The sequence below is a fragment of the Actinacidiphila polyblastidii genome, assembly GCF_036353415.1.
GTDB classification, from domain to species: Bacteria; Actinomycetota; Actinomycetes; order Streptomycetales; family Streptomycetaceae; genus Actinacidiphila; species Actinacidiphila polyblastidii.
The window spans coordinates 1-85393 of record NZ_JAZEWV010000031.1 but is presented as its reverse complement, the minus strand read 5'-3'; the positions used below and the strand labels follow the sequence as shown (position 1 = coordinate 85393).

The 85393-nt window shown below is 73.8% G+C and carries 67 protein-coding genes and 3 pseudogenes; 35 read left to right on the top strand and 35 right to left on the bottom strand.

The annotated features are described in order from the left end of the window. Window positions 1-94: 94 nt before the first annotated feature. Window positions 95-283 (bottom strand): annotated as a pseudogene (locus tag V2S66_RS27065) (alkyl sulfatase C-terminal domain-containing protein); the annotation flags it as partial. A gap of 364 nt (window positions 284-647) precedes the next feature. After that, window positions 648-1640: a helix-turn-helix domain-containing protein gene (locus tag V2S66_RS27060; protein WP_330799314.1), complete on the bottom strand. Its 993-nt coding sequence runs from the start codon at window positions 1638-1640 to the stop codon at window positions 648-650. 197 nt (window positions 1641-1837) lie between these two features. Between V2S66_RS27060 and V2S66_RS27055 the strand changes: the two genes are divergently transcribed. After that, the gene (locus V2S66_RS27055; RefSeq protein WP_330799313.1) at window positions 1838-5941 is read left to right on the top strand and encodes a S53 family peptidase; all 4104 of its coding nucleotides are present in this window, start codon (window positions 1838-1840) and stop codon (window positions 5939-5941) included. 101 nt (window positions 5942-6042) lie between these two features. Here the strand turns inward: V2S66_RS27055 and V2S66_RS27050 are convergent, their stop codons facing one another. Together V2S66_RS27050 and V2S66_RS27045 are read right to left on the bottom strand one after the other, a co-directional pair. Beyond that, a complete protein-coding gene (locus V2S66_RS27050) occupies window positions 6043-7038 on the bottom strand; it encodes an amidohydrolase family protein (protein ID WP_330799311.1) in 996 nt (331 codons plus the stop codon). 8 nt (window positions 7039-7046) lie between these two features. Further along, the gene (locus V2S66_RS27045; protein ID WP_330799310.1) at window positions 7047-7640 is read right to left on the bottom strand and encodes a nuclear transport factor 2 family protein; all 594 of its coding nucleotides are present in this window, start codon (window positions 7638-7640) and stop codon (window positions 7047-7049) included. 86 nt (window positions 7641-7726) lie between these two features. Between V2S66_RS27045 and V2S66_RS27040 the strand changes: the two genes are divergently transcribed. Next, complete coding sequence (locus V2S66_RS27040) at window positions 7727-8608, top strand: LysR family transcriptional regulator (protein WP_330799309.1); 882 nt, start codon at window positions 7727-7729, stop codon at window positions 8606-8608. 199 nt (window positions 8609-8807) lie between these two features. Here the strand turns inward: V2S66_RS27040 and V2S66_RS27035 are convergent, their stop codons facing one another. Continuing rightward, window positions 8808-9881, bottom strand: coding sequence for an amidohydrolase family protein (locus tag V2S66_RS27035; protein WP_330799308.1), 1074 nt, complete (start codon window positions 9879-9881; stop codon window positions 8808-8810). A 69-nt stretch (window positions 9882-9950) separates the two neighbouring features. Here V2S66_RS27035 and V2S66_RS27030 point away from each other — a divergent pair, with 69 nt between their 5' ends. The 3 genes from V2S66_RS27030 to V2S66_RS27020 all read left to right on the top strand — a co-directional run bounded on the left by V2S66_RS27030 (window position 9951) and on the right by V2S66_RS27020 (window position 12488). Next, on the top strand, window positions 9951-10409 hold the full coding sequence (locus V2S66_RS27030; protein WP_330799307.1) for a MarR family winged helix-turn-helix transcriptional regulator: 459 nt from the start codon (window positions 9951-9953) through the stop codon (window positions 10407-10409). 182 nt (window positions 10410-10591) lie between these two features. Then, window positions 10592-11386, top strand: a complete 795-nt coding sequence (locus tag V2S66_RS27025; protein WP_330799306.1) for a phosphotransferase — start codon at window positions 10592-10594, stop codon at window positions 11384-11386. Window positions 11387-11894: 508 nt separating this feature from the next. Beyond that, complete coding sequence (locus tag V2S66_RS27020) at window positions 11895-12488, top strand: hypothetical protein (protein WP_330799305.1); 594 nt, start codon at window positions 11895-11897, stop codon at window positions 12486-12488. 295 nt (window positions 12489-12783) lie between these two features. Here the strand turns inward: V2S66_RS27020 and V2S66_RS27015 are convergent, their stop codons facing one another. Together V2S66_RS27015 and V2S66_RS27010 are read right to left on the bottom strand one after the other, a co-directional pair. Beyond that, window positions 12784-14298, bottom strand: a complete 1515-nt coding sequence (locus V2S66_RS27015; protein ID WP_330799304.1) for a cryptochrome/photolyase family protein — start codon at window positions 14296-14298, stop codon at window positions 12784-12786. A 208-nt stretch (window positions 14299-14506) separates the two neighbouring features. Further along, window positions 14507-15265 (bottom strand): DeoR/GlpR family DNA-binding transcription regulator, encoded by a 759-nt coding sequence (locus tag V2S66_RS27010; RefSeq protein WP_330799303.1) that lies wholly within the window; start codon window positions 15263-15265, stop codon window positions 14507-14509. A 48-nt stretch (window positions 15266-15313) separates the two neighbouring features. Here V2S66_RS27010 and V2S66_RS27005 point away from each other — a divergent pair, with 48 nt between their 5' ends. The 11 genes from V2S66_RS27005 (at window position 15314) to V2S66_RS26955 (ending at window position 27076) form a co-directional block, all read left to right on the top strand. Then, complete coding sequence (locus tag V2S66_RS27005) at window positions 15314-15697, top strand: DUF4406 domain-containing protein (RefSeq protein ID WP_330799302.1); 384 nt, start codon at window positions 15314-15316, stop codon at window positions 15695-15697. Then, the gene (locus V2S66_RS27000) at window positions 15694-16371 is read left to right on the top strand and encodes an NUDIX domain-containing protein (protein ID WP_330799301.1); all 678 of its coding nucleotides are present in this window, start codon (window positions 15694-15696) and stop codon (window positions 16369-16371) included. Before V2S66_RS27005 ends, V2S66_RS27000 begins: the two co-directional genes overlap by 4 nt. A gap of 231 nt (window positions 16372-16602) precedes the next feature. Further along, window positions 16603-18033: a glycoside hydrolase family protein gene (locus V2S66_RS26995; RefSeq protein WP_330799300.1), complete on the top strand. Its 1431-nt coding sequence runs from the start codon at window positions 16603-16605 to the stop codon at window positions 18031-18033. A 104-nt stretch (window positions 18034-18137) separates the two neighbouring features. After that, window positions 18138-19487, top strand: a complete 1350-nt coding sequence (locus V2S66_RS26990; RefSeq protein ID WP_330799299.1) for an ABC transporter substrate-binding protein — start codon at window positions 18138-18140, stop codon at window positions 19485-19487. 57 nt (window positions 19488-19544) lie between these two features. Next, a complete protein-coding gene (locus V2S66_RS26985; RefSeq protein ID WP_330799298.1) occupies window positions 19545-20423 on the top strand; it encodes a carbohydrate ABC transporter permease in 879 nt (292 codons plus the stop codon). Then, entirely contained in the window at window positions 20423-21334 is a 912-nt protein-coding gene (locus tag V2S66_RS26980; RefSeq protein ID WP_330799297.1) for a carbohydrate ABC transporter permease, read from the top strand. Before V2S66_RS26985 ends, V2S66_RS26980 begins: the two co-directional genes overlap by 1 nt. Beyond that, complete coding sequence (locus V2S66_RS26975) at window positions 21331-22365, top strand: LacI family DNA-binding transcriptional regulator (RefSeq protein WP_330799296.1); 1035 nt, start codon at window positions 21331-21333, stop codon at window positions 22363-22365. Before V2S66_RS26980 ends, V2S66_RS26975 begins: the two co-directional genes overlap by 4 nt. A 60-nt stretch (window positions 22366-22425) precedes the next feature. Beyond that, on the top strand, window positions 22426-23937 hold the full coding sequence (locus V2S66_RS26970; RefSeq protein ID WP_330799295.1) for a glycoside hydrolase family 32 protein: 1512 nt from the start codon (window positions 22426-22428) through the stop codon (window positions 23935-23937). A 109-nt stretch (window positions 23938-24046) separates the two neighbouring features. Next, window positions 24047-25567: a glycoside hydrolase family 32 protein gene (locus V2S66_RS26965; RefSeq protein ID WP_330799294.1), complete on the top strand. Its 1521-nt coding sequence runs from the start codon at window positions 24047-24049 to the stop codon at window positions 25565-25567. Further along, window positions 25564-26505 carry a carbohydrate kinase family protein gene (locus V2S66_RS26960; RefSeq protein ID WP_330799293.1) on the top strand — a complete coding sequence of 314 codons (942 nt, stop codon included), beginning with the start codon at window positions 25564-25566 and terminating at the stop codon, window positions 26503-26505. Before V2S66_RS26965 ends, V2S66_RS26960 begins: the two co-directional genes overlap by 4 nt. Before the next feature lie 133 nt (window positions 26506-26638). After that, window positions 26639-27076 carry a DUF6086 family protein gene (locus V2S66_RS26955; protein WP_330799292.1) on the top strand — a complete coding sequence of 146 codons (438 nt, stop codon included), beginning with the start codon at window positions 26639-26641 and terminating at the stop codon, window positions 27074-27076. Window positions 27077-27323: 247 nt separating this feature from the next. On the opposite strand, the gene V2S66_RS26950 is transcribed toward V2S66_RS26955, so the two are convergent. Continuing rightward, window positions 27324-30494: a helix-turn-helix transcriptional regulator gene (locus V2S66_RS26950; protein WP_330799290.1), complete on the bottom strand. Its 3171-nt coding sequence runs from the start codon at window positions 30492-30494 to the stop codon at window positions 27324-27326. A 145-nt stretch (window positions 30495-30639) separates the two neighbouring features. Between V2S66_RS26950 and V2S66_RS26945 the strand changes: the two genes are divergently transcribed. From V2S66_RS26945 to V2S66_RS26925, 5 genes are all read left to right on the top strand, one after another. After that, on the top strand, window positions 30640-31500 hold the full coding sequence (locus V2S66_RS26945) for an alpha/beta fold hydrolase (RefSeq protein WP_330799289.1): 861 nt from the start codon (window positions 30640-30642) through the stop codon (window positions 31498-31500). Between the two features lie 138 nt (window positions 31501-31638). Further along, the gene (locus V2S66_RS26940; RefSeq protein ID WP_330799288.1) at window positions 31639-32376 is read left to right on the top strand and encodes an alpha/beta fold hydrolase; all 738 of its coding nucleotides are present in this window, start codon (window positions 31639-31641) and stop codon (window positions 32374-32376) included. 417 nt (window positions 32377-32793) lie between these two features. Next, window positions 32794-33384 (top strand): lytic polysaccharide monooxygenase auxiliary activity family 9 protein, encoded by a 591-nt coding sequence (locus V2S66_RS26935; RefSeq protein ID WP_330799287.1) that lies wholly within the window; start codon window positions 32794-32796, stop codon window positions 33382-33384. 223 nt (window positions 33385-33607) lie between these two features. Continuing rightward, entirely contained in the window at window positions 33608-34894 is a 1287-nt protein-coding gene (locus tag V2S66_RS26930) for a hypothetical protein (RefSeq protein WP_330799286.1), read from the top strand. Window positions 34895-35762: 868 nt separating this feature from the next. Further along, complete coding sequence (locus V2S66_RS26925) at window positions 35763-38747, top strand: AfsR/SARP family transcriptional regulator (RefSeq protein ID WP_330799285.1); 2985 nt, start codon at window positions 35763-35765, stop codon at window positions 38745-38747. Between the two features lie 80 nt (window positions 38748-38827). On the opposite strand, the gene V2S66_RS26920 is transcribed toward V2S66_RS26925, so the two are convergent. From V2S66_RS26920 to V2S66_RS26865, 12 genes are all read right to left on the bottom strand, one after another. Continuing rightward, entirely contained in the window at window positions 38828-40036 is a 1209-nt protein-coding gene (locus V2S66_RS26920; RefSeq protein WP_330799283.1) for a glycosyltransferase family 2 protein, read from the bottom strand. Window positions 40037-40169: 133 nt separating this feature from the next. Beyond that, on the bottom strand, window positions 40170-41468 hold the full coding sequence (locus tag V2S66_RS26915; protein WP_330799282.1) for a type III PLP-dependent enzyme domain-containing protein: 1299 nt from the start codon (window positions 41466-41468) through the stop codon (window positions 40170-40172). 31 nt (window positions 41469-41499) lie between these two features. Beyond that, on the bottom strand, window positions 41500-42636 hold the full coding sequence (locus V2S66_RS26910) for an acyl-CoA dehydrogenase family protein (RefSeq protein WP_330799281.1): 1137 nt from the start codon (window positions 42634-42636) through the stop codon (window positions 41500-41502). Then, window positions 42636-44021, bottom strand: coding sequence for an MFS transporter (locus tag V2S66_RS26905; RefSeq protein WP_330799280.1), 1386 nt, complete (start codon window positions 44019-44021; stop codon window positions 42636-42638). The genes V2S66_RS26910 and V2S66_RS26905 overlap by 1 nt, the downstream gene beginning before the upstream one ends. After that, window positions 44018-45799 carry a condensation domain-containing protein gene (locus V2S66_RS26900; RefSeq protein WP_330799278.1) on the bottom strand — a complete coding sequence of 594 codons (1782 nt, stop codon included), beginning with the start codon at window positions 45797-45799 and terminating at the stop codon, window positions 44018-44020. Before V2S66_RS26900 ends, V2S66_RS26905 begins: the two co-directional genes overlap by 4 nt. Window positions 45800-45861: 62 nt before the next feature. Continuing rightward, window positions 45862-46629 carry a class II aldolase/adducin family protein gene (locus tag V2S66_RS26895; protein ID WP_330799276.1) on the bottom strand — a complete coding sequence of 256 codons (768 nt, stop codon included), beginning with the start codon at window positions 46627-46629 and terminating at the stop codon, window positions 45862-45864. After that, the gene (locus tag V2S66_RS26890) at window positions 46626-47420 is read right to left on the bottom strand and encodes a dihydrodipicolinate reductase C-terminal domain-containing protein (protein WP_330799275.1); all 795 of its coding nucleotides are present in this window, start codon (window positions 47418-47420) and stop codon (window positions 46626-46628) included. Before V2S66_RS26890 ends, V2S66_RS26895 begins: the two co-directional genes overlap by 4 nt. Further along, window positions 47413-47694 (bottom strand): acyl carrier protein, encoded by a 282-nt coding sequence (locus V2S66_RS26885; protein WP_330799274.1) that lies wholly within the window; start codon window positions 47692-47694, stop codon window positions 47413-47415. The genes V2S66_RS26890 and V2S66_RS26885 overlap by 8 nt, the downstream gene beginning before the upstream one ends. A gap of 203 nt (window positions 47695-47897) precedes the next feature. Next, window positions 47898-49364 (bottom strand): class I adenylate-forming enzyme family protein, encoded by a 1467-nt coding sequence (locus V2S66_RS26880; RefSeq protein ID WP_330799273.1) that lies wholly within the window; start codon window positions 49362-49364, stop codon window positions 47898-47900. Window positions 49365-49459: 95 nt separating this feature from the next. After that, on the bottom strand, window positions 49460-51049 hold the full coding sequence (locus tag V2S66_RS26875; RefSeq protein WP_330799272.1) for a nitroreductase family protein: 1590 nt from the start codon (window positions 51047-51049) through the stop codon (window positions 49460-49462). A 210-nt stretch (window positions 51050-51259) separates the two neighbouring features. Then, window positions 51260-51910 carry an NADPH-dependent F420 reductase gene (locus tag V2S66_RS26870; RefSeq protein ID WP_330799271.1) on the bottom strand — a complete coding sequence of 217 codons (651 nt, stop codon included), beginning with the start codon at window positions 51908-51910 and terminating at the stop codon, window positions 51260-51262. 90 nt (window positions 51911-52000) lie between these two features. Further along, window positions 52001-52858 (bottom strand): AfsR/SARP family transcriptional regulator, encoded by an 858-nt coding sequence (locus V2S66_RS26865; protein WP_330799270.1) that lies wholly within the window; start codon window positions 52856-52858, stop codon window positions 52001-52003. Window positions 52859-53368: 510 nt separating this feature from the next. On the opposite strand from V2S66_RS26865, the gene V2S66_RS26860 reads away from it, so the two are divergent. The 6 genes from V2S66_RS26860 (at window position 53369) to V2S66_RS26835 (ending at window position 59100) form a co-directional block, all read left to right on the top strand. After that, window positions 53369-53764: an STAS domain-containing protein gene (locus tag V2S66_RS26860; protein WP_330799269.1), complete on the top strand. Its 396-nt coding sequence runs from the start codon at window positions 53369-53371 to the stop codon at window positions 53762-53764. After that, on the top strand, window positions 53754-54491 hold the full coding sequence (locus tag V2S66_RS26855) for an ANTAR domain-containing protein (RefSeq protein WP_330799268.1): 738 nt from the start codon (window positions 53754-53756) through the stop codon (window positions 54489-54491). The genes V2S66_RS26860 and V2S66_RS26855 overlap by 11 nt, the downstream gene beginning before the upstream one ends. Further along, entirely contained in the window at window positions 54488-55255 is a 768-nt protein-coding gene (locus V2S66_RS26850; RefSeq protein WP_330799267.1) for a GAF and ANTAR domain-containing protein, read from the top strand. The genes V2S66_RS26855 and V2S66_RS26850 overlap by 4 nt, the downstream gene beginning before the upstream one ends. Before the next feature lie 158 nt (window positions 55256-55413). Next, entirely contained in the window at window positions 55414-56601 is a 1188-nt protein-coding gene (locus tag V2S66_RS26845) for a lycopene cyclase family protein (protein ID WP_330799266.1), read from the top strand. A 136-nt stretch (window positions 56602-56737) separates the two neighbouring features. Next, window positions 56738-57544 carry a class I SAM-dependent methyltransferase gene (locus V2S66_RS26840; protein ID WP_330799265.1) on the top strand — a complete coding sequence of 269 codons (807 nt, stop codon included), beginning with the start codon at window positions 56738-56740 and terminating at the stop codon, window positions 57542-57544. Beyond that, window positions 57541-59100: an FAD-dependent oxidoreductase gene (locus tag V2S66_RS26835; protein ID WP_330799263.1), complete on the top strand. Its 1560-nt coding sequence runs from the start codon at window positions 57541-57543 to the stop codon at window positions 59098-59100. The genes V2S66_RS26840 and V2S66_RS26835 overlap by 4 nt, the downstream gene beginning before the upstream one ends. A gap of 79 nt (window positions 59101-59179) precedes the next feature. Here V2S66_RS26835 and V2S66_RS26830 read toward each other — a convergent pair whose 3' ends face one another. From V2S66_RS26830 to V2S66_RS26810, 5 genes are all read right to left on the bottom strand, one after another. Beyond that, window positions 59180-60184: a DUF5914 domain-containing protein gene (locus tag V2S66_RS26830; protein WP_330799262.1), complete on the bottom strand. Its 1005-nt coding sequence runs from the start codon at window positions 60182-60184 to the stop codon at window positions 59180-59182. Then, a complete protein-coding gene (locus tag V2S66_RS26825; protein WP_330799261.1) occupies window positions 60181-61233 on the bottom strand; it encodes a phytoene/squalene synthase family protein in 1053 nt (350 codons plus the stop codon). Before V2S66_RS26825 ends, V2S66_RS26830 begins: the two co-directional genes overlap by 4 nt. Continuing rightward, window positions 61230-62774, bottom strand: a complete 1545-nt coding sequence (gene crtI, locus V2S66_RS26820; RefSeq protein WP_330799260.1) for a phytoene desaturase family protein — start codon at window positions 62772-62774, stop codon at window positions 61230-61232. The genes V2S66_RS26825 and crtI overlap by 4 nt, the downstream gene beginning before the upstream one ends. Then, on the bottom strand, window positions 62771-64033 hold the full coding sequence (locus V2S66_RS26815) for a polyprenyl synthetase family protein (protein ID WP_330799259.1): 1263 nt from the start codon (window positions 64031-64033) through the stop codon (window positions 62771-62773). The genes crtI and V2S66_RS26815 overlap by 4 nt, the downstream gene beginning before the upstream one ends. A gap of 591 nt (window positions 64034-64624) precedes the next feature. Beyond that, window positions 64625-64816, bottom strand: a complete 192-nt coding sequence (locus tag V2S66_RS26810) for a hypothetical protein (protein WP_330799258.1) — start codon at window positions 64814-64816, stop codon at window positions 64625-64627. Between the two features lie 583 nt (window positions 64817-65399). On the opposite strand from V2S66_RS26810, the gene V2S66_RS26805 reads away from it, so the two are divergent. The 3 genes and pseudogenes from V2S66_RS26805 to V2S66_RS26795 form a co-directional block, all read left to right on the top strand. Continuing rightward, window positions 65400-66980 carry an RICIN domain-containing protein gene (locus tag V2S66_RS26805; RefSeq protein ID WP_330799257.1) on the top strand — a complete coding sequence of 527 codons (1581 nt, stop codon included), beginning with the start codon at window positions 65400-65402 and terminating at the stop codon, window positions 66978-66980. A 224-nt stretch (window positions 66981-67204) separates the two neighbouring features. Continuing rightward, window positions 67205-67402: a hypothetical protein gene (locus tag V2S66_RS26800; RefSeq protein WP_330799256.1), complete on the top strand. Its 198-nt coding sequence runs from the start codon at window positions 67205-67207 to the stop codon at window positions 67400-67402. Between the two features lie 139 nt (window positions 67403-67541). Next, window positions 67542-67742: pseudogene (locus V2S66_RS26795) on the top strand (MbtH family protein); the annotation flags it as partial. A 173-nt stretch (window positions 67743-67915) separates the two neighbouring features. Here the strand turns inward: V2S66_RS26795 and dpgC are convergent. From dpgC to V2S66_RS26755, 8 genes are all read right to left on the bottom strand, one after another. Then, the gene (gene dpgC / locus V2S66_RS26790) at window positions 67916-69223 is read right to left on the bottom strand and encodes a (3,5-dihydroxyphenyl)acetyl-CoA 1,2-dioxygenase DpgC (RefSeq protein WP_330799254.1); all 1308 of its coding nucleotides are present in this window, start codon (window positions 69221-69223) and stop codon (window positions 67916-67918) included. Next, entirely contained in the window at window positions 69220-69990 is a 771-nt protein-coding gene (dpgB, locus tag V2S66_RS26785; protein WP_330799252.1) for an enoyl-CoA-hydratase DpgB, read from the bottom strand. Before dpgB ends, dpgC begins: the two co-directional genes overlap by 4 nt. Window positions 69991-70093: 103 nt before the next feature. Then, a complete protein-coding gene (dpgA, locus tag V2S66_RS26780) occupies window positions 70094-71209 on the bottom strand; it encodes a 3,5-dihydroxyphenylacetyl-CoA synthase DpgA (RefSeq protein ID WP_330799250.1) in 1116 nt (371 codons plus the stop codon). Further along, complete coding sequence (gene ddaH / locus V2S66_RS26775) at window positions 71206-72030, bottom strand: dimethylargininase (RefSeq protein WP_330799248.1); 825 nt, start codon at window positions 72028-72030, stop codon at window positions 71206-71208. The genes dpgA and ddaH overlap by 4 nt, the downstream gene beginning before the upstream one ends. Window positions 72031-72108: 78 nt before the next feature. Beyond that, window positions 72109-72639 (bottom strand): MaoC/PaaZ C-terminal domain-containing protein, encoded by a 531-nt coding sequence (locus V2S66_RS26770; RefSeq protein WP_330799246.1) that lies wholly within the window; start codon window positions 72637-72639, stop codon window positions 72109-72111. 39 nt (window positions 72640-72678) lie between these two features. Beyond that, complete coding sequence (locus V2S66_RS26765; RefSeq protein WP_330799245.1) at window positions 72679-73038, bottom strand: hypothetical protein; 360 nt, start codon at window positions 73036-73038, stop codon at window positions 72679-72681. Window positions 73039-73333: 295 nt separating this feature from the next. Then, entirely contained in the window at window positions 73334-74554 is a 1221-nt protein-coding gene (locus V2S66_RS26760) for a helix-turn-helix domain-containing protein (protein WP_330799244.1), read from the bottom strand. A gap of 152 nt (window positions 74555-74706) precedes the next feature. Next, entirely contained in the window at window positions 74707-74934 is a 228-nt protein-coding gene (locus V2S66_RS26755) for a hypothetical protein (RefSeq protein ID WP_330799243.1), read from the bottom strand. Window positions 74935-75132: 198 nt separating this feature from the next. Here V2S66_RS26755 and V2S66_RS26750 point away from each other — a divergent pair, with 198 nt between their 5' ends. From V2S66_RS26750 to V2S66_RS26740, 3 genes and pseudogenes are all read left to right on the top strand, one after another. Next, complete coding sequence (locus tag V2S66_RS26750; protein ID WP_330799241.1) at window positions 75133-76467, top strand: lysine N(6)-hydroxylase/L-ornithine N(5)-oxygenase family protein; 1335 nt, start codon at window positions 75133-75135, stop codon at window positions 76465-76467. A gap of 102 nt (window positions 76468-76569) precedes the next feature. Next, window positions 76570-77202 carry an FMN-binding negative transcriptional regulator gene (locus V2S66_RS26745; RefSeq protein ID WP_330799239.1) on the top strand — a complete coding sequence of 211 codons (633 nt, stop codon included), beginning with the start codon at window positions 76570-76572 and terminating at the stop codon, window positions 77200-77202. 194 nt (window positions 77203-77396) lie between these two features. Continuing rightward, window positions 77397-78530 (top strand): annotated as a pseudogene (locus V2S66_RS26740) (cytochrome P450 family protein); the annotation flags it as partial. A gap of 263 nt (window positions 78531-78793) precedes the next feature. Here V2S66_RS26740 and V2S66_RS26735 read toward each other — a convergent pair. Together V2S66_RS26735 and V2S66_RS26730 are read right to left on the bottom strand one after the other, a co-directional pair. Continuing rightward, a complete protein-coding gene (locus V2S66_RS26735; protein WP_330799237.1) occupies window positions 78794-80134 on the bottom strand; it encodes an aminotransferase-like domain-containing protein in 1341 nt (446 codons plus the stop codon). Between the two features lie 252 nt (window positions 80135-80386). Further along, window positions 80387-81838 (bottom strand): FAD/NAD(P)-binding protein, encoded by a 1452-nt coding sequence (locus tag V2S66_RS26730; protein WP_330799236.1) that lies wholly within the window; start codon window positions 81836-81838, stop codon window positions 80387-80389. Between the two features lie 404 nt (window positions 81839-82242). Here V2S66_RS26730 and V2S66_RS26725 point away from each other — a divergent pair, with 404 nt between their 5' ends. Together V2S66_RS26725 and V2S66_RS26720 are read left to right on the top strand one after the other, a co-directional pair. Next, window positions 82243-83304 carry a helix-turn-helix domain-containing protein gene (locus V2S66_RS26725; protein ID WP_330799235.1) on the top strand — a complete coding sequence of 354 codons (1062 nt, stop codon included), beginning with the start codon at window positions 82243-82245 and terminating at the stop codon, window positions 83302-83304. A gap of 628 nt (window positions 83305-83932) precedes the next feature. Then, window positions 83933-85393, top strand: a 1461-nt coding sequence (locus V2S66_RS26720; RefSeq protein WP_330799234.1) for a condensation domain-containing protein, incomplete at its 3' end; no start/stop codon positions are given.

Genomic DNA, 85393 nt, shown 5'->3' with positions numbered 1-85393 from the left:
GCCCGCGCCCGTAACACCGCTCGTTTCGCAGACCCCAATCCTGTCGCCTCGTGGGGGTGGGGGCGCCGAGTCCCTTCAGGGTCAAGAGCCCGGGTCAGGGGGTGACGATGGCGAAGTCCGGGTCCGGGTCGCCGAGGTAGCCGAAGAGTTCGGTGAACGCGCCGGCGTCTCCGGTGATCTCGGCCCGGCCCTGGGCGGCGAGGTCGGCCAGGTCGTAGGCGCCGACAAGGGCGGCCCGCAGGTCGGCCTCGCTCAGGGCGATGTCCGTGTCGGGCCGGGCCGCTTCGGGGGTCGTATACCGGGTTCGGCGGCCCGGTGGTCGGTGGGCTCGGCCATGGTGGTCTCCCTCGCGGTGAGTCTCGTCCGGTACGGGGCCCGCTCAGGTCGCGGGAACTGCCACGCTTCCGTGCCGGCGGGGTGGGGGCCACCCGTGTGGTCTGTTCGGGGGATGGCACCTCGCCGGCCCTGCGGGCTCAGGCGGCGGCAGCGGTGACGCACGAGGGTCGAGCCGCACAGGGTGCGCAGCACCCCTGTCATGGCCGCGAATTCGTCGTTGGTGCGCCGGCCGTCCTCGACCTGGGCGGCCAGCATCGCGCGCTCGTCCAGCGCCACTCATGGTCGGGCAGGCGACGAATCTCCGACGCAGGTCAGTAGATCCATTGGCGGCGCATGGCCTGTGCCCCCGCCTGGAAGCGGCTCGTCGCCCCCATCCGCTGGGTCAGCTCGGCGACCCGGCGCCGCAGGGTGCGTCCGCTGAGCCCCAACTGACGCGCTATCGCCTCGTCCTTGAGGCCGGCATTCAGGAGGTGCAGCAGCGCACGGTCCTCGTCCGACACCTCGCCGGGCGGGGCCGACGGCAAGGTGTGGGCGAAAACCGGGGTGGCCCTCGCCCAGGTGGCCTCGAAGAGCTGGAACAGCGCGTCACACAGCGCCGATCGGCGGACGAACACGGCAGCGGTGCGCGCCGCCTGCGCGCCCGTGGTCAGCGGCAGCATGGCATCGCACCGGTCCACCAGCACCATCTTCATCGGAACTCTCGGCACGACCCTCGCCTGCTCGCCCAGGGCGACCATGGCCTGCAGGGACTCGGCGAGCGGCGGCACCTCCAGGACTTCGGTGGCGTAGATCGCTCGGACGGGGATGCCGCGGGCCAGCACCGGGGTCTCGAACTGGGCGGCGCTGCCCTGCGGGACCACGTACGGAGGGGCGTCGAACGCCATCACCTCGGTCTGCGCACTGGCGATCAACTCCCTGACCCGGAGGCTGATCTGGGACGCCCCTTCGATGACTTCGACCAATCGGTGCGGATTGGTCCGCAGGTCGCGCTCGTGGTACCGGCCGGCGTAGGTCTCGACGGAGGAGGCGATTCGTTCCAGTTCGGCCTGCCGGGAGCGGACCAGGGCGGACAGGCCGACCCGCGGGTCGACCGGCACGTAACCAGGGGAAGAGCCGGACCCCGGCGCGGCCAGGCCTGCGGCGACCAGGTCGTCCAGCGCCTGACGCGTGCGCTGCGCCGAGATCCCCAGTTCTGCGGCCACCGAGGATGCAGTGCAGGACTCCTGGCACAGGAGCACGTCATAGGCGCGCTCTGCCACGTCGTCCATCCCGATCGACTCCAGCAACAGATGCCACCCCAGCAATTTGTCAACAGTAGAAACAAATAGGTCGACTCAGTGAGCATAACCGGTTGGCCGGATGCGGCCAGTGGCCAGGGCAGGCCACCGGCGATCCTGCCGACGGCCGGGTGGGATCTGCGAGGGTACGGGCACCCCCCCCGCTGTGGTGACAAGGAGTGGAAGTGTCGTCAACAAGACGTCGATCGAGAGGTATACGCACGGTGGCCGCAACCGCCGTGCTGGCCACGGCCGCGACCATGGCCGTGGTGCCCATGGCCACTGCGGACACGGGAGGTTCGGGCCCCGTGCGGCTGACCGCCGCGAGACTGGCCGAACTGAGTGCCAAGTACACGCCCCGCGCCGACGGCACCCCCGGCCTGGTGGCAGCTGCTGCCGAGACCGCCGGACCCGACTCGGTGGCCTCCAGCAACGCCGACGGCGCGAGCAGAAGCTCCAGCGGCGCGAACAGCAGCTCCACCGGAACCGGCGCCCCCTCGACCACCAACGGCGTCACCCAGGTGAGCAGTTGGCAGACCGCCCGCGGCGCGGCCTCCACGCTGGCGCTCGGCGGCACGGCTGACTGGGTCTCCGTCTTCTCCGGCGGCGGCCTGACCCGCTACGACGCAGCAGGCAAACCGGTGTGGACCACCACCGGTGAGCAGCTGTACAAGGACTGGGACGCCACCAACACCAACTGGTACCAGGACGAGCCGTTCACAGCCGTCATGTACGAGGGCTACGACCCGTACCAGCCCGGTTCCACCGGCGCCCACCCCTACGCGCAGGCCGACCTCAACCACGACGGCGTCGCCGACGTCGCCGTGGCCTACTCCGTGGGCGCCAGCCCCGACCGGCCGTTCACCGCGCCCGGCACGGACCTCTCCAGCGGCACCTTCATCTCCGTCCTGGACGGCCGCACCGGCAGGATGCTCTGGCACACCGCGGTGCCCGGCACCGTCGGCTCGCTCCTGACCGAGAACGGCAAGCTGTTCGCCGCCGATGCCACCGGCCCGGACTGGAACAACAACCCGGTCGCCACGCAGGGCAGCAGCCGCTCCTCGCTGCTGGCGTACTCCTTCGCTCCCGGCAAGGGCGGCACGCTGACCGGCACCACCGCCTGGACGTACTCCACCGGGGCCCCCTGGGCCAACTGGGGAGACCTGACCGCCGTCAGCGGCGGCCGGCTGGTCACCAGCTGGACCGACACCCCGATGGGCCTCGGCAACCCGCGTCCCGCCGACGGCCACGTGCTCGTGGTGGACGCCGCCACCGGCAAAGCCGACGTGGACGTGAAGACCCCGGGCTACCCGCGTCTCATGGCCCAGCAGCCGGACTCGCAGAACATCCTGGTCGCCGAGCAGAACGATCCGCTCGACGCCGTGCGCTGGGACCTGACCGCGATCAACTCCGTCAGCGGCGAGCGCACGGTCATCACCTCCCGCAACGGCACCATCCCCGAGGCGTTCGTCCTCAACCCGACCGCGCACGGCAGCCAGGCCGCCATCGGCGTGGCCGAACTGGGCATCAACGCCGACCTCAGCGACGGCCAGTCCACCATCTCCGGCTGGAGCAGCAGCGGCAGAACGCTGTGGAGCCACCGGACCGTGAGCACCGTGGGCAACGCCAACGCCCCGACTCTGTCGCTCACCTTCGACCCGCGCGGTGGCGGCGAGGTCTACGCCGCGGTGAGCGACGCCACCGCGATGACCCTCGACAACCCCGAGGGCATCTACCACAACCAGCTGCTGGCCTTCGACAGCAGCGACGGCAGGGCCATGTGGCGCCGTGACGGCGACCACGTCGGCGACCAGGTCACCCCCTACCTGGGCGGCATCCTGACGGTCGGTTACGACCTCACCGCCTACCTCTCGTCCGGCCGCACCGGCGCCGACGTCACCGAGCCGCTGCTCGGCGACAGCTACGCCGCGGTCTCCGTGGACGCCAACGGCGACGGCGTGAAGGACCTGGTCGTCGCCGGCCAGAGCCACGGCGTCTTCGCCCTGGACGGCCGCACCCTGAAGGGCGCCGTCCCGCGCGTCCTGTGGACCACCCCGGTCGGCGCCGCCGTGCACCAGCTGAAGCTGGCCCAGGTCGCCGACAGGCACGGCCGCACCGCGCAGCGCGTCGTCGCCGCCACCTCGCACGGCATCGCCGTCCTGGAAACCGGCGGCCGCCTCGACAGCGACGTGAACACCGGCGCCTTCCAGTACGGCACCGCCGTCACCAAGGGCGAGGTCATCGCCAGCGGCACCGCGGGCGTCTCCGCCTACACAGCCGACGGGACCACCAAGTGGACCTACCGGCCCAGCGGCGCCGTCGGCAAGCGTGTGGCGTACTCCACCGCCGCGGTGGACGTGGACGGTCGGCTGATCCTGGAGTACGGCGGCATCGCCGCCGGGTTCGACCAGCTCGCCACCGACCCGGCGCCGACCGCTGTCTCGTTGAACTCCGCCACCGGCAAGGAGGTCTGGTCCGAGCGACCCGGCGTCGACAACGCAGCCTGGATCCAGGCGCAGGCCGGCGTCTACGCCGCCGCGGACATCCCGGGCACCGACGGCCACGGCGTGGCCCTGGCCTGGGGTGCGGGCCGGATCGGCGAGGAGCACGAGGTGCAGATCCTCGACAGCCGCACCGGAAAGGTCGTCACCACGCACCTCTCCGACGGCGCGCAGACCTTCAACGGCTTCACCTCCTCGGCCGCGTACGGCCTGATGGAGCTGCACTGGTACGAGATCACCGACTTCCCGGCGGACGGCTCCGCACCGTACGACTCCCATACCATCCCCGACGGCCAGCAGGGCGCCTTCGTCACCACCACCGACGGCAGTGACGCCCTCGTCACCGGCGTGGGCGGCCTGGAGGAGTACAGCCTGCCGCTGACCACCCCGGACGGTGACTCCTACATGGGGGACGACAGCGAGACGTTCTCCGAGTTCGCCGGCACCGTCACTCCGATCGGCACCGGCGAGGACGGCGCGACCCGGCTGGTCGGCCTGCCCTACGACTGGACCGCCTACGCGCTTTCCGTCTCCGTCGGCGGCTTCGGCGTCGACTCCTTCGCCCTTGACAGCTACTACCACGGCGTCACCGTCAACGAGGTCGTCGGCAGCGGCAAGGCGGTCGCCGCGCCCCCGGCTGCCGCGGCCACCCCGGCCACGGACGCCACCGCGGACCCGGTCGCGGATCGGACCGTGGGCACCGGCACCGCCACCACCTCGCTGGAGGTCAGGTCCAAGCAGCTGGCGGGCACCGTCAAGGCCGACGCCGCCGGCACCGACGCCGCGGCTGCGATCCGCGGCTACACCCCGCAGCAGATCCAGGGACGCCTGGGCCTGACCGGTGACGGCACCGGCCAGACCGTCGCCATCGTCGACGCCTACGACTACCCGACGGCGCAGTCGGACCTGAACGCCTTCTCCACCCAGTTCGGCCTGCCGCAGACCTGCGGCAGCGCGAACGCCACCGGCGACTGCTCCGACTTCTCGGTGGAGTACGCCACCGGCACCCGGCCGGCCGGCGACAGCGGCTGGAACGAGGAGGCGGCGCTGGACATCGAGTGGGCCCACGCGGTGGCCCCGCACGCGAAGATCGTGCTGGTCGAGGCTGCCGATGCCTCGGCGCAGGGCCTCTACCGGGGCGTTGACGCGGCCGAAGCGCTGGACCCGGCGGTCATCAGCAACAGCTGGGGAATGCCGGAGTTCTCCGAGGAGTCGTTCTACGACGCCCACTGCAAGCTCGCCGACTCCGTCTGCGCCCAGTCCACGGGCGACGACGGCTACCCGGCCGGCTACTCCAGCACCAGCCCGTACACGCTGGCCATCGGCGGTACCACCATGAAACTGGACGCCACCGGCCACACGCTGGGCGAGACCGCCTGGTCCTCCACCGGCGGCGGACTCAGCTACTTCGAGAAGGAGCCCGCCTACCAGAAGGGCGTCCAGTCCACGGGCTACCGGGCCACCCCCGACGTCAGCTTCGTCGCCGACCCCAACACCGGCGTCGCCGTCTACGTCACCATCGCGGGCGCGCACTACTGGATACAGGTCGGTGGCACCAGCCTCTCGGCCCCGTCCTGGGCCGGCCTCATCGCCGACGCCGACCAGCTCCGCGCCACCGCCGGGAAGGCGCACCTCTCGGTCGCCGGCAAGAGCGGCGACACCGCCCACACCGACGTCTACGCCCTCGGCAGCAAGCTCAACGACGTCACCACCGGTTCCAACGGAGCCTGCGGCACCGAGTGCACCGCCGCCCCCGGCTACGACACCGTCACCGGCCTGGGCTCCGCTCTCGCCGGCGTGGACACCGCCCTCGCGGCCATGAAGTAGAACCCCCGCAGGATCCCGGGGCCGCCGCTGTCGCTCAGCGGCGGCCCCGGTCGCTGCCCGCGCCTCCACGAGCCGACCCTCGCGTACCCGTGCGGTGCGGTTCAGAGGTGCAGGAGGCGTTCGGCGTTGCGGTGGGCGATGTCGCGCTGGGCACTTTCGGTGAGTCCGGAGCCGGCCAGGAATTCCCGGGCTCCGGCGTTGCCGACGAACGGGTAGTCCACCGAGTAGATCATGCGGTCGGTGCCGAGGAGGTCGGTGCAGAAGCGCAGGTGGGGGGTGGTGAACATGCCGCTGGGGGTGTAGTAGGCGTTCTGGCGGACGTAGTCGCCGATGGTGCGGTCCAGGCCGGTGGCCTTGCGCGGCAGCGCTTCGTCGAGGCGGTCGAGGTACCAGGGCACGGCCTCGCCCCAGTGGCCGAGGATGAACTGCAGCTCGGGGTAGCGGTCGAAGACGCCGCTGAGCACCAGGTGGATGAAGTGGACGCCGGACTCGTTGTGCCAGCCCCACGCCGCGGTCGCGAACCGGGTGGCGACGACCTCCTCCAGCCCGGCCTCGTAGCTGTCGGCGGCGCTGACGCGCGTCGGCGGGGCAGGGTGCAGGTAGATCGGAACGCGCAGCTCGGCGGCGGTGCGCAGGATCGGGTCGAAGCGCTCGGCGGAGAGGAACTCGTCGTCGGTGCGGCCGTGGATCAGGGTGCCGACCAGGCCCAGCTCCTGGACGGCACGCCGGAGTTCATCGGGGGCGTGCTCGGGCGCGGTGGTGGGCACCGACGCGAAGGCGGCGAAGCGGTCGGGGTGCCGCGTGCAGGCCGCCGCGAGGCGGTCGTTGACGTCGCGGACCAACTCCGGGGCGACATCGGCGGGCAGGTACTGGGTGGTGAGGTTGGAGAGGACCTGCATGTCGATGCCGTCGGCGTCCATGGCGGCGAGCCGGCCCTCGTCCAGGTCCTCCAGGACCTCGGCGGACGGGCTGTAGGGCAGGCCGCTCGCCGGGGCGTAGGACGCGCCGAAGCCGGGACTGATCTCGGCCGTCCGGCCGGCGGAGGCCCTGGCCACGCCGGCGTGCAGGGTGTGCTCCTCGATGGTGATCAGCTTCATGGTGTTCCTCACTTGTCCGACTTCTCGCCGAGCCAGGCGAAGGCGGACTCCTTGATGTCGTGTTCCAGGTCGCTTCCCCTGGTCGCGAAGGTCCGGCTCACGGGGAAGCCGCTGGCCTCCAGCAGGTAGGCGAGGGCCGCGTACTCGCGGGGGTGGCGGGTGACCGCCTCCGCGTCGACGTCGACGATGCCGGCGGGGTAGGTGAAGGTGCCGAAGTCGTAGACGCTCTTGCGGTCGGCGATGCCCCACACCCCGTCCCGCTTCTCCAGCCGGTCGATGAAGCGGTTGTGGCCGTTGCAGCCGAGGCGCAGGTCGACGTTCTCGCCGATGATGACGGCGTTGGTCTCGCTGACGGCGCGGGTGCCGTCGGCGGAGAAGGCCACCACGGGCGCGGTGATCAGGTGCTTGGTGCGGAAGGCGGAGGCGCCCATCCGGGCGGAGGCGTCGACGAACTCGTACGCCGGCCCCTCGAACCAGGTGATCTCGATCCGGCTGTCCGGGTGGAAGAGGGCCTTCAGGCGGTCCCATTCCCCCAGGTCCCGGTGGATCCACCCGGTCATGAGGTCGGCGATGTCCTGTCGGTCCTGAAGTGTCGCGTCCATGGTGTCAGTATTCGCCGCGATAATCGATAGGTCCAACCGAGAGATACGATGAATCAATCGATCGGAACGATGAGAGAGGAGCGGCGATGGAGCTGCGGCATCTACGCTATTTTGTCGCCGTCGCCGAGGAGCGGCATTTCGGCCGGGCCGCTGCGTCGTTGCACGTCACCCAATCCACCCTGAGCTCCCAGGTGCAGGCCCTGGAAAGGGAGGTCGGCGGGCGCCTGTTCACCCGCACCAGCCGACGCGTCGAGCTGACCGAGGCGGGCGGGCTGCTGCTCCCCGAGGCCCGCCGCGCCGTGGCGCAGGCCGACCGGGCCCTGCTGGTGGCCAGGGAGTCGGTCCACGGCAAGACCGGGGAGGTGCGGATCGGCTTCTCCGGCGTCGCCGTCCTCCAGGGCGTCCTCTCCGAGGACCTGCGCGACTTCAGCCGGGCACACGCCCGGGTCGGCCTCACCCTGACCGAGCTTCCGCCCGTCGCCCAGATCCAGGCGGTGCGCGACGGCGTGCTCGACCTCGGCTACTGCCCCGACCTGGGCCTCGACGACACCGGCGGACTGCGTGTCACCCAACGTGCGCCCACTCCGCTGTCGGTCGCCCTGCGCTCCGACCACGAGCTGGCATCAGCGGCCGTGGTGACCACGGCCGCCCTGGCCGACCACGACCTCATCGTCTTCGCGAGCGGCGAGGAGGACCAGACCGTCCTGTCCCGGCTCTGGCCGGCCGCCGCCGAGGAGGACCGAAGCCGGGTCCGCCTGGGCGGCAGCACCCTGGGCGTGCTCGCCCTGGCGCTGGCCGGTGTGGGCGTGGCCTTCGTCCCCACCGCGACCGGGCGCATCGCCCTGCCGGGCCTGACCTACCGGCCCCTGCACGGAGCGCCGCCAGGACCCGACCTGCTGGTCATCAGCCGCCAGGACGAGACGTCCGGAGCGGTCCGCGCCTACCTCACCGGGGTCCCCGCACCGTGATCCGGGCAGCGGGATCCCGGCAGCGTGATCCCGCACCCACGGCTCCTCTGCCGCTGCCGTCAGGAAGACGGCGTTCGCCTGCCGCTCCCCGAGGGTGGTCCAGCGGTGCCTCACCGGCGCTGGTGCGCCCGGCTTGCGGGCGCGGGGGGGGCCGGAACGGAGGCGGGAAGGGCGCGTATGCGAGGCGCGCGGCTGGTCCTCATCGGACGCGCTCTCCGGCGATCCACACCCCCGCGATGTCGCGGGTCGCGGAGATGTCCCGGGTCGGGTCGCCGTCGACCAGCAGCAGGTCGGCCCGCTTGCCCGGCTGGATCTCGCCGCGGTCCTTGAGGCCGAACGTCTCCGCCGTGAGGCTGGTGGCCGCACGGAGCACCTCGACAGGAGTGAGGCCGGCCTCGACCAGGTTCTCCAGCTCGTCGTGCAGGGACTCGCCGTGCCGGGGAGCGAACGGGACGCCCTGGGCGGAGTTCGCGTCGGTGCCGACCAGGATCCGGATGCCGGCCCGGTGGAACCGGGTCACCGTGTCGCGGGCGTGCTCGTACCGGAGCCCGGCAGCGGCTCTCACGGAGGCGATGCCGCGCATCATCGTGAGGGTGGGTGAGCAGATCATGCCCTCGGCCAGCATCCGCTGGACCGTCGCCTCGTCCAGGACGGCGTCCACGGGCGTGTGCGTACTGATGTCGACACCGGCCTCGACGGCGACGTGGAAAGCGCCGGTGGTGATCGAGTGCGCCACGACCAGCAGCCCGTGTTCGTGCGCAGCGGCGACGACCGCGTCCACACTCTCCTGGTCCATGCCGGCCGGCGGCGCGGCCTCGGTGACGATCTTGATGTAGTCGGCGCCGTCGGCCACCCGCCGCTCCACGAACGCGCGCGCCTCCTGTGGGTCGGTGACGATGCCGTCGGCCGGGAAGCCGGGCATCTTGGCATGGTTGCCCCCGCGGCCCACCGCCGGGGTCGTCGCGCTGAGAATCTGCGTCACGCCCTTCTGCGCGCGCATCTCGGCGACGAGCGAGCGCGGCCAGGCCGCCATGTCCAGCCCGGTGGTCACACCCCAGTGCGCCAGCGTCTCCAGGTCGGAGCGGCCGAGGACGTGGATGTGCGCGTCGATCAGCCCCGGCAGCAACACCTTGCCCGAACAGTCGACCACCTGGTCCGGCGTCCCCCCGTCCGCGCTCGCGATCTCCGCCCCCCGGAGGTGGACCGTGCGGGGGGCGGTCAGGCCCTCGCCCGTGAACACACGGACGTCTTCGAACGCGGTGACTGTCGCCATGATGGGGGAGTCCTCTCAGATGCCTTTCCTGAAAGCTATCATCAAAGCTTCCTCCGCTAAGGTGAAGGCATGACGGCCGACCGAGCGACCGAACCCAGCGAAGCGCACCTGGCCCTGGCGTTCTCCCAGCACGTGGTACGTCTGCAGACCGTCCTCGAACAGGCCATCGGTCCCAGCCTGGCCGCCCAGCGCCTCACGGCCGCGGAACTCGACGTCCTCGCGGCTCTTCGCTCCATCGGCGCGCCCTACCAGCAGCGGCCGAAGGAACTGTCCGCCCGCCTGCTGCTCACCACCGGCGGCCTGAGCAACGTCCTGCGCCGCCTCGACACACGCGGACTGATCTCCCGTATCCCCGACCCCGCGGACGGACGCAGCCACAACGTCCGACTGACCCCAGCAGGAGTCGCCGCCGCCGGAGCCGCGACCACCGCGGCGGAGGCGGCCCTTCAGCGCGCACTCGCCGCGGTGCCGGCTGCGACCCTGCAGGACGCCCTCCACCACCTGCGATCAGTCCTCGCCGCTGTCTGACGGCGCCGGCGCCTGGCGCTGCCCTCCTGCGCCTTCGCGAGAGTCCCGGCCGGCTGCCGATGTGCCGCGCACGAACGGCCGGGAGGGAGCGGAGAGGCCCGCTGCCGTAGGAGCGGTGCGACTCGGTGGCGTGGCCGCCCTCGGGGCGGGCAGGCTACCGGCGTCCGCATCGAGGAGGCCGCGTGTCCCGTGTCGAGTGGTTCGATCTGCCCGTCGCGGTGCGTGTCTCCGTGGGGGCCCGTGTCGGGGCCGTGACGGGCGTGGTCGATGTGGAGCACGGGCTGACGTGCCGGCTGGCGGCGGTGCTGTCGACGCCGGACGGCCGCGTGTTCGTCAAGGGTGTGCCCGTCACCGATCTGGACGCGACGGTCGCGCAGGACTTCGAGGCCGCCGTCAACGGCAGGGTCGCGGGGATCGGGCCGCTGCTGCTGGGCCGGGTCGCGGTCGCGGGCTGGGACGTGCTGATCTTCGAATACGTCGACGGCCGGCATGCCGACCTCGCCCCCGGCTCACCCCATGTCGACCTGGTCGCAGGACTGTTGCACGAGATGGAGGCGCTGTCCGCCGACGGTCTCGCGCCGCCCTTCGCCGACCGGCTGGACGGGCACGTGGACGGGGCGGGCCGGCTGCTGCTGGCGGGCAACGCGCTGCTGCACACCGACATCAGCTCGCACAACCTTCTGGTCGACGGCGCCACCGGTCGCGTGCACCTGGTGGATTGGGCGATGCCCGCGGCGGGACCGGCCTGGGTGGATGTGGCGTTCACGGCGGTGCGGCTGATGGAGAACGGCTGGGCGGCGGACGCCGCCCTGGAGTGGGCGGGCGGGTTCGCGTCGTGGCGGGACGCGGACCCCGTGGCGGTCGAGGCGTTCGTGGCGGCCACCTGCAGTGCATGGCACGCCCGGGTGGGCTCGGCGGGGGCGCAGCCGAACAACCGGCGGTTCCGGGCGCTCCTCGCCGGGCCGGTGGCTGTCTGAGTCTGACGGTGCCCACCTTCCAGCCACACCGCCCGCCCCACCCACCACTCCCATCGACGGCTGCGACCACCGCGAGGGCGCGGGCCTGGGCCAGCCGCCCCTGAAGGCCCCGCTCGTTCGCGGGCGTACAACGGCCGTATATGTGCCGTGAAAGCCCGGAGTCGAATGGCAGGGCCGCCCGCATAATGAAGGTGCGCTCCCGTACGCACGTTCCGGTGGTCCGTCGGAAGGGATCTCCGAAGGCGAACCCAGCGGCGCGGGAATCGAGGCGGCCGACGGCGACGGCCCGCGCCCGCTTCGACATCCCATGCGCCGCTCGGCATCCACTCCATCGCCCTGGACCCGTTCGCCGCTCACGGCACGGACGTGCGGCCGGGCGGCGGAAGCAGTGCGTCGCCCCCGTCCTCAGGCTGTCGGCGCGGGCATCGCCGCACCAGGCACCAGGCACCAGGGGACCCGTCCGACCGGAACACCTGTCAGGAGAACCCACTCAGCGAGGAGAGATCCGTTGAAGAGACTGCACCAGCGCGATAGCGAACCGCCCGCGCACCACGCGGAGTCGCCGGGACGAAGAGCACTCCTCGCGAGAGGCGCGGGCGTCGCAGCGGGGCTCGTGGGCCTCGCCGCCGCGGTCCCCGGCCGGGCACAGGCGGCCCCGATCGCCCCAGCGGCGGGAACGGCCCAGAGCAACTGGCGGTTCTGCCCGAAGTGCTACACCATGTTCTTCTACGGCTACGCGGACAACGGCCGCTGTCCCGCCGGTGGTGCGCACAGCGCCCAGGGGTACAACTTCATCGTCCCCTACGGCGGACCGGAGACCCCGACGGCCCAGTCCTACTGGCGGTTCTGTCCCAAGTGCTACTCCATGCACTTCGAGTACTACGGCCCTGGTCCCTGCCCCGCGGGCGCGGGGCACACCGAGCAGGGCTTCGTCTTCGTCCTGCCGCACGATGTCGCGGCCACACCCACCAGCCAGAGCAACTGGCGCTTCTGCCAGAAGTGCTTTGTGCTGTTCTTCTACGGCTACCCGGACAACGGCCACTGCGCCGCGGGCGGAGCGCACAGCGCCCAGGGCTTCAACTTCGTCATCCCGCACGCGTGACCGCCTCCATCCGGAGTGACGCACGGCCGCTGCGGTCAACGTCGGCGACCGCACCCGCTCCGGCGCCCTCCACGAGCACCACGGTCAGCTCGGCGTTCCACCGCCGCGGCCGTGCTCCGGTTTCTCGCTGAACCCCGGCGCCGTCGAGGAGCCGAAGGAGGTGCCGGGCCCGCGGAAGCGCCGGGCCCGGCACCTCCCGTCGGTGGCCCGGAAGGCGCCGAGCCCCTTCGGCGGAGGCGTCACGCGCCCACCGCGGATCGAAGCCCCGCAGACCCGGCTGCCGGGGAGCAGGGTTTCAGGGAGCCTGTCCACCGCTACGTGAGGCGGCCTGCTCCAGGAGTTCAGGCAGATCCTTCAGTCGGTCCAGGCCCTGGACGGCACGGGCCATCCGGTGGTTGCCGGCGAGTTCCTCCCGGTGGCGGTGCAGGAAGGCCCAGTAGCCGGTGCTGTAGGGGCACGCGCGCTCGCCCACGCGATCGGTGGGCCGGTAGGCGCAGGGAGCGCACAGGTCGCTCATCTTGTTGATGTACGCGCCGCCGGAGGTGTACGGCTTGGTGGTCATCATGCCGCCGTCGGCGTACTGCGACATCCCCACGACGTTCGGGAGCATCACCCAGTCGTAGCCGTCGACGAAGCAGCGGTGGAACCAGTCGGTGACCGCTGCCGGGTCCCAGCCGTCCTGGAGCGCCCGGCTGCCGAGCACCATCAGCCGGGGGATGTGGTGGGTCCAGCCGGTGTCGCGGACCTGGGCCAGCACGGTGGACAGGCAGTTGGCCGTGACCGCGTCGGCGTCCAGCTCCAGGAACCAGTCCGGCAGCGGCTCGTGGTGGCCCAGCGCGTTGCGGCTCCGGTACTCCTCGCCGAAGCGCCAGTACAGATGCCACACGTACTCGCGCCAGCCCGCGATTTGCCGTACGAAGCCTTCGACGCTGTTCAGCGGTGCCTGGCCGTCACGCCACGCCCGTTCGGCCCGCTCCACGCACTCGGAGGGGTCCAGCAGCCCGAGATTGAGCGCACTCGACAGCAGGCTGTGGCTCATCACCGGATCGGCGGCGAGCATGGCGTCCTCGTAGCGCCCGAAATCGGCGAGCCGGTGGCCGACGAAGCGGCGCAGTGCGCTCAGCGCCTCCCGTCGGTCGGCGGGAAATCCGCGTGGGCCGTCACGGCCCACGAAGGACACGTCCCCGTCGCGCTCCCAGCGGTCGAGGTCATGGCGCACCTCCGCGTCGATCTCGTCCTCCGCGGGGCGCCACACCTCCGCCGCGCCCAGGGTCGCGGTGTCGCGCGGCGGCGGCTCACGGTTGTCATGGTCGAGGTTCCACCGGCCTCCGGCCGGTTCCGCTCCGTCCATGAGCAGCTCGTGGCGCGTGCGGACCCACCGGTAGAACGTCTCCATCCGCAGCGCGCCGCCGTGCCCGTCCGCCCACCGCGCGAACTCGGCGCGCGGCACCAGAAAGCCCTTCGCGGGCAGTACGTCGACCCGCTCCATCGACGTCACCAGGCCCAGCGCCGCGCGCGAGGTCGGATGACAGACCGTCACCCGGTCCTTGCCGCGGCCGAGCACCTCCGCCAGCCCCTCCGCGTAGGTCTCGGCGCGCACATACCGGACCCGGTCTCCCAACGCGGCCGCGCGGTGCCGCATCGCGGACAGCACCAGATGCGCCTTCGCGCGGTGGAAGCGCCTGCGGCGCAGGACGGAACGCGCCTCGATCATGACCACCGGAGCGTCGTGGTCGGGTCCGCCGTGCCGCGGGTCGACGAAGTGCGGACCGAGTTGGTCGCCGAACAGCCAGTGCGTGCGAGGCGCCATGGGACCTCCTGCCGGTAGCGGGCCCGGGACGGCGTCGTTCCGCCGCGTAGCCGTCCGGCGGCGTCCCCCAGGCTAGGGGCGGCACCCGGCAGGACCGGGGTGGCGCGCCGAGGCGGTCGGCGACGCGTGCGGCCGGCCTTCGGCCCGGGGGCCGCGCCGTCGGGTTCGTGGCGCCTGCCGGTCCGCGATGCCGTGTCGGCCGTGGCCGTCAGTCGGCCGGCAGGACTTCCAGGCCGAGCGCCTTGAGTTGCTCGACGACCGCGTCGTGGGGGTCGGCGTCGGTGACCAGCCCGCTGACCTTCTCCCAGGGCAGGACGCGGAACCGTGAAGCGGTGCCGATCTTCTCGGAGGACGCGAGGATGTAGGTGTCGGCGGCGCGTGCGGACAGGGCGCGCTTCATCGCGGCCTCCTCGGCGTCCGCGGTGGTCAGTCCCGCTTCGGGGTGCACGCCGGTGACGCCGAGCAGGCAGAGGTCGGCGGAGATGTTCTGCGCGGCCTCGACCGCGGCCGCGCCGCAGGCGACCGCCGAGTGCTTGAAGATGCGGCCTCCGAGCAGGAAGAGTTCCGCCAGCGGATGGTCGAGGAGGGCCGAGGCGACCGTCGGGCTGTGGGTGATCACGGTGCAGGCCAGGTCCTGCGGGAGCGCCTGGGCGACAGCGAGGGCGGTGGTGCCGCCGTCGAGGATCAGCGTGCCGCCAGGCCGCACCAGAGCGGCGGCCGCCGAGTCGACCCTGCGCTTGCCGTCAGGGGCCACGCTCTGCCGGGCGGCGTAGCCCACCACGGCCGGCGAGACAGGCAACGCGCCGCCGTAGACCCGCTGGCAGAGTCCTTCGGCGGCAAGATCGCGCAGGTCGCGCCGCACGCTGTCCTCGGAGATCCCCAGGTCCGCGGCGACGTCCTTGGCGACGACCTTGCCCTCGCGGGCCAGCAGACCGAGCAGGTGGTCGCGCCGTTCAGCAGCCAGCATTCGCACTCTCTCCTGTTCTTGCACGTTTCTGCATGTACTGTAGCGCCTGTGACCGACAAGCCCATGCTCATCCTGATCGCCGGCCCCTATCGCTCCGGCACCCAGGGCGACCCGCAGGCCATGGCCGCCCACCTCGCCCGCCTCGAAGCCGCCGCCTGGCCCGTCTTCGCCGCCGGCCACCTCCCCGTGATCGGAGAATGGATCGCCCTGCCCGTCCTGCGCTCCGCCGGCGCGGGCCCCACCGACCCCCTCGCCGATCAGGTGCTCTACCCGGCGGCCGAACGCCTGCTCGCGCACTGCGACGCCGTGCTGCGCCTGCCCGGCGACTCCACCGGGGCCGACCAGGATGTCGCCACCGCCCGCCGCCGCGGCCTGCCCGTCTACCACGACGCGGCCGAGATCCCCCGCCGCACCCCGCGGGAGAGCGCGTGACGAGCCGCCCCGGGATCGACACCCCCGACCACCGCGACCGCACCGGCCTCGACCAGGCCGGGCGCGGCCTCGACCGCAACCCCGACGTCCGGATCCGTGACGTCGAGCTCACCTCCCAGGGCTGGCACGTCCTGCGTCGCACCACCTTCGACTACCGCCGCCGCGACGGCCGTTGGGAGACCCAGCAGCGCGAGACCTACGACCGCGGCGATGGCGCCGTCGTCCTGCCCTACGACACCGAACGCGGCTGCGTCCTGCTCATCCGCCAGTTCCGTTACCCGGCCTACGTCAACGACCACCCCGACGGCATGCTCATCGAAGCGGCCGCCGGGCTGCTCGACACGGACGACCCGGCGGCTGCCGTCCGCCGCGAGAGCGCCGAGGAGCTCGGCGTCACCCTCGGCCCGCTCACCCGCGTCCTCGACGCCTACATGAGCCCCGGCTCCGTCACCGAACGCCTCCACTTCTTCGCCGCCCCCTACACTCCGGCCGACCGGACCGGGGCCGGCGGCGGACTCGAGGAGGACGGCGAGGACATCGAGGTCCTCGAACTGCCCTTCGCCGAGGCCCTCGCCATGACCCGCGACGGACGCGTCGCCGACGGCAAGACCATCCTGCTTCTGCAATGGGCAGCCCTGGACGGACCCTTCGCCCCCACGCCCGGCGGCCGCTGACAGCACCGCCCCACCCGCGGTGTCGCCCCGGCCGCACAGCGGTGCCGCCGATCCGGCTCGACCCGCCGCCACGGCTCCCGCTCAACGGTCCGCAGGCAGGGACGCGCTGCCGCCCGGGGCGAAGGAACGCGGCCTGCCCGGTGGGCGTGAACGATTCTGCGCAAACGCTTGACCAATACGGCCGGCGTTCGTACGCTCCTCCCTGATCAAACGTTTGACCAGGAGGTTGCCGTGCAGCACCGCGTGTTCTTCCAGCCAGCCGACGGCTGGGTGGGGGATGTCATTCCGTTCGTGCACGACGGAGAGCTCTGGCTCTTCTACCTGCACGAACGGCGGCAGACGCCCAAGCCGGGAACTCCGTGGGCGCTGGCCACCACGCGGGATCTGGTGCACCTGACCGACCACGGCGTGAGCCTGGCGCACGGCGGCGCGGCCGATGCCGACTTCAACGCCTACACCGGCAGCGTCGTCCGCGACGCGGACGGGGTCCAGCACCTCTTCTACACCGCTCAGAACCCCGGGGTGGTGGGGGAGGACGGGCTGCCGCTGCAGTTGGTGGCGCATGCCACGAGCACGGACGGCATGCGGTCATGGGTGAAGCACCCCGAGCACACCTTCGGGGCCACCGCGGGCCATGAGACCGCGGACTGGCGCGACCCGTTCGTCTTCCGCGACGAGCGGGCCGGCCTGTGGCGGATGCTGATCGCGGCCCGGCACGGCTCCGGTCCTGAGCGCCGCCGCGGCGTCATCGCCCAGTGCGTGTCCGCCGACCTGGTGACCTGGGCCGCCGCTGACGCCTTCTGGGACCCGCGCCGTTACGTCGCCCACGAGTGCCCGGAGGTCTTCGCGCTCGGCGACTGGTGGTACCTGGTCTACTCCGAGTTCTCCGAGTCCTTCACCACCCGCTACCGGATGGCCAGGAGTCCCGAGGGGCCGTGGCTCGTCCCGGAGCGGGACACGCTGGACGGGCGGGCCTTCTACGCGGCGAAATCGGCGGAGCTGGGCGGTCGCCGGATCTTCGCGGGGTGGATCGCGACCCGCGAGGGCGGAAGCGACGATGGCGCCTGGCAGTGGGCGGGCACGATGTCGCTCCTGGAAGCGGTGCAGAACCCGGACGGGACACTGGGATTCCGCGTCCCGCAGGAGATCACGGCCGTTTTCGACCAGGACGTCCCCGTCGGCCTGGCGCCGACCGTGCTCAAGGCGCCGGACGGTTACGCCGACGTGATCGGGGCCGAACCGCTGCCGTCCCGGTACTACGTGCGTCTCGACGTCGCCATCGAGCCCGGCACCACCGAGTGCGGCCTGCTGCTGCACGCGAGCCCGGACGGCGACCGCGGCTACCGGGTCCGGCTGGAGCCCAAGCGCGGCCGCCTGGTCCTCGACCGCTGGCCGCGCAGGTCCACGGGAGACGCGCAGTGGCAGATCTCCGGTGACGTGCCCCACCAGATCGAACTCGAACGTCCCGCCGATCTCGGCGGTGAGTCGCACACCCTCGAAGTGATCGTCGAGGACGACATCGCGGTCATCGTGCTGGACCGCCAGGTGTGCCTCAGCACGCGTCTGTACGACCGCACCCACAACGGGCTCGGCGTCTTCGCCGGTGAGGGCGTCGCCACCGTCAAGGACCTCCAGGTGCTACGGCCCACCGGCCCCGGGTAGTCCCGCACCCGCACCGCCTCCCCACCCCTGCCCGCACCCGCATCCGCACCCGCATCCGCACCCTCACGCGCCTGTACGCACCGCACGTTCACAGGAGAACCACGATGACCAGACGCTTCAGACTCCGGTCGGCCGCCACCACGGCAGCCGCTCTCGTCCTCGCCCTCACCGCCGCCGCGTGCGGCGGCAGCGGCGGCACCAACTCCGCTGACGTCGACCCGCAGGGCACGATCAAGCCGCGGGAGATCTCGTGGCTGCTCTCCCGGCCGGCCGACGGCGCGGTGATCAAGACGATGTCCACGCTCGCCGACCAGTACGCCACCACTCACCCCGGCTTCAAGCTGAACCTGATCACCACCCCGGACCGCCCGTCGTACATCCAGAAGTACGAGACACTGGCCGCCGCCAACAAGCTGCCCGAGCTGTTCGACACGGACGCGACACCGTACGCCCAGAAGCTCGCCAAGCAGGGGCGGATGATGGACGCCGCCAAGCTGCTGAAGGATCTCGGCCTGTACGGCGACTACCGCAAGTCCGCTCTGGACTACCAGCGCTTCGACGACGGATCGCTCTACATGATCCCCTTCGAGTACGGGCTGGAGTTCTTCTGGTACAACAAGGCGCTGTTCAAGAAGGCCGGCATACAGGTCCCCGCGTCCCTCGACGACTTCCCGGCCATGTGCACCGCCCTGCGCGCGTCGGGCGTCACGCCGATCGCCCTCGACGGTCAGGACCAGTGGCCGCTGGAGCGCTACGCCGCCTACCAGCCGTTCCGGACGGCCGGGCCGACCTATGTGCAGAAGCTGAAGAAGAACCAGGCGTCGTTCTCCGATCCGGCCGGCCGCAAGGCCGCGGACTGGGTGAGCGCGCTGGGCAAGGCGCACTGCTTCGCGAGCGGGTTCTCCTCGGCCGGCTACTCCGACGCCCAGGCCCTGTTCACCTCCGGCAAGGCGGCGGTCTACAACATCGGCACCTGGGAGCTGGGCAGTCTCGCGACGGACAAGCTGGACCCGGCCGTCCGCGACGACGTCGACTTCTTCACCCTGCCGACGACATCCGGCTCGGTCACCGCGGCGAACGAGTACGTCGCACCGTCGGGCATCGGAATGGCCGTCAACTCCCGTACGTACGACCCCCTCGTGCGGGACTTCCTGAAGTTCGCGCTCACCAGGTACCCGGCGCTGTACGCCGCCACCGGCCTGCTGTCACCGACGACGAACGCCAAGACCGCGATCCCCGCGAACGCCACCCCGCTGTACGCCCGTGCCGTCGCCGCCGCCGACACGGTGGGGACCAAGCCGGCGATGCCGTGGGACACCCAGCTCGACCCGACCACGAACACCCGGTTGCAGCAGGAACTCGTGCTGCTCGCCCAGGGCGACACCTCCCCGTCCTCCTTCACCTCGACGATGGACTCCGCCCTGCGCCAGAACGCGCCGAAGTTCTTCAAGTGATCCCACCGCGGGGGTCCGGCCGGCGGACACGCCGGGCCCCTGCCCAGAAGGGCCGTCATGCTCCCCTCCCGTTCCAAACTGTCGGTCGTGGTCTTCCTGCTTCCGCCCCTGCTGCTCTACGCCGCCGCGGTGCTGCTGCCGATCGTGCAGTCGCTCGTCCTCAGCTTCTTCTCCTGGGACGGCATCAGCGACATGCAGTTCATCGGCCTGGCGAACTACCGCCACATGCTCACCGGTGACCCGGTCTTCTGGCGGACGTTCGCCAACCAGCTCGGCTACGTGGCGATCTGCCTGATCCTCCAGCTCGGCGGCGGTCTCGTCGTGGCCAGCCTGCTCGCCACCCTCACCAGGGGGCGCGAGGTCATCAAGGTGCTCTACCTGCTGCCCGCGGTGATCTCGACGGTGGCCATCGCCTTCCTCTTCCAGCGTGTCTACTCCATCGATCCGGTCGGCCCACTGAACACGCTGCTGGACGTGCTCGGCCTCGGCGGCCAGGAGCGCCCCTGGCTCTCCGACGTGCACACGGTCCTGGTCGCGGTCTCCGCGCCTGAGGGGTGGCGGTTCATCGGCCTCTACACGATCATCCTCTACGCCGCGCTGCTGACCGTCCCCAGGGAACTGGAGGAGGCCGCCCGGCTCGACGGCGCCAACCAGTGGCAGATCTTCACCCGCATCCGGTTCCCGTTCATCCGCCCGGTGTGGTTGACCACGTCGATCATGGCCACCACCTACGCGCTGCGCGGCTTCGACATCCCGTACCTGCTCACCAACGGCGGCCCGGGACAGTCCTCGGAACTGGTCACCACCTACATGTACAAAACGGCCTTCACCAGCACCGACTACGGCTACGCGAGCACCATCTCGGTGTTCATCGTGGTCGAGTGCCTGGTCGCCGTCGGGCTGATCCTGCTCGTCCTCCGGCGGAAGGCCGTCTGATGTCCACCCGAATCCTCACGCGCCCGCAGCCGTCCGCGACCCGGAGCGCTCCGCCCGCCGGGCAGCCGGCGGCGGCCAGGCGCGGGCCGAACCTGTACCGCGTACTGTCCCGGGTGATCATCTGGGTGCTGGTCGTGGTCCAGGTCTACCCGCTGGTCTGGGTGTTCCTCACCAGCCTGCGCGACGAGCGGGACTTCGCCTCCGGCAACCCCTTCGGCCTGCCGTCGTCCCTCACCCTGGACAACTACTCCCGGGCCTTCGCCCACGGGCACCTCGGCCGGTACATCGCCAACAGCCTCATCGTCACGCTCGGTTCGAACCTGCTGATCGTCGTCTGCGGAATGATGGGCGCCTACGCGCTGCAGGTGCTCGGCTTCCGCTTCAGCAACGCGGTGCGTGCGATGTTCCTCGTCGGCATCATCGTGCCGGTCCAGATCGCGCTCGTGCCGCTGTTCATCGACTACTCCAAGATCAATCTGCTCGACACCTACCCGTCGATGATCATCCCGCTGGCCGGGTTCGCGCTGCCGATGGCGATCTACCTGTTCTCGTCGTTCTACGGCTACATCCCGCGCGAGACCTACGAGGCCGCCTCGCTCGACGGCGCCGGCCCCTACCGCATCTTCGCCCGGATCACCCTGCCGCTCTCGGTCAACACGATCGTCACCGTCGTCATGGTCAACAGCATCTTCATCTGGAACGACTTCATCTTCGCCAACACCTTCGTGCTCTCCGACAACCTCAAGACCATCCCCCTGGGGCTGCAGAACTACATCGGCGCGATGGGCAAGACGGACTGGACAGCGACCTTCGCAGCCGTGTGCGTCACGGTGACCCCCCTGCTGCTGGTATTCCTCGTTCTCAACCGGGCGATGATCTACGGACTTGAGAGCGGAGCAACCAAGGGATGAAGGACAGGAACGAGGCCGCCCCACGCGCCGTCACCATGCGGGACGTGGCCAAGGCGGCCGGAGTGTCGGTCTCCACGGTCTCTCACGTCGTCAACGACAAGAAGGGCGCCCGTATCGGCAAGGACGCCCGGGACAGGGTGCGCCAGGCCATACAGGACCTCGGATACCGCCCCAACGCCATGGCCAAGAACCTGGTCAAGGGCGGCTCACGGTTCCTGGGACTGGTCGCGGACGCCATCGCGTCCACCCCCTTCGCCGGACAGATCATCCACGGCGCCCAGGACGAGGCATGGCGGCACGGCTACGTCCTCCTGGTCGCCAACACCGAGGGAAACAACGACGCGGAGGCCGAGGCCATCGCGATGATGCTGGAGCACAAGGTGCGCGGCATCCTCTACTCCACCTGGTACCACCGCGAGGTCGCCATGCCCGCCGGCCTGGCCGAGGCGGACAGTGTGCTGGTCAACTGCTTCTCCGCACACGGCCGCGTCCCGGCCGTCGTGCCCGACGAGGTGGACGGCGGCCGCGAGGCGACGCGGATGCTCCTCGCCGAGGGACACCGGCGCATCGGTTTAGTCAACACCACCACGGCCTCGCCCGCGCATGACGGACGCCTGCTCGGATACCGCCAGGCCCTGGCCGAGGCCGGCATCGCCTTCGACCCGGACCTGGTCATGGACGCGCACCCCGACCAGGAGGGCGGCTACGAATCCGTCGGCCGCCTCCTCGCCCAGCGGGTCACCGGCGTCTTCTGCCACAACGACCGGGTCGCGATGGGCCTGTACGACGGGCTGCGGGAGAAAGGCGCCCGCGTCCCCGAGGACATCGCCGTCGTCGGATTCGACAACCAGGAAGTCATCGCCGCCCACCTGCGCCCACCGCTGTCGACCGTCGCCCTGCCGCACTACGACCTCGGCCGCGTCGGCGTCCGCGTCCTGCTCGGCCTCGACGAGCCGGCCGCCGACGGCCGCGTCACGATCGCCTGCCCGCCGGTGCGACGCGCCTCGGTGAGCACCCCCTCATCCATCTGAAGGGTCGCGCACGCCCTTCGGACGCCGCATGGAACCCCTCTGCCTCCAAGGAGCCGCATCATGCCCCACCTGTCCCGTCGTGTGTTCCTCCAGAGCCTCGGCGCCACCGCGATCGCCACCACCCTCGGCATCCCGTCCGCCGCGGCCGACAGCACCTCACTGCGCGCCGTCTACCACCTGACGCCGTCCTCGGGCTGGCTCAGCGACCCCCAGCGCCCGATCCATCTGGGATCGCAGGACCACCTGTACTACCTGCACAGCGGACAGGACAACGCACCGGGCTGGTGGGAGCACGCCACCACCACCGACCAGGCCGCCTTCACCGACCAGGGGGCCGGCATACCGCTGACGTCGACGGACTTCCCGGTGTGGACCGGGTCCAGCGTCATCGACACCGACAACACGGCCGGCTTCGGCGCGGGCGCCGTCGTCGCCCTCGCCACCCAGCCCACCGGCGGCGACCGCTACCAGCAGGAGCAGTACCTGTACTACTCCACCGACGGCGGCTACACCTTCACCGCGTACGGTCCTCCGGTCATCACCAACCCCGACCACAACGACTGGTTCCGCGACCCGAAGATCCACTGGGACACCGCGCGGGGCGAATGGGTGGTGGTCATCGGCAGGCAGCAGGCGATCTGGTTCTACACCTCCGCCGACCTGATCCACTGGACCTACCGGTCCGCCTTCAGCTACACCAGTCCCAACATCGGCGGCTTCGAGTGCCCCGACCTGTTCGAGATGACCGCCGACGACGGCACCAGCCACTGGGTCCTGGGTGCCAGCACCCAGGGCGACTACAGCGGTCAGCCCGACACCTACGGCTACTGGGTCGGGCACTGGGACGGCACGCGTTACACCACCGACGGACGCGACCCGCAGTGGCTCGACTGGGGATGGGACTGGTACGCCGCCGTCACCTGGCCCAACGCCGCAAGCCCGGACACCAGCCGCTTCGCACTGGGCTGGATGAACAACTGGCACTACGCCGGCCGCGCGGTGCCCACCGACGCCAGCGACGGCTACAACGGCCAGATGTCCATCGTCCGCGAACTCCGGCTGGGCAGGCAGTCGGGCGGCTGGTACACCCTCCTGTCCCAGCCCGTGGCGGCTCTGCAGAACCACGTCACCCGGACGATCGACCTCAGTGACGTCACCGTCAACGGCACCGTCGACCTGCCCTACCACGGCTCCGCCTACGAACTCGAACTCGACATCGACTGGGACCAGCTCGACAACGTCGGCCTGTCGGTCGGGAAGTCCGCCGACGGCAGCCGCCACACCAACATCGGTGTGTACCAGGGCTCGGTGTACGTCGACCGGCGGCCGTCCGACCAGCCCGCCTACTCCTTCGGCGCCTACGGCCAGAGCAACGCGCCCATCGATCCCGCCGCCCGAACGGTGCACCTGAAGATCTTCGTCGACAAGCAGAGCGTCGAGGTCTACGTCAACGCCGGCTACACCATCCTGTCCAACCTCGTCGGCTTCCAGCCCGACGACACCGGCATCTGCGTCTACGCCGACAACGGCTCGGCGACCTTCTCCCGCATCACCGTCCGCGAGTTCGGCTGACCCGCACCCGTCACCGGCGGGCGCGGCGCCCGGAGGAGTCCCACCGGCCGCCGCGCCTGCTGCGGCCGCACCCGCCGCCTCCCTCCCACGTCCCGAAAGGCACGACGCCGTGTCGGAACCCGACCCCCACTTCCCGGTCGCCCACCTGCGGCCGCCCGCGAACTGGATCAACGACCCCAACGGCCTGGTCTTCCACGACGGGCACTACCACGTCTTCTTCCAGTACAACCCGCACAGCGCCCGCCACGCGGACATGCACTGGGGCCACTACCGCAGCGCCGACCTGGTGCACTGGGAGCACCTCCCCATCGCCCTCGCGCCCACCCCGGGCGGTGACGACGCCGACGGCGTCTGGTCCGGCAACGCCGTCAGCACCGGCGGGCAGCTCGTGGCGTTCTCCTGCGCCCGCCAGGACCACCGGTGGTGGCAGCCCGTCACCTCGGCCGTCTCCGACGACGACGGCCTGACCTTCACCAAGCGCCGCGAACCGCTGATACCCGCACCGCCCGAGGGCACCTCGATGTTCCGCGACCCCTACGTGTGGCGGGACGGCGGCCACTGGCGCATGCTCGTCGGCTCCGCACTCACCGACGGCCGCGCCGCCGCGCAGAGCTACCTCTCCGCCGACCTGGAGCACTGGGACCACACCGGTCACTTCCTGGCCCGCGCCCCCGAGCCGCTGCCCGGCGGCGGCGACACCGAGGAAGGCTGGGAGTGCGTGCAGTACGCCGCCTTCGGCGACGGCCGGGGCGCACTGCTGGTCAGCGCCTGGGACCCGCAGGACGGCGCCGCCCACACGGTGGCGTACACCGGCCGCGAACACGGCGCCGGCTTCGCCGCGGGGCCCCCGCAACGCCTCGACCACGGACCGGACTTCTACGCTCCCGCCCTGCTGTCCGCGCCTGGCGAAGGCACTCACGGGAGCGCGGACGGCCGACGGTGGCTGATGTGGGCGTGGTCGTGGGAGGCCCGCGACGCGATACGGGTCGGCGCCCCGAGCGCCTGGACCGACGAGGCCGGCTGGGCCGGGATGCTCACGCTGCCCCGTCAGATCACGCTGGGACCCGATGGCACCGTGCGCCAGCAACCCGCGCGTGAACTCGACGCGCTGCGAGGGCCGCAGTCCCTTCATCACGAGGGGACGGCCGACGCCGACACACCGCACGAGCTGGGAACCACCGGCCGCAGCTTCGACCTGACCGCCCGGCTGCACCGGTCGGCCGACGGCCGGGCCGCAGCCGGGTTGCGTCTGCTGACCGCACCGGACGCCGGCGAATACCTGGACATCGTCCTCGACCCCGCCACCGGGGACCTGGTCGTCGACCGCGAACGCGCCTCGCTCGACCCGCGGGCCGAAGGCGGGTCCTGGCGCATCCCCGCAGCAGCCGGGCCGGGCGAGTCCGCCGACCTGCGCGTGATCGTCGACCACTCGATCGCCGAGGTCTTTCTCCCCGCAACCGGCCGGGCGCTCACCCTGCGCTTCTACCCCCAGGGCGACGCGCCGTGGCGGCTGCGGGTCCGCACGACAGGTCAGGGCAGCGCCGCCTTCGACGTCCGGACCTGGCAGCTGAAGGCGCTTCCGATCACGGTTACGCACGGCGCTCGCGCCGAGAATGGAGGGGCGTCATGACCGCCGCCCGACGGATCGTCGTAGTCGGGGAGAGCCTCGTCGACCTGGTGTGGCACACGGCCGCCGGCACCGTACGCCCCAGCCCCGGTGGCAGCCCCGCCAACGTGGCCATCGGTGTGCACCGCCTCGGCCGGCCCGTCACACTGGTCACCTGCTGGGGCGATGACCCGCCTGGCGCACTGGTCGCGACGTACCTGGCCGGCACCGGCCTCGACGTGCTGCGCGCACCCGCAACGACCGGGGGCACCACGGTGGCACTGGCGTACGTGGATGAGGAGACCGGATCGGCGACCTACGACTTCCTCGCCTCCTGGGCGCCGGACCACATTCCCGTGGGGGAGGACACCGCGCTTCTGCATACCGGTTCGCTGGCCGTCGTGGTCTCCCCAGGAGCGGAACAGGTGCTGGAAGCGTGTCGGCGACTGCACGGCCGTGAGGGCCGGGCGGTGGCGGTCGACCTCAACGTTCGCCCCGCGGTGCAGCCCGACCGCGCCGCCTACCGCTCCGCGGTCGAACGGCTCGCCCGGGTCGCCGATGTCGTCAAGGCCAGCGACGAGGACCTCCGTTGGCTGTGGCCGGGGCAGGACCCTGCCGCATCGGCCCGCGATCTGCTGGCCGGCGGCCCGCGATTGGTGGTACTGACGCGCGGGGCCGACGGCGCCACCGGATTCCTGCCCGGGGCGGAAGTCTCCGTCGCCGCACCCCGCGTGAGCGTCGCCGACACCATCGGCGCCGGGGACGCCTTCCAATCGGCCCTGCTGGCGGGCTTGTTCGCCGCGCACTCCGACGGCACGGCAACCGTGCGGATGCCCGCGGACGCGCTGGAGCTGGAACGGGTGCTGCGAGACTGTGTGGTGGCCGGCGCGCTCGCCACGACCCGGACGGGGGCCCAGCCGCCCACCGCGGAGGAACTCCGCACGGCTGCCGCCGCCCGGTAGCCGATCTCCCGGCCTTCGTCGGCATGGCGGCGGCCCTCATCTGCCACCGGCGTCCGACCAGGACGGAAGGCAGACGGCGGTGATGATCCGGCGGGCTACGCTGGCGTGTCATGACCACCGGAAAGGTGCCGTGATGAGCCAGTACTTCGACATCGGCGACGAGACACTGTGGAACCCGTCCAATGGAGTTTCTCGCCTGTTCCGGCGCCAGGTGGCGGTCTTCGAGGCGGAGCTGGAACTCCCGTCGGGCATCGGGCCGATGGTGAACGACGAGTGCCAGGTCAGCCCTGACGCCTTCGAGACCTTCGTCAACGCCCTCCTGGCCAAGCACCGAAGGACGAGCCACGCCGTCTTGCTGGCGCTCTCCGAGGGTTTCACCGCCACCGTGCTGGTCCTTGCAGAGCGCGCAGGGATCGAGGTGGACTGGGAACGGCACGGAACGACTTCGGAAGCCCCGCTCGACGTGCAGGTCTCCACCGTCGTCGGGATGTCCGCCCCCGCGCATGGTGGATCCTGGGCTGCGAGCCTGCGGGAGAGGGCAGGGGAGCTGGGACAGCGCATGCCGCGCTGACCGGAGCGACCGCGCACGACGAACTGATCACCGTCCCTCGCTGCGGGCAACCACCAGAGGCGACGTCTCAGTGGCGCCGGCCTGCTGGCCGTCGCCGCAGCTCGTCCGTGACGGGCTGGGCGCGCAGCCGCCTCTCCCGAACCCTGCCAGGCTGATCTGACCGCCCGCGCCCGGCAGACGCGGCGGAGTCCGGTTCCCGTGACGAGGGTTCTCCCCGTTCCGGGGGCGCTCTGCGGTGGTGCATCCGTCAGGTGACGTACGGGGGCGACTGGTCAGGGGGCAGGGCGTGGGGGAGTTGGCGGCGGCTGGAGACGCCGAGCTTGGGGTAGGCGCGGTAGAGGTGGGTGCTGACGGTGCGGGGGGACAGGTCGAGCTGTTCGCCGATCTGGCGGTTGGTCATGCCGGTGGCGGCGAGGCGTGCGATCTGGAGTTCCTGGGCGGTGAGTCCCTCGGCGCCGGCCGGGGGGCGGGCGGAGGGTTGCGCGGCGCCGGCCGCACGCAGTTCGGCGTCGGCCCGCTGGGCCCATGGCGTGGCGGACATGGCCCGGAAGGTGTGCCAGGCGGCCTGCAGGTGCGGGCGCGATCGGGCGGCGTGGCGGTGCCGGCGCAGCCAGGCACCGTACGCCAGTTGGGTTCGCGCGCGCTCGAAGGGCCAGGTCGCCGGGGTGGCGCTCAGGGCGAGCTCGAACGCCTTGTCCGCCTCGTCGCCCTCGGCCAGCCGTGCCTTCGCCTGGGCCAGGCCGATCACCAGGACCGGCCAGCCGCAGAGGTCGGCGGCCGACTCGGCGGCGCGGACCAGGGCGCGCAGGTCCTCTCGCCGCTCGGGGCTGGTGCCGCCCGCCTCGGCGATGACGGGCATCACCGCCAGGCTGACGTACTCCTGGTGCGCGGCGTCGTGCGGATCGAAGATGCGGGCCAGGGCGTCGTAGGCGTCGGTGGACCGGCCCTGGGCGAGGTAGGCGGTGCCGCGGGCGAGCTGGACCAGCGACAGGTGAGGGTGCGGACCGTAGGCCAGCAGCGCGCTCTCCACCTGGTCGGCCAGGGCCAGTGCCGTCTCGGCGTTGCCTTGCAGCGCCTCGGCCTGGGCCTCGCAGATCCGCGCGGCCAGCACCCAGAAGACGCGGCCGAGCTGACCGGCCAGCACCTGTGCCTCGCGCGCGCTGGCCAGCGCGGTCGCGATCTCGCCGAGCTGAGCCGCCACGTAGGTCTGTGAGACCAGGGTCTCGGCCAGGTTGCCGATGGCGCCCTTCGCGCGGTGCCGGGCCGTATCGGCGGTGAGGAAGGCCTTGGCGGCCGGGTAGTCGCAGACGGCGCTGGCGGGAAATCCCAGCGACGGGTACTCCTGGCCGGGATCGCCGGCTGGTTCCCGCGCCAGGGCGGTGACCGTGTCCAGGACGATCCGGCCGCGTTCCAGTGGGGCGATGTGCGCGCGGATGTTGTACAGGTGGGGGCTCAGCGGCGGCAGGCCGAGCCCTTCGGCGGAGGCGATCAGCGCCGCCCGGGTGGCCGCGTCGGGCGGTGCCCAGAAGCAGCGCAGGCTCACCTGCCCCAGGAGGTCTGCCGCGACGTCGGTCTGGCCCTGGGCGTGCAACCGGCTGACGCTCGCGGGCAGGCTCGTCAGGTCGGCCGAGGGCGACCAGCCCGCCTGCAGCGCGTTCTCGCGACTCTTCAGGTAGGTGGCGCGTACGGCGGGCGGGAGGAGGGCGTCGTCGATGACCCCGGTCAGCTTGACGATCTGGTCGGTGTCGCCCAGGGAACGGGCAGCCTCTCTGGCCCAATACAGGTGGGTGGCCCGCTGTTCCGGGTCGGCTGTGAGGTCGGCGGCCCGCTCCCAGGAGGTCAGCGCGGTGGCGTACACCCCCTTGCTGCGCAGCGTGCGGGCCAGTTCGGCCAGGTCCGCGGCCAGCTCCTCGTCGGTGCCGGTCGCGGCCGCCACCCGGTGCCACACGCCGCGGTCGGTGCGCGGGCCGAGGACCGCGGCGAGCGCCGCATGGATGCGCGGGCGCAGCGAGGCGGGGACCGACTGGCGTACGGCCTCGCGGATCAGCGGGTGGCGGTAGCGGATGCGGCCCGGCGTCTCGGTCAGCAGGTGCGCGTCCAGGGCCGGTTGCAGGTCGGCGAGGGAGGGTCCGGCGAGGGGGAGCCCGCGAAGGGCCGGGGCTGCGTGCGGCTCCTCACGCGGGTCGTCTGCGGACGGCAGGGTCGGATCGATGACGGTGGCGGCCGCGGCGAGGATCTCGTCGGTGCTGTCGCCGTCGTGCAGGGCGGCTGTCTGGAGTACGGCGCTGGTGGTGGCGGGCAGTGTGTGCAGGGTGGTGGTGTAACTGCGCGCCAGGCGGTCGCTCAGTGGAAGCCCGGTGTTCAGCACCGGGTCCCAGCCGGTGCCGGCCACGGCTGAGGAGAGGTCGATCAGTGCCAGCGGATGACCGGCTGACTCCTCCAGTACCCGTGCCCGCAGGTGCGCGGCCAGGCCGGGCGCGGTCCGGTCGACGAGGGCTGCGGACGCAGCCGTGCCCAACGGCTCGACGGCCAGCTCGCTCAGCCCCGCAGTGGCCAGCCGGAGACTCGTCTCGGTGCTGTCGCGCATCGCCATGAGCACGGTCACCGGATGGGCCGCGATCCGGCGGGCCAGGAACGCGATGGCGTCCCAGCTCTGCCGGTCGAGCCATTGGGCGTCGTCCACCACGAGCAGTCGGGCCGGCCTGCGCGGGCCGGACGTCACCAGGTCGACGGTGGCCAAGGCGACGCCGTAGGGCTCCAGACCGCCGTCGGCGGCCTCCTCGCCCACCGCTTGGAGGACCAGCCGGCAGGCGGCCCGGGTACGGGGGCCCGCGTCCGCCAGCAGCGGGTCGAGCAGCCTGCGCAGCCCGGTGAACGGCAGGTGGGTCTCCGCGGGCACGCCGGTCACGGACAGCACGGTGAGCGCCTGCACGGACCCGAGCGCCAGTGCCTCGCGCAGCAGAGCGGTCTTGCCCAGGCCGGGGCCGCCGCGCAGCACCAGCGCGGAGCCGCGCAGGCGCTGGGCCGCGTGCAACGCCGCCTTCAGACGGGCCAGCTCGGGCTGCCGCCCGAGCAGTTCGGTCCGCGGGTCGCCGCCGCTCGGCAGCGCGGGGAAGGTCCTGGCCAGCTCCTCCAGCAGCTCGCGGTCGCGTGCGGGCAGGCGCAGGGCCTTCGCCAGGACCGCCACGGTACGGCGGTGCGGCGCCAGCGTGCGGCCACGCTCCATGTTGCTGATCGAGCGGGCGCTGACGCCGGACGCCTCGGCGAGCTGCTCCATCGTCAGGCCGGCGGCTCTTCTGAGCCGCCGCAGCTCGGACCCGAAGGCCGGCTCGTCATCTCCCGCCCCGAGGCCGGCCCTGCCTCCCGCGCCGCCCCCCGGGCCGGGCCCGGGTCCCGGATTCTTCGTGTCAAAGTGCATGGTCCCCTCCGGTGGAACCACCGTTGACTGTGCCCCACCAGCACAGGTCCGGCCCGTGTCCCACGACGATGATCTTAGGCAGGCTCTCCTGTCGTCGGGCCGCGGCCTGTCGCTGACCCGTGACACCTTCCCGAGGAGACGCGTCATGCGCATCAACCGTCCCGCCGGCCCCTCCCGGGCCCGTCCGTTGCCATCCCGCCTCTCGCGCGGCAGCTGCCTCCTGGCCACCGTCTGCGTGGTGGCGGCGAGCGCCCTCCCGGCGTTGACCGGGTCCGCCGACGCCGCCACCGAGCGCGGCGCCCAGGTCAAGCCGACCATCGTCCTCGTCCACGGTGCCTTCGCCGACGCGTCCGGCTGGAGCGGCGTGGTGACCCGGCTGGAGCACGACGGCTACCCGGTGGTCGCGCCGGCCAACCCGCTGCGCGGACTGACCAGCGACTCCGCGTACGTCGCCTCGATCGTGGCCGCGATCAAGGGTCCGGTGGTGCTCGTCGGGCACTCCTACGGCGGTGCGGTCATATCGGAGGCCGCGGCCGGGAACCCCCACGTCAGGGCCCTGGTCTACATCGCCGCCTTCATGCCTGACACCGGTGAGCAACTGGGCGTCCTGAACAGCAGGTTCGCGGGATCCCAGCTCGCCCCGGCGCTGCTCCGGACCCCCGTGGCCGGAGGCGGCACCGACTTCACCATCGACCCCGCCGCGTACCACCACGTCTTCGCCCAGGACCTGTCCGCCGCCGACTCCCGGCTGATGGCCGTCGAGCAGCGCCCGCTGTCCTCCGCGGCCTTCACCGACCAGGCGACCACCGTCGCCTGGCACACCATCCCCTCCTGGTACCTGGTGGCCGAGCAGGACCGCTCCATCTCGCCGGACCTGGAGCGTTTCGAGGCCGCCCGCGCCCACTCCCACACCACGCAGGTCGACAGCTCGCACGTCGCGATGATCTCCCACCCCGGGGTCTCCACACGGGTCATCGAGGCCGCAGCGACCTCGACCGCCCCCTGACGGAGCGAACCCTCCCCCGACCGACCGATGTGTCAGCCATTCAGTCCCGGCCGCGCAACCGCGGGCGTCCTGATCCGTTGACGCACATTGGATCAGCGCCACCCCACCACGCCAGGCACCACTTCGAAGGAGAGCACCATGACTGACGAGACCTCTTCCACCGGCGGCCCCACGGTCGTCCTCGTCCACGGCGCGTTCGCCGACGCCGGCAGCTGGGCCCTGGTCACCGAGCGCTTGGTGACCGCGGGTGTGAAGGTGCGGGCGATCGTCAACCCGCTGCGGGGCATCGCCGTCGACGCCGCGTACGTGGCCGGCATGATCAACCAGATCCCCGGCCCGGTCCTCGCGGTCGGCCACTCCTACGGGGGCGCGATCATCACCAACGCCGTCCCCCGGACCGACAACGTCGTCGGCCTCGTCTACGTCGCCGCCTTCGCCCCCGACGAGGGCGAGGTCCTGGGAGACATCGTCGGGCGCTCGAAGGACAGCGTCCTGACCACCGCGCTGGAGGAGTACCAGTACCCGACGGGAAACGGCGCGGAGACCGCGACCGAGCTCCTCATCCAGGCGGCGAGGTTCCGCGCCGTCTTCACCGCCGACCTGCCGCAGCTGCAGTCCGACGTCTACGGGCTGTCGCAGCGGCCCATCGCGGCGGCGGCCTTCGCCGAGAAGAGCGGCCCCGCCGCCTGGAAGAACCTGCCGGCATGGGCCGCCGTCGGCACCGCCGACACCGCCGCCGGCAGCGACGTCGTCCGCGAGATGGCCCAGCGCGCAAACGCCAAGATCACGGAGATCGACGGCTCCCACGTCATCATGATCTCCCAACCCGACGCCGTCACCCAGGTCATCCTCGACGCGCTGAGGAGCGTCAGCTGACGCCTGACGCCTGACGCCTGACGCCTGACGCCGATGAGGTGAGGAGCAGCTCGAAGGACGGCGTCGACCGACCCGAGCGCCCCCCCGCGGCGAGAGGCTGCGGCGCCGGCGGCGCCTCCCGTCCGCACCGAGCGGACGGGAGGCGTCCGAACCTGCCGGCGCAGGCCCGACCTGGATGGCCGACACCGTCAGCTCCAGCGGATGCCGCCTGGTGCAGGAACGGTTGAGGCAGCACATTCCGGCCCGCGCCCTGGCCGCGCGCAACCGGGGGCGTCATTGTTGTGGACATGTCCACATGACGGGACTACGGTGATGCGTGGTCTAGACCTGGCGGGCGGCAACCGGGGGTCGAACGGCCCCGGCGCGGACCTGTCCAGGGACACCAGCGGAATTCCCCACGTTCCCAGGGAGACTGTCATGCGCAAGAAGCTCGCCGCCGCCGTCGTCGGCCTCGGCTCGTTAAGCGCCCTCGTGCTGGCCACCGGCAGCGCCAGCAGCCACGGCTACATCAGCACCCCGCCCAGCCGCCAGGCCCTGTGCGCGGCGGGGACGGTGAAGAACTGCGGCGACATCCAGTACGAGCCGCAGAGCGTCGAGGGACCCAAGGGCTTCCCGGCCGGCGGTCCCGCCGACGGCACGATCTGCAGCGGCGGCGTCAGCCGCTTCGCCCAGCTCGACGCCCCCCGCGGCGGAGCCTGGCCCGCCACTCACCTGACCGGCGGCCAGAGTTACACCTTCACCTGGAAGCTCACCGCCCAGCACGCCACGACCGACTTCTCGTACTACCTGACCAAGAACGGCTACGACCCGACCAAGCCGCTGACGCGCTCGGAGCTGAACACCACGCCCTTCCTGAAGGTGGCGTACAACGGCGCCCAGCCGCCGACCACCGTGGTCCACCAGGGCACCATCCCCACCGGACGCACCGGCAAGCAGCTCATCGTCGGCGTGTGGACGATCGCCGACACCGCAAACGCCTTCTACGCCTGCTCCGACGTGCAGTTCTGACCCGCCCCGCGGGCGCCCGGCCCGGGCGGCGTCCCGGACCCGACGCCACCCCCTGCGGAGGGTGGAAGACGTCCGGCCGCTGTCTGGGCCCGAGGGGCGTCCTCGTGACACCCTGCACTGACGCACCGCCACCACCACCACCACCATGCACCGCCCGCGGAACGACGCCGCGCAGGCGCGGCCGGCGTCCGCGGCAGCGCTGCACGTCGAGGGAGGGAACGGCATGGACAACAGTCGGCTCAGCGGCGGTCGCCGCATGACGCGGCGCACCGTGATCACGGCCGCCGCGGCGGGCGCCGCGGCACTGGTGACGCCACCGGCACAGGCGGCCGCCGGCCCGCCGGCGCCGCGGCGGGCGGGTGCCGTGCGCCCCCGGCACACGATCACCGCCCGGCCGCTGAGCAACGGCGACGGATCGCACCCGCTGGTCCAGGTCCGGGACGTCAACCGGCTGGGCCACGTGCTCGGCATGGTCGACCTCGGCGAGGGCGCCCCGCTCAGGTGGCCCTCGGCGATCTGGGCCGACGGCAGCGTCACGCTCCTGCCCGCGCCGCTGGCGGGGGCGGCCGACAGCGGCGCCGTCCGGCTGAACGACCACGACCAGGCGGTGGGCTACTGCGTGGTCTCCGGCAACCAGTCCGCCGTGCTGTGGACCGCCGGCGTGCCCCGGGTGCTGGACATCGGCACGGTCGAGGCCAACGCGACGGCGTTGAACAACCTCGGCCAGGCCGTCGTGCACGGCTGGAACGTCAAGAGCGGGGAGACCGCCACCTGGAACACCGTCTGCCTGGTCGACGGCGCCTCCGTCACGGCGGTGGCGCCGCCCGCGACGACCGCCGGCATGACCTTTGCCGGCCAGGCGGTCGATGACCACGGCGCCATCGCGATCGTCGCCGGCCGGCCGCAGAGCGCGGACCGCGCGGGCTTCGTCTGGCGGGACGGGGCGGTCGTCGCGGACTTCACCGACCTCGACGGGTCGTCCTCCTTCGCGGGTTTCGAGGGCATCGGCGGGATGAACGCGCGCGGGCAGGTCGTCGGCGACTACTACGCGCCCTACGCCGCCCGGCCCGGGGCGCACACGTTCGTGTGGACCGATGGCGCGTTCACCGACGTCGTCGGCCTCGGCGACGGCAACAGCACGGTCCTCACCTTCGGCTGGCACCCGGTCAACGACCTCGGCGACGTGGCCGGCGTCAGCGACCTCGGCTCCGGCGTGCGCCGCGCGTTCTTGTGGAGCGGCGGCCGCACGCGCGACCTCGGCACGCTCGGCGGCGCCACCGCCTTCCCCGTCGGCGTCAACAACCGCCGCGAGGTGGCCGGCAACTCCGCCCTGCCCGACGGCAGTTCGCGTGCCTTCTTGTGGCGCGCCGGCGAGATGATCGCGATCACCCCGCCGGCCGGCTACGCCAGCACCGCGGCGGAGGCGATCACCGAGCAGGGCGACGTCGTCGGCCGCGCCACGACCGCGGACCGCTCGCGGAGCACGTACCTGCGCTGGACCGTCGGCTGACGCCGGCGGCGCCCGCACCCTCTCGTCGAACCTCGCGACGTGTCCTCCGCGGGCACCGCCGGCCCGCGGAGGACTTCGACGACGACCTGCCCGACGCCTTCCGCCACCACCGGCAGGACGACGTCGTGGCCTTTCACACCGGCGCACTCGGCGTCCGCGGCACGCGTCCGCTCCCTCCCGAACGACCGGCGGTGCCCCGTCGGTCACGATCGGGTACCGGTTACGGGGTGCGCGCGCGGACCGCGCCAGGGTGAACGAGGCTTCCGCCATGGCGGGTTCGCGGATCAGGCGGGTGGGTCCGGTCTCCACGGCGCAGCGGCCGGCGGCCGTGACCGCCGCGCGACGGTGGGACCACCGCGCCCCGGGCGGTGCGGCAGTCCCCGCCGCCGGCCCCCGCCACGCCGATTCCCGGCGCCCCCTGCGCCACGCGCCACCCGTCCGCACCCGGCCAGGCGCCCCCGCTCGCGTCGGCGCCGCCGGGCCCCGTCCCGGCGGCCGGGCGGACGGGCGGACGCCGCGCCTGCCGGCGTCCCGCGGCCTGCCGCCGTCCCGCCTCCGACCGCGCCGGCGGCAGCCGTTCCCCGGCGGTCCCGTGCCACCGCCGGGGCCGCGCGCCGCCGCAGCGCCCCGGGGCCTTCCCGCACCCGTCCGATGACGCGGCGGTCCTGCGGCCGTCCGGCGGCGCCCGCCGGCTCCCGCGCCGGGGGCCGCGGAGCGGGCGCACCGCCCGGCCCGCCGCCCGACCGCGCGGGCGGGCCCGCCCGCCGCCCCTGCACGGCTGCGCCCGGCCGCCCCGGGAAAGGAGTCAGGGCGTCGGGTGTCGCGGCTCCGGGAGGGCGGAGCCGCCGCGGTGGGGAGGGCGGTCACGATGCTGGTGTTTCGGCTGCTGGGACCGGTCGTGGTCGAGGCGGAGGGCGAGGTGGTCGGACTCGGGCCGGCCGGCTCGGCCAAGGCGCTCTGTGTGCTGGCCGTGCTGCTGCGCACCCCGGGGAGGCCCGTCGCCACCGACGCGCTCGTGGAGCGCGTCTGGGGTGACCGGCCCCCGGGCTCGGCGGTGCGCTACAAGTACGTCGGCTGGCTGCGGTCGGCGCTCGCCCCGCACGGTGTGGCGCTCAGCCGCCGTGCCGACGGCTACGTGCTCGACGTGGCGGCCGACCAGGTCGACCTGCACCGTTTCCGGCGGCTGGTGGACCGCGCGCACCGGGCTTCCGGCGGCGGCGACGAGGCCGGCGCGGCGGCCCTGCTGGAGCAGGCTCTGGCGCTGTGGCGGGGCGAGGCGCTGGCCGGGGTGCCCGGCGCGTGGGCGGAGATGTTCTGCGGCCAGCTCGGCCGCGAGCAGCGCGACGCCCGGGTGCGGTGGGCCCGCTGCGCGCTCGCGGTCGGCCTGGAGGCCGAGGCGCTGCACCGGCTCACGGGGTGGGAGACCGACTACCCGCTGGACGAGGAGGTCATCGGGCTGCGGATGGCCGCGCTGCACCGGCTGGGGCAGCACGACCAGGCGCTGGTCGTGCACGAACGGGCGCTGCTGCGGCTGCGGGCGGCGTTGGGCAACGGCTCCGGGGCCCGTCTGGAGGCCGTGCGGGCCGGCCTGATCGGCGGTGACGGCAGCGTCCGCGTCGAGGCCCGGGGTGTGTGGGCCGCCCATGCGGCCCCGGCCGGCGCGGGCGGGACCCGCGGCCCCGGTCCCGGCGTCCGCCCGGCGCTCCACGGGATCGACCTGCGCGCCGCCCGCACCGTGCCGGCCGCCGTTGCGCCCGCAGGGGGCGCGTCCGGCGCCCCGGTCGGCGCCGCGGCGCCGACGGACACCGGCGCGCCGCGGCCCCGCGCCCTCCACGCCGCGGTGGCGCCGCGCCAGCTCCCCCACGCCACGCGCCACTTCACCGGCCGCAGGGCCGAGCTGGCGGCGCTGGACGCGCTGCTCGCCGAACCGCCGGCGGCCGGGACGGTGCTGATCTCGACCATCGGGGGAGGGGCCGGCATCGGCAAGACCGCGCTCGCCGTGCACTGGGCCCACAAGGTCGCCGCCCGCTTCCCCGACGGTCAGCTGTTCGTGGATCTGCGGGGTTTCTCGCCCGGCGGCGGCCCGATGGCGGCCGAGGACGCGGTGCGCGGCTTCCTGGACGCGCTCGGCGTCGACCCGCAGCGCGTACCGGCCCAACCGCAGGCCCAGGCGGCGCTCTACCGCTCCGCGCTGGCCGGCCGGCGCATGCTGGTGGTGCTGGACAACGCGCGCGACAGCGACCAGGTGCGGCCGCTGCTGCCGGGTTCCTCCGGGTGCATGGTCCTGGTCACCAGCCGCGACCGGCTCACCGGCATGGCCGCCACCGAGGGCGCCCGGCACCTGGCCCTCGACCTGCTGGCCCGCGACGAGGCGCGCGACCTGCTCACCCGGCTGCTCGGCGAACAGCGGGCGCACGCGGAGCCCGCGGCCGTCTCGGAGCTGATCGCCCTGTGCGCCCGCCACCCGCTCGCGCTGAGCGTCGCGGCCGCGCGCGCCGCCGCCCGCCCGGCCCGCCCGCTGTCGGCCCTCGCGGCCGAGCTCGGGGACGCGCGAAGACGGCTGGACGTCTTCACCGGCGGGGACACCGCCACCGACCTGCGCGCGGTCTTCTCCTGGTCCTACCGGACGCTCAGCCCGGCAGCGGCCCGGATGTTCCGGCTGATCGGCCTGCACTCCGGCCCCGAGATCACCGCACCGGCCGCCGCGAGCCTGGCCGGCGTCCCCGTCGAGGCCGCCGACACCGCCCTCGACGAACTGCTCCGCGCCCACCTGCTGTCCGAGCCCGCGGCCGGCCGGTTCACCGGCCACGACCTGCTGCACGCGTACGCGGCCGAGCAGGCCCGCGCCCACGACGCCGGGCGGGAGCGCCGGACGGCCGTGCGCCGTCTGCTCGACCACTACCTGCACACCGCCTGGCGGGCCGCGCTGCTGCTCGACCCCGACCTGCGCCCGCCGGACCCCGGCCTGCCGCCCGCGCTCGCCGGCGTCCAGCCGGAGCCGGTGGCCGACCGGGTGCAGGCGCTCGGCTGGTTCGAGGCCCACCACGCGGTGCTGCTCGGCGCGATCGCCCTGGCGGCGTCCGAGGGCGCCGACCAGCACGCGCGCTGGCTCCCGCCGGCGGTGGCCGGCTTCCTCGGACTGCGCGGCCGCTGGCACGACTGGGAGGCGGCGCAGCGCGTCGCGCTCCTCGCCGCCGGCCGCCTCGGCGACCCGCGCGGACTGGCCGAGGCGCACGACGGCCTGGCCCTCCCGCTGATCCGCTCCGACCGCCCGGCCGAGGCCCAGGCGCACCTGCACCACGCCCTCGTCCTGTACCGCCGGCTCGGCGACCACAGGGGCCAGGCGTACGCGCACAGCAGGCTCACCGAGACGTACGGCCGCTCGGGACGGTACGACGACGCACTGCGGCACGCCGAGCGGGCGCTGCGGCTGTTCGAGGAGTCCGGCGACCGCGCGGGACGCGCCGGCGCCCTCACCGCCCTGGGCCGCCTGCACGCCCTGCGCGGCGACCAGGCGTCGGCCCTGGTGTACGGCGAGGAGTCCGTGCTGGCGCACCGCGGTCCCGGCAACGTCCGCGGCAGGGCCGAGGCCTGGGCCGGGCTGGGCCGCACCTGCCAGCACGCGGGTCGGCCGGAACGCGCGCGGGACTGCTACCGGCGCGCCCTGGACCTCTACCGCGAGCGCGGCGAGCGCTACGACGAGGCCGAGGTGCTGGTGCGGCTCGGCGACCTCGAACACGCCGCGGGCGACCCCGGCGCGGCCCGCACCGCCTGGCAGCGGGCCCGCGACCTGCTGGAGGCGATGGGCCACGCGGACGCGGCGGCGGTGCGCGGGCGGCTCGGCGCGCTGTGAGGACCGGGGGCGACCGCGGGCCCACGGGACGCGGGGCCGCGCAGGTCCGGGCGGGGGTCGGGCCGGGGTCGGCCAGGGCGTCACGACGCGGCGCCGCGCCGGCCCCAGCTGTCGTCGCCCAGCGAGAGCAGGGCCCGCAGCCGCACCGGGATCAGCAGCGCGCAGTGCAGCACCCCGTACAGCGCGAAGGCGAGGAAGCGGGGATGGCGCAGCCGCCAGGTGCCGTAGCCGCAGTAGGCCGCCGCGACGCCCAGCGCACCCGCCGCGAACCACGGCCACCCGCCGGGGCCCGCCGTCGCCGCCCGCACGGCGGCCAGCGCCAGCGCGGCGCCCAGCAGTACGGGGCCGGCGACCTGCGCGAAGGTGTCCAGCACGGCGTACGCCCCCAGTGACGGCAGCTTGCGGGCCATCCAGAGGGTGTCGCGGTAGACGCTGCGGCTCCAGCGCAACTGCTGGCGCAGGAACGGCCGCAGCCGGTCGGGCACGACGGTCGCGGACCTGGCGTCCGGCGCGTACACCGTGCGCATGCCGCTGCGCAGCATGAGGTTGGTCAGGTGCCGGTCCTCGCCGTGGTTGCTCGGGCGGCCGCGGAAGGTGTGGTGGAGGTAGTCGTCGAGGACCTTCTCCAGGACCGAGCGGCGGTAGCCGGAGAACGGCCCGCAGCAGCACAGGACCGCGCTGAAGTGCGACTGCGCGGCCCGCTCCTGGTTGCAGGCGTACCAGTAGCGCAGGTCGATCAGGCGGGTCAGCAGGTTCTGCCCGGCGTTCGCCGCGAGCATCTCGCCCATGGCCGCGCCCACCAGCGGGTCGGCGAAGGTGGCCACGAGGCGCCGCACCCCGTCGGGGGCGATCACCGTGTCCGAGTCCACGGTGATCACGATGTCCGCCGCTGAGTCGGTGACCGCGGCGGCCTGCGCCTGCCGCTTGCCGCGGTTGTCGGGGAAGGCGATCAGCCGGAACCCGGGCAGCGCGGTGAACCGGGCGTAGACCGGGTCGAGGGTGGCGCGGTTGGGCGAGCCGTCGTCCACGACGTGCACCTGCACGTCCCCGGCGTAGTCCTGGGCGGCGATCGACGCCAGGCAGGCGGCGAGCACGTCCGGGTCCTCGTTGTGGCAGGGCACCACGACGTCGACGCCGGGGCGGTGTCCCGGGTCCGGCGCCGGCCGGCGCCGCCTGGCCCGCTCGGCGAACAGGATCTGGCAGGTGAGGTGGGCGGCGACGGTCAGGAGGTACAGCGCGCACACGCCCAGCAGGACGTCATCGAGCAGCGCGGACGGTGACGGCGGCACAGCGGAGCTCCCGGAGGGTGAGAGGGGCGGGCGGAACGACGGCGAGAACGGGGGACGAGAGGGCGCGGGCATGGCGGGCGGTGCGGATCCGGCCCCCGCGGTGTGCGGGGGCGCCCCGTGCGGGCTCCGGCGGTCACTCGGTGAGCAGGCGTGCGGCCCCGTCCTCGACGGCCACCAGGGCGTGGCCCGGGCCGCACGCCAGGGCCGGACCGCCGACGCGGTGCGCCACCGCGAGCAGATCGCCGGGGGCCACGTCCTCGGGCAGCGGGAGCCGGCGCGGGCCCTCTCCCGGCCCGCCGACGCCGACCGTCCGCAGCTTCGCCCCCTGGCTCCTTCCGACCAGCCGCACCGCGGGGTCGGGTCCGGGCGCGGGCTCGGCGGACGGCTCGGCGTACGGGTCGAACGGGCCGGCGTGCGCGGCGGCGGACGGCTCGGCGAACGGTGCCGCAGGAGCGCCGGGGATCGCGCTTCGCGGCTGGGCGAATGTGTCGCCCACCGGTCCGGTGAGCGGTCCGGCGACCGATCCGGTGAGCGGCCCTTCCAGGGTGACGGCGGCGCCGGTGGCGGTGACGACGCGCAGCAGGGTGACGGCGGCCGGCGCGAGCAGGGCGCGGCCGGTCTCCAGGGTGAGCCGCGGGGCCGGAAGGCGCAGCACCCGGCACTCGTAGTCCATCGCGGTGCGCAGCCGCTGCGCCAGCCCGTGCGGATCGGACGCCGGGACGACGCCGTCGCCGGACAGGTGGAGGCGCTCCACGGCGACGCCGTGCGCCTCGCGCAGCGCCGACGCGACAGCGAGCAGGACGCGCACGGCGGCCTCGTACGCGGACACGCGCGAGCCCGGCGGCCCCGGGACGGCGTGCAGGCCGGCCAGCCGGACGCCGGGCCCTGCCAGCAGGCGGCGCACCGCCTCCACCGCGTCGCCCGGGGCGACGCCCGGGCCGTGCCCGCGCAGGGCGACCGCGAGCAGCACCGGGCGCGGCGCGGCCGCCCGGTCGGGGTGCTCGCCGGCTTCCCGCGGGTCGCGCAGCACGACGGCGCCCGCGAAGCCCGGGAGCGGGCGGCGGGCCAGCGTCGCGGCGGCCGGGACGCCCGCGGCCCTGGCCGCCGCGAGCTCCGCGACCGAGCCGACCGTCACCGACAGCCCCTGCGCGGCGACCAGTCGCAGCACGCCGGGCGCCGCGAGCGCGGCGGCCGACCAGCCGAGGTCCGCCCAGGGCAGCGCGGCGCGGTGGGCGGCGCACCGGCGCCGCACCTCGGCCACGTCGAGCACCGCCGCGGGCGTGCCGTGCCGGGCGGCGACCCGGGTCAGCGCGACCCCGCCCACGAGCATGTCGCCGTCCGCGGTGATCCGCGTGCCGGGCGGCCAGCGGCCGGGATCGAGCCGGGCGTGCAGCATCCGGTGGAAGGTGGGGAAGTGGTGGGACAGCGTCATCCGGCTCGCCTCCGCGGCCGACGGGCGGCGTTCACAGCGCCTGGGAGATGACCACGCGCTGGATCTGGTTGGTGCCCTCGACCAGTTGCAGCAGTTTGGCCTCGCGCATCCAGCGCTCCACCGGGTGGTCGGTCACGTAGCCGTGGCCGCCCAGCACCTGCACGGCCTCGGTGGTGACCCGCATGGCGACGTCGGTGGCGAAGAGCTTGGCCTTGGCCGCCTCGACCGCGAACGGCCGGCCCGCGTCCAGCAGCCGGGCGGCGGCCAGCGTCAGCGCGCGGGCGGCGGCGATCTGCGTGGCGAGGTCGGCGAGCAGGAACCCGACGCCCTGGAAGGACAGGATGGGCTGCCCGAACTGCACCCGGTTCCTGGCGTACCGCACCGCGTAGTCGAAGGCGGCCTGCGCCAGGCCCACCGCGCAGGCGGCGATCCCGATCCGGCCGCCCTGGACGGAGTCCATGGCGACGAGGAAGCCGCGCCCCTCCCGGCCGACCAGCCGTTCTGCGGGGACCCTGGCCGCGTCGAAGACCACCTGGGCGGTCGGCGAGGAGGCCACGCCCATCTTCTTCTCCGGCGGCTGCGGCAGCAGCCCGGGGGTGCCCGCGTCCGCGAGCAGGCAGCTGATGCCGCGCGCACCGCTGCCCGAGGTGCGGCAGTACACCAGGTACAGGTCGGCCACGCCGGCGTGGGTGACCCACGCCTTCGTGCCGTCCACCACGTAGTCGTCGCCGTCGCGGACCGCGCGGACGGCCAGCGCGGCGACGTCCGAGCCGGCCGCGGCCTCCGACATGCAGTTGGCGCCGAGGGCCAGGCCGTCGAGCATCGCGGGCAGGAAGGCGCGGCGCTGCTCCGGCGTGCCGTGGGCGGCCAGCGCCCGGCAGGCGACGGTGTGCACGTTGACGGACTCCGCGACGCTCAGCCAGCGCGACGCGAGCACCTCCAGCACCTGGGCGTAGACCTCGTACGGCTGCCCGCCGCCGCCGTACTCCTCGGGGTAGGGCAGGCCGAGCAGCCCCGCCTTGCCCAGCGTGCGCAGCACGTCCCCGGGGAACTCGGCGCGCGCCTCGAAGTCGGCTGCCCGGGGGGCGAGTTCGTGGTCGGCGATGTCGCGGGCCAGCTCCAGCAGGTCTTCGGCCTCCGCGGAGGGCAGCAGGCGGGGGACGGTCATCACAGCACTCCAGGGGTCAGCACGCGGCCGTCGCCGTCGAGGGGGTCGGGAGAGGAGGGGGTCGGGTCGGCCGGGTCGCGGCGGAGCGACCGGACGGCGGGCACGGCGACCATGCAGGCCGTCGCCACGAGCGCGAACACCGTCGCCGCGGCGAGGACGTGCCGGAGGCCGAAGAGTCCGGCGGCCGGCCCGGACAGCACCCGGCCCACGGGCAGGATGAGCGTGGAGCCGGCCACGTCGTAGGCGTAGACGCGGTTGAGCACGTCGGCCGGGACGTGCGTCTGCAAGGTGGTCAGCCACAGCACGTTCCACACCGCGAAGCCCACCCCGGCGAGCAGCCAGCCGGCGCAGATCACCGGCACCGGCAGCCGGAAGACCCCGACCAGCGGGCACGCGGCGAAGGAGGCCATCACGCACGCGCCGGTGAACAGCGGCCGGCGGGGCCGGAACCGCATGGCGATCAGCCCGCCGCCGACCGCGCCGGCGCCGAACACCGAGGACACCACCCCGAAGGCGGCGGCGCCGTGCTCGCCGACGATCACCGTGCCGGTGAGCGGCTGCGCGGGCCCGAACACCAGCAGCCCGTAGAACGACCAGATGAGGATGACGCTCCACAGCCAGGTGCGCGACCTGAACTCGTGCCAGCCGCGCACCAGGTTGCGCATCATCGCGCCGCCGTCCGCCGCGGGCCCCGGGCCGGCCGTGCGCAGCGCGGCCAGGCACAGCGCGCTCACCGCGAAGGTGCCCGCGTCCACCGCGAGCACGGTCCCGGAGCCCGCGGTGGCGGCGAGCACGCCGGCCAGCGCCGGGCCCACCAGCGTGACGAGCGCCTCGGCGACCCGCAGGACGCCGTTGGCGCGCTGCACGTCCTCGGCCACCTGCGGCAGCACGCTCGCCACGCCCGGCTGGAAGGTGGCGGTGGCCGCGCCCGCCGCGATCTGCAGGACGACGATCTGCCAGAAGTGCCCGGCGCCGGTGAGGAACACCACGGCCAGCAGCGACTGCGTGCCGACCCGGGCGACGTCGGACACCGCCATCATCAGCCGCGGGGTGTAGCGGTCGGCGAGCACGCCCCCGAACAGGACCAGCAGCGCGACCGGCGCCGACCACGAGGCGAAGGCGTAGCCGACGCCGGACGCGCCGTAACCCGCGTGCAGCACCCCGATGGTGACGGCGATCGGCATCATCGCGTCGCCGAACAGGGAGACGGTGCGCAGGGTGAAGTACAGGCGGAAGTCGCGGGTCCACAGGGCGGCGGGGCGGGCGCCCCGACCGGTCCCGTCGCCCGCGGTCCCGTCGCCCGCGGCCGCGTCGCCCCCGGTCGCGGGGTCGTTCCCGGGGCCGCCCGCGCTCCCCTTCGCCCCCGTGGGCGCGTCGCTGCTCACGAGGTCACCGCCGCGGCGGTCGCCGTGCGGCCGGTGCCCTCGGCGAGCACCGTACGGGTCCGCCAGGCCGCCGGGTCCGCCGGGTCGTCCGGCGCGCGGTCCACCACGGTGTAGCGGTGCGGGGCCATCGCGTCCAGGCGCCGGTGCCGGAGCGCGGCCAGGCACGCGGTGTGCAGGGCGGCGGGGTCGTGCCCGCCCGCCGTCCAGCACTCCAGCCGGTGGCCGAGCACGTCGTCCGGCACCGCGGCGACCAGGCTCGGCCCGCCCGCGACCTCCTCGACCATCGCCTGCACCGAGGCGAGGTCGACCCAGCACGAGTCGACGAGGTACCAGCCCTCGCCGCGCGCCACCGGGGCCAGTCCGGTCAGCTCCTCCAGCCGGTCCAGGGGGACGTCGCCGTCCGCCGCGGCCCCCAGCAGGCGGGCGACGCCCGCTCCGAACGCCTCAGCCTCGGCCGCGGGCAGCAGGTTCGGGTCGGCCCACAGCGCGAGTTCCAGCTCCTCCTCCAGCCGGACGGTCCACAGCATCAGCCGGGTCAGCATGGGCTCGGGGCGGAACCAGTCCACCCGCACGTCGCCGTCCGGGGCCGCGGCCGTGCGGTCCCGCGGGGAGGGGCCGGCGCCGTCGGCCGGGACGGGCGGCGAGGTGAGCAGCCCCTCCAGGGTCAGCGTGGACAGGTCGTTGAAGACGCAGTCGCGCGCCCAGTGGCTGCCGCGGTCCCGTTCGGCCCTTTCGATCCGCGGCAGCAGGTCGTCGTAGTCGAACCAGCTGTGCCGCAGCGCGGCGAGCGCGCGGCCGCGCACCCGGGCGGCCAGCTCGTCGAAGGTCGCCACGTCGTCGGTCCGCACCGACACCAGCCCGTCCTGCGCCACCGTGCCGATGTAGTCGGCGAGTTCGGGCAGGAACCGGTTGGCGGCCGGGGTCGCGACGACCACGGTGCGCTGACCGAGCCGGTGGGCGAGCAGCGCGCACATCGCGGCCAGCACGAGGGTCGCCCGGCTGGTCCCGGTGCGCTCGGCGACGACGGTCAGCGCGCGGGCCGCGGACCGCGACCGTACGCGCAGCCTGCCCAGCATCCAGTCGCACGGCCCCACGCCGGGCACGGCGAACATCGACTGGGGGGTCGTGCGCAACTGGTTCTCCCAGTACCGCAGGGAGGAGGCGAGGCGGCGGCGGCCCAGCTCCGAATGCTCCGTCAGCGCCAGGTCCACCGGCTGCACCGCGGGGGGCTCCGGGAGTGCACGCCCGGCCAGCACGGCGTGCCACTCGGCGGTCAGCAGGTCGATCCCGGCCGCGTCGACGGCGATGTGGCACAGCACCAGCACCATGTGACGGGGACGGCCCCCGGCGGTCACCACCGCGGCGCGCAACGGGAGTTCGGTGCGCGGCTCGAAGCGCACCGAGCGCAGCCGCTCGCCCACCGCCCGCGCCACGTCCCCGGGCGGCCCGTCCGCCTCGTCCGCCTCGTGCACGCGGAGGGTGAACCCGCCCTCGCCGAGCACCACCTGCTGCAGCTCGGGGTCCACGGGGTAGAGCGTGCGCAGTGACTCGTGGCGCAGCGCAAGGACGCGGACCGCGTCGGCGAGCGCGTCGAGGCCGACGCCGTCCGGGACCGGCAGCACCAGGCAGGCGTTGAGGTGGGCCGGGTCGTCGCGCAGCACGCAGCGGCGCATGTTCGCCTGGCCCACCGTGACCGGGCCGCTGCGGGCGCTGCCGCCGGAGAAGCGCGCCGGCAGGGCGCGGCCGGCCTGCGGGTCGTACCGGGAGTCGTCGTCCATGGGGTTGTCTTCCTGCCGTCCGTGAGTGGGGTGAGGGGCGCCGGGGGAGGCCGGCCGGTGCTTCAGGGGGCGAGCCAGTGCGCGCTCTCGGGCCAGACGCGCGCGACGCGGCGCACCGCCCAGTCCCAGTAGGAGCGGACGGACAGGTCCGCGTAGACGAAGTCGCGCTTGAGCCGCACGTCGCGCGCGTCGGACCAGTGGTAGGGGGCGCCGGAGGACTGCGCGAGCAACTGCAGTCGGCAGGCGTGCTCCAGCACCTGGGCGAGGACCGCGGCGTGCCGGACGCTCTTGCCCACCACGACGCCGCCGTGGTTGCGCAGGAGCACCCCCGGCCGGTCGCCCAGGGCCTCGGCGATGGCGGCGCCGGTGGCGATGTCGAGCACGGTGTTGCTGGTCTGCGTGAACAGGCCGGTGCGGCCCACGAAGTACGCGCCGTCGTGCGAGACCGGCCGCAGCGGCAGGTCGGTGGCGCCGAAGACCAGGGTGTGCGGGGCGTGGCTGTGCACGATCGCGTTCACGTCGGGCCGCGCCTGGTAGATCGCCTGGTGCAACGGCAGCTCCGGGGGCGCGGTGCGCGGTGCGGGCTCGCGGTCGTCGACCGGGGCCGCCACGACGTCCTCGGGCCTCGCCTCGTCGAACCCGCAGAGCGCGTTCTTGATGTGGAAGGCGCCGGCGCCCGGCATCCGGGCGGAGATCTGGCCCTGGTTGAAGTCGTCGTGGCCGTCGAGGGAGAGCATCCGCGCGCCGAGGGCGAGTTGGGCGACGAGCCGGCGGACCGGCGCGGGCGCCGCGGCGGCGGTGTCGCGGGAACCGGTCGGGGCCGTGGTCATGAACCGCTCCTCGGCGCGAGGTCGTTCGTCGGATGCTGAGCGCCGCCCGGGAGCCGCGCGGCGTCGTCCCGCGCGGGGGCGCGGGAGGACGCCGCCGCCAGCAGGTCGTCGAACACCCCCGCCATGTCGGCCAGTCCGGGCGCGCGCCCGCGGGTCCAGCGGACCGCCGCGAGGGCGCCCGCCGCGGCCGCGTCGATGCGCCGCACCGAGTGCCGCAGCCGGAGCGTCTCGGCCGGCCACGACCACATCACCTCGTGGTCGCTGACCGGCGGGCCGGCCCGCAGCGAGCCGATCTCCGCGACCTCCGTGCCGCTGCCCGCGCGCCAGCAGGACGCGAGCGCCACGGCGGTCGCGCTCGGCCGGTGCGCCTTGCTGGCCGGGTGCCGCTCGTGCACCGCGGTCTCGGCCGGGTAGGCGGCCTGCACGCCCAGAGCGGCCAGCAGACCGACCACCGTGCGCTGCAGGTGGTGGCCGATCGCCAGGTTGGTGGCCCGGACCACCGGCACCGCCCCCGCCAGGTCCGCCAGCGCCCGCCACTGCGCGTCGTCCAGGTCGGAGACGCACTCGACCAGTGCGGCGCCGTGGCGCAGGCAACTGCGGCGCACCGCCTCGTGGGCGCTCGGCGAGGACGCGTCGACGATGACCTCGGGCTCGGCGTCGACGCGCCAGCCCGATCCGCGGGACGCGGTCATGACCACCGGCAGTCCGGCCCGCCCGCAGGCGTCGACCACCGCGCGGCCGAGCCGGCCGAGGCCGACCACGCCGACCCGCGGCGCGGAGGGCTCAGCCACCGGAACCCTCCCGGCTCTGCTGGACCAGCCCGACCAGGCGGTCCAGCGTGGCGAACGACTCGGCGTCCGCGTCCGGGTCGATGTAGACGCCGAGTTCGTTCTCGATGCCGTCGATCAACCGGATGTACGACAGCGAGGAGTAGCCGAGGTCGCGGAGCGAGCCGGCGGCCGCGTCGACCTCGGTCCTGCTCAGGTCGCCGTCGCTGGACTCGATGATCAGGCGCACCAGTTGTGCGCGGAGGTCCTGGTGCTGCTCGGTCTGCGGTGCGGTCATGTCCGTCCCGTCCTGGGTGCTGGATGGTCCTGCGGTCCTGACGAGGTGCTGAGGGCGCTGATGAGCTGAGGTGCTGAGGGCGTTGAGGGTGCTGAGGTCGTGGCGGCTGAGGTCCTGCGGTCCCGCACTCCCGGGGTGCTGAGGCGCCGAGGTCCCGTCCTGAGGGAAGCCGGCTCGCCGGGAGGCCCTCGGCGAGCCGCGGATCAGCCGTGGTCGTCCGCGCCCACCAGCCGGCGCAGCCCGTCCAGGGACGGCTTGCCGATGGCGTTCGCCGGAATCTCGTCGACGAGCCGGAAGAACCCCGGCACCTTGTACTCCGCGAGCGAGGTCCTGCAGTGCGCGCGCAGCGCCGGCACGTCGAGTCCCGGCTCGGCCACCACCGCGGCGGCCACCGCGGGCGACCCGTGCCGGTCGGTGACCTCGAAGACCACCGCGTCGCGGACGGCGGGCAGCAGCCGCAACACGTTGCCGACCTCGACCGGGTCGACCTTGCGGCCGCCGAAGTTGATCATCCGCGAGGTGCGCCCGGTCAGGAACAGCTCCCTGCCGCGCAGCACCCCGTGGTCCCCGGTCCGGTAGAGGCCGTCGGCTCCGACGCGCGCCTCGAAGAGCCCCGGCGCGTTGAGGTAGCCCGACCCCATCGACGCGCTGCGCACCCGTATCTCGGCGGGCGCCTCGCCGCCGGCCTCCATCACCACGCCGGGCAGCAGCGTGCCCAGTGCGGCGCCGTCCGCCCCGTCGTCGGCCGCAGCCGCCCCCGGGTGCGGGTCGAAGGTGAGCGGTCCGGTCTCGGCGACCCCGTAGTAGTTCGAGATGCGCACCCCGGTCAGCTCGGTGAAGGCCGCGCGGGTCTCCGGGCGCAGGGGCGCCCCCGACGAGATCGCGATCCGCACCCGGTCGAACACCGACCGGTCCAGACCGCGGCGCACCGCGGCCTCGTAGAGCGCGGGGAAGCCCACCAGCCAGGTGGCGGCGGTGCGTTCCAGCACCCGTGAGACGTGGGCGCCGGTCGGCAGCCCGCGGGTCAGGTGGAGGCTCGCGCCGACATGGAAGGCGGCCAGCAGCGAGGTGTTGAAGGCCAGGCCGTTGGACAGCGCGGCGAAGCAGGCGATGCGGTCGTCCGACCGCAGACCGGTGCCCGCCGCCCAGTTGACGGCGGCCTGCGACACCGCGCTGCCGGAGAACTCGATGCAGTGGGGGTGGCCGGTCGACCCGGAGGTGAAGCGGCAGACCTCGGTGTCGGGCCGCAGCGCGTGCCGGCGCCCGTCCCGGCGCAGTGCGGTCACCCGCAGCTCCAGGATCGCGCCGAGGGCGCCGGCGGCGGTCCCCTGCGCCGGCTCGCGGTCCGCCTCGTGCACCAGCAGGTCGAGCGAACACTGGTCCGCGATCGACGCGACCTCCTCGGGGCCGAGCGCCCCGTCGATGAGGAACGGCACGACGCCCTGCCGCAGCATCGCCAGGAGGGCGACCACGTACGCGGCGGAGTTGGGCGCCTGGATGCCGGCACGCACGACGCCCCCGGCCCCCGCGAGCGCGGCCGGCCACCGCCCGGCCTCCTCGGCGAGCCGGTCGAGGTCGCGGTACGTCAGCAGATGATCGGGATCACTCAGCGCGATCCGGTCGGCGTGCAGGGCGAGCGCGTCGCCGAACGCCGAGGCGAGTACGGCCATCGGTCGTCGTCTCCTTTCGGGTACGGGTACGGGTACGGGTATTACGGGGGCGGGGTGCTGGTGCTGGTGCTGGTGGGGCGCGGCGGCGCGCCCGGTCAGCGCTCCCCTTGCGCGTACGCCCCCTGCTGGCGGTCCCACTTGACGCCCGGACCGCCGTCCGCGCCGAGCAGGACGAGGTACAGCAGCTCGTCGCCCTCGGGCAGGCATCCCATGCGCCGCCACCGTCGGGTGTCGAAGCCGCCGACGCCGGTCACGCCGAGCCCGGCGTCCGTCGCGCCCAGGTAGAGGAGCTGGCCGAGTCCGCCGGCACGGAACAGCGCCTCCCGCAGCGCGGCCGGCGGCCGGCCGAGCAGCTCGTCCCGGCCGGTGTGGAAGAGCACGGCAGCGGCGGCGGCGCCGAGGTGGTCCTGGTGCATGCAGGCGGCGACGAGGTCGGCGTCGCTCGGCGCCGGCGCCGAGCCGCTCCCCGGGCCGCCCTCCGAGCCGCTGCTCGCGCCGCCGTCCAAGCCGCCGGAGCGGTACACCCCCGCCGGCAGGCCGTCCACCTCGCGCGCCACCAGGGTCATCCGCAGAGCGGTCCGACCGGGCAGGTCGCAGCGCAGCTCGGTGCCGATCGCCGCCAGCGCCCGGCCCAGTGCCGCCCGGGGGACCGCGCCCGCGGCGAAGCCCTTGCTCGACCTGCGCCCGGCCGACAGCGCCGGCCACGCCTCCGGCAGCAGGGTGCCGCCGTGCTGCGGCAGCGAGCCGCCGGCCGGCAGCGGGATACCCCCCGCGGAGCCGGCGAGCAGGACGCCGCCGGAGGCGGCCCTTCCCACGCCCGCGGCAGGGGCAGCGGCGGGGGCAGCGGCGGGGGGCCCGGCCGCGGCCGCCCCCGAGGTCCCTACCGGCACGGCGTCCTGCGCACCGCCGTCGCCGTGGTCGGCCGGAACCGGCCGCAGGGACTCCCAGCACGCCCGCTCCAGCCAGGACGGCTGGTCGACGGCCGGCCCCGTCTCGTACACCGTCCAGGCGGGCGCGGCCCGTCCGTCAGGGCCGACCCGCAGCACGGAGTGGATCTCACGGCAGCGGTCGCCGAGGCCCAGGAGTGCGGCCAGCGGTTCACGGCGCAGCCGCAGGCGCAGGTCGGCGCCCGAAGGCGCCCGGGAGGCGAGGCCGAGCAGGTTCACCGCGAGGTGCGCGGTGTCCAGCTGGGTGTACAGGTAGCCGCGGTCGCCGTACTTGCGCATGGACAGCCACGGGCGGGTGGCGATCACCACGAGCGCCCGGTCCCCGGCGGGGCGCCGCAGCCCGGCCGCCGCGAGCGCGGCGGGGTCGACGGCCCCGGTGCGGAACGCCCTGCGGCGCACGGCGTCCGTCGCGTACACGGCGTCCGCGGTGACCACGTGGCACTCGTACGGGTGGATGGCGCCCGCGGACGGCACCGCCCGGCCGCCTCCGGGGCGCGCCGGGCCGCCGGTCGCGAACCCCTCGTCGATCAGGGACAGCGCCGCGGCGAGGCCGGCCGGCAGCGCGCCCGCGCCGACCTGTGCGGCCGGGGGCGCGGACACCGCCATGCGGTCCCAGGCGTCCCGCGTCAGCACGGTCCCGCCCGCCGGGAGCCCGGCGGCCGGGAACCCGCCCGGCTCCGGGCCCGCGTCGAGGACGTCGCTCGCCGCCGGCCGCCCGGATCGTTGCCCTTGCTGCATCGTCGCTCCTCGCTTCGCCGCGCTCAGAGTTGCCGTAGTGACGCAGGGTGGTGCTCGGGGTGAGTCTGGGACCGCGGTGATGCGGTGGCGATGCGGTGGCGATGCGGTCACGATGTGGCGGTCATGCGGCGGTGCTGCGGCCGGAGCGGGGCGGCGGCCCGCCGTCCCGGCGAGGCCGCCGGGAGGCCGGGGAGCCGAGGACGCGTGCCGTCAGTGCCGCACGACGCGGATGTTGAAGTTCCCCGTCTGGAACGAGGCGTCCAAGGCCAGCCACAGCGCGATGTACATCTCGGTGCCGCGCGAGGCCCGGATGCCGCCGAGGTCGATGACGTGCTCCGGGCTCCACCCGAGTTCGACGAGCAGGTCCCGCGTCACCCGCTTGGCGTCCGCGTCCTCCCCCGCGACGAACACGTCGTGCGGTTCAGGGAGTTCGTCGGGCTCGACCATGACACTGGCGAGCACCGTGTTGAGGGTCTTCACGATCCGGGCCGCGGGGAAGGCCCGCTGCAGCTGCTCGCCCAGGCTGTCGGTGTTCACCGGACGCAGCGACGGCGGGAAGCCGGCTCCGAAGTCGAGCGGGTTGGAGGTGTCGAGGACGACCTTGCCGGCCAGGTTCTCCTCGCCGGCCTGGCGCAGCGCGGCGCACGAGCCCGCCCCCGCGGTCGCGTTGACCAGCAGCTCGCCGTGGGCGGCCGCCTCGGCGAAGTCGCCGGCGCCGCCCCCGGTCTCCCGCGCCCACGACCGCGCGCCGGGGTGACCGGCCTGCCGCGCGCCCATGACCACCTCGTGGCCCAGCGCGGCCAGCCGCGTCCCGAGCGTACGGCCGACCATGCCGGTGCCGAGTATGCCGATCCTCGTCATGCCTGCTCCCACCCCGGTGTTCGGGCCGGGCGGCTGTCCCGGCTCACGCGTGCCTGAACGTACCCTGTCCGTGGGGTTCCTGACCTGCCGTCATGCGTCTGTGCCCGCTTCGCACGGGTCGCCGCGCAGGATCGCGAGGTGCAGGCGCTGGAGTTCGGGGGGCGGGGAGATCCCGAGTTCGTCGTTGAGCCGCTGCCGGGTCCGCTGGTAGGCGTCGAGGGCCTCCGCGGTGCTGCCGCTGCGGTGGAGCGTGACCATCAGGGCCGCGGTGATGCGCTGCCGGTAGGGGTGCCGGGCGGCGAGGCCGGTCAGCTCGTCCAGCAGCGACAGGTGGCGGCCGAGCCGCAGGTACGCCTCGGCACGCTCCTCCAGCGCGGCCAGCCGCAGCGAGTGGAGGCCGTGGCACAGGCGCATCCGTAACTCCTCGGTGGTGACGTCGGCCAGCGCCGGGCCCTGCCACAGGGCGAGCGCGCGGTCGAGCAGTGCGGCACGCTCCCGGGGGTCGCCGGTGCGCTGGGCCAGGTCGAACAGCCGCCGGAACTCGTGCGCGTCGATCAGGCGCGGGTCGCAGGACAGCCGGTATCCCGCGCCGTGCCGGACGAGGGTCGCGTCCTGCGGGCACGCCCGGGCCAGGGTCGCCCGCAGCCGGCTGACGTGCGCCTGGAGGGTGCGGCGCGCGCTCGGCGGCGGCACGTCCGGCCAGACCAGGTCCACCAGCCTCTCCACGGGAAGCAGTTGGTTCACCTCCAGCAGCAGGATCGCCAGGACGAGGCGCTGCTTGCGGTCGCCCAGCGGCAGCGGCCGCCCGCCCGTCCACGCCTGCACCGGGCCCAGCAGCCGGAAGTCCGGCGCGGACGGCCCGCCCGTCGCGCCCGCGCCTGTCGGGGATGCCGCCGTCTGCGGCGCGGCCGCCTCCACGGCCGCGTCCACCCGTTCCTCAACGCGCATAGACCTCTCCCTCCGTCGGACCGCCGGTCGGCCGGTCGACCGTGGGAAAGCCTGCGGCACCGATGTGGAAGCGCGGCTGGAACGGCGTGTGGAAGTGCGCCTGGAAGTCCAGACCTTCGGGTACGCGGCAGCAAGGGGCGCAAGGGCCGGGCAGCGCGCTGCCAGGGTGCGCCGTTGCCGTCGGCCGAGCAGTTCCAGGTGACCTTCGACTGCGCCGCGCGATAAGCGGCTTCTGGGTGTCTGACGCCGCCCGCTCCCCACGTGCCGGCGAGCGGGCGCATGTGGAGCGGAGCGATGATGGTGTGTAGGCTGGCGGCCGCGTCCCAGCCCCTGGCGTGGCTGACCCGATGAAGACCTTCCGCGGTATCCGGCGCGCTTGCGGTCGGATCTCCGCCTGCCTCCGGCGTGGAGGCATCGTCTTCGTTCTCCGGGTGCGGCCCTCATGTCCGATTGCGGGTGGGCGGAGATCGTCGGTTCGCCCGCCGCTGGCAGCCCGGGAACCGAGGCGTGATGACCGCCATGCGTACGATGACGCTCCACCGGTGCGATGACCGGGCGACCATTTTCCTGGAGGGCGAGATCGACCTGGCCACCGCTCCAGCCGTGGGTTCCGCGGTCCAGGGCTGCGTCAGCCGCGGGGCCGGCAGCATCGTCGTCGATCTGACCAGGCTCACCTTCTGCGATGCCAGCGGCCTGAACGCGTTTCTGACCGCGTCGCTGTACGTGGGCGCCACCGGGGGGCGATTCTGGTTGCGGGGTGCGACGCCGACGGTCCGACGGGTCTTCGACCTCACCGCCAGCGCCTTCCTGCTGGACGACCCCGCCGCCGGGTCCTCTTCCGCCCGGGCGCGGCTCCCCTCCGCCCTCCTGATGCCGGGCCGGTCGGTGGTCTCCGGTGATCGGTGACCGCACGGCCGAGGCTCTGCGGCTGCTCCAGGACCGCGACCGAGCCGGCGACGGCGTGGACGTCGCGCTCGCCTGCGCTGCCGCGCTGGCCGTGGACGGCGTCGCGGTCTCCCTGGCCGCCGGAGCGCGTGCCGGGGAGGTCCTGTGGTGCTCCGACGAGGTCTCCCGTGGCTTCGAGGACCTGCAGTCCACCCTCGGTGAGGGTCCGGGCCCGGACTGCCTGGCCGGCGGCCTGACCGTGCGGGTGCCGGACCTGGCGCAGGTCCGCCCCGGTCGCTGGCCCGCGTTGACGGCGGAGGTGCCCGGGCAGGCGGTGCGGGCGGTGTTCTGCTTCCCCTTGCGGATCGGCGCGATCGCCCTCGGCGTGCTCACGGCGGTACGCCGCACTCCCGGCCCGTTGACGGGAGATCAGAGCGACGACGCTCTCGCCCTGGCGGCGGCGCTGACGATGCACCTGCTGGAAGACGGCAGCCCCGCGGTGCTGGCGCGTGAGGACTCCGGTGCGCTGCCGTTCCTCCAGCACGCGGTCGTCCACCAGGCGACCGGCATGGTCAGCGTCCAGCTCGCCGTACCCTTGGCCGAAGCTCTGCTGCGCCTGCGCGCGCACGCCTACGGCACCGGCCGCACGCTGACCGACACCGCTCAGGACATCGTGGCCAGACGACTGCGCCTGGCTCCCGGCACCGAACCCCTTCCCCCCGCGGCAGACAAGGACTGGACGCCATGACCACCCGCGAGCAGCAGGTCACCGAGGTCTTCGTGGAGGTCGCCGACTCCCTGACCGCCGACTTCGACGTCATCGACTTCCTGCAGAGGCTCTCCGTGCGCTGCGAGGAGCTCCTGGAGGTGGCGGCCGTCGGCATCCTCCTCGCGGACGACAACGGAGCCCTGCACGTCCTGGCGGCCTCCGACGAGCACACCCGGCTGCTGGAACTGTTCGCCCTCCAGCACGAGCAGGGCCCATGCGTCGAGTGCTACCGAAGCGGCCGGCCGCGCACCCACATCGACCTCACCGACGCCGATGTCACCGTGGCCTGGCCGCAGTTCACCCGGGGAGCACGGGAAACCGGCTTCGTCGTCACCAACGCCCTGCCCCTGCGGCTGCGCGGACGGGTCATCGGCGCCCTCGGCCTCTTCCAGACCGACCCCGACCCGCTCAGCGCCGCGGACCTCACCCTCGCGCAGGCCCTGGCAGACGTGGCCACCATCGCGATCCTGCAGCAGCGCACCCTGACCCACACCGAAGCCGAACGCGACCAGCTCCAGTACGCCCTCACCAGCCGCATCGTCATCGAGCAGGCCAAAGGCATCCTCGCCGAACGCTGGCAACTCCCGGTCGACCAGGCCTTCAGCGTCTTCCGCGCCTACGCCCGCGCCCACAGCCTCAAACTCTCCCAACTCGCCCGGGAGATCGCCGAAGGCAGCTACGACACCGAGCGGATCCGCAACGCGCCCGCGACCTCGCCATCCGCCCCGCCCTCCGCGACCTGATCCGGATGCACCTCCCCGGCTGCCCGCGCCCGACCGAGTGGTGTGCGCCGTCACGCTGAACATCCGCCGTGCCGCACGGCCCGTCCGCCGCGATTCCGCGGTCCGCCGCGAAAAGATCGGCGGAGTCGAGCGGCGTCGACGGGAAGGAGGGCGAGCGGGTGCAGGAAGCGGATGTCGTCATCGTGGGTGCGGGAGCGGCAGGGCTCTCACTCGCTCATGAGTTGTGCGCGCCCTCGGGCGGCCCCCGGCGCCCCGAGGTGGTGCTCGTGCAGGCCCCGCCCGGGCCGCTGCGCCCGCCGGAGCGCACCTGGTGCTTCTGGGAGCCACCCGGGGGGCGGTACGACGCCGCGCTCACCGCTTCGTGGGATCGGCTGCGGGTGCGCGGCCGCGACGGCAGGACCACCGTGGGGAATCCGGCACCCCTCCGGTACAAGATGCTGCGGTCCGGCGCCTTCGAACGCCTCGTCGGCGAGCGGCTGTCGGGGCCTGGTGGCTGCCGGCGGTCGGAGGCCGTGGTGGATGCGATCGAGGACGTCCCGGGTGGCGCGCGGGTGCGCGGGCACGACGCGGCCGGCCGGCCCCTTGAGCTGCGTGCCCGGTGGGTCTTCGACTCCCGTCCGCCGTCCCGGCTGCCGGCCGCGCGGACGACCTTGCTCCAGCACTTCCGCGGGTGGTTCGTGCGCACCGAGGACGCCGTCTTCGACGACGCGGTCGCCGACCTGATGGACTTTCGGGTTCCGCAGCCGGCGCACGGGATGGCCTTCGGGTACGTGCTGCCTCTCGGTCCGCGCGAGGCGCTGGTGGAGTACACCGAGTTCTCCGCCGCGGTGCTCGGCGCCGACGCGTACGAGGCGGCGCTGTCGCGGTACACCGGTGAGGTCCTCGGGCTCGGCCCGTTCCGCGTCCTGGACGTCGAGCAGGGGGTGATCCCGATGACCGACGGGCGGTTCGCACGCCGCTCCGGTCGCGCGGTGTTCCGGATCGGCACCGCGGGCGGGGCGACCCGGGCCTCCACCGGCTACACCTTCGCCGCTGTGCAGCGGCAGACCCGAGCGGTGGCCGCCGCGCTGCTCGCGGGCCGCACCCCGCTGCCCCCGGCGCCGCATTCGCGCCGTTCCCGGGCGATGGACGCGGTGCTGCTGCGCGCCCTGGACACCGGCCGCGTGGAGGGCTCCGACTTCTTCGGCGGCCTCTTCCGGCAGGTGCCGACCGAGCGCCTGCTGCGGTTCCTCGACGGCGGCTCCCGGCCCTGGGAGGACGTCCGGATCGGGCTGGGCACCCCCGTGGGACCGATGCTGCGGACCGTGGCCGAAGTGCCCTTTCTGCGAAGGAGGCCGCCGCCCTGACGCCCGTGCGACCGGCCCCCGTCCGGGCCGCACGCGACCTCGGCCCGCCGGGCCGCCGCGTCCACCGGTGGACACCCGGCCGACGCCGCCAGCCCGCCCTGTCACCGAAGCCCCGTCACCGAAAGAGAAGGCCCTCATGCCACTGCTGCGCGACGAGGCGCTGTCGTCGGCGTTCGACCACGGCTCCCTCGCCTACGACCGGCTGACCGCCCTGAGCCCCGGTTACCACGCACACCTGCGCCGCTCCGCCCGGCGGCTGCGGCTGCCGCACGGCGGTGCCGGACTGCGCCTGCTCGATCTGGGCTGCGGCACCGGCTCGTCCACCGCCGCGCTGCTGGCCGCCGCGCCGTACGCCGAGATCACCGCGGTCGACTCCTCCGCCGGGATGCTGGAGCGCGCGGCGGCCAAACCGTGGCCCGCCGGCGTGTCCTTCGTGCACGCGCCGGTCGAGCGCCTCGCCGAGGAGGGCGTCACCAGCGGCCTGTACGACGCGGCCTTCGCCGCCTACCTGCTGCGCAACGTCGGCGATCGGGACCGCGTGCTCGCCGCCGTCCACGAACGACTGGCTCCTGGCGGTCGGCTGGCTCTGCACGAGTACGCGCTCGGCGGCCGCGCCGCCGACCGGATGGCGTGGAAGGCGCTGTGCACGGCGGTCGTGCTGCCGCTGGGCCGGCTGTCGGGCGATGCCGCCCTCTACCGTCATCTGCACGACAGTGTCGCGCAGTTCGACACCGCCCCGGCGCTCGGTGACCGCCTGCGGCGGGCGGGTTTCGCGGACGTGCGGGTGCTCCCGCTGCCCGGCGTGCAGACCGGCCTCACCTGCACCGTCGTCGGCCGTACGCCGAGCGTGCCGCTCGTCGCGGACGTACCGGTCGCCGTACCGGTCGCCGTACCGGCCGCGGCCGCTCCGCATCCCGCGTCCCGGTCGAAGGGCCGTCCGTGAACGCCCGCGGCACGAGGAGCGGCCGCGCTCCGCGCCGGGGACGCGACCGGCGGGCCCGTGTCCTCCCGGCCCCGCCCGGCGCCGCCCGCTGCGGGACGCCTGCGCCGCGGGCCGCGGTGATCGGCGGCGGCATCGCGGGCCTGGCCGCGGCGACCGCGCTGGCGGAACGCGGTGCCGACGTCACGCTGTACGAACGCCAGGAGACTCTGGGGGGCCGCCTTGCCGGCTGGTCGACGGAACTGGCCGACGGCTCGTCGGCGACCATGAGCCGCGGCTTCCACGCGTTCTTCCGGCAGTACTACAACCTGCGGGGCCTGCTGCGGCGCGCCCAGCCGGGGCTCGGCATGCTCACCGCGCTGCCCGACTACCCGCTGCGGCACAGCAGCGGGCTCCACGACAGCTTCAAGCGGGTGCCGCGCACCCCGCCGTGGAGTGCGCTCGGCTTCGTGGCGCTGAGTCCGGCCTTCGGCTGGCGCGACCTGGCCCGGATGAACCCGAAGGCCGCGCTGCCGCTGCTCGACGTGCGGGTCCCGCAGGTGTACGACCGCCTCGACACGATCAGCGCCGCGGACTTCCTCGCCCGGATCCGTTTTCCCGCGGCCGCCCGGCACCTGGCCTTCGAGGTGTTCTCGCGCAGCTTCTTCGCCGATCCGCGGGAGCTGTCGGCGGCCGAACTGGTGCTGATGTTCCACATCTACTTCCTCGGCTCCAGCGAGGGGCTGCTCTTCGACGTGCCCGGCGAGCCGTACCCGCAGGCCCTGTGGGAGCCGCTCGGCCGCTACCTGGAGGGCCACGGCGCGGACCTGCGGACCGGTACCGAGGTGGACGGCGCGGCCTCGTCGCCGGACGGCGGCGCGACCGTGACCGCGCGGGGCCGCACCGAGCGGTACGACGCGCTCGTGCTGGCACTGGACAGCGGGGGACTGCGCCGGCTGGCCGCCGCCTCCCCGCACCTGGTCGACGCGCCGTGGCGGGCCCGCGCGGCACGGCTGCGCACCGCCCCGCCGTTCCTGGTCTCCCGGCTGTGGCTGGACACCCCCGTCGCTCCCGACCGGCCCGGATTCCTCGGCACCAGCGGCTACGGTCCCCTGGACAACATCAGCGTGCTGGAGCGCTGGGAGGGCGAGGCGGCGCGCTGGTCGGCGCGGACCGGTGGCTCGGTGGTCGAACTGCACGCCTACGCCTACGCGTCGGACGACCGGGCCGCCGCCCAGGACCGGCTGCTCGAGCAACTGCACCGGGTGTATCCGGAGACCCGCCGGGCCAAGGCCGTCGACGCGCGGCACGAATGGCGCGAGGACTGCCCGCTCTTCCCGGTGGGCGGCTTCCCCGACCGTCCCACCGTCCGCACATCGCACCCGGCGGTGACCGTGGCGGGCGACCTGGTGCGCACCGACCTGCCCGTCGCGTTGATGGAACGGGCGGCGACCACCGGTTTCCTCGCGGCGAACGCACTGCTGGAGCAGTGGGGTGTGCGCGGCCACACGCTGTGGACCGTCCCCGAGCGCGGCCGCTCCGCGCTCCTGCGCTCGCTGGCCCGGCTCGGGGAGCACTGAGAGCGCGGGGGAGGACCACGTGCCCTCCGCGCGGCAACTGGTGGAGGTCGCCACCCGGCGGCCGTCGCCCGCCGCCGGCTCAGCCCGGGAAGCGGTGGGTGCTGCGCAGCTCCCAGCGGCGCTCGGCGTACGCCAGGTCGTCGCGCCACAGGCGTCCGGCCTTGGAGCGCATCAGCGGTCGCAGCAAGGGCGCGGCAGCACGGGCGAGGTCGAAGCCCCGGCGGTCCGAGGCCGCCACGACCGCCTCGATCACCGCGGTGCGCGGCCGCCCCGACCGGTCGGGGCCGAGGGGGGTGGCATGCGTCTCGACCACCGACCCGCGCCCCTCGCCCTCGGTGATGCGCATCACGACGGTGCGGGGCCCGGGCGCGGTGAACACCGCGCGCACCGGTACCACGGCGCGCCCGGCGACCTTGAAGGACACGTCCACCGTGAAGCCGTCGGCCGCGCTGTCGCCGTCGGCGGGCGTGGCGGCCACCGTGAGGTCGACGAAGGAGTACGGGTGCAGCCACGCCCCGTGCCAGGGATCGAGGCGGTTGGCGACGATGTCCTGCGGCTCGCAGCCGCCGAAGCCCGTGTAGACCGCTGTGAGCGCCCGCGGGCCCCGCGGCCGTGCCGGTACGACCGGGCGTTCCAGCGGCTCCTCGCCGCCGAGCCGGTCGAGCCGGACCCAGACCAGCGTGCCGTCGTCGTGCGCCGGGAACGGCTCCCAGCCTGCGAACGGCCGCCCGTCCAGGGCCATCCCGTGCCAGTGGCAGATGAGCGTCCCGCAGCGGACAGGGCTGTCCTTCAGCGGCGCGCCGAGGTGCGGGCAGGCGCCGGGCCCGGCGTGCAGGGTGCCCGAGGTGTCCCGCCAGAGCACGACCTCGACGCCGCCGACGGTCCGGCCGTAGGAACGGCCGTCCCTGACGGCGTGCGCGTCGCCGACCACGTACCAGTTGCCGCTGGGCCGGTCCAGCGCCTTATGGAGGGCCCCGGCGATGAGCCCCGGAGCGGCGTCCCGCCAGGTGGGGCGTTGCTCCGCCCAGGCCGTCGGGTCGCGGCGCAGCCGCAGCGGGCTTCGCCGGTGCCGGTCGCCCCTCATGACATCTCCTTGCTCCTGGCCGCCGGGTCGCGCGGAAGGCGCGCGGGCAGCGCCGGCGCACCGCCGTGTGCCGCTGCTGCCACCGCCTGCCGCCGCCGGGCGGGCCGCCGACCCAGCCGGGCCCCCGCCCTGGCGGCTCCCAGCCGGATCAGGCCGTCGAACGCCACCGCCGCGCGGCGACGCCGCCGGACCACGGCGCGGCGGTGCAGCACCGCGTAACCGTCGTCGGCGATGGCGTCCAGGATTCCGCCGTAGAGCACCAGCGCGGTGCGGATGCACGGCCGGGAGACCGGGTCGAGCATCGCCAGCCCCGGGGCGGCCTCGCGGTAGACGCCCCGCGTCAGGTCCGCGGCGGCGGCCAGCGCCGCGGTGAGCCGCGCGTCGCGGGCGCCGGTGGAACGCCCCCACACCAGCAGTTCGCGGTCCACGCCGTGCGCGGCGAGCAGGTCCGCGGGCAGGTAGACGCGGCCGCGGTCCAGGTCCTCGCCGACGTCGCGCAGGAAGTTGGTGAGCTGGAAGGCCACCCCCAGCGCCGCGGCGTGCGGGGCGGCCTCCTCGCGGGGGACGACGGTGCCGAGCACCGGCAGCATCTGCAGGCCGATCACCGCCGCCGAGCCGTGCATGTAACCGCGCAGGTCGGCGTAGGTGGGGTAGTCGGTGACGTCGAGGTCGCTCCGCATCGAGGCCATGAAGTCGATGAAGTGCCGCCGGTCGATGGCGTACGAGGCGGCGGTGTGCGCGAGCGCCCTGACCACGGGCTGGGGGCTGTTCCCGGTGCGGAGCCCCTCGGCCAGCCGGTCCTCCAGGGCGGTGAGGGCGGCGGATCGGGCGGCGGTCGTGAGCGTGGGGTCGAGGCTGTCGACGATGTCGTCGGCCCAGCGGGCGAAGCCGTACAGCGCGTGCACCGCGGGCCGGCGCTCCACCGGCAGCAGCCGGGTGGCCAGGAAGTACGTCTTGCCGTGCCGGGAGTTCAGCTGCCGGCAGCGGCTGTAGGCGGCGCGGAGCGCCGGGTCGGTGATCCCGGCGGCGTCGAGTTCACGGCTCGTCATACCGCGGTGCCTTCCGACGCGGGCCGCCGCGCGGGCCTCGCGGGCGCGACCGGGCGCGCCGGACGCAGGCCGGTGATCCGGGCCGCGGCGAGCCGCCCGGAGATCATGACCGTCGGTACGCCCACCCCGGGGGTCGTGCCGCAACCGGCGAGCACGGCGTTCCCGATGCCCCGCACCAGGTTCCGCGGCCGGAACGGGCCGGTCTGCGCGAAGGTGTGCGCGGCCGAGAACGGCGTGCCCGCGGCGTGGCCCTGGGCCGTCCAGTCCGCCGGGGTCACCAGGCACTCCTCCTCGATGGCCGCGCCGATACCGGCCAGCCCGCGCCGATCCAGTTCGGCGAGCAGGCTGTCGCGGTAGCGCGGCGCCAGGTCCCGCCACTCCCGGGCGCCGGGCCCGATGTCGGTGTTGGGGCACGGCGCGAGCACGTAGTGCAGGTGGCGGCCGGGCGGCGCGAGGTCCGGGTCGGTGGCGGTGGGCCGGGTGATCAGCAGGGACGGGTCGCTCATCAGGCGGCCGTCGCGGGTCAGTTCGCGGAAGGTGCTCTTCCAGGCGGCGCCGAAGGAGATCGTGTGGTGCGCGAGCCCCGGCCAGGTGCGGTCGGTGCCGGCGTGCAGGATCACCGCCGACGGGGAGTGCCGCAGCGGTACCGTGCGCCGCGGCGTACGGCCCAGCAGCCGATACGCGACCGGCAGATCGGGGGTGAGCACCACCGCGTCGCAGGGGATACGCGCCTGGCCGGTGACCACCGCGCTGATCCGTTCGCCGCTGCGCTCCAGCCGGGTGACGTCGTGCCCGTAGCGGAGGTCGGCGCCGGCCGCCGCCGCGGCGTCCGCCATCGCCTGGGGCAGCGCGTGCATCCCGCCGCGCGGGAAGTACACCCCGGCCACGGTGTCCATGTACGCGATGACCGCGTAGGCGGCGAGCGCACGGGCCGGCGGCACCCCCGCGTACAGCGCCTGGAAGGTGAAGACCCGGCGCAGCCGCTCGTCGGGCACGAAGCGGGCGACCGCCGGGTCGAGCCGGGCGAAACCGCCCAGCGCTGCGAGCCGGGCCAGATCGGGATGCAGCAACTGGAGCGGGGAGTCGAAGTTGGTGTCGATGAACCGCCGCATCTGCACCGCGTACAGCTTCTCCAGCCAGGCCCGCAGCCGCCGGTAGCCCGCGGCGGCCGCAGCTCCCGCGAAGCGCTCGACCTCGGCCTCCATCGCGTGCGGGTCGGTGTGCACGTCCAGTTCGCCGCCGTCGGCGAACCGGGCCCGGTAGGCGGGGTGCAGCGGTAGCAGCTCCAGGTGGTCGCCCATGGCCGCGCCGGCGGCGGCGAACGCCTCCTGCACCAGGTGCGGCATGGTGAGCACGGTCGGCCCGGTGTCGATCCGGTAGCCGCCCCGCTCGATCCGGCCTGCCCGGCCGCCGGGCCGGGAGCCGCGTTCGACCACGGTCACCCGCCGGCCGGCGCCCAGCAGGTGCATGGCGGCCGACAGGCCGGACAGTCCCGCGCCGACGACCACCACGTGGTCGGTACGCCCCGTGATCGTTCTCATCGGGCATCCCCTCCGGCGAGGGCTTCCAGCCGGGCGCCGGCCGTCCCGCCGGGCGTCGCGGCGGCCGTCCCGGCGGCCGCCGGAACGGCCTCGGCTCGGTGCGGTCGCTGCCCGCCCGTCGTGTCACGGCCCGCGGCGACCCGCTGGAAGAGGTCGAGGAGCCTGGCCCGCGGGGCATCCGCGATCCCGCCGGCCGCCGCCAGGTGGGCCGCGCTCTGCTCCACCAGCTCGGCGATCCTGGCCTCCACCGCGGCCCGTGCCCCGGTGGAGACCAGGCACTCCCGGACCCGGGCCAGGGCGTCGTCGGAGAGTTCCGCGTCGCCGAGGGCGGCGTCGAGGAACGCGGTGCCGGCATGGTCGTCAGCCGCCTCCGCCCGTTCCCGGGCGACGGTGATCAGGTAGGTGGGTTTTCCCTGGCGGATGTCCTCGCCGCACGGCTTCCCGGTGTCCACCGGGTCACCGAAGACGCTCAGCAGATCGTCGCGCAGCTGGAAGGCGATGCCCGCCGGCCGGCCCGCGGCGCACAGGGCAGCGGTCACCGATCCGTCCGCACCGGCGAGGGCGGCGCCCAGTGCCAGGGGGCGTTCGACGGAGTACAGCGCGCTCTTCAGGCAGGCGATACGGATGGCCCGGACCGCAGAGCGAGAGCCGGTGGCCTGCCCGTGCAGGTCGAGGTACTGGCCGGCGACCATCTCGGCACGGATGGCCCGCCACACGCCGAGGACTCCTCGCCGCGTGCCCGCGGCCAGTTCGGTGTCGGCGACCATGTCGTCGGCCCAGGCCAGGGCGAGGTCTCCGACCAGGATCGCGCCCGCGTCGCCGAAGGACCCACCGGCACCGGCAGCGTTCGGCGATCCGTACTGGACGTCCAGCTCCCGGTGCACCGACGGCCGGCCGCGCCGCAGGGCGGAGCCGTCCATCACGTCGTCGTGCACCAGCGCGCAGGTCTGGAGCAGTTCCAGGGCGGCGCCGATCCGCAGCGCCCCGCCCACCTGTTCACGGACCGCTCCGGGGTGGGCCGCCCGCAACCCCCACCAGAGGAACTGCGACCGCATCCGCTTGCCGCCGAGGGCGAACCGCGCGACCCGCTCCGCCACGTCCTGGGCGAAGACCGCGTCGATCCCGGCCGCCTCGTCGACCCGGTCACGCAGCTCGCGCGTCAGGACCCGCCCGACGGCGCCCGCGACATCGGCGTCGACCGAGCGCTCGTGTGGCTCGTACCGGCCGCTGACATGCCGGTTCCCAGGGGTGCGCCTCATCGCACGACCTCTCCTCACGTTCTCGGCCGGCTCGCGATCGTCCGCTCGCGGCGGGTATGCGGATGCAGCGACGCAGGCCAGCCCGGTCAAGGGCCGCTGTCAGCTCAGCACAACTCTTCGCACCGAGGGGCATTCGCCACTGTGAGCGACCACGGAAACCTCCTTCCGGCGGAGGCTCCGTGCGCCCGGTGAATCCGGAGGGCGGACCCGGGTTCCGTCCACGGTGGTCGTTCCGGTGCGGAGTCCGGCCGGCGGAGCGGTCAGCAGGGGGGGAGCGCGGGGTGGTTCTCGGCGAGTTCGACCGCCGGGTCGCGGCCGCCGGCCGTCTCGGCGCAGGAGCGCTCGCGGCCCTCCTCGCCGAGCGGCGGTCCGCGGGATGCCGTCCGGCCCCTGCCGGTCGCGACGGCGGGAGCGGTACGCCGCCGGCACACCTGAGGGCGCCGACCCCTGGCCGGGGTCGCACCGTGCCGAGGGGGTCCGGCGGAGGATGCGCCATGTCGAAGTCGTCACCTGCTCGAGCGGTACGCCGAAGGGCGGCGGCGCGGCCTGCGCGCCGCCGCCCTCCCCGTCCCCGTCCTGGCGGGGACCGCGTCAGCTGGTGAAGTAGAGGGAGGACCAGGCGCTGTACGTCGTGGTGTTCACGTGGTCGCCCGACGAGGGGTCGGCGTACACGGCGCGCACTCGCGCGCGCAGGCCCGACACCCCGGGGTGGCCCAGGTTGACGACGCGCTTGCCGCTCGTGCCCGTCCGGTAGTACCCGGACAGCGAGTTGGAGACCCGCACCCGCGCGTACGCGGTCGGGCGGTCGGGGGCCGGTGCGGCGTGGGCGGACGTGTCGCAGGAGGCTCCTGCGGTCCGATCTCATGTATGACGCATCTTATCTCGTTGGAACTTGTTTCTTTCGGCGCGAGTCTTGACGCTGAAACAAACATGACCACACACTGTCGCCCAGTCTCCGGAACGGTGACCGTCGGCTCCATGCTCTGGAGTCCTCGCGAAGCTGTCCTCCCCCCACTGGAGAAGCTATGTGTGGCACCAACACCTGTGCGCTCCGCCGCCCTTGCCGAGCCCTGGGCCGTGTGCGAACGCCTCGTGCCCCATCACCAGCCTGACCGGCAGCAGCGCCACCCCCCCAACGCCGCCCCCCGACGCCTCCCAGGCCGACGGCACCCAGACCGAGCTGTGGACGGGACGGCGGCGGCCGGCAGAAGTGGAGCCGCTGAGTGCTGTCCCGCACCGGCAGCCGACCGACCGCCCACGGCTCGACACCACCGGGAGGCCCCCAGGGCAACGCCACGGATACCACCTCGGCGGGTACCCCCCCACAGCCCAGAACCCACCCGCGCGCTCACCAAGGAGAACGCACATGATCGGACGCAGGACATTCCTCACGGCAGCGACGGCGACCGGAATCGCCGTGGTCGGCGCGACAGCCGCCCCAGGCTTCGCCAGGACCGCCGGGGGCACCGCGCAAGCGGCGCCCGACGCAGCCACGCTGGGAACCAGCAACGCCAACGCGGCCTTCACAGCGCTGAACAACGCCTTCCTCGTCTCCAACGGCAACCAGCGCTACTACAAGACGTCCCTCAACAACACGGAGAAGGACTACTTCTGGCGCCAGGCGCTGGACATCCAAGCCGTGGAGGACGTGTACACCAGCAACCCGACCACGGACACCCGCAACCTGGTCGGCGCCCTCCTCGACACCTTCCTGCAGCAGAACCAGGGCGGGGGCGGTCTGTACGACTGGAACTGGAACGACTACAACGACGACCTGCTCTGGGCCGGACTGGCCTTCGCCCGCGGCTACCGGATCACCGGCAACCAGACCTACCTCAACCAGGCGAAGTACGCCTTCGACCGGGTCTACAACCGGGGCTGGGACAGCGCCCTCGGCGGCGGCGTCTGGTGGAGCGTCGACAAGAACGAGAAGAGCGCTCTGAGCAACAGCCCCGCGGTCATCCTCGGCTGCCTGATCTACGAGTCGAACGGCGGCAGCGCGTATCTGACCAAGGCGCGGGCGATCTACGACTGGACGTGGAACACGCTGCTGGACCGCTCGACCGGCGCCGTGCACGAGAAGATACAGGCCAACGGAAACCTCGACAGCGGGGAGACCGTCTACTCGGCCGGCGCCTTCGTCAGCGCGGCCCAGGCGATCTACCGCAACCAGGGCGGAGGAAGCCTCTTCGACGACGCCAAGCGGACCGTCGACTGGGTGATCCGGGACCGCACCACCAACGGGATCATGACCAACGGGCAGCGGGAGGGCACCTGGCAGTCCGAATTCGCCCGGGGCATGGGCGAGTTCGTCAGCCAGAACAACCAGTGGGGTCCGTACTACGACTTCATGAAGCGCAACGCGGACGCGGCGTGGAACGCCCGGCGCACCGACCTGAACCTGACGTGGAACCGCTGGGACGCGCAGACGCCGCGCGACGACACCCGCGCGGTCGAATCCATCGGGGCGGTGATCATGCAGGCGGTCACCCCGGCCGCCCCGCCCTCCTCCTCCGGCTCCTCCATCGTGTCCGGAGCGACCTACCAGCTGATCTGCGCACGCAGCGGCGAAGCCCTGGACAACGGAAGCGCGAACGCCGACGGCGCGCCCGCGATGCAGTGGACCGGCGGCGGCGGGACACAGCAACGGTGGACCGTCACCAGCGTCGGCGGGGGCTACTACAAGCTCGTCAGCCGGTTCAGCGGCAAGGCGCTGGACAACGGCAACACCACCACCGACGGCGCCGCGGTCATCCAGTGGACCGACAACGGCGGCCCGCAACAGCAGTGGGCGATCACGAGCGTCGGCAGCGGCGCCTACAAGCTGACCTGCCGCCAGGGCGGCAAGGCGCTCGACAACGGCAACACCACCGATGTCGGCGCCGCGGTCGTGCAGTGGACCGACAACGGCGGCTCCCCGCAGCAGTGGAAGTTCGTCCAGGTCTGACACGGCGGAGGCCTTCAGCGCGGCGTTCGCCCGCGGGTCGGCCCGCGATGCGCACCGGCGCCCGTCGGTACGCAGGCGCGGAGGCGGCTATGCGGCATTTGCGGGCCGTCGTTTCTTGCTGCTTGGCAGCATGGTGAAGGGCCTCTTCCATGGAGTGGGGCCCGTGCGGCTGACAACGTGTTCGCAGCGAGACATCGCGTCGGATCAGCCGCCCGGGAGAAATCATGAAGATGTCCGTTCGTTTCGCCTCTCTTGGCCTTCTGGCCGTCGTCGCCCTGGGCGGTGTTCAACTCGCCGGGTCCGCTGTGGGCGAGACCGGGCAGCAGGAGGGCTCTGTCGGTGTGACCTCCGCCGAGAACGCGGCGCACTCGCATGCGCTGCCGATTCCCGCCTCGACGACCGACACCGGCTGGGGCGGCTGACCAGCGGCGCCTCGGGGTCCCGCGGGGCGCGGCGCACCGGCCGGCACGTGGGTGTCCGCCGGGGGGAGCGCGGGGCCGACCACGTGGGCCGCTGAGGGCCGGCCACTATTTCCGGATACGACATACAGGAGAGCCGAGCGTGACCAATCCATTCGATGACTCCGAGGGAACCTTTCTCGTCCTGGTGAACGACGAGTTGCAGTACAGCCTCTGGCCGGATTTCGCGGAGGTGCCCGAGGGATGGCGGGTGGCCCGCGCGGCAGGCACCCACGGGGACGCCTTGGACTTCGTCGAGAAGAACTGGACGGACATGCGCCCCAAGAGCCTGGTGGACCAGATGAACGAGCTGGACCGGATGAAGCAGGCGAGGCAGGGCGGCGGGACGGACCGGACGGAAGAGGCGGACGGGCTGCGGCAGCTGGAGCAGACCGCCGGCGCGTGACGGACCGCCGTGCGCGCGGGCCGGGCGCCCCCGGGGATCGGGCGGCCCCGGCCCGCACGTGCGCCCGACGTTCAGGACTCCCGCCCCGCCCGGGCGAACCGGCCGACCTTGCCGATGACGTCCTCGCTGTACAGCCGCAGCGCCTGGTGCAGGGCGAACTCCGCCATGTAGGAACGGAAGCTGTCCTGCGACTCCTCCGCGACCGTGAGCATGTGCCGGTTGGTGAGGACGGCGGGGCTGTCCAACCGTTCCAGGGCGGTGGCGACCGCCGCGTCGAGGCCGGCGGGCTCGACCACCTCGTCGAGGAACAGCCGTGCCTCCGGCTCGGCCGCCCACACCCGCCGCCCCCACAGGACGAGCTGGCGTGAGGTGCGGCCACCGGTGAGCCGCCCGAGCCGCAGGTTGGCCGCACCGGGCACGATCCCCTCCTGCGCGGCGGGCAGGCTCACATAGGCGTCGGCGCTCGCCAGCACCCGGTCGAAGACCATGAGCAGCTGCGCACCGCCGCCGATGGCGAAGCCGTCCACCGCCGCGACCCATGGCTTCTCGACCGTCCGGGACTGCCAGGGGGCGTCGTGCGCGACCAGCACCCCGCACACGATCTTGCGGATGTAGCCGAGCTCCCGGCGCAGCAGGAAGTCGACCAGGGAGATCTCCCCGGCGTGCAGGCTCTTCAGGTTGATGCCGGAACTGAACACCCGCCGCCCCTTGTACCGCGGATGGTCCATCACCCCGCCGCGCAGCAGTGCGACATGGACCGCGGGGTCCAGCAGCGCCAGGTCGACCGCGGTCTCCATGTCCGCGACCTGCTGGTCGTCCTCGGCGTTGAGCGAGTCCTTGCGGTGCATCGTCAGATGCGCGGCGGTTCCCCGGCGCTCCAGCCGGACCGACGGCAGGTCCAGCACACCGGTACGGCGGAACTCCGGCAGCAGCCGCAGCGCCCGGTCGGTCGGGCGCAGCATCGCGTCGAGCAGATGCGCCCCGGCGGACGACGAGCGCAGCAGCGCCGAGACGAGGATGCCCTGATCGATCTCCGCCCCCTCCTTCTCCTCCTGCTTGCGCTCCCGTTCGCGGGCGAGGACGTCGGCGGTGGGCACCAGGCCCGGGAAGGCACGGGCCGCGGTGAGGACCAGTTCGCCGATGTCCACGTACCGGGAGCGGCCGTCGGTCAGCTCGTCGTACACCCGGTCCACGTGCGAGACGAGGAAGTGATGACGGGCGAGGCGCGCGGCGTTCTTGGCGCGGGTGGCGCGTTGGTGATCCGCCGGGCCGCGGTCGGCGGGCCCGGGCAGGGCGGCGACGACGTCGTCGGCGTGCGCGGCGGCGTCGTGGAGGGTCCGCAGGGCGGCCGGGTCGACGGAGACGGTCGCCGTCGTCATGCCGGCTCCTCCGTACGGGCCGCGCCGCGCAGCGTCCGGTCGCAGGCGGCCAGATGGACTCCGAGCGCGTCTTCGAAGGAGAGCGAGGAGGCGTTCAGGACCAGGGAGCGGCGCAGCGCGGTGTCCGGAGCGGGCACCGGCAGGCGGCTCGACCACCCCTCCTCGGTCGCTGGGGTGGAGTCGACCAACTCATCGACGAGACCCAGGCGTTGTGCCTCCTCGGACCATATCGGCCGGCCGCGCAGGGCGCGCCGGGCCGCGGTTTCGCCCACCTGGCGTGACAGCCGGTAGAGGGACATCCCCGGCCATGCCTGTCCCGAGGCACGGGGCAGGGTGACGCGGAGGTGCCGAGCGGCGACCCGATGGTCGGTGACGAGCAGCGCCTCCACCGCCGTACCGCCGATGTCGCCGTCCACGAGCGCGACGGTGAGCGCCTCCAGCCGCTCCAGCCGGCGCAGTGCGCGTTCCCAGCTGTTCACCAGCGTGATGGTCAGGGACCCGGTGGTGTCCCCGCGCGGGGTGCCGCTCAGCCGCAGCAGGACGCGCACCGGCAGGTCGGCGTCCTCGGCGCGGTCGCAGGTCCGGTGGAGCTCGGCGACGAGGCCGGCTGAGAGCGGCTCGGCGCCGTCGACGCGGAGGGTGACCTCCATGGCGGGCGGGTCGGCGGGCGGATCGGCGAGGACGCCGGCGGGCACGTCGGTGCGGACGTGGTTCCGGACGGCCAGGGGGGTGGACAGCGGGGTGGACAGGGCGACGTACGTGGTCATGGCGGGGCCTTTCACATCACGGGTCGAGAAGCCGCCGGGGCGGCGGAGCCGGGCAACCGGAAGGGGTGAGGCGGTGCCGGGGGTGTGGGAGAACGTGGGGCGCTCACCAGCGCAGCAGTGCCGTCTCGATCGTCGAGCCCGGCCCCATGGTCATCATGACGCCGTACTCGCCGGGCAGCGCGGTGCCCTCCTCCGCGAGGCGGCGATGGCTGAAGAGGAACGAACCGCTGGAGAGGTTGCCGAAGTCGCGCAGCACACCGGTGGTGTGCCGCAGGTCGTACCTGGTCAGACCGAGGTTGACCGCGACCGAGTCGACCACCTTCTTGCCGCCCGCGTGGACGGTCCAGTGGGCGATGTCGCTGCGCCGCAGCCCGTACCGCTCCAGGAGGGCGTCCACCGCGGTCTCGGCGTGGGCCCCGACGACGTACGGCACCTGCGGGTCGAGGAAGAAGCTGAACCTGCCGTGCGCGTCGTCCCAGTCGTACCGCATGGCGTCGATGGCGTCGGTGATCAGGTAGCTGCCGAAGCCGATCAGGCGCGGACCCGGGCCGGCGGTCGGTCCTGCGGTCACCGCGACGGCCGCGGCCCCGTCGCCGAAGAGGCTGTTCACCACCGAGGTGCGCATGGTCCCGTCGAAGACGTACGCCGCCGAGCACGCCTCGTCGCAGAGCAGGACCGCGAGCCGCCCGGGGTTGGCCACCGCCCAGCCGGACACCGCGTTCAGCCCGTTGAGCCCGGCGTTGCAGCCCATGCCGACGACGTCCAGGCGCTGGCAGCGGGGGTCGAGGCCCATCTCCTTGATGATCAGCGCGCTGAGGCCGGGGGTGAGGAAGCCGGTGGAGGTGACGCAGCACAGGTAGCCGACGTCGGCGGGGTCGGCGCCGGCCGCGTCGAGGCAGTCGCGCAGCGCCCGCGTGCCGACCTCGACTCCCTGAGCCTTGTGCTTGGCCAGCAGCGCGCCCTGCTCCTCGGGGCGGCGGGTCCCGTCCTCCCCCGGGGGCGGCAGCGTCAGATGGCGGCGGTCGATCGCACTGTTGAGGAAGACCGACCGGACCTTGGGGTCCTGGATGCCGAAGACGTCCAGGATCTCCGCCTGGGTGTACGACGTGGCGGGCACCGCGGTGCCCACCGCCGTGATCCGGGGGCGCCCGGCCAGGTGCGGATCGGACGGCCGGAGCCCGGTGCGGGCGCCGGGATGCGGAAGGACGGCGGCGCTCATCGGCCCCACCGCAGTTCCAGGGTGCAGCACTTGACGCTGCCGCCGCCCTTGAGGAGTTCGGACAGGTCGACTCCCACCGGCTCGAAACCGCGTTCGCGCAGCCGGCCGGCGAGCCCGGTGGCGGCGGCGGGCAGCACCACGTGGCGGCCGTCGCTGACCGCGTTGAGGCCGAAGACGGTCGCGTCCGCGGCGTCGGCGAGCACGGCGTCGGGGAAGAGCCGTTCCAGGACGGCCCGGCTGCCGGGGGAGAAGGCACCGGGGTAGTAGGCGACCAGGTCGTCGGTGAGCACGGCGAGGGCGGTGTCCAGGTGGTAGTACCGCTCGTCGACCAGTTCCAGGCCGATCACCGGGCGGCCGAAGAACTCCTGCGCCTCGGCGTGCGCCGCGCGGCTGCTGCGGAAACCGGTACCGGCCAGCAGCCAGGGGCCCGCGACGAGGAAGTCGCCCTCGCCCTCGTTGACCTCACCGGCCTCGGCGGCCTGCGGGACACGCTCGCGCAGCCATTCCAGGTAGGCAGGACCCTCGGCGGCACGTTCCGGATTGCGGAAGCGGGCGCCGAGCGCCTTTCCGTCCACGACGGTGGCGCCGTTGGCCGCGTACACCATGTCGGGAAGGCCTGGCAGCGGGTCGATGAGGTCGACGCGGTGGCCGAGATCGAGGTAAAGATCGCGCAGCCGCTCCCACTGGAGCAGAGCGAGGGCGCGGTCCACCGGTTTCCCGGGGTCCATCCAGGCGTTGATCGCGTAGGTGACGTCGAAGTGGGTGGGAGGGCACATCAGGAAGTGCCGGGGGCGGGCGTGCCGGGGCTCAGCGAGGGTCATGGTCTCCGCACAGGATCGGAAGGACGGGGGAGGGGAGGGGGAGGGGCGCTGGCGGGGGCGCTGGCGCTCAGGGCGGTCTCAGCGCGCGCCGATGAGTCCGGCGCCGGCCTCCGCCGACGGCGTCGCGCACGTGGTGGACGGCGGCCGGTCGGAGGCGGCCGACGAGCGGTCGGACCGGACGAGGACGACCATCACGCCCTGCTGCACGGTGCGGCCGTCCTGGTTGAGCAGCGCGCAGGTGACGGCGACGGGGCCGGGTGAGCCGTCGGTGGTCTGCCGGACGGTTTTCACGGTCATCCGGAACGTGACGGTGTCGCCGATGAACACCGGTGCCAGGAAACGCCAGTCGGTGAGCTTGACCATGGCCACCGCGGTGCCGATGAACACGCCGATCCGGTCGAGCAGACCGGTGAGGACCGACATGCCCAGCACGCCGTAGACGACGCGGCGGCCGTACGGAGTGCCGCGGCAGAACTCGGCGTCGGTGTGGATGGGGTTGTAGTCGCCGCTGAGTCCGGCGAAGTTGACGACATCGGTCTCGGTGATGGTGCGGCCGGGGCTGGTCCATTGCTGGCCGGGGGCGAACTCTTCGAGATACAGGCCGGTCACGGGAGGGTCCTTCCGGAAGTCGTTCGAGGGTGGGGGAGTTCAGCTGCGGGCCAGGCGCAGGACGTCGGCCACGGTGTGGGAGGGCGTCAGATCGTCGGCGTCGACGTGGGCCCCGTGGTCGTCGCGCAGGATGACGACGAGCTCCAGGACGGCGTAGCGGTCGAGGCCCGCCGCGCCCAGCGTCGTGTGCGGCCGCAGCCGGCGGCGGTCGGCGCCGAAGTGCCGTACGAGCAGCGTCGCGACAGTGTCGGGGGACAGCCGGACGAGCGCGGCGGCTGCGGGCGAAGAAGCGGGAGCGGGCGAGGAGGAGGGAGCGGGCGAGGAGGAGGGAGCGGGCGAAGAAGCGGGAGCGGGCGAGGAGGAGGGAGCGGGCGAGGGCGACGGAATGAGCAGGCTCATGACAGGGTTCCCCTTTGCCGGGGGTGCGGGTGGTCGGGCGATCGGACGTGCAGGGGCGCCTGGGCGACCGGCCGACCCTCAGGGCCTGGGGCGACGGACGCCGCGGGGTGATCCGCAGGAGGGCAGCGCGCAGCGTCCGGGGCGCGGCGGGACGCCGGCCGGGAAAGGCGTGACGGTGCAGAGGCGTGACGGTGGAAGGCCGGGCGGAGGGAAACCGGGAAGTCCCGGCCGGCAGGAGCGGCCGGTGCGGTGGTGACGGCAGGACGGGAAGCGGGGTGGGTCCGGTCTCAGCCGGTCAGTGGGCGTCGATTCCGCTGAGCGTGGTGGCCAGAACCCGCCAGACCTCCGACACCAGGTGCAGGTTGCCCCGCTCCTGTGCCTCGGCGGCGAGTTTCTCGATGGCGCGCACCCCGGTCTCCTGGTGGCCGCGCATGACGAGCACCTGGTTGTGCAGCAGTTCCATCCGGATGCGGTCCCGGAAGGTCAGCGCTCCCATCGAGGGTTCGATCCGTTCGTACAGCGCGGTCACCGTGTCGATGTCCCGCCGCTGGAAGGCGAGATGGGCGCGCACCACGTCCAACTCGATCTCGTTGGTCGCCGTACCGACGATCCGGACGATGGGTTCGGCCTCGTGCAGGAGGCGTTCGGCGGTCCCGACCCGCGGCGGGTTCATCTGGAGGCTCAGGGACGCGGCGGCCAGCCGCAGCCGCAGCGACAGCAGGGGGGCGTCGCGGCTCTCCAGCCGGCCCAGCGCGCGGTCGAGGAGTTCGGCCGCACCGGTCTCGTCCCCCTCACGCAGCCGGACGTTGGCCACGGCCCAGAGCACCTCGGCGTAGGGAGCACCGGTCAACTCCTCTGCGGTGGCAAGCAGTTGGTCGGAGTAGACGCGGGCCTCGGCCATCCGGCCGGACTCGGCCAGGACCGACACCAGCACCAGCCGGGCCTTGACGGTGTCGCGTCGCGGGACCGCGTGCTCCTCCGCGATGGCGACCGCCACCTGCGCGCTGACCAGGGCCTCGGCGATGTCGCCGGTCTCCCGCAGACACCAGGCCAGGTGGCTGTGGACGCGTTCGCGCAGCAGCGGGACGCCGATCTGGTCGCTGAGCGCGGCCAGGTCGCGGGCGGTGTCCAGCGCGCCGGCCAACCGCCCCTGGGAGGCGTGCAGATGGGTGAGCTTCCACAACGAGACCCAGCGCAGGTCCACGTTGTCCGTGTCGGGGCTGCGCACCGCCGCGTCGAGCAGCGGCAGCGCAGAGCCGTCGTCCGCGTCGGATGACGTGACGTGCGCCAGCGCTTGGCCGAGCGCGCTCAGTTCCACGGTTTCGAAGGCGTCGGCGGGCACGCCCAGACGCGCGGTGAGGTGCTCCAGCACCTTCTGCGTCGGGGGGCGGGCGCCCGACTCCAGCCGGGAGAGGTACGCGGTGGACAATCCCTCGGCCGCCAGCTCCGCCTGCGACAGACCGCGGGCGAGCCGCAACTCGCGCAGACGGCGTCCGAATGTGGGCTGTTCGAGCACCGGAGGACCTTCCCGTTCGGTCAGCGGGCGACAGTCGCCCGACGCGCTGGAGTATTGCCAGAGAGGGTACATCGGGGACCGGGCCACCGGCTGCGGGTTGCCAGGCGTGGCAACCCGCGGTCCGGCCGGCGCCCGACGGCCGTCGTGGCGGGTCACGGCCAGTCGATGCCGTCGGTGCGGGTGCCGGCGGGTGCGCCGGTCACGGTCCCGGCGGTCGGCGCGACGGGCCAGTCGATCGCCGTGGCAGGCCGGGCGGACTGCTCCCCGTGCAGGGCCTGGGCGGTGGTGGCGCCTACGGCCAGTACGGCCAGGGCGGCGGTGGCGACCGCCGTGCCGGTGCGGAATCGGAGGGCGGGGCGAAGGACGCGGAAGGCGGACATGGCTGCTCCTTGTGCGGGAAATCGCGACGGGTGGGCCGGTAAGGCCGCGGTGGTGGTCCGTCGGCTGCCGACACCCAGAACGTTAGACCGAGTTGCCAATGCTTGGCAAGTGTCATTCTCATGCTTGACAAGTGTGGCAAGCCATCCGTACTTTCGCTGTCACGTAAGGAATCCGTCCACGCCTTGAGGAGACCCGGGATGGCCACCGAGACCGCCCACACCCGCCCCGCCCCCGACGGCCCCGCCCCCGACGGCCTGCCCACGCGGGACGTCATCGGGATCGGCTTCGGCCCGTCGAACATGGCGCTCGCCATCGCCCTCGCCGAGGACGGCGGGCGGCCCGGGGCGACAGACGTCGACGCGCTCTTCCTGGAACGGCGGCCCCGCTTCGGCTGGCACCCCGGAATGCTCCTGGCGGGCGCCACCATGCAGGTGAGCTTCCTGAAGGACCTGGTCACCATGCGGAACCCGGTCAGCCCCTTCGGCTTCCTGTCCTACCTGCACGCCAAAGGCAGGCTGGCCGACTTCATCAATCTGAAGAACTTCTTCCCCACCCGCACGGAGTTCCACGACTACCTGGAGTGGAGCGCCGACCAGCTCCCCGACATGGTCGAGTACGGCACCACCGTGACCGCTCTGCGCCCGCTCACCGAGGACGGGAGGGTCACCGCCTTCGCGGTCGAGAGCCGTAGCGCGGCCGACCAGCGGACCCGGGTGCGCACCGCCCGCAACATCGTCGTGGCCAGCGGCCTGGTGCCGCGGCTGCCGCAGGGCATCGAGTGCGACAAGCGCGTGTGGCACAGCGCCGAGCTGCTGGAGCGGCTGGAGGAGCTGGACGAGCGCGAGTCACTGCGCTTCGCCGTCGTCGGTGCCGGGCAGAGCGCCGCCGAGGTGACCGCCCACCTGCACACGCGCTTTCCGCAGGCCGAGATCCACGCCGTCGTCCCGCGCTACGGCTACAGCCCGGCGGACGACTCCCCGTTCGCCAACCGGGTCTTCGACCCCGCCGCCGTGGACGAGTTCTACAGCGCGCGGCAGGAGGCGAAGGACAGCATCTTCGCCTATCACGGCAACACCAACTACGCGGTGGTCGACGTGGAGTTGATCACCGAGCTGTACCGCCGGACGTACCAGGAGTCGGTGGCGGGGCGCCGGCGCATGTTCGTCCACAACCTGTGCCGGGTGTCCGGGCTCACCAGCACCCCCGACGGGCGGCCCGCGCTGCACATCACCCACCTCGCCGACCTCTCGGTCCGGCGGCTCGACGTGGACGCCGTCGTCTTCGCCACCGGGTACGACCAGATGGACCCCACCGACCTGCTGGGACCCGCCGCCGAACTGTGCCTGCGGGACGCCGACGGCAGGCTGCAGGTGGGCCGGGACTACCGGGTGCGCACCGCCGAGCATGTCACGGCCGGCATCTACCTCCAGGGCGGCACCGAGCACACGCACGGCATCTCGTCGTCCCTGCTGTCCAACCTCGCGGTCCGGGCCGGTGACATCACCGCTTCGCTCACCGCGGCCCGCCCCTGACCGGCCGTCCGCCCTGACCGTCCGCCCGGCCGTCCCCGCCCGCCTCTGTACGACCCCGCCCGCCTCTGTACGACCACGCCCCCCAAGGAGCGAGGACCCACCATGTTCGTACCCGATCGCTACCGTCCCCAGCATCCCGGCCAGGTCCTGGACCTCGTGCGCGGCAACCCCCTGGCGCTGCTCACCGTCAACGGCGACACGGGCCCGTTCGCCACCCATCTGCCCATGGTCCCCGAGGAGTCCACGCTCGCGGCGGGCGGCGGACCCACCGGGCTGGCCGGGACCACCTTCCTCGGCCACATGGACCGCCGGAACCCGCAGTGGGCCGCGCTCACCGCCGACCGGCCGGCCCTCGCGGTCTTCCACGGCCCGCACGGCTATGTCTCGCCCACCGTGTACGGCACCGTGCCCGCCGCGCCGACCTGGGACTTCACCGCGGTCCACCTGCGCGGCCGGATCGAGCGGCTGGCGCCCGAGGAGGTGCTGGGCGTCGTGACCGAAACCGTCCGGATCTTCGAGCGGGACCTCGGCACCGGGTGGGACACGGCCGGTTCCCTCGACTACTTCGCCTCCCTCGCCACCGGGGTGGGGGCCTTCCGGCTCCATGTCACGGCGGCTGACGCGATGCTGAAACTCAGTCAGGAGAAGGACGACGCCGTCCGCGCGCGCGTCGCCTGCGCGTTCGCCCGCAGCGCGGAGGGCGGCCACCGCGCACTCGCGGCACTGATGGACTGAACGCGCCGCTCCGCACGCCGAAAGAGGCGCGGCGTCCCACTGCCCGCGCCCGATGACGGACGCCGGCCCGAGCACCCCCTGGAGCCCGCGCCGCCACTCGCCCTCCCCGCGCGGACTCCTCTCCGCCTCTCTCCTCCCGAGCCCCCGCCCGCCCGGCCGTCCGCCGGCGCCCGACCGGAACCAGGTGAACCGTCATGCCCGCCAACCGCCCGGCCACCGACCCCTTCAGCGAGGAATTCACCCGCGACCCCTACTCCGCCCTGGCCCAGGAGCGGGCCGCCGGGCCCGTGCAGCGGTTCACCCGCCCCGACGGGCAGACGGTCTACCGCGTCCTCGGCCACGCCGAGGCCCGCACCGTCCTGAGCGACAGACGCTTCTCGACCGACCCCGCCCGGGTCAGCGCGGCACTGGCCGGCCCGGGCCGGCCGCAGCCGCAGGCCGCTCCCGCGCCACGCAACCTCATGCTCACCGACCCGCCTGACCACGACCGCCTCAAGCGGCTGGTCATCCGGGCCTTCACCCCCGGGCGGGTGGAGGCGCTGCGGCCCCGGCTGCAGGAGATCGTCGCCGGACTGCTCGACGCCATCGCCCCGCTCGGCCGCGCCGACCTGGTCGAAGCGCTCGCCGTACCGCTGCCGATGGCGATCCTGTGCGAGCTGCTCGGGGTGCCGCTCGCGGACCGCGCCGACTTCCGCGCCTGGTCCGACGCCGCCTTCCTGCCGCGCGACCGCAGCATCGGCGGGCTCTCCTCCGCCGACGGCATGCGGAACCTGCACACCTACATCAAGGAGACCATCGCGCAGCGCCGGGCCGGCGCCGCGGGGAAGGACGCGGAGCAGACCAAGGACCTGCTGTCGGCCCTGATCGCGGCCCGGGACGCCGACGACGGACACCTGGACGAGGAGGAACTGGTCAGCATCTGCGTGCAGTTGCTCGCCGCCGGGCACGAGACGACGGCGAAGGCGATCGCCAACGCCGTCCACACGCTGCTCACCCACCCCGACCAGCTCGCCGCGCTGCGGGCCGATCCGGCGCTGATGACGGGCGCGGTCGAGGAACTGCTCCGCTTCGACGGGCCGATCCTGTCGGCCACCATCCGGGTCACGACCAGCGAGGTCGTCCTGGCCGGGGTCACCATCCCCGCCGGGTCACTGGTGAGCGCGGTCCTCGGTTCGGCCGACCGGGACGAGGCGCGGTTCCCCGGCGCCGACACCTTCGCACTCGCGCGGCCGGGCAGCAGCCGCCACCTCCAGCTCGGCTACGGCATCCACTACTGCCTGGGCGCGCCGCTCGGCCGGCTTCAGCTGCGGATCACCCTCCAAGCGCTGCTCGACCGCTTCCCCGACCTGGCTCTGGGGGTGCCGCCGGAGCAGATCACCTGGCGCCGGTACATGAACATGCGGGGGCTCGAGTCGTTGCCGGTGGTCTTCACCCCCGTGCCCGTCGAGGCTCGGGCGTCCGTGCGGCCGCCCGAGGTCCCGGCGCGCGGACCCGAGGGCGTACCGGAGGGCGTACAGGAGCCCCTGCCGGCGGCACACGGGGCCGGGGCCGCGGGAGCTCCCGGTGAGCCACCGGCGCCGGACGTACCCGGTCAGCCTCCGGCAGCGGGCCGCTGCCCGTTCTCCGCCGCGACCGTGCCGACGAAGGAGGCGAAGCGGTCGAGCGCGGCCTCGGCGTCGGCGGGCGAGAGCGAACTGCACGACAAGCGCAGCAGCCTGAGCGGTGCCGCGCTGTCGTAGAAGTGGTGCAGCGGAGACCAGATCACCCCGAACTCCCCTGCTGAGCGCTCCAGTTCGGTGTCGGTGACCTCGAAGGGGACCTCCACGGTGACGAAGAAGCCGCCGGCCGGCCGGGTCCAGCGCACACCCGACCCGGGTCCGAACCGCCGGCCGAGGCCGTCCAGCAGGTGGGTCAGCGCGTCGCGGTAGAAGCGCGCCTCCCGCCTGTTGGCCGCCGCGAGGCTGCCGCCGTGGGCGAGCAGGCGTCCGCCGACCACCGCCTGCGTGATCGGGGGGGTGTTCACCGTGACCATGCTCTTGGCCCGCGCCAGGCAGTCCGCGAGCAGCAGCCGGCCGCCTCCGGGTGCGGCCACCACCTGGTCGGCCACGACGTAGCCGATCCGGGCGCCCGGGTAGACCGTCTTGGCGAGCGACCCGAGGTAGACCACCCGCCGGTCCCGGTCGAGGGACTTCAGGGTGGGGAGCCGGGTGCCGTCCAGCGGGAAGAAGCCGTAGGGATTGTCCTCCAGGATCAGCAGGTCCTCCGCCGCGGCCACCTCCAGCAGGCCGGTGCGCTGCGCCAGCGACATCCGGCTGCCCGTCGGATTGGCGAAGTCCGGAACCAGGCAGCAGGCCCGGGGGCGCAGGCCCGCCCGCCGGGCCTCCCGGGCGGCGCGCGCCACCTCGGCGGGCTCCACGCCGTCCGGCCCGGACGGGACGGGCACCACCGGCATGCCGAGGAGCCTCGCCGCGCCGGTGAGGCCGACGAACGCCGGGACGACCGCGAGCAGCGCGTCGCCGGGATCGCGGCGCAGCGCACTCAGGGAGAGGAACAGCGCCTCCTGGAAGCCGACCGTCACCACGACGGCCTCCGGGTCCACCTCGATCCCCTCGTCCAGCGACAGGTGGCGGGCGATCAGTTCGTGGACGATGCCCTTGGTCCGGCCGTACTGCAGGACCGTGCGCCGCACCTCGGCCTCGCTCAGCCCGCGGTCGTCGCGCAGGTGCGCGCAGAACCGGCGCAGCGCGGCGTGCACGTCCTCCAGGTCCCAGCCGCCTTCGTACGGGGCGCCCGCCGCGAGCGACAGCGCCCCGGGGTAGCGCCCGGCGACCTCGTTGAGGAACGTCACGGACGTCAGCAGCCCGTCCCCCAGGGCGGGATGCAGCCCGCTGAGGAAGAGGTCCGGCGCGGCCTGATCGGTCAGTACGGGCATACGGGGCTCCTGAGGACGGCGGGTCGGGCGGAAACGGCGGACGGGGTCGACAGGACCGGGGCGCGACGGCGGAGGGCTGCTGCCGCCCGCCCGCACCGGGCGCGGACCGCAGCGCTCGGGCCGCCTGCACGGCTGATGCGGGCGACACGGCCGGCACGGCCTCCTCGGGCAGGGGGAGCGTGGCGGCCGGGCGCGCCGCGCGCGCCGAGCCCGGCGCGGAGGGCGGGCAGCCGGCGGCCGCGTCCCGCGGGGTCACGTCGGGGTCGCGGCCGGGCGGGGGAGGGGGCGCGGGAGCGCCGCGGCGGGAGGGGGGACGGCGCGGGAGGCGGCCGGGAGAACCGTCACCGCTGCCGTCACCGCCGCCGCCACGGCTGCGGCCTGGGCGCGGATCTCGGGGATCGCCGTGCTCTCCAGGAGGCTGCCGCGGCGGGGCGCGCCGAGCGTCCAGGCAGGCTGCGGTCCGCTCCCCGCGACGGCGGGCAGCAGGCGCCCGGTGCCGTCGGTGGCGAGTCCGATGCCGTGGGGGCCGGGACGGACCAGTCCGTCGGCCAGCGCCGATCGCAGCAGGGGGTCCGGGGAGCGGGCCGCGGCCGGTTCGGCACCCGCGCAGTTGACCACCGCGCCCACGGTCAGGGTCCGCCCGTCGGAGAGCCGGACGGCCAGGCCGGCCCCGTCCGGACGCACGCCGGTGACCTCGCCGCGCCGCACCGCGACGGTCCCCGCGGCGCACGCTGCGTCCAGCGCGTCGGCGCAGGCCGGCGGCAGCCGGTGCCGGTGCACGTCCCACAGGGCGCGGTCGCCGGACAGGAAGGTCGCCTGGTCCTCGGTGCTCAGGCACTGCCACAGCCGCGCCGTGACGGAACGCCAGCCGTCCAGCCCCGCCCGCCAGTCGCCGCGTTCGCGGCGGCAGCGCGCCGCGTGCCGCAGCACCGCGCGGCGCAGCGCGGCCAGCTCGACCGGCTCCGCGACCGGGGGCGGCGGCACGGCGGCCGCGGGGACGGCGGCGTGGGCGTGCGGGAGCAGTCCGTGGCGGGAGACGGCGTGCACCACCCGGCCCCGCCGGGCCAGGTGGAGCGCGGTGTCGGCCATGGTCAGCCCGGTGCCGACGACGAGCACATCGGCGGACGGCGGCACCGCGCCGAGCGCACCCGGTGCCCACGGGTCCGCGACGAAGGCCGGTGAGCCGCGCAGCCCGGCCGGCGCCCATCCGACCCGCGGGGCGCCCGCGCCGGTCGCCAGCACCAGCGCGTCCGCGCCGATCCGCCGGCCGTCGGCGAGGGCCACGGTGAAGCCCGCGCCCGCGCGGCCGACCCGCACCGCCGACGCGCGGAGGTGGGACAGCCGCGCCCGGTCGGCCGTGGCGCGGGCCGCCGCGCGCAGGACGTCCTCCAGGTAGTCGCCGTAGAGGGCGCGCGGGACGAAGGCGCCGGGGTCGCACGGCAGGCCGCGCGCCGCCAGGAAGGCCGTGAAGCCTCCGGGTTCCTCGGCGAAGGCACCCATCCGTCCGGCGGGGACGTTCAGCAGATGACGGGGTTCCCTGGTGGCGTACGCGATGCCCGGACCCGGCCGCGGACCGGGGTCGACCAGGGTGACGCGCGGACCGTGCCGGTTCCCGGCGTCGCGCAGCAGGTGCGCGGCGACGAGCACGCCGGCGGCGCCCGCGCCCACCACGACCACCCGGCGTCCGGTGCTGGAAGGCCGCACGCGACCACCTCCTCATGGGCTGGCGGCCGGGACCGGCCGCGCGAGCGCGCCCCGGCATTCGGGCCGGGCCGTCGGCCTCCAGGCTGCCCGGTGAATACCGCGCGCGGCGGTCGCCGCACACCTCAGGAAAATGCCGCGCAGGAAAGGGCCTGGCCCGTGTTCCGGTATGACCTGCGCAAGCCGGAACCAATGGCCACAAGACGTCAGCAGGTCGAATTGCGGACGGACACCGCACATCGAGAAGGGGTCGGGAAAAAGTTCACGGAAACCCGGCAATATTTTCCCAAAGGGTTAGCCAAAAATGATCTATCTCCGCGTACTTTTCGCCTTGCCACCTTTTCCGGGTCGCACCGCGGAGGCAATGCTGTTCCAGCGAGTGCGGCGACCGGGGTGAGGACTGTTACGTGGAAGTGGGCACTGCTGGCGGCGAAGGGGATCGGCCGCCGGAGGGGACCGGCGACGCGTCCCGGTTGGGCGCCGACGAGGTCGCCGTCTACGGGTGGATCGCCGCCCATGAGGGCGTCGATGTCGCCGGGGCGGCCGGCGCCCTCGGCCTGACACCGGAGCGGGTCGCCGCGGCCTCCGCGTCGCTCACCGCCCTCCGGCTGGTGCACGAGGCCGACGGTCGGCTGGACGTCCTCGACCCCGACCTCGTGTCCGGGGTGATGGCGGCCCCGGTCATCCTCGCCCTCCAGCGCCACCAGAGCGAACTCGAACTGATCCGGGAGCGGTTCTCCGGGCTGCGGGACACCTATCTGCGGGCGACGCGCGCCCGTTCCCCGAAGATCGAGCAGGTCGGACAGGTCGAGGAGGTGCGCGCCGCCCTGACCCGGGCCGCCGACGAGTGCCAGGCCGAGATCCTCACCTGTCAGCCCGGCGGCAACCGCGTGCCCGAGGTGCTGGAGGAGGCGCTGCGGCGCGACACGACCACCCTCGCCCGCGGCGTGCGGATGCGCACCCTTTACCACCACACCGCCCGCTTCAACGGCCCGAGCCAGGCGTACGTGGCCACCCTGTCCATGCTGGGCGCCGAGTACCGGACCGCCCACGAACTCTTCGGCCGGCTCATCGTCTTCGACCAGCGGGTGGCCTTCATCCCGTACGCGGACGACAGTTGGGGCGCGGTGGTGATCCGCGAGCCGTCGATCGTGCACTACCTGTGCCGGATCTTCGAGCAGACCTGGACCCTCGCGCAGCCGTTCTCCGACGCGTCCGTGGACGGCATGGAGGCGGTCGCCGCCGATCTCGACCGGACGATCGCACGGCTGCTCGCCGCCGGGATGAAGGACGAGGCAATCGGCCGCCGCCTGGGCATGTCCCTGCGCACCGTGCGCCGGCACATCGCCGACATGATGGAGGACCTGGGCGCCGAGAGCCGGTTCCAGGCGGGGGCGCTGATGGCCGCCAAGGGGCTGCTGTCGGACGGGGACGACCAGGCGCTGACCGTCCCCACGACGACCGGCTGAGCCGGACGCGGACGCCGGCCCGCGCCGGACCCGCCCGCGCCGGTTCGCGTACCGGCTCGCCTACCGGACCGCGCCCCTCGCGGGCGCGCCGGTCATCGCTGCCCGCGCACTCGACCACGAACGCGTCACCTTGGGCTTCCACGGTGTCCGACTCCCTTGCGAGTCCAGGTGGTCCGAGGGGCGGCCAGGGCCGTTCCGGAGGGAACCGGCGCCCTGCCGCCCGGGGCGGGGGGGCCTGCCTGATCCAGGCTGCGACAGTTCCTCTCGCTCCTGCGGGGCCGCGGCCTTCACCAACATGCCAGGCACCAACCGGCTCGTACGACAAACCGCGCATGCCGCCTGAAGGGGATTTCCGCGGTGGCAGGCCGCCCGGGAATCGGGCAACAATCCTTGCGTCACGGCTGATCGGACAGCCGCAGGCCGCCCCGTCCCGGTCCCGCACGACTTCCCGCGGCGGCACCCTCGTACCCCGGACACCCCATGTCCGCGGGCTCTGTCCTGTCCTCCTGCCGCCACGGGACCGGCCGGCGCCCGTCCTGACGACTCGACCCGGACCACCACCCCGACGCCATCCCGGCGAACGCCCGTCCGCGACCGGCGGCAGCAGGAGCACCAGCAGGAGGAAGCCATGACTGAATCCGCCGAGCGACCGTCCCCCCTTTCGGCCGCCCAGCTCGGATTCTGGTACGCCCAGGCGCTCGCGCCCGGGAGCCGGTACGACGTCGTCGCGGAGTACCTGGACATCCGCGGCCATGTGGACCCGGATCTGATGCAGGCCGCCTGCTGCCAGGCCATCGACGAGACGAACACCCTGCGGTCCCGGATCGCCGCGGACGGTCCGGCGCCGCGGCAGACCCTGATCAGCCGGCTCGACTTCGAGATCCCGATGGTCGACCTGACCGGCGCCGCCGACCCCGAGGCCGAAGCCCACGCGTGGATGCAGGCCGACGCACGGCGCCCGGTGGACATCCGGGACTTCCCGCTCTTCCGCTTCGCCCTGCTCCGGCTCGGGCCCCGCCGCCACTTCTGGTACCAGCGCTTCCACCACGCCGCCATGGACGGCTACGCCACCACCCTCTTCCGGGACTGGCTCGGCGTCCTGTACACCGCACTCGCCAACGGCACCCGGCCCCCCGAGCACGACATGGTGCAGCTCGCGGAGCTGGTCGCCGAGGAGGAGACCTACCGCGCCTCGCCGGCCTTCGCCGACGACCGCGCCTACTGGCAGGCCCGCTTCCCCGACGGCATCACCCGCACCAGCCTGTCCGCACAGCCGCCCACCGGCCCCCGGCAGGAGTTCATCCGCGAGGACGGCCGGCTTCCGCGGGCCCTGCTCGGCGAGCTGCGCGCCGCGGCCCGCGGGATGCGCACCAGCTGGTCGGCGGTGCTGGTCGCCGCGGTCGCCGTGTACACCCACGCCCTCACCGGGACGGAGGAGTTCACCCTCGGCCTGCCCGTCTCCGGCCGCAGGACCCCGGCGGCCCGCCGCGGCCTGGCCGCGATGTCCAACCTGCTGCCGCTGCGGATGCGCGTCACCCCGGGCGCCACCGTCGCCGAACTGGTGCGGCAGGCCACGGCCGAGATCCGCGGCGCCCTGCGGCACCAGCGCTATCGGTACGAGGACCTGCGCCGCGATCTGCGGGCGGTCGACGACACCGGCCTGTTCGGCCCGTTCGTCAACATCATCAACTTCGCCACCGACCCGCGCTTCGGCGAGCACACCGCCACCACCCACGTCCTCACCTACGGCGCCGTCGAGGACTTCTCCATCGCCGTCTGCGAGTGGGACGACGACTCCGACTTCGGCTTCTCCGTCTACGCCAATCCCGCGCTCCACACCCCCGAGGAGGTCCGCCGCCACCTCGACCGCCTGATCCAGGTGATCGGGCGTGTCGCCGCGGCCGGCCACACCGCCAAGGTGGCCTCGATCGCGGTGCTGACCGACCGGGAACTGCACGAGGTGCCGTCGCTGTCCGCGGGTGCTCCGTCAGTGGGTGCTCCGTCGGTGGGTGGTGTGTCGGTGGGTGCTCCGTCGGTGGGTGGTGTGTCGGGGGGTGTTGCGTCCGCGGGTGGTGTGTCGGGGGGTGGT

Bases quoted from the DNA above. Each gene is read 5' to 3' on its own strand.
- V2S66_RS27030 (WP_330799307.1), top strand. From the start codon at position 9,951: ATGACGGCCGACCGAGCGACCGAACCCAGCGAAGCGCACCTGGCCCTG.
- V2S66_RS26735 (WP_330799237.1), bottom strand. From the start codon at position 80,134: ATGCCCGTACTGACCGATCAGGCCGCGCCGGACCTCTTCCTCAGCGGG.
- V2S66_RS26930 (WP_330799286.1), top strand. From the start codon at position 33,608: ATGGACAACAGTCGGCTCAGCGGCGGTCGCCGCATGACGCGGCGCACC.
- dpgC (WP_330799254.1), bottom strand. From the start codon at position 69,223: ATGACGACGGCGACCGTCTCCGTCGACCCGGCCGCCCTGCGGACCCTC.
- ddaH (WP_330799248.1), bottom strand. From the start codon at position 72,030: ATGACCCTCGCTGAGCCCCGGCACGCCCGCCCCCGGCACTTCCTGATG.
- V2S66_RS26990 (WP_330799299.1), top strand. From the start codon at position 18,138: ATGACCAGACGCTTCAGACTCCGGTCGGCCGCCACCACGGCAGCCGCT.
- V2S66_RS26925 (WP_330799285.1), top strand. From the start codon at position 35,763: ATGCTGGTGTTTCGGCTGCTGGGACCGGTCGTGGTCGAGGCGGAGGGC.
- dpgA (WP_330799250.1), bottom strand. From the start codon at position 71,209: ATGAGCGCCGCCGTCCTTCCGCATCCCGGCGCCCGCACCGGGCTCCGG.
- V2S66_RS26945 (WP_330799289.1), top strand. From the start codon at position 30,640: ATGCGCATCAACCGTCCCGCCGGCCCCTCCCGGGCCCGTCCGTTGCCA.
- V2S66_RS27015 (WP_330799304.1), bottom strand. From the start codon at position 14,298: ATGGCGCCTCGCACGCACTGGCTGTTCGGCGACCAACTCGGTCCGCAC.
- V2S66_RS26840 (WP_330799265.1), top strand. From the start codon at position 56,738: ATGCCACTGCTGCGCGACGAGGCGCTGTCGTCGGCGTTCGACCACGGC.
- V2S66_RS26940 (WP_330799288.1), top strand. From the start codon at position 31,639: ATGACTGACGAGACCTCTTCCACCGGCGGCCCCACGGTCGTCCTCGTC.
- V2S66_RS26865 (WP_330799270.1), bottom strand. From the start codon at position 52,858: ATGCGCGTTGAGGAACGGGTGGACGCGGCCGTGGAGGCGGCCGCGCCG.
- V2S66_RS27040 (WP_330799309.1), top strand. From the start codon at position 7,727: ATGGAGCTGCGGCATCTACGCTATTTTGTCGCCGTCGCCGAGGAGCGG.
- V2S66_RS26850 (WP_330799267.1), top strand. From the start codon at position 54,488: ATGACCACCCGCGAGCAGCAGGTCACCGAGGTCTTCGTGGAGGTCGCC.
- V2S66_RS26805 (WP_330799257.1), top strand. From the start codon at position 65,400: ATGATCGGACGCAGGACATTCCTCACGGCAGCGACGGCGACCGGAATC.
- V2S66_RS26800 (WP_330799256.1), top strand. From the start codon at position 67,205: ATGAAGATGTCCGTTCGTTTCGCCTCTCTTGGCCTTCTGGCCGTCGTC.
- V2S66_RS26895 (WP_330799276.1), bottom strand. From the start codon at position 46,629: ATGACCACGGCCCCGACCGGTTCCCGCGACACCGCCGCCGCGGCGCCC.
- V2S66_RS27050 (WP_330799311.1), bottom strand. From the start codon at position 7,038: ATGAAGCTGATCACCATCGAGGAGCACACCCTGCACGCCGGCGTGGCC.
- V2S66_RS26980 (WP_330799297.1), top strand. From the start codon at position 20,423: ATGTCCACCCGAATCCTCACGCGCCCGCAGCCGTCCGCGACCCGGAGC.
- V2S66_RS26950 (WP_330799290.1), bottom strand. From the start codon at position 30,494: ATGCACTTTGACACGAAGAATCCGGGACCCGGGCCCGGCCCGGGGGGC.
- V2S66_RS26900 (WP_330799278.1), bottom strand. From the start codon at position 45,799: ATGGACGACGACTCCCGGTACGACCCGCAGGCCGGCCGCGCCCTGCCG.
- V2S66_RS26915 (WP_330799282.1), bottom strand. From the start codon at position 41,468: ATGACGCTGTCCCACCACTTCCCCACCTTCCACCGGATGCTGCACGCC.
- V2S66_RS26875 (WP_330799272.1), bottom strand. From the start codon at position 51,049: ATGCAGCAAGGGCAACGATCCGGGCGGCCGGCGGCGAGCGACGTCCTC.
- V2S66_RS26880 (WP_330799273.1), bottom strand. From the start codon at position 49,364: ATGGCCGTACTCGCCTCGGCGTTCGGCGACGCGCTCGCCCTGCACGCC.
- V2S66_RS26765 (WP_330799245.1), bottom strand. From the start codon at position 73,038: ATGAGCCTGCTCATTCCGTCGCCCTCGCCCGCTCCCTCCTCCTCGCCC.
- V2S66_RS26955 (WP_330799292.1), top strand. From the start codon at position 26,639: ATGAGCCAGTACTTCGACATCGGCGACGAGACACTGTGGAACCCGTCC.
- V2S66_RS26755 (WP_330799243.1), bottom strand. From the start codon at position 74,934: ATGTCCGCCTTCCGCGTCCTTCGCCCCGCCCTCCGATTCCGCACCGGC.
- V2S66_RS26825 (WP_330799261.1), bottom strand. From the start codon at position 61,233: ATGACGAGCCGTGAACTCGACGCCGCCGGGATCACCGACCCGGCGCTC.
- V2S66_RS26935 (WP_330799287.1), top strand. From the start codon at position 32,794: ATGCGCAAGAAGCTCGCCGCCGCCGTCGTCGGCCTCGGCTCGTTAAGC.
- V2S66_RS27010 (WP_330799303.1), bottom strand. From the start codon at position 15,265: ATGCTGGCTGCTGAACGGCGCGACCACCTGCTCGGTCTGCTGGCCCGC.
- V2S66_RS26750 (WP_330799241.1), top strand. From the start codon at position 75,133: ATGGCCACCGAGACCGCCCACACCCGCCCCGCCCCCGACGGCCCCGCC.
- V2S66_RS26885 (WP_330799274.1), bottom strand. From the start codon at position 47,694: ATGACCGCACCGCAGACCGAGCAGCACCAGGACCTCCGCGCACAACTG.
- V2S66_RS26970 (WP_330799295.1), top strand. From the start codon at position 22,426: ATGCCCCACCTGTCCCGTCGTGTGTTCCTCCAGAGCCTCGGCGCCACC.
- V2S66_RS27035 (WP_330799308.1), bottom strand. From the start codon at position 9,881: ATGGCGACAGTCACCGCGTTCGAAGACGTCCGTGTGTTCACGGGCGAG.
- V2S66_RS26860 (WP_330799269.1), top strand. From the start codon at position 53,369: ATGACCGCCATGCGTACGATGACGCTCCACCGGTGCGATGACCGGGCG.
- V2S66_RS26870 (WP_330799271.1), bottom strand. From the start codon at position 51,910: ATGACGAGGATCGGCATACTCGGCACCGGCATGGTCGGCCGTACGCTC.
- V2S66_RS26830 (WP_330799262.1), bottom strand. From the start codon at position 60,184: ATGAGGGGCGACCGGCACCGGCGAAGCCCGCTGCGGCTGCGCCGCGAC.
- V2S66_RS26745 (WP_330799239.1), top strand. From the start codon at position 76,570: ATGTTCGTACCCGATCGCTACCGTCCCCAGCATCCCGGCCAGGTCCTG.
- V2S66_RS26815 (WP_330799259.1), bottom strand. From the start codon at position 64,033: ATGAGGCGCACCCCTGGGAACCGGCATGTCAGCGGCCGGTACGAGCCA.
- V2S66_RS26985 (WP_330799298.1), top strand. From the start codon at position 19,545: ATGCTCCCCTCCCGTTCCAAACTGTCGGTCGTGGTCTTCCTGCTTCCG.
- crtI (WP_330799260.1), bottom strand. From the start codon at position 62,774: ATGAGAACGATCACGGGGCGTACCGACCACGTGGTGGTCGTCGGCGCG.
- dpgB (WP_330799252.1), bottom strand. From the start codon at position 69,990: ATGACCACGTACGTCGCCCTGTCCACCCCGCTGTCCACCCCCCTGGCC.
- V2S66_RS26975 (WP_330799296.1), top strand. From the start codon at position 21,331: ATGAAGGACAGGAACGAGGCCGCCCCACGCGCCGTCACCATGCGGGAC.
- V2S66_RS26960 (WP_330799293.1), top strand. From the start codon at position 25,564: ATGACCGCCGCCCGACGGATCGTCGTAGTCGGGGAGAGCCTCGTCGAC.
- V2S66_RS26910 (WP_330799281.1), bottom strand. From the start codon at position 42,636: ATGACCGTCCCCCGCCTGCTGCCCTCCGCGGAGGCCGAAGACCTGCTG.
- V2S66_RS27045 (WP_330799310.1), bottom strand. From the start codon at position 7,640: ATGGACGCGACACTTCAGGACCGACAGGACATCGCCGACCTCATGACC.